The sequence below is a fragment of the Marivivens sp. ABH4_498 genome (assembly GCF_056160585.1).
Map to the genome: position 1 here is coordinate 1 of NZ_JBSWXL010000007.1, position 113852 is coordinate 113852.

A 113852-nucleotide genomic window follows, 5' to 3' on the forward strand; every position below is an offset into this window, starting at 1 on the left:
ACGTGGTCAAACTGCTGGTGTTCTGCCACCCTGATGACGACGCCGAAACCCGCGCCCTGCAAGAGGCCCGCGTGAAACGTCTGTGGACAGCGGCGCGCAACAACAATCTGGAATTCCTGCTAGAGGTGATCCCATCCAAAGTGGGCCCTGTGGATGACGACACCACCGCAACGCTGATCCGTCAGTTCTATGACGCGGGCGTCTATCCTGACTGGTGGAAGCTAGAGCCGTTCAAAACCGATGCGGCGTGGCAAAACGCGATCAACGCGATCGAAGAAAATGATCCGCACACTCGCGGTATTGTGGTCTTGGGTCTGGACGCCCCCGAAGACGAGCTGCGCGCATCGTTCGAGGTCGCTGCCAGCTATCCTTTGGTCCGCGGTTTTGCCGTTGGCCGGACGATCTTTGGTGATGCGGCGCGGGCATGGATGAAGGGCGACATGACCGACGCAGAAGCGATCGAACAAATGTCTGATCGTTTCACCCGCCTGTGCAACATCTGGGACGCGGCCCGCGATGCGGCACGTCTGAACGCTGCCGAGTAAGGAACGACGACTATGGCAAACACAATTCGTTTAACGGCCGCTCAGGCCATGGTGAAATGGTTGTCGGTACAGATGACCGAAGCCGGCGAACGCTACATTGATGGCATGTGGGCGATCTTTGGTCACGGTAACGTGGCTGGGATCGGCGAAGCGCTGCACGCCTATCAGGACGTCTTTCCGACATGGCGCGGTCAGAACGAACAGACCATGGCACATACGGCGATTGCCTATGCCAAAACGATGAAACGCACCCGCGCGATGGCGGTGACATCATCGATCGGGCCGGGATCGACCAACGTTGTGACAGCGGCTGCGCTGGCGCATGTGAACCGTCTGCCACTGCTGATTGTTGCCGGTGACGTGTTCGCGAACCGCCGCCCCGAACCTGTGCTGCAACAGGTCGAAGATTTTGACGACGGCACCATTTCGGCAAACGACTGTTTCAAACCTGTCAGCCGCTATTTTGACCGCATCACGCGTCCTGAACAGATCATGTATGCGCTGCCACGTGCACTGCGCACGATGACGGATCCGGCGAACTGCGGTCCTGCGACTCTGGCATTCTGTCAGGACGTTCAGGCCGAAGCCTATGATTATCCTGTCGACTTCTTTGAACCGCGCGTTTGGCGCGTGCGCCGTCCGGCCCCTGATGCGGGCGAACTGGCGCGCGTAGCGGATGCGATCAAAGGCGCAAAGAACCCTGTGATTATCGCAGGCGGCGGCGTGATCTATTCGCAAGCGGAATCCGAACTGGCGGCCTTTGCGGAAAAACACAACATCCCTGTGTCGGAAACGCAGGCGGGCAAATCGGCGTTGCCGACATCGCACCCAATGGCGTTTGGCGCATCGGGCGTGGACGGATCGGCGGCATCGAACGCTGTTGCGGAAACGGCGGATGTGGTGATCGGTATCGGCACCCGTTTTCAGGATTTTACCACCGGATCGCGTACCCTGTTCCGTGATGATGCAAAGCTTATCTCGATCAACATCCACGGCTATGACGGAAACAAACACGGCGCTGAACCGCTGGTGGCGGATGCCAAAATCGCGCTTCAGTTGCTGGGCGCTGAACTGGGCGATTACCGCGCCGATGCCTGTGATCCTGCACAGCGCGAAGACTGGCTGCGCGCGGTCGACGCATATTGCGCGCGCCCTGATGATCAGGACGCAAAACCGACCGACGGTCAGGTGATCGGCGCCGTGCAACGCGCGACCGATGACAGCGCGATCGCGATGTGCGCTGCGGGCACCATGCCAGGCGCGTTGAAACTGCTGTGGCAACCGTCTCAGGGTGGATACCACATGGAATACGGCTATAGCTGCATGGGGTACGAGGTCGCAGGCGCATTGGGCATCAAACTGGCTGCACCTGAACGCGACGTGATCTGCTTTGTCGGTGATGGTTCGTACATGATGGCGAACGCGGAACTGGCAACAGCCGTCATGCGCCGCATTCCGTTCACCGTTGTTCTGACGGACAACCGTGGTTACGGCTGCATCAACCGTCTGCAGACCATGGGCTGCGGCGGCGAGCCGTTCAACAACATGTACGTCGATTGTAACATCGAAGTGCAGCCAGAGATCGACTACGTCATGCACGCAGCATCGATGGGCGCGCATGCGGTCAAAGCGGCGAACACCGACCAGCTAGAGGCGGAAATCAAAGCCGCGCGGACCCGCAACATCCCGACCGTGATCGTCATCGACACCGTGGCCAAAGATTTCCCCGGCACCGGCATCGAAACCACCGCTGGTTCCCACGGTTACTTCTGGGACGTTGCCGTTCCTCAGGTATCGACACGCGAAAAACAACAGAAACGGTTCGAAGAATACCTGACGCAAATTGCTGGCCAGAGCCTCATCAACTAAGGAACGGACCTATGATCCAATTCGGCACAAATCCTATTGCATGGGCCAATGACGACGACCAATCTCTTGGCGCGGATATCCCGACCGAGCGCATCCTCGAAGAAGCGGGCCATCTGATCGGCTTCGACGGGATCGAGAACGGCCACCGCTGGCCGCAGGACGATCCCGAAGCCCTGCGCAGCCTGCTGAAGGGCTACGGCATGGCGTTCATCTCGGGGTGGCATTCGCTCAATGTGCTTGTTAACTCCATTGAGGACGAGAAAGCCGCGATCCAGCCCCATCTTGACAAGCTCAAACACAATGGCTGTACCGTCTGCATTGTCTGTGAGACTTCGAACACTATCCAAGGCGATCAAAAGCCTCTTTCCGAACGTCCCGTTCTGGATGAGGCGGGCATGACCGACTTTGCCGAGCGAGTGGAGGAGATCGCCGCCTATTGCGCCGAGCAGGGGATTGATCTGGTCTATCATCACCATATGGGCACCGTCGTGCAAAGCCCCGAGGACATCGATGCGTTTATGGCGGCAACTGCAAAGGCAGGTGGTGCAACAAAGCTGTTGTTTGATGCGGGCCATTGCTATTTCGGCGGCGGTGACCCCGTGTCGGTTTTGCGTAAACACGTGGGCCGCGTCCGCCACTTCCACGCCAAGAACGTGCGCCCCTCCGTGCGCGAACAGGTGGAGCGCGAAGGGTGGTCCTTTATGGACGGTGTACGTGGTTCTGTCTTCACCGTTCCGGGTGATCAGGAAGGCGCGGTTGATTTTACGCCGCTGCTACAGCTGCTCGCCGACACCGGCTATGACGGCTGGATCGTAATCGAGGCGGAGCAGGATCCCGACCTGCGTAACCCGCTGTTGTATCAGACTCTTGGCCTGCATACGCTCAAACGGATTGCTCGCGAGACGGGTCTGATCCCCGCCTGAAAGACACGGAGATGGTGAATACGAACGACCCTTTTTATCGCCCCCTGTGGCGCCGCATCGTGATCGTTGCGCTCTGTTTGGGCTGGGGACTGTTCGAGATCGTTTTCGGCGCGCAGCTTTTTGCACAGATGTTTTTAGCAGTTGGCGGATACGCCGCCTTCCGTCTTCTTTTGACCTTCAAGCCCGATTACCCAACGGAGTGACCCATGCCCGACCTTCTTAAACGTCCCTTCGGCACCCACGGCAAGGTGCATCAGATCACGCCCGAGAGTGCTGGCTGGCGCTATGTCGGTTTTGATCTGATCAAGCTGCGCGCGGGCGAGACCTGGGCCGAGGCCACGGGCAAGAACGAGGTGATCCTTGTTATGATCGAGGGCAAGGCCAAGATCCAAGCCGCAGGCAAGGATTGGGGCGAATTGGGCAAGCGGATGAACGTTTTTGAAAAAACACCGCCGCATTGCCTCTATGTCCCGAACGATAACGATTGGTCACTAGAGACCACGACCGATGCTACCATCGCGGTGTGTAAAGCCCCCGGCAAGTCGGGTCACGAGGCGCGCAAAATCGGGCCTGAAGGGATCGAGCTGACGCAGCGAGGCGAGGGCGTGAACACACGCTATATCAACAATATCGCCATGGAGAACGAAGATTACTGTGACAGTTTGCTCGTCACCGAAGTCTTCACCCCCGCAGGCCACTGGTCCTCTTTTCCGAGCCACCGTCATGACGAAGACGATTTCCCGCGCGTGACCTACCTTGAAGAGACCTACTACCACCGTATCAATCCTGCGGATGGGTTCGGCATCCAGCGCGTCTACACAGACGATCTGCAGTTGAACGAAACCATGGCCGTGCATGACGGCGATGTGGTCTGCGTGCCGCGTGGGCACCATCCTTGCGGTGCGCCCCACGGGTTCGAGATGTATTATCTGAACGTCATGGCGGGCCCGCTGCGCAAATGGCGCTTCGTTGCCGCGCCCGAGGTGGAACATTTGATGTGAGCGGGTCTATAGCAATATATCAGAACCTGTCGGGCGCAAATATGCGGTGCACGGGTTGTTCCATGCCATGGCCCGTGACCTTGGCCCTGATGGCATCCGCGTGGACACGGTGTTCCCATTTTGGATTATGACCGATAGGCAAAAAAGAGCTTTGGGTTGCACCCGCGGTCAATGAAGAACATCTGGAGGGCGATTGCCATCAGACACTGCTCACGCGTGAGTATTTGGTGCAGATGGTTCTCTTTATCGCATCTGAAGACGCCGCGATGTGCTCGGCGAACAACTATTTGGTGGAGGCAGGTTCACTATGACTGAGCAACCTTTTCAACTGGCAGCATGTGCCGAGATGCTCTGGGGCGACAAGCCGATTGAGTGGCGTGCGGCACGCCTGACCGAAATGGGGTTTGGTGTCGGACTTTGGAACTGGCCCGAACATGATTTGGCCAAACTGGAGGCCGTGGGTGCGAACTACACCATCATGAACGGCTATCTCGTAGGGCGCTTGACGGATGCGGAGGGTGCGGAAATGCTGCTAGCCTCTGCGCGCGAGACGGCGGCGGTCGGTAAACGGCTGAGCGTAGACCGCCTCAACCTGCATGGGACGGGTCTTGGAGACGGCGGCATTCCGATCCCGGAGCATGGATCATTTACACCGGGCATGTTTATGCGCGCCCGAGACACGCTGCACCGTATCTGTGATTTGGGCGATGAAATGGGTGTTACCTTTACCCTCGAAAACCTCAATCCGATCGACCATCCGGGGTGCCCCTTCGGTTCTACAGCGGATGTTCTGGAACTGGTGAGCACAGTGAACCGCCCACAGCTCAGGATCAATCTGGACCTTTATCACACCCAGATCGGGGAGGGGGATCTGATCCGCTGGTGCGAGGCGTGTTTGCCGTGGATCGGAGAAGTACAGGTCGCCGACAACCCCGGTCGCTGTGAACCGGGGACGGGTGAGATTAATTACGCAGGGGTCGCGCGGGCGTTGAGCGAGATGGGCTATCGCGGCCCTGTTGGAATGGAGGCGTTTGCCGCCGCAGATCCAGTGGTCGCGTTAGAGGCCTTCCGGTCGGCCTTCACTTTGTAAGAAACCGCTGCGTTAAATTTCCCGGGAAACATTCATCTCTGAACGGACGTTTGTCCGTTCAGAGATGAATGCGCGGTTTTTCGTTATGCGACAGCTATCGGCTAGCCATTCGACGAAGATGTTGTACCGTGTCATCATGGACGCTGTGACAATTTCGATCGAGTGAAGGCTGAGGTGCCCCTAGTTTCCCAGATACCTATCTCGTTCAGTTTCCGCTGTCTGGTCTCGAAGTCAAGGGGCGATGGCATGCCGTTATTCGTGTGCTTAGGTTTTGGATTGTAGAACATCTCGATGTACTCGAATACGTCCCTCCTAGCGTCATCGCGTGTCGGGTAGGTTCGACGCCTAATCCGTTCCCGTTTCAGCAGTTGGAAGAAGCTCTCTTCCACCGCGTTGTCGTGGCATTTGCGGTGTCGGCTCATGCTGGGTTCTAGATTGTGCTGGCGGAGAAACGTCTGTCATTACCTGCTGGTGAACTGAGATCCCTGATCCGAAAGCACCATAACCTGAGCAGCAGGCTTTCGCCGGCAAGCGGCCAATAGTAAGGCCTGCAGGGCGAGATCAGAGGTCATGCGGGAATGGGCGGACCATTCCACGACACGGCGCGAGAACAGGTCGATGAAAACGCATAGGAACATCCAATCCTCGTGGGTCGTGATATAGGTGATGTCGGTGACCCAGACTTGGTCAGGCACAGATACCTGGAATTTCTGATCCAGCCTGTTCTCTGCCACGATGGTTGGCTTCCCGCCGTAGTGGCCAAGGCGGTTCCTGAAGTCGACCAGCGCAGTGATCCCGGCCAGGGACGCGATGCGGGTTCATCGCGATGCGTTCGCCCCGGTCGCACATATTGTCGGTGAGTTTGCGGAAGCCGTAGACCTTGCCGCTGTCGGACCAGGCTTGTCGGATCAGTTCGGTCTGACGGATGTTTTCCTGGGCACGGTGGCTTAACGGTTTCTTAGACCATGCAAGAAACCCGAAAAATGGACCCGCAGTACCCGGCACATGGCCCGGACACCGAACTCTTCGTGATGCGCCCTGAGTAAAGCCTACTTCATTGGGACCTTCGGGCAAAGTACAACACCGTTGCCTATTTTTAATGTCGCGTTCCTCGGTCACACCGGCCAACTCGCGCTTGAGCCGCCGGTTCTCAGTCTCATGGTCGATGCTGTTCGCTTTTGACACAGGTTCCCCGAACAGCTTCATCGATTTGTACAAAGAATGCGTACTGACGCCCAAGCGCTGGGAAACCTCCCGAACCGGATATCCGCGAACCGCAATCTGATGCACCGCGCCACTGTAATTGATTATCCCCATGTCGACCACCTAGCCTCAAAAATAGGGGGCAAAGCGTCTACAAATCTAGGGGCACCTCATCCTCCCAGAAAGTGATCAGTCTCAATGAATTTGGGGAGTGGTGCAACCTAGGTGTGTAAAAGTTGTACCTGTCGCGGTTTGAGGCCGCTCCTTTGAACGCATTTGCTGCAAAAAAAAGGAGGCGAGCTTTAGGGCCTAAGGCTGCGTCGAAAAATCTGATTTTAAGTTCCAGTTTGTAGGTGGCGAAACATGTAGTGCCACAGCGGGCAGTTAATTTGTAACGAATTTTCCCCACGCTTCCATCATAGGCCGACGTTGCTCCAGTAAATCCGTACGGTGGTAGGCAGCCTCGGTGCTGTTTGAGATTGTGTGCGCAAGCGCCCGTTCCGCCAAGTCGCGTGGATAACCGTTTTCTGACGCCCAATCACGAAAGCTGCTGCGAAAGCCGTGTACGGTTGCGGTGCGGCCGAATTGATCACTCGGGATCTGGCTATCCCTAAGCACCTTGGTCAGCGTCATATCGCTAAGCGGTTTAGGCGGGCGATTGGAAAAGATCAGATCTTCGCTGATGCAGTTTTTCCAAAGATGCTCCAGCACCTCGATAGCTTGATCGTTCAGTGGCACGCGGTGAATGCGTTTTGCCTTCATTAATTCTGCGGGCACGGTCCAGACGCGTTTTTCGAAATCGATGTGTTCCCATTTGGCTCCTCGTACTTCGCCCGATCGGGCAGCGGTCAAAATCAGGAATTTCAATGCCATTTTTCCCATCGTGATATTCGTGTTCAGAATTGGCGTGACCGTTATGGACAATTCTCGCCATGGGACGGCTGGATGATGAACCTTGCGATCGCTTTTTGACGGCGCTTTGGGGAGGAGGGCGGTCACCGCAGCGATTGGACTGGCTTGGATGTACCCCTGAGCAACGCACCAAATCATCACGCGTTCGCAGCGCTGTTTTACGCGGCCAGCCGTTTCGGGTTTGGCTAACCAAATCGGGCGTAAGGCATTCGCAAAGTCGCGTGCTGTTAAGGTATCGACTTTTAGATGCCCGATAGCTGGCACAACGTAGGTGTTGATCGTCGTGATCCACTGGGATTTGTGTTTGTCGTTTTTGAAGCTGGGACTGATGTCGTCAAAAACGCGCTGGGCGGCATCGGCAAAACTGGGGATCGCGTCTAATGCGGCTTGTTTTTCGGCGTCTTGCCGACGCAGTTCGATCGGGTCTTCGCCCGCTGAAATCAGCTCGCGCGCCTCAAGAGCATTTTTGCGTGCTTGAGCTAGTCCAATTTCGGGATAGCTGCCCATGCCCATATCGCGCCTTTTGCCAGTGAGGGGCGATACAAATCGTAAAGTGTACTTGCCGGTGCCCTTTTGGCTCCCGGGTTTGATCGACAAACCTGTGACGCCGCCAATGGGAATCACTTTGCCGCCAGGTTTCAGATTTCGTGCCTTTGTGTCGGTCAGCATGGTCATCCATCTGGGGCGAAAAGGCGATCTCAGCCCCACATCCAGCCCCACATTTGTGTTGAATTTGTATAAGTCTGGATGTTACGGGTTGAGACAGGTTGTGTAAATTTATTATTTAAAAATAACAGTTTATTTTGTCATTTGAGATTTCATGATATTTATTGACGGCGGACTTCCTGTCCGCCACTACCCCCCATTTCGTTTGATGCCATAAAACGCCTGCGTTCGCAGTTGGGCGAAGCCGCATTAATTATGGCGAGCATCGTCAAGAGCGCCCAAAAGTTATCCTTTTGCGCGGAAAACTGTCTGAAAATTGATCATTCGGCGGGCGCGGTTCGAAAAATCTGTCTCAGCACTTGGGCTTTGGGCGGTCAAACGGCTCAATGAAGGGGCAGGACGTTTAGGGTTCCGTTCGCAAATGCGAAGTCTGGTCCAAGAAGCGTCACCCGTTCGGCAAATTCCGAGGGGGCACACGGCGGGCCAAAATCCCGGGAGATTACTGCGTTGGTTTTGTCCGCGCTTTTTCTTTTTGTTCCGCCTGCGCGGCGATGCCGACCTTCTGAGAATAGGCGGACGCTAGAACGGGGAAAGTCATGACCAAATCAAACCTTCTCGCTGCTTCGGCGCTCTCGATGGGTGTGCTGGCTGCTATTGCGTCTCCAGCAGTGGCCGAAGAAAAAACCGAATTCAAACTGGCGTGGTCCATCTATGTTGGCTGGATGCCTTGGGGGTATCTAGAGGACAGCGGCATCATGGACAAATGGGCCGACAAATACGGGATCGACGTCGAGATCGTGCAGATCAATGACTATGTCGAGTCGATCAACCAATACACAGCCGGTGCATTCGACGGCGTTTCAGCCACCAACATGGATACCCTGTCGATCCCGTCGGGTGGGGGCGTGGACACGACCGCATTGATCATCGGCGACTACTCGAACGGCAATGACGCTGTGATCCTGAAAGGCGAAGGCGGATTGGCCGATCTGGCGGGGAAACCTGTCAATCTGGTTGAACTGTCTGTGTCGCATTACCTGCTGGCGCGGGGGCTCGATAGTGTTGGCCTGTCCGAAGCGGATCTGGATGGTGTGATCAATACCTCTGATGCTGACATGATCGCGGCCTATGCCACAAATGACGTCGAAGCGGTGGTGACGTGGAACCCGCTCGTGTCCGAAATTCTGGGGTCCAACGCGGATGCGACCAATGTTTTTGACAGTTCGGCCATCCCCGGTGAAATCCTGGATCTGATGGTGGTGAACACGCAAACATTGGCCGACAACCCCGCGTTTGGCAAAGCCGTCGCTGGTGCGTGGTACGAAGTCATGGCGCTGATGGCCGCCGGTGACGAAGCCGTTTTGACCGCAATGGCCGAAGCGTCGGGTACGGACCTAGACGGGTACAAAGCCCAGCTGGCTGCGACCGAAATGTTTTATGATCCCGCTGATGCCGTTGCGCAGGCATCTTCGGCCGATTTGCCGGTGACCATGACCGCAGTGGCCGAGTTCCTATTTGACAAAGGCATTTTGGGCGAGGGTGCGCCGAGCCCCGATTTCGTGGGTGTGGCCTATCCCGATGGGTCGATCACAGGCGACGAAAACAACGTGAAATTCCGTTTTGACGCGACCTACATGCAAATGGCCGCTGACGGCGACCTGTAAGAAAAGGTTGGTCCGACCTTGTGTTGGGCCACATTTGCCATGCGTCTGATAAACCGAAAACCGTCTCGCTCCACAGGTATATTGTTGGCTGCGCTGCCGTTTGTTTTGATCGTCATCGCCTATGCGATCGGGTCTGACATACGGCTGTCGGCCAACCCGTCGGACAAACTGTTACCTGCGCCTTCCACCATTTGGGATACCGCTGTGCGGCTGTTTACCGAAGGCGATCGCCGCACGGGCAAAATTTTGTTGTGGCACGACACATGGGCGTCACTTGTGCGGCTTTTGGGCGGCGTTGCGATTTCTGCCATCCTTTCGTTGTTGATCGGGATGGTGATCGGGCTGTTGCCCTATGCGCGGCGCAGTTTGTCGGGTTTCGTGGCCGTTTTGTCGATGGTGCCGCCATTGGCCTTACTGCCGATCCTGTTCATCGTGTTCGGGTTGGGCGAAGCGTCCAAAATCGTGTTGATCGTCATCGGCATCACTCCGTTTATGACCCGCGATCTGGCCCAACGGGTGTTAGACATCCCCCATGAACAGATCGTCAAAGCACAAACGTTGGGCGCGTCTAGCCTTGTTATTGCGTTGCGTGTGGCCTTGCCGCAGGTGTTGCCGCGGCTGATTTCCAATATCCGCCTTTCGCTGGGCTCTGCGTGGCTATTCCTGATCGCAGCCGAAGCTGTCGCCTCGGACGTTGGGCTGGGGTACCGTATTTTCCTTGTCCGCCGCTATTTGGCGATGGACGTAATCCTGACCTATGTCATCTGGATCACCGTGCTGGCATTTGTGATCGATTGGCTGCTCAAATCCCTGTCGCGCCGCGCTTTCCCATGGATGGAGGCAGGCCTATGAGTTTCGTTTCAGTCACCGATGTCTGGCAATCCTATGGCGATCGTTCGATCCTAGAGCGCGTCAATCTAACCGTGGATGAGGGCGAATTTGTTTCGATCGTTGGCGCGTCTGGCTGCGGTAAATCCACGTTTCTGCGTATGCTGTTGGCCGAAGAAACGCCAACCCGCGGGGCAATCCGTATCGATGGTGGCGCCCCTGCGGTCGAACCGAACCCCGAACGCGGCGTCGTGTTTCAACGCTACTCGGTTTTTCCTCACCTAAGCGTGCGCGACAATATCGTTGCGGGGGAAAGTTTTGCCACGACCTTTGGCAAACTGCGCGGCGCGGCGCGCAAGGCCGCATATGAACGCGCTGATGCGATGCTACACCGTATCGGGCTGAACCACGTCGCCAACCAATTTCCGGCAAGCCTATCTGGGGGGATGCAACAGCGGCTTGCCATTGGGCAGGCCATGACCGCCAAACCGCGTGTTCTGCTGCTGGATGAACCTTTTGGTGCGCTGGATCCCGGAACGCGGATGCAGATGCACGCGTTCCTGATGGAACTTCGGGCCGAAACCAACATGACCACCTTTATGGTCAGTCATGATCTGGAAGAGGCGTTCAAACTGGGCGACCGCGTTTTGGTTTTCGACAAACCGCGCTGGGATCCCCATGATCCGGGCGCCTATGGCGCGACGATTACCTATGATTTCGATGCACGCGACAAAGGCGTGCCGTTTCAACACATCCTCGACCGCTATCCCAGTTTGGCTGCGGATTGAGAGTTTCCGCCGCATGCGCCCCTGGGCTCCGTTTGCGGTCTGTCACCAAAGCCCAGAAGCCGCCCATTACTACGGGCAATTGATTTAGGAGACTGTGATGTTTTCGGATCCGAGAAAGACGCGTTCGCACCATCCACGCGATCAGCGCGAAACACTAGAGGCCCGCGAAAAGCGCGCGCACCACCCAGACTTGACCAAATTGGCGGGCTGGAAAGCAATGCAGAAAGAGGCCGACCTGCCCGAAGGCCGCTGGGACGAAGAACGCCGATGGGCGCTGCGCATGGGGCTGACAGGCGCTGACACAATCGAGGATAAATCCATCCCGACCTTCGCGCGCGGGGAACTGCCGCATTTCGCAGGGATCAACACGTTCCTCAAAGCGCCCTATGCCGAAGACGTTCTAGAGGTTGCCGATTATGACGCGACCGTTCTGGGCATCCCGTTTGACGGCGGCACGACTTACCGCCCCGGCACGCGTTTTGGCCCCCAAGGCGTGCGCAAAATCAGTGCGCTGTATACGCCGTATAACTATGAAATCGGCGTCGATTTGCGCGAACAGATGACATTGTGCGACGCGGGTGATGTGTTCACCATTCCTGCGAATATCGAAAAATCGTTTGATCAGATTAGCCGTGCGGTCAGCCATGTGTTCAGTTCCGGTTCGTTGCCTATCATGATCGGCGGCGACCATTCGATTGGGTTCCCATGCGTGCGCGGCATTGCCGAATGTACGTCGAAAAAGATCGGGATCGTCCATTTTGACCGTCACGCCGACATTCAGGAAAAGGATCTGGATGAACGGATGCACACCACTCCGTGGTTCCATTCGACAAACCTGCCTAACGTGCCTGCCAAGAACCTGGTTCAGATCGGGATCGGCGGCTGGCAAGTCCCGCGCGAAGCGGTAAAGGTCGCCCGCGAACGCGAAACCAACATCATCACCATGGGCGACATGGAAAAGATGGGCGTCGACAAAACCATCGAAATGGCGCTGGAAATGGCGTGGGACGGCGTTGATATGGTCTATATGTCCTTTGACATCGATAGCATCGACTGCGGTTTTGTGCCCGGCACAGGCTGGCCCGAACCGGGCGGCTTCCTACCGCGCGAGGCACTGGCGCTGGCCTCTGGCATCGCTGCCGAAGGCATTTGCGGGATGGAGCTGGTCGAAGTGTCGCCGCCCTATGACACGTCGGACATCACAGCGCTAATGGGCACCCGCGTTATTGTCGACGTTCTGGGCGCGTTGGTGTCAAACGGGAAACTGGGCGCGCATAAAATGTTTATCGATAAACCCGTGACGATCCCGCATGGCGAATTTGAAGGAAAGCGGTGGTCCAATGCCACATGATCACGGCCCCGATGGGCATCACCATCATCATGAACACGTGCATCATGGGCATGGCCACAACCATGCCCACAGTGATCACCTGCACAGCCATATGCACCACGAAGATGAAGCCGCAGACCTGCAGGTTTTGGCGACGCAGTTCATCGATGGGTTTATGAAAGCCGCTGACAAAACCAGCTATCTAAAACTGGCGGGCGTCCCGTTTGAAAGGCCGTCAAAAGGTGGCGCAAAGGCGCTGAAACTTATCGATGTAGAGCTGAAAACCGATTGGCAGGTCGGCACGGCGTCTCCGTCTTTCGGATCGCGGGAATTATCCTATCTGCCGTTTCCGGGCGAAATGGTTCAGGAACGCACCAATATGTCGCTGATCTATGTGTCGCTGGATGAAAAATCGACGCTGGATATCCGCGACTTTCTGCTTCAACGCAAAAGGGAAATCGAAAAATGAAGCTGCTTTGCACAACGTTTGCTGCCAGCCTGACAGCAACAACCGCAGTCGCCCACGGCGGCGGTCATCTGCATCCTCATGGTATCGATGTGCCGTTCATTGGGCTTATGGCTGCAGCATTGGCTATTTTCGCCTTTGCGGTTTTAAGAAAATAATCGCGATGGGCCGTCGATGAAGACGGCCCATCGTTTTCTACGTTTCGGGGTCAGCTGCGGGCGCTACCGTAGGTCAAAGAGCCTCGATCGCGGCGCCAGAAAAAATATAGCTGAAACGATTAGAGGCCGACTGCGCGGATTTGTGGATATAGCGACAGCGGATTTCCAGATCCTTGCCTTTGAACTGACCTTTGGCTGTTATGTCGGCATCGGCCTTGCGGGCATTGGTGGCCATTTCCTCTAGGGTAATGAAATCCAGTTTTTGGCCGACATTTGAAATCGGGCGATGGACGTCCTGTTTTTCGAATCCCAACAAATTGCCCAGACGATCGCTGAACCGAATGATGTTGTGATTTTCGTCCGTGAACAGACAGGCGGCGCCTATGATTTCCAATAGGATTTCGGTGTCGTGGGCCGTTTCAATGATCAGTTCGATTTTGCGTTCATGTTCGGCGGATACGGACATCAGCTCTTCGTTGACGGCCTGCAATTCTTCATTGGAGGCTTGTAGTTCTTCGTTGGATGCCTGCAGCTCTTCGTTCGACGCTTGCAGTTCTTCGTTGGACGCTTGCAATTCTTCGGCGTTGGTTTCCAGACGTTCGGTAACGAACTGAAGGCTTTCTTCGGTCAGGCGCAGGTCGCGGGTCAGTTCGTTGATGCGCGCATTCAAAACATCACGGTCTGCAACCGCAGTCGATAGATGTTCGATCGGTTGGGCCACGTCGTCTACGGTTTCGTCTTCTGCCGATCTGCTGAATGTTGCCAGAACCGGACGGGCTGTATGCGTTGTGTTACCCAAGGCTTCGATCGTTAGATTGAATTCGGTCTTTTCGCCTGCTTCGTTGGTTAGGTGGATCCGGCGGTGATACGGTTCCAATTCGTCTTTGCGAATTTTTTCCAGCGCGATGTTGATGAAATACTGCAGGTCGGGGTGAACAATTTCCGACACCCGCCAATTTGCCAGATTGCTTTTGGTGTCGATATACAACCCCGCTGACCCGAACCACGTCAGCACATCACCATCCGTATCCACAAGGATCGACGACGGCGCATAGCGTTTCAACAGGGCGTCATAGCCAGCGATCAATTTGTTGCGGGCATATTCACGCGATGATGCGTCCATTCGGTAATCGGTATCCAGCGGGGCAGGGCGCGCAGGCAACGGACGCGATTGAATTTTTTGGCTTCTGTTGCGTTCGTTTGTTTGCATCGCTTTGAAGGTCTGTGTCGGTGTCGTGAAAATGCTGCTGGCTAAACGGCGCGTATCGCTATTTTTTCTAAAGATGCGCCACTTGCTGCTTAGTTCGTCAAATTCAGCGCCAAAGGCGCCTAAATTTTCGGATGGGCCCAGCAGCAAAAAACCATCCTTTTCCAACCCGAATGAAAACCGTGATAGCAATTGTTCTTGGGCGATTGCGCCAAGGTAAATCATCATGTTGCGGCAAGAAATCAAATCAATCCGCATAAATGGCGCGTTGCTAATGGCGTTATGTCGGGAAAAAATGATCTTTTGCCGAATAGAATTTTTGATCGTAAATCCAGCCGCTGCATCGTCAAAATATCGGTCGCGGATATTTTGGGGTAAATTTTTCAACTGTTCATGCGAATAAACACCCGAAGAGGCGATATCGACCGCTGGCTGAAAAATATCCGTCGCAATGATGCGGAAATTCAAAGGCGCGCGATTTTCATGCAGCGCTTCGGCCAGATCAATCGCGATCGAATACGCTTCTTCGCCGGTGGCGCATGCCGGCACCCAAATCCGAACTTCGTCGCCTGATTTGATTTTTTTAACCAGCGACGGATAAACGATTTCCTTCATCAGGTTAAAGCATTCGGGATCGCGGAAAAATTCGGTCACGCCGATCAGTAGGTCGCTGTAAAGATCCTGTAGGGCAATCGGGTCTTGTTTCAATTGGCGTAATAGCGCCAAGTCATCCGTTGCGCCCGTTAACTGGCGGCGACGTTGGATGCGCCGCAGGATTGTGCGATCTTTGTAGTTGGTGAAATCGATCCCGTATTCATTTTCGATCAGTCGGAAGATTTCTTTGATCGGGTTTTGGTTTGCGACCTGTAACAGGTCCTGATTGCTTTGTTGATCTACCCCAAGGCTGATCAAAGCAGGCAGTTCCCGCGCCAGTCCGGTTGTGGCTGTTGGGCATTCTTTCAACGTGGCCTGCGGCATCGCGTCGAATTCGGCTTCTTTGGGGGATTGCGTGAAAATCAGGCCGCCCGTTTTTTGCAGCACGGCCGCGCCTTTGGATCCATCGGATCCGGTGCCGGATAGAATAACGCCAACAGCGGGTCGGTTCGGGCTATAGGCAAGGGACCGAAAAAAATGGTCAATCGGCAGTCTGGGGATGTCATCGTTTTGTTTGTACGGGACCAGTTTGAATTTATCGTCAACCAGTTCAATATGCGTCGACGGGGAATTCAGATAGATCGTCCCTGCTTCGATCTGATCACCATCTTGGATTTTTTTGATTTTCAACGATGACTGCCGCTCCAGCAGTTCGACCATCAAAGAATTGTAGCCAGGCGACAAATGCTGGATGATTACGTAGCAGGTTTTTGTGTCGGGTTTGGTCCCGTGAAAGAAATTTTCCAGAGGCTTTAGGCCGCCCGCCGATGTTCCTATTGCCACAACTGTAACCATGTGTACTCAATGTCCCATTCAATCCCACATTTAGATCAAGTTAACGGGTTTTCGGCAAATGATCTATGGCTTGATGCCTAGACCTGTCATGTGTTTACCGTTAGGGATTGGTATGATTTCGTTTTGTTTGGCGACAAATTCGGCGCTGATTGGTTCATAAAGGTTACTTAAATGGCCAAAATTATTGTTTGTGACGATAATCCGATGTTCCTACAAGCCATATCGGTGGTCATTTCAGATATGGGTTATGACGTGCAATGCTGTGAACAAGGTGATGAACTCATCGCACATCTGTCGCAGCAATTTTATGATGTGGCCATCATTGATCTGATTATGCCAAGGGGCGGAGGCGTTGAATTAATGCACCGCACCAAATTGGCGTCGCCCAACACCAAAATCGTGGTCTGCACGGGCCGCGTTGAAATGCTGGCGTCTCCGATCATGGAAGTGGGCATGAAATCGGCGGATGCAAAAATCAGCAAGGATATGGATCCAACCGATTTGCATTTCATGCTGGAAAAGTTGATCGCGTCAAATACGTCTGCGGTGTGATATCTGCAGATTAGGCGAACCCTTTTTCGGTCTCTAAAATGGTTTCAATCACCTTTGCGATCTGACGACGCGGCGTTGTTTTCGGTAACATGTGCGATCCTGCCAGATCGCCTGGCAAAGTCGTTGTTTCATAGCCCGTGAAAAACACAAACGGGATGCCGTAGGTTTTGATTTCACGCGCAAAATCATACGATCGTTCCGACCCGCCCAGATTAATGTCCAGCAGCGCGAAGGTTGGTTTTTCTTTTCGTAAAAGAGCCTGCGCTTGGGCTTGGGTCGCAGCGGTGCCTATGACGTGATATCCTGCACGTGTTAGCGTCGCTTCCAGCAGGTCAGCGATCAAAGCTTCGTCTTCTAGGATCAGTACACTGTTCATCATGATATTCCTTTGGGATCGGCGCGAGGGTTACCCGCTGATTTTTTCCAATGGGATTGTGAAACGATAAATGATGCCATCAGACGCAAAGCTGCGTTCGATCTGACCGCCTAGCTGTCGTTCGATGGTCGATTTGATGACTTGGGTTCCTGCGCCCGTGTGTTCGGTCGGTTCGACCTTGTCGACGCCGGATTCAATCCAGTTGAAAATCAGGTCTTTGTCTGTTTTCGACCAATTGATATCCAGAACACCGTTCTTTGCACTTAGCGCTCCGTATTTGATCGCATTGGTGGTCAATTCGTGGATGATGAGCGCGATAATCTGCACGCCTTTGACCCCTAGATCGAACACGCTTTGGTCGATGTTGACCCGATCCGAATGGACCGACGCAAAGGGCGCAATTTCTGCGGTGACAATGTCGTTCAGCGTTGCGCCGCTCCATTTTGTGCCGGCCAAAATGGAATGGGTGCGGCCCAGCATGCTTAACCTGTCTTCGAACGTATCCAGAAAATCATCTATGTTTTCCGAATGCTGGCTGGTCATAAACGCAATAGAGTTGATCAGCGCGATGATGTTCTTGACGCGGTGATCCAGTTCTTCGGAAATGGTTTTGTTTAGGACTTCGGTCTTTTTGCGTTCGTCGATGTTCAGCGCAACGATGTAGTATCCAGGCTGGCCGTCCTGACGGCGGGTGGCCTGAATAAGATAATATTTTTCATCGATTCCCAATATGGGAACCAAGGCTTCGCAGGATGTGGTTGTAGAGTTGTTATAGAACAAATCACGACGCAGCAGGGCGGTGGTTTCCAGCCCAAAGATATCAGATACGTTGATCTGCCCGACGTCCATCGGGCCTACGCCCAATTCGTCAAATGAATCGTTGACCTGAAGTAGGGTGAAATTTTCGTCCGTAATGCCGACCAGAACAGGCAAACCACCGACAAGGTCGCGATAATGACGTTCGTTATCTGCCAGCTCTGCCTGAACCTGCGCTGTGCGCAGCGCGGTACTGGCGATTGCTGCCATGCCTTCGATGGCGCTGGCTTGGGTGGGTTGGATCGTCTCTAGGGTGCGTGAATAGATCACGATCGCGCCGCGCGCCGTGTTTGTGTGGCCGATCCTGCAAACAAAGCAGTGTTCATCGGCAGGCGACAGCCAGAAATTCGATGGTTCGATTAACCGTTCGGCCGATTGGTCCGCTTGGATCACTGTAAACGAATTTTGTGCAGCGATCAGTTCGGTGCGCGAAATGCCCAGAGCGCGGCTTTGTCCAACGACGCCGTCCGCCCAATTTGTGCCTGCGGCCAAGACGCCGACATCTTTTTTATCGTCAAACAAAACTATTCCGACGCGGGCATCGGCGAACATAGTGTGAAGGTATTCGCACACGCTTTGTAGGGCTGCGGTTGGGTTGTCGCCCAGACCGATCATTGCGTAACTTTTGGCCAATTCGGCGTGCGCCATCAAAAATTGTTGCCGTTCAAGTTCGTTCGCCGCTGCAGTTGTGTCCATGGTTAAAAAAATGGATATGCTAGCGTTCTTTTTTTCGATCTGGCGGATGTATTTTGTGCCTTTCAAACCGATACGCCGAACGATTGGGCCTGACCCGAGCCTAACTTTAGCGATGTCATCCGGAACGTTCGGGCCTAGGTATTCGGCTTTGGTATCGGTCAAACGATAGCCCCGTAGCAGGTTTGCGAACGTTTGTTGTAGTGAGTTAGTGCCGTGGATCGATTTGACGAAATTGTCAGCATCGATATCGACCTGCAGATAATACAGGTGGTCGGTCTTTGGTTTTTCTGCGGTTTTTTGCGGTATCGTATCGGCGTACCATTGCGCGAGCTGCCGGAACGTAATCAGAACAAGGTTATCCGCCGATTTTCCAACTCTTTTCGCTTTGACGAAAATGTCTTCGAACTGTTTTGTCGCGATCTCTCCGCTAAGTGCGCCTTTGATCATCTGATGAACAAAGATCGCAAAACGTTCGTCGATCAGGGCGTCAATTGTGCAAGGCAGTTTGGGCGTTGGTTTGTGCCATAAGCGGAAAAGGTTGCCGTGCATGTCGATAATGCGCATGTGCTGATCCACAAGGATCGCGGCAGGTGTTTCGTGGTCCAACAGAATGCTTTCGATATCCTGATCAGAATATCGGTGCCTTGCGTATGAATTGCCTAAATCAAGATTCATGTCGGTCCTCGATGGGCAGCCAAACGATCACTGGCGAACTAGATACATCTCAAAGAGCAATCCAGCTGACGCAAAATCGACAAAACGCGCCAAACGGACAGGGTAAGCCTCCTCTATCGATGATTGATCATAATAGGACTATCTTCAATTATCTGTTGTTGCGGATTGGCGCATCTTTGGAATAGCTATTTATACGAAAGTATAAATTTCATGGGTTTTGGTGCTGTCTTGCGGCGCAGTCGCAGTGGACGCGTTCGTGCGCAAAGGGCGAAAAATGCAAAGTGTAAAGACGAACAAAGCGAAACGGGTGATCCGTGACTGGTGGTTATATCTGCTGGGAATTGGACTGTCGTTATTCGTAGGGTTGTTCGTGGTCTTTGCGATCTTTGAAAACGATAAACAGCGTGCTGTGTTTGCGACCGAAATTACGCGGATCGACGATACGGTCATCACGTTGCAGAACCAGTTGGGCTATGGTGGTTTTATTCACAATTTCAAAAACGCGGTGCTGCGCCCTGCGGAAAAAGACCGTTACCTATCTGACCTTCAACTAAATCTAGATGAAATCGACGTAGCGATTGATCGTTTGGCCGCTGATTTCCCCGACCTTCAATCGTCATTGATCGATCTGGAAAATACAATTGACGAATATGCGGCGCACGCTGCGTTTCTGTCGGAGTTCGACTATACAGACCCTTTGGTTGTGGACCCCATGGTGCGCGTGTCCGACGATGACGCCGTCGCGTCGATGTTATTGCTATTGGAAGAGCGCCGACGTCGCACGCAAATAGCCTATGCAGTGCTGGTGGAGCGGTCGAACAAATTATACCTGATATTTACCGTGCTGGCCGTTTTGATGATTTTGTTAACGGCTGCGCAATATCTTCAGCTTCTTCTTCGCAAGAATTTCTTTCGCTATACGGCCCGCATGAATGCGATTGCGGGTTTGTTGATAGAACGAACCGGATCGGCCATTTTTCAGATCGATGCCGACGGGCGGGTCGTTTTGGCAAACGAAAGGGCAAAGGCGAATTTCAGTTTTCTGATAGACGATGAATTGTCATCACATCAGTCCATGGTGCAGCACTTACCCGAAGTTGAAGTCGGAGATGCGTTATGGGTCGCTTTTTCGGGCGGGGCGGTCAAAGATCAGGTGGCTGCGTATAATTTTCCTGATGGCAGCTATCGTCATTTGCGGGTGTTTTCGGCGCCCGTCAGCGGTTTGGACGGGGCTGAAACGACCATCATTCAGCTTACGGATATTACGGGCATTGTTTCGGCAGAACAGGCCAGTAAACGCACTCGCATGGTTTATACCATCGGCCACCTTGCCCGCGGTATCGTGCATGATTTTCGCAATGTGATTGGTATTCTAAATATTTCACTAAAGGCGATCGACCGCCGCGTGAATGATGACGAAACGAAAAAACTGATCGAAAACGCCCGAGAAGCGTTGGAAATGGGGTCTGCTTTGGCCGTTCGTCTGTTGAATTTTTCGAAATCAGGCGGCTACGGCGAAAGGGAAACCTTTGGCGTGGCGACGTTGTTGCGTGAATTGGAAAAGATGGGCACCCAAATTTTAGGCGCACACGGCCAGATTATCGTGTCCAATGAAAATCCAGATGCCCGTATTTCAGGTAACTATAATTCACTGTTGGCGGCGCTGATCAATTTGGTCGTAAATGCCCAACAGGAATTCGTGCGGTTAAACAAAGTCGATGGCGAAGTGCGCATTCGCGTGACACCATCCGCGACGATTTTTGGGGCTCCGTCCTGGAATATCGAAGTGTCAGACAACGGCGACGGATTCCCGCCAGAGATGTTGCGCGGAAAAACGGTGGGGACCTCAACGAAACCCGGGGCCTTTGGCGTTGGTCTACAGGTTGTCAAAGCGTTGGCCGCAGAGATGGCAGGGCAATACGATCTGCGAAATACCGAAAACGGCGGTGCTTGCGTATCGGTCAACCTGCCAGCGGCAGACGATATTCTGCCCAGCAATGCCAACGTCGCGCCCACGCGTCCGGAAACCTTGGTTCTGATCGAAGACCATGATTACATCGCGGCGCCGTTCAGACGTGGCTGCCAGCGGCTCGGCATCAATTTCGTCCATTTCAAAAAAGCGTCGGCGGCCTTGGCCGAACTGCCAAATATGCGGGTGGATTTTCTGATCACCGATTTCGATCTGGCCGAAGAAAAGACTGGCTACGATGTGGTTTTATGGGCGAAATCAAACCTGGATTGCCCCGTGGTTGTTTTCACCAAAGCGGATCCTGAAATGCTGCCGTCCATTCGCGCGCTGGATGTGCCAATCATCAACAAAGCCGACTCTGCCCATGAACTGCAAACAATGATCGAAGAACAGTTCGAACCTCATCAGATGTGAAAGGCTGCCCATTGACGCAAAGGTAAGTCGGTTCAAGCGGTGTTTCGGAACGTGGGATACCTTTGTTGTTCTAGTTAAGCGTGATCTATATTCGTGGGAAACCTGCAAGTTTTTCGCAAAATGATCGAAAAATGAGCAAAATTTATTCAAATTCCCCCCTAAGCTGATGTAGGTGTCGCCTAGTTGCATAAGTTGTTCAAATTCTCTTGAACCGTGTAGCGCAAATGTGATGTGAAAGAGGGGCGAGGTTTTTCGCCTTTAGACTGTTTATAGTGCCACCCAATTTTTCCGGCACGTTCATTTTTTGTTAACGAAATACCGCTTGCTGTTCCTTGGGGGGGCGCAAATGAAACACATTAATATTTCTTCGGCTTCAGTGGCTTCGGTCGCGATTGCCAAACCAATCGAACACAACTCTGTTTATTCCCGTATCGGTAAACGTCTGGTTGATCTGGCGTTGGTCATCGTTGCGGCACCTATCATCGTTCCGGTGATTGCGATCTTGTGGTTGCTGGTCCGTCGCGATGGCGGCGAAGGCATGTTTGTGCAGGATCGTGTCGGCATGAACGGCAAGGTGTTTAAATGCCTGAAACTGCGCACCATGGTCGTGGATGCCGAAAAAGTACTAGAGGATTTGTGCGCAAAAGATCCAAAGGTTGCGCACGAATGGCACGTCAATCAGAAATTGGCTGTCGATCCACGCATCACCAAAGTTGGCGCTTTTCTACGCGCGACCAGCCTGGATGAATTGCCACAGTTTTTCAATGTTGTGCGCGGTGACATGTCGTTTGTTGGCCCGCGTCCGTTTATGCCATCCCAGCAAGATCTATACGACGAAGCGGGTGGCAGCGCCTACTACAGCGTTCGTCCGGGTATCACCGGTCCATGGCAGGTGGATGGTCGCGGCGTAACAACCTTTAAGGGTCGCGTTGCCTTCGACGAAAAATACGGTCGTGAATTGTCGCTGAAATCGGACATTGGCTATCTGATCAAAACCGTTTCGGTGGTGCTAAAGCGCACTGGCCATTAAAATTTGAAACAAGATTAGCAAAAAGGCCGGAGAGTTTTCTCCGGCCTTTTTCGTTATTTCGGGATGTAATTCAGGATCGGCGACAGCCAGCGTTCGGCCTCGGCCACTGTCATGCCTTTGCGGGCTGCATAATCGGCGACCTGATCTGCCTCGACCTTGCCCACGCCGAAATAATAGCTGTCTGGGTGCCCGATGTAGATGCCCGACACGGATGCCGCAGGCCACATCGCATAGCTTTCGGTTAGGGACACGCCGGTCGCGTTTTCGGCGTCCAATAGTTCCCATAGCGTTGCTTTTTCGGTGTGATCTGGCTGGGCTGGATACCCAGGGGCCGGGCGGATGCCATCGTAGGGTTCCGCGATCAATTCGGTTGGCGAGTAGCCCTCGGACGCATAGCCCCACAGTTCGGTGCGCACATATTCATGCATCCGTTCGGCAAAGGCTTCGGCGAAACGGTCGGCCAAGGCTTTGACCATGATTGACGAATAGTTGTCGTTTGCTGCATCGAAACGGTTGGCGATATCGTCCTCTTCGGGGCCTGCGGTCACAACAAAACCGCCGACGTAATCCTGACCCGATGGGGCCACGAAATCCGACATCGCAACATTCGGGCGACCGTCACGTTTTGCGGTTTGCTGACGCAAAGTATGCAGGGTCGCCAGTTTCGCATCGCGCGTGTCATCAGCGAACAGAGCGATATCATCCTCGACAGCATTCGCAGGCCAGAACCCGACGACTGCGCGCGGTTTAAACCATTGCTCATCAATGATCTGTTTCAACATCGCTTGGGCGTCTGCAAATAGGCTGCGGGCGGCTTCGCCTTTTTTCGGATCGTCTAGGATCGCGGGGTAGACGCCTTTCAATTCCCAAGTTTGGAAGAACGGGGTCCAATCGATATAGTCGGCCAATTCAGCCAGCGACCATTGGTCAAATACCCGCGTGCCCAAGAACGACGGCGTTTTCGCGGCATATCCGTTAAAATCGATTTTCAACGCATTGTCGCGCGCGTCCTGCAACGTCACCCGTTTTTTGCCGCGTTCGCCGCGTGCGTGACGTTCGGCGATGTCGGCGTAATCGGCGCGAACTTCGGCTTTGACGTCGTTGGATTTGGACGACAGCAGGGACGATACGACACCCACGGCGCGAGAGGCGTCGGTGACATACATCGCCTGACCACGGTCGTATTTCGGCGCGATTTTAACGGCTGTGTGCACCTTGGATGTGGTTGCGCCGCCGATCAGCAGCGGGATGTCAAATCCGCCGCGTTCCATTTCGGCAGCCACATGCACCATTTCATCCAGCGACGGCGTGATCAGACCTGAAAGGCCGATCACATCAACGTTTTCAGCCTTGGCCGTTTCCAGAATTTTCGACGTTGGGACCATGACGCCCAAATCGATGATTTCATAGTTGTTACAGGCCAGAACAACGCCGACGATGTTTTTGCCGATGTCGTGTACGTCGCCTTTGACCGTGGCCATCAGGATTTTACCTGCGGCTTCGCGGTTGCCGTCTTTTTCTGCCTCGATATAGGGGGTCAGAACGGCGACGGCCTGTTTCATTACGCGGGCGGATTTCACCACCTGGGGCAGGAACATTTTACCAGCGCCGAACAGGTCACCGACGACGTTCATACCGTCCATCAATGGGCCTTCGATTACGTCCAATGGGCGAGTTGCTTTTTGGCGGGCTTCTTCGGTGTCGGCGTCGATGAATTCGGTGATGCCGTTGACCAAAGCATGTTCCAGACGTTTTTCAACAGGCGCCTCGCGCCAGCTCATGTCCTTTTCTTTGGCCTGCGCGCCGCCCTGACCGCGATATTTTTCGGCCAGATCCAGCATGCGTTCGGTCGCGTCCGAACGGCGGTTTAGAACCACGTCTTCGCAATGGTCGCGCAATTCGGGGTCGATTTCGGAATAGACGGCCAACTGACCCGCGTTCACGATACCCATATCCATGCCTTTTTGGATGGCGTGGTACAGGAACACGGCGTGCATTGCTTCTCGGACGGCTTCGTTGCCGCGGAACGAGAACGACAGGTTCGACACACCGCCCGAAATGTGAACGTGTGGGCAGTCGTTGGTGATGCGGTCGGTGGCGTTGATGAAATCGACGCCGTAGTTGTCGTGCTCTTCGATACCTGTGGCGACGGCGAATACGTTCGGGTCGAAAATGATATCTTCGGGCGGGAAACCGACCTCTTCTGTCAGCAGTTTATAGGCGCGGGTGCAGATTTCGACCTTGCGATCTTCGGTATCGGCTTGGCCGACTTCGTCAAAGGCCATGACCACAACGGCCGCACCATAACGGCGGCACAGGCGCGCCTGATGCAGGAATTGTTCTTCGCCTTCTTTCATCGAAATCGAATTCACGATCGCCTTGCCCTGAATGCATTTCAGGCCGGCTTCGATGATGTCCCATTTGGAACTGTCGACCATGATCGGCACGCGTGCGATATCAGGTTCGGCGGCCAGCAGGTTCAGGTAATCGACCATCGCCTGTTTGGAATCGATCAGGCCTTCGTCCATGTTGATGTCGATGATCTGAGCGCCGTTTTCCACCTGTTGGCGGGCAACGTCCAGCGCGGTCGCGTAGTCCTGATTGGTGATCAGTTTGCGGAATTTGGCGGATCCGGTGACGTTGGTCCGTTCGCCGACGTTCACAAACGGGATGTCTTTGGTCAGGGTGAACGGCTCTAGCCCCGATAGGCGCATACGCGGTTCGGTGGCTGGAATGCTGCGCGGTTTATAATCGCGCACGCGGTCCGCAATGGCACGGATGTGGTCATAGGTCGACCCACAGCAGCCGCCAACGATGTTCAGCAGACCGTCGCGGGCGAACTCTTCGATCTGGTCGGCCATTTCTTCGGGCGTTTCGTCGTATTCGCCGAATTCGTTCGGCAGACCCGCGTTCGGGTAGGCGCAAATGTTCGTGTCAGCGATGTTTGACAGTTCGGCCAAATGTTCGCGCATCGCGCTGGCACCCAGCGCACAGTTCAGGCCGATGCTGATCGGTTTGGCGTGGCGCAGCGAATACCAGAATGCGGTGGGCGTTTGACCCGATAGGGTACGCCCCGAAAGGTCGGTGATCGTGCCCGAAATCATGATCGGCAGGATGACACCTTTTTCATCGAACACGTCTTCGGCGGCGAAAACAGCGGCCTTTGCGTTCAGCGTGTCAAAGATAGTTTCGATCAGAATGATATCCGCGCCGCCATCCATCAGGCCGCGGATTTGTTCGGCATAGGCGTCGCGCAATTGATCAAAGGTTACGGCACGATAGCCGGGGTTGTTCACGTCAGGCGAAATCGAAGCCGTACGGTTCGTCGGCCCGACAGCGCCCGCGACCCAGCGCTGAATGCCGTCTTCTGCGGTGGCGCGGTCCAACGCTTTGCGGGCGAGGCGCGCACCTTCGACGTTTAGATCATAGACTTTGTCTTGCAGGTCATAATCTGCCTGCGCGATCGAGGTCGACGAAAACGTGTTCGTTTCCGCGATATGAGCGCCCGCTTTGGCGTAGTGATAATGGATTTCTTCGATCACATCGGGGCGGGTCAGCGACAACAGGTCGTTGTTACCCTGCTGTGGTTTGTCCGAATGGATGTGGCAGGCGCATCCCGAATGGCCGCCGGTAAAATCACCCTCGATTAATCCCAGTTTCTGGATCGACGTGCCCATCGCGCCATCCAAAATCAGGATCTGATCGGCCATGGCGGCAGTCAGTTGGTCAAAAACGGGCGAACGGGTTGGTTTTGTCATCTGGGTATCCTTTGCTTCCGCGCGTGATACCCAAGGTCGCAATATTAGTGAAATTCAACTTTATCATATAGATTATGAAATTCACTAATGTTGGGCCGACTCCCATAATGCAAAGTCCGCCGCTTTTTCACGTTTCAGCAGGGCCATAACCTCGGGGTCGACAGAAATGTCAGCGGTTGGCGAAACGTTTAACTGTTTCAACGTGATCTGCGTTGATAGTCGATCCTCAAGGAACGAAATCAATTTTGGCTGCGCTTCGTACCGGAAAACGTGGGTGCAAGGCGTTGGTTTGTTTTGTGCGGCCAGAAATTTTGCCTGCGACCCAACGTTTGCAAATGGGGCAGGGGATTCATTGCAATATTCCACGATAAATTCGTCGAAACTGATGTTTCGGGTGCTGTTTTTGTGCCCAACTAATTCATTGCGCAGACGGTATCTGTACCAGCTGGATAGCCAGTCAATGGGGTGACGAACAACTGCGACTGTTTCGAAATCTTCGGCGCCTGCTTTTTCCAACATAGGCAGGACCCAGCGTTTGTATCGGTAAAAAGGCGTGTGTTTTAGAATCGGTGGATCGCGAAAAACCGCATCTGCGCGCGGGGCCAATGCGCCTTCGATGGCGGTTGTTCCTGTCTTTGGTACGGCAAGGAAAACCAGCTTTTCTTTCCAAAAAACAAGCATATGACCACAAATCCCCAAACTCTGTTGGCCTGTAAACTATCCTTTAACGGTTACTGATACAAAGTCATATTCGTAAAATTTTTCTTGCTTTGTTCTTGTTTTGATCTCATAACAAACGGGAACAATGGGCGAACATTAACTCTGATTGCCGTAGGGCGACGGGTGTGAAATAAGGATCGCAAAGATGGCAACGGCAGATATTTTAACCATGAGCGACAAGAAAACCGCAGAGAAGCAAAAGGCGCTGGATTCCGCGCTGGCACAGATCGAACGTCAGTTCGGTAAAGGGTCGATCATGAAGCTGGGCAAAGACAGCCCAGTTCAAGAAATCGAAGCAACGTCAACTGGTTCGCTGGGTTTGGACATTGCTTTGGGCATTGGTGGTCTGCCAAAAGGCCGCATCATCGAAATCTTTGGCCCAGAAAGTTCGGGTAAAACCACGCTGACATTGCACGCGGTTGCCGAAGAACAGAAAAAAGGCGGCGTTTGTGCGTTTGTTGATGCAGAGCACGCGCTGGACCCGATCTACGCTAAAAAATTGGGCGTGGATCTGGACGAATTGCTGATTTCGCAGCCTGACACAGGTGAACAAGCGCTAGAGATCGTTGATACGCTGGTGCGTTCGGGCGCGGTTAGCCTTGTTGTTGTCGACTCGGTCGCAGCGCTGACGCCGAAATCAGAGTTGGAAGGCGATATGGGCGACAGCAGTGTGGGTGTTCACGCACGTCTGATGAGCCAAGCGATGCGCAAACTGACTGGTTCGATTGCCAAATCGAACTGTATGGTGATTTTCATCAACCAGATCCGTATGAAAATCGGCGTGATGTTCGGTTCGCCCGAAACGACAACTGGTGGTAACGCATTGAAATTCTATGCGTCCGTTCGTCTGGATATCCGCCGTATCGGCGCGATCAAAGATCGTGACGAAGTCGTTGGTAATTCGACCCGCGTGAAAGTCGTCAAAAACAAAGTGTCGCCGCCATTCAAACAGGTGGAATTCGACATCATGTATGGCGAAGGCATTTCGAAGACCGGCGAGCTGTTGGATCTGGGCGTCAAAGCGGGCGTTGTCGATAAATCGGGTGCTTGGTTCTCTTACGGGGATGAACGCATCGGTCAAGGCCGCGAGAATTCGAAAAACTTCCTTAAGGAAAATCCACATATCGCGATCGAGATCGAGGATAAAATCCGTGCAGCCCACGGTTTGGATTTCCAAATGGCGGATGATGACGGCGCGGACGACGATCTGGTCGAAATGTAATGCAGCCAATGCGCGCTGATTTAGATCTCGCGATTGGTGATATTCTAGCCGCCCCGAAAACAGGGGCGGCTATTTCTATGTTGTGCCTGCGGCCAGACATCGGCGAACGACAGTTCGTTGATGAAATCACGGTCACTCGGGCGCAAGGCATCCCTGGCGAACGTTGGGCGACCCGCCCTTGGATCAGGCAATCGGATGGATCGCCTCATCCGGGAATACAGATTTCCATTCTTTCGAAACGGGTCTTGGATTTGGTCTGGACGGATCGAAGCCGTCAAATTCATCCGGGTGATACGTTCATCGTGGATATGGACTTGTCGGATCAAAACCTACCGGTGGGGCAGTTGTTGGGCGTCGGTAGCGCGGTTCTACGCGTATCAGACGTTTTCAATGATGGCTGTGCCAAGTGGAAAAAACACTATGGCGATCCCGCGTTTCATTGGGTGCGTGATCCGCAAAATCGTCCCCATAGGCTGCGCGGAATTCTGTGCAGCGTCGAAAAGGACGGAAAATTTCGTGCGGGCGACCTTTTAAATAAACTTTGATCGCGTCAAAGCGGCGTGCAGCCATGGACAGCGTCGGGGCAGGGCGGTACACCGTTTCCAAACTATGCCTGTGAGAAGAGCGCAATGACGAGCCTTTCCGACATCCGATCGACCTTTTTGAATTATTTTGAACGCAATGGTCACACCATCGTTCCGTCGTCGCCACTGGTGCCGCGCAACGACCCGACCCTGATGTTCACAAACTCTGGTATGGTGCAGTTCAAAAACTGCTTTACCGGTGTTGAAAAACGCGATTACCAGCGTGCCACCACGTCGCAAAAATGTGTGCGCGCGGGCGGTAAACACAACGATCTGGACAACGTCGGGTACACCGCGCGTCACCACACGTTTTTTGAAATGTTGGGCAACTTTTCGTTCGGCAACTATTTCAAAAACGAAGCGATCCCATTCGCATGGGAACTGATCACCAAAGAATTCGACATCGACCCAAAGCGTCTGATGACGACCGTTTATCACACCGATGACGAAGCGTTCGAAATCTGGAAAAAGGTCGGCGTGCCTGAGGATCGCATTATTCGCATCGCGACCTCGGATAATTTCTGGCAGATGGGGCCAACTGGTCCTTGTGGTCCATGCACCGAAATTTTCTTTGACCACGGCGATCACATCTGGGGCGGCCCTCCCGGTTCGCCAGAGGAAGACGGCGACCGTTTCATTGAAATCTGGAACGTCGTTTTCATGCAGAACGAACAGTTCGAAGACGGTTCGATGAAAGCGCTGGACATGCAGTCCATCGACACGGGCATGGGTCTGGAACGGATCGGCGCGCTGCTGCAAGGCAGCCATGACAACTATGACACCGACCTGTTCAAAGCCCTGATTGAAGCGTCCGCGCATGCGTCGAACTCTGACCCTTATGGTGATCAGAACGTGCATCACCGCGTGATTGCCGACCACCTGCGGTCTACGTCGTTCCTGATCGCTGATGGCGTTATGCCGTCCAATGATGGCCGCGGTTACGTTCTGCGTCGCATTATGCGCCGCGCGATGCGTCATGCGCACCTGTTGGGCGCGAAAGATCCAATGATGCACCGTCTGGTGCCCGAATTGGTGAAACAAATGGGCGGTGCCTATCCTGAACTGGGTCAGGCGCAGTCGATGATTCAGGAAACTTTGCTGGCCGAAGAAACCCGTTTCAAACAGACGTTGGATCGTGGTCTGAAATTGCTGGACGATGAACTGTCGGGCATGGACGAAGGCGCTGAATTGCCGGGTGCGACGGCGTTTAAACTGTACGACACCTACGGTTTCCCACTGGACCTGACCCAAGACGCGCTGCGCGAAAAGGGTCGCACCGTGGACACCGATGGTTTCGACGCCGCAATGGAAGAACAGAAAGCCAAAGCGCGCGCCGCTTGGGCGGGTTCGGGTGAAGCTGCGGACGCAACCGTTTGGTTCGAACTGGCGGACAAAAACGGCGTCACCGAATTCTTGGGCTATGACACCGAAACCGCCGAAGGCCAGATCACCGCGATCGTGAACGGATCGGACGTGGTGAGCGATGCGAAAACGGGTGATACAGTTCAGATCGTCGTAAACCAGACCCCGTTCTATGGTGAATCGGGTGGTCAGGTTGGCGATACGGGCACAATCACCACCGAAACGGGCGTTGCGCGTGTTACCGACACTAAAAAAGCGGCTGGCATTTTCATTCACTTCGCCGAAGTGACCGAAGGGTCGATCACCCGTGGTCAGCCTGCGAAACTGGTTGTTGAACACCAGCGTCGTTCGGATATTCGCGCGAACCACTCGGCCACGCACCTGCTGCACGAAGCCTTGCGCGAAGCACTGGGTGATCACGTTGCTCAGCGCGGGTCGCTGAACGCGCCTGATCGTCTGCGTTTCGATTTCAGCCACGGCAAAGCGCTTAGCGAAGCCGAACTGACTCAGGTTGAAGCGGACGTGAACAAAATGATCCGTCAAAACACCCGCGTTGAAACTCGCATCATGACACCTGACGACGCGCGTGCCTTGGGTGCGCAGGCGCTGTTTGGTGAAAAATACGGCGACGAAGTGCGCGTTGTTTCGATGGGCCAACAGGATGGTTCGGGCAAAGGCGTTGATGGCAATGTCTATAGCCTTGAACTGTGTGGTGGTACGCACGTGCGCCAAACCGGTGATATCGGTGCATTCGTTGTGCTGGCTGACAGCGCATCCTCCGCTGGCGTGCGCCGCGTCGAAGCGTTGACCGGTCAAGCCGCGATTGATTACCTGAAGGAACAAGAAACGCGCCTGAACGCTGTTGCTGCTGCACTGAAAGCGCCAGCCGCCGAAGCCGCGGATCGCGTGAAATCCCTGATGGATGACCGCAAAAAACTGGAAAACGAAGTGGCTCAGCTGCGCCGCGAATTGGCGATGTCGGGCGGTGCCAAATCCGAAGAACCTGCCAAGGAAATCAACGGCGTATCGTTCAAAGCTCAGGTTCTATCGGGCGTCACTGGCAAAGATTTGCCAGGCATCATCGACGAAATGAAAGCGCAGATGGGTTCGGGCGTGGTTCTGTTGATCGCGGATACGGGCGACAAAGCTGCGGTTGCCTGCGGCGTGACCTCTGATCTGACCGGCAAAGTATCGGCAGCCGACATCATTCGCGCCGTGACCCCTGAATTGGGCGGCAAAGGCGGCGGTGGCCGTCCTGATATGGCCCAAGGCGGCGGTGCATCGGCAGAAAATGCGGATGCAGCGATCAAAGCGGCCGAAGCTGTCATCGAAGGAGCGTAACAATGCCAGGTGCCTATTGGATCGCCCATGTTCACGTCACGGACGAAGCCGCCTATGGCGAATATGCCAAACGTGCGACTGTCGCGATTGCTGACCACGGCGGGAAATTCCTTGCTCGTGGTGGCAAATACGAAATCCTAGAAGGCACCGACCGCGCCCGCCATGTTGTCGCGTTTTTCGACAGCATGCAGGCCGCTCATGATTGTTACCATTCGGATGCCTATCAAGAGGCGTTATCCTACGCCAAAGGCGCCAGTGAACGCGATCTGATGATCGTCGAAGCGGCGGAATAAACAAAAGGGCGCGAGGATCATCTCGCGCCTTTTTTCATTGCCAGCCAAAGAAAAAGGCCCCGAAATTCGGGGCCTTTTCTGTTATGCGCTGCGCGATTGGCGCTTGCGTTCATGTGGGTCCAGATAGCGTTTACGCAGGCGAACCGCATTTGGCGTGACCTCTACCAGTTCGTCGTCGTCGATGTAGGCGATTGCCTGTTCCAGCGACATCACAACTGGCGGCGTCAGGCGAACAGCTTCGTCCGAACCGGATGCGCGCACGTTGGTCAGTTTCTTACCCTTCAGAGGGTTTACTTCCAGATCGTTGTCACGGCTGTGTTCGCCAATGATCATGCCAGTGTACACTGGATCCTGCGGGTTGATGAACATCTTACCGCGGTCTTCTAGGTTCCACAGAGCGTAAGCAACAGCGGTGCCGTTTTCCATCGAAATCAGAACACCCTGACGGCGGCCAGCGATCGGGCCTTTGTGTTCGGTCCAGCCGTGGAAAATACGGTTCATGATGCCCGAACCGCGTGTATCGGTCAGGAATTCGCCGTGGTAACCGATCAGGCCGCGCGATGGGACGTGCGCCACGATACGGGTTTTGCCTGCGCCACCTGGCGACATTTCAACCAGATCGCCTTTGCGTGGGCCGGTGATTTTTTCGATCACAGCGCCCGAATATTCGTCATCAACGTCGATTACGACTTCTTCGACTGGCTCCATGCGGGTGCCGTTTTCCTCTTGGAAAATAACCTGAGGACGCGAGATCGACAGTTCGAAACCTTCGCGGCGCATGTTTTCGATCAGAACGCCCATCTGCAATTCGCCGCGGCCCGAAACGATGAACGCTTCGCCACCTGGGGTGTCTTCGATTTTGATCGCGACGTTGGTTTCGGCTTCTTTCATCAGGCGGTCACGGATAACGCGCGACTGAACTTTTTTACCGTCACGGCCAGCCAGAGGGCTGTCGTTGATGCCGAACAGAACCGAAATGGTAGGTGGGTCGATTGGCTGTGCGAACAGCGGCTCGGTTACTTGTGGGTCACACAGGGTGTCAGCCACGGTTGCGGTGGACATACCTGCAACCGACACGATGTCGCCTGCGATGGCTTCGTCGATAGGGGACTGAGCCAGACCGCGGAACGCCAGAATTTTGGTGACGCGGAATTGTTCGATTTTTTCGCCGTCGCGCGACAATGCCTTTAGCGTGTCGCCGGTTTTCAGGGTGCCGGTTTCAACGCGGCCCGTCAGGATGCGGCCGATGAACGGGTCAGCGCCCAGCGTGGTTGCGATCATCGAGAAAGGTTCGTCTTTCTTTTCGATCTGCTTTGGCGCCTCGACGTGGTTCACGATCAGTTCGAACAGCGCGGTCAGGTCTTTGCGTGGACCGTCCAGTTCAGCGTCACACCAGCCAGAGCGGCCCGATGCGTACATGTGTGGGAAATCCAGCTGTTCGTCGTTCGCGCCAAGGTTCGCAAACAGGTCGAAACACTGGTCCAACGCGCGATCAGGTTCGGCGTCTGGTTTGTCGACTTTGTTCAGAACTACGATTGGTTTCAGACCCAGCGCCAGCGCTTTGGACGTCACGAATTTTGTCTGAGGCATTGGGCCTTCGGCTGCGTCAACCAGCAGAACAACGCCGTCAACCATCGACAGGATGCGTTCAACTTCGCCGCCGAAATCGGCGTGGCCTGGGGTGTCAACGATGTTGATGCGGGTGCCGTTCCATTCAACGGATGTTGCTTTCGCCAGAATGGTGATGCCGCGTTCGCGTTCAATGTCGTTCGAATCCATAGCGCGTTCTGCAACGGCTTGGTTTTCGCGGAATGCGCCCGATTGTTTCAAAAGTTCGTCAACCAAAGTCGTTTTGCCGTGGTCAACGTGCGCGATGATCGCGATGTTACGGATATCCATAGTGCAGCCTTGAAAAGAGGAGTTGGCTGCGCCTTACCGTGCAATCGCGGCAAAAGCCACCCCCAAAGGCATTTAATGGTGACTGGCCGCTGCGGAAAACAGATTAATCACCACAATTCCACCCAAAATCATGGCCAATCCGATGATCGCGGGCAGGTCCAGCGATTGTTTGAACCAAACCCATCCGATGATTGCGACCAGAACGATGCCCAGCCCCGACCAGATCGCATAAACGATGCCGACCGGCATGAACCGCACGGCATAGGCTAACAGGTAAAACGATATCGCATAGCCCACGACGACAATCGCGGTGGGGCCCAGTTTTGTGAACTGATCTGACGCCTTTAGGGCCGATGTTGCAATTGTTTCGGCAATGATGGCAAAGATCAAAGCGATAACATGGGTCGGCATGGCGTTCCCTTTCTTAGGTGGCGATATAGCGGTCTTTGCGGTGGTTGATGGCGATCACAAGGTTCACAACCAAGGCGCCTAGGAAACTGTAGACGACGGTCATGAAATCGCGCAATCCGAATGCGACCGAAAACAGCACGGCATCGAACAAAAGCTGGGTCCAGCCCGCGCGGAACCCCGTTTTTTCCTGAATATACAGCGCCAGAATGCCGATGCCGCCCAAAGACGCGCCATGACGGAACAACGCCATCAGGGCCGCGCCCGTACAGAACCCAAACAGGATCGCGCCAACGATGGGGTTCAGGTTTTCGAAACTGATGAACATCGGCAGGATCGGCGTGATCGCCGTTACCAGCGCGACCGAGATGAACGTTTTCACCATGAACCGCAGCCCGATGCGTTTATAGCCCAGCCAATAGAACGGCAGGTTTACGATGAAAAACCACGCGCTAAAGCTCCAATTCGTGGCGTAGGATAGGATGATCGCCAGACCAGCGGTTTGGCCCGTTACGAACCCAAGGTGGGTCAGGATCAAAACGCCAAAGGACGCCATAACGGTGCCAAACAGGATGCCTTGGGCGTCTTCGATCAGGCTGTGGGTTTTGGGGTCTGTCATAGCAGGGCCTATTATTTCATCTTTGGTGCGCGATAACGCGGGTATTTTGGCAACACAATGGTCTTTGATCAAAAGATTAAAGAAAAACCTTTGGTTGAATCAATCTGCTGTGCAATCTGGCTGCATCGACGAAACGCCAACACGAAAAGGGGGCATCATGACTAAATTTGTATCGTGCGCACCTCTAGGCGTTAATGCAGTCGCGGCAAACGCGCCTCATGCATGGTCGATGATCGCAGCAAAATTGCAGCGAACCGCGGCCCGCTAATTAGCCCCGCAAAAAACCGCCGGTAGTCCGGCACTTTCCAAACCTTAGCAACATTTTATCCGCAAACAGGCTGATGGCCCGTTTTCGTATCTGTGTTGCGTTTTTTTAACCTAACTTAGGGACAGGCAGTTTTGCCTGAAAACGTATGACAAACAGTCAACTGACGCGTATTCCAGCACGCTATTTGTTGGAAACTTTGATCGATAGCCACGGATTTTGGCATGTTGTTCGCGAATTGCTAGCCGCGAATGCAGGTGTTCGGCGGTATAAAAAAGGCGTCATAGATGATGGCACGCCAGAGTACCTGCGCCGCGATATGGGGCTACCCCCCAAAGCGCCCCCGCCGTATTACGATCCAACCAAAAGCCTGTGGTGACTAGTTCGCGATATAACGATCGCGGCGATGGTTGAACGCGATAACCGTGTTCAGAACCAACGCACCAAGTAACGAAAACAACACCACCCGCAGCGGTAGCAATGCCGCTGCGGTTCCAAAGATGATGACGTCAAATATGATCTGAACGTAACCTGCGCGAAACCCTGTGCGGTCTTGGATCATCAGGGCTACGACGCCCAAACCGCCCAGCGATGCCTTGTGCCGGAAAATCCCCAAAAGGCCAAACCCGCACAACACGCCAAACGCGATGGTGCCGAACCATGGGTTCAATCCGTCGAACGGCATAAGGGCAGGGATGTAGCCCATCATCACCGATAAGGCCGTGACGCAAAACGCGGATTTCAGCGTAAACTCTGGCCCCATGCGGAACCATGCAAAGATGTAAAATGGGATGTTGATCAGGAAAAACACCCAGCTGAAACTGAACCCCGTCAGGTAGGAAACGATCAGCGCGACACCCGCCGTTTGGCCTGTGATAAAGCCCAAAGAGTTTAGGAAAGTCAGCGCAATAGAGGTTGTAATTAAACCAATGATGATGCCCTGTGCATCCTCGATCGGGGTGTGCGGGACGGTATGCTGTGGATATGGTAATGGCGCTGGCATGGATGTAACATAGGTCAGAAATTATGACCTGTCCATATGGTCAAAAAAGAACGGCCCCGAAGGGCCGCCCAATTCAGCCTACCAAGGCTTTGTTCAGGTATTCGTCCAGTTTTTCCAAGAACCCCATGGTGGTCAGCCAACCCTGATCGGGGCCGACAAGTAGGGCCAAATCTTTGGTCATGTGGCCGTCTTCGACGCATTGAACGGTGACGCGTTCCAGTGTTTCGGCAAAGCGCATCAGCTGTTCGTTGCCGTCCAGTTTCGCGCGGTGTTTCAGGCCGCCCGTCCACGCGTAGATCGTCGCGATGGAATTGGTCGATGTCGCCTTGCCCGCCTGATGGTTGCGATAGTGGCGGGTGACGGTGCCGTGGGCGGCTTCGGCTTCGACGATTTTGCCATCGGGGGTCATCAGCTGCGACGCCATCATGCCCAGCGATCCGTACCCTTGGGCGACGGTGTCGGACTGCACGTCTCCATCGTAGTTTTTACAGGCCCAGACAAAACCTCCGTTCCATTTCAGCGCACATGCAACCATGTCGTCGATCAGGCGGTGTTCGTACCAGATGCCAGCGTCTTTGAATTTTTCTGCAAATTCGGCTTCGAATATCTCGGCGAATAGATCTTTGAAACGGCCGTCATAGGCCTTGAGGATCGTGTTTTTGGTCGACAGATAGACGGGCCATTTCATCATCAGGCCATAGTTAAACGACGCGCGGGCAAAATCGCGGATCGAGTCATCCAAGTTATACATGCCCATGTAAACGCCTGCGGATGGCGCGTCGTATACCTCTTTTTCGATGACAGTGCCGTCTTCGCCGACGAATTTCATCGTCAGTTTGCCAGCGCCGGGGAAATGGAAATCGGTCGCTTTGTATTGGTCGCCGAACGCGTGACGGCCAACCACGATGGGCTGCGTCCAACCTGGCACCAAACGAGGCACGTTGCGGCAGATAATCGGCTGGCGGAACACAACGCCGCCCAGAATGTTGCGGATCGTGCCGTTGGGCGATTTCCACATCTTTTTCAGGCCGAATTCTTCGACGCGCGCCTCGTCTGGGGTGATGGTCGCACATTTGACGCCAACACCGTGTTCTTTGATCGCATGGGCCGCATCGATGGTGATTTGGTCGTCGGTGCGGTCGCGTTCTTCGATGCCCAGATCGTAGTATTTCAGGTCTATATCCAGATAGGGCAGGATCAATTTTTGCTTGATGAAATCCCAGATGATGCGGGTCATTTCATCACCGTCTAGTTCAACGACGGGGTTGGCGACTTTGATCTTGGTCATCGATGTGGCTCCAGTTGGAATAATCTGGATGCGTTATAACCGATAATTTTGGCGATGACTACATATTGTATACAATGGTATGCAGAAAAATCGACCAATTAGTCGAATTCTGCGACAAACCAAGGATGGTTGCGAATGCGTTTGTCCATTTCGGTCCATAGATCAGGCGCGCCGCGTTGAATTTTGGACCCAACCCGCGCCACAAGTTGATCGTAAGACACGTTATATTCACGCCACGATCCGCCATCGCCCACCAAATTTGAAATCAGCGGCTGAACCCGATCAACGGATTTTGCGTAAATCGCATCCGCGGTTGTCGCGTTTTCGAATTCGGTCCACAGATCCCGAAGCTCGGCGCCCTGATCGCGGGGCAGCAACCCGAATAGGCGGTCTGCGGCGGCTTGTTCTTTGGCGGCCATTTCGGCGGGATCGTAATCGCCGTGAATAGGGGCATCGCCGGCATCGATTTCAACAATATCGTGCAACAGCAACATGCGCACCACGCGACCCACGTTCACCGGCACATGGGCGGTTTGGGGTAATGTCAGCGCATATAGGGCGATGTGCCAACTGTGTTCGCCCGAATTTTCACGGCGTGATCCATCGCACAGCAGGGTTGCGCGATTGATGTGTTTCAGTTTGCAGGTCTCGACCGCGAAACTTAGGCGCAAATTGAAATCTGTGGGCGCTTTAATCGGGTCTTGGTTCAGCAGGCCAACGATATGTTGGTGAGCCATCGGCCAATGGGTGCGTAGAATTTCGGCACGTCCTGATGATACATTGGCACGCACAACTTCGATATGGTGCGGGTCTGGGTTGGGGCTGCACAGAGTTTGATACACGGGGTGGATCGTGTCGATCATTTTGGCAAACCGCGCAGTCGCTGTTGCGCCGGATTCAAATTCGTCCCAAAGCGCCCGAAATTCGATCGCCAAAGGAAACGGCAGCAGTCCAAAAATACGATCTGCTGCGGCGCGTTCAGCGATTTCAATGGCGGCTGGGTCGTGGTCTAGGTGGATGGGGTGATCGCCCGCGTCTATTTCCACGATGTCATGAACCAAAAGCATCGAAATCGCACGATCCACATCAACATCAGGCGCGGCATAGGGGGCAAAAATCAATGCATATAGCGCCACATGCCAGCTGTGTTCGGCTGTATTTTCCTGCCGCGATCCATCAATCACGTTGTTTGCGCGAATGATATTTTTCAGACGATCCGCTTCGGTCAGGAATGCAAGTTTTGCGGCGATGGGATTCATGGAGCACCCGTTGGTCGAAAAATGAAAAACGGCGGGGTGATCCCGCCGTTTCGTTAGTCTGTTTGCGCTTTGAATTTCGCGGCGCGTTTGTCCAGCAATTCATTCGCTCGTCGTTCTGCGCGCCGGACGCGAATAGCTGTGTTATAGGCCTCTTGCAGGGTTTGCGATGACGCGCCCAAGATTTCGCCGACCTGTTTGACGATTTGATCGTCGCCCGTCACGGCTTCGTCTCGCAGAGCTTTGACCGCGATCTTGTCGGCCATTTCGTCCAGCATTCCCATAGGTCGTTACCGTGTGTTTTCCGTCAGGCGACGTTTCACGTAGCCCTGAACGCTGCCCACCATGGTGTCCATGTGTTCATCGTCAAAGAAATGGCCAGCGCCTTCGACCACTTCGTGGGTGATCGTGATGCCTTTTTGTTCGTGCAGTTTGTTCACCAAATTTACGGTATCTTGTGGCGGAGCCACGCGGTCAGCCGAACCGTTGATGACCAGACCAGACGCAGGGCAGGGTGCCAAAAAGCTGAAGTCGTACATATTCGCAGGCGGAGCCACCGAAATGAAACCTGTGATTTCAGGGCGGCGCATCAGCAACTGCATGCCGATCCACGCGCCAAAGCTGAAACCAGCGACCCAGCAATGTTTCGCGCCGGTGTTCATCGATTGCAGATAATCCAGCGCCGATGCCGCATCAGACAATTCGCCGATGCCTTGATCATATTCGCCTTGGCTGCGGCCCACGCCGCGGAAATTGAACCGCAGAACGGTAAAGCCTAGGTTATGAAACGCATAGTGAAGGTTATAAACAACGCGGTTGTTCATCGTGCCACCAAACTGCGGATGCGGGTGCAGGATAATTGCAATCGGCGCATCGCGGTCTTTTTGCGGGTGGTAGCGGCCTTCTAGCCGGCCTTCGGGGCCGGGGAAAATCACTTCGGGCATGGTGCTCCCTGAACGTTGGGTGACGGGAATTGTTGACTATATTCCTCAGACACCTTAGAAAGATTCTAAATAGCAAACCTTTTGGGGCTTGCGGGCTGTACCGCAGTTAATGATAGAAGCTGCGTACGTCAATGTTATTGAACGTTTTCAGCGGTTGGTTCGGGAAAAACACAATGAAATTGAGCACCAAAGGACGTTATGCGGTCGTCGCACTGGCTGATTTGGCCTTGCAACCAGCGGGATCATTGGTGACTCTGGCTGAAATTTCCGAACGGCAAGACATCTCTTTGGCGTATCTGGAACAGTTGTTTGTGAAACTGCGTCGCAAAGAATTGGTAGATTCTGTGCGTGGTCCGGGTGGCGGTTATAAGCTGGCGCGCTCCGCATCGGAAATCCGTGTGTCCGAAATCCTAGAGGCTGTCGATGAAACTGTCAGCGCCATGCACAAAGGGGCAGGCGCATCGGGTGGTGCCTCTGGCACGCGCGCGCAATCGTTGACGAACCGCCTGTGGGAAGGTTTGTCAGCCCATGTTTATGTGTTCCTACATCAGGCCCGACTGGCTGATGTGATTGGCAATGGTTTGGCCCCTTGTCCTGCCGTTCCGGCCTTGTTCGAGGTCGTGGACGAATAATGGCGCGGCTCTATTTGGATCATAACGCTACGGCGCCTTTAAGGCCCGAGGCGAAGGCGGCGATGCTGTCGGCGATGGATGTCGTCGGCAACCCGTCGTCTGTCCACACCGAAGGCCGCGCTGCCAAATCTTTGATGGAAAAATCCCGTGACCAAATCGCCGAGGCATTGGGCGCAGGGAATGCAGACATCGTTTTCACATCCGGCGCGACTGAATCGGCTGCGCTGGCGTTGGCCGGTCGCGATCTGAAAGGGTCCGGCATTGAACATGACGCCGTTGGCGCATGGATCGACGAAGTGTTGCCCGCTGATCCAATGGGTCAGGTGTTTGTCACCGACCCCGAAAACAGCACGCTACAAATGGCGAATTCGGAAACTGGTATCATCCAGACCCTGCCGAACGGATTGGCGGTTTCGGATGTGACCCAAGCGATCGGGCGTCTGCCATTTGCCTATAGCTGGGCAGGCATGGAAATGGTGCTGGCATCGGCCCATAAAATCGGTGGTCCCAAAGGTGTCGGCATTCTGATCATCCCGCAGGGTTATGACCTGATTGCGCATCAACGTGGTGGCGGACAGGAAATGGGCCGCCGCGCGGGAACCGAAAACCTGATTGGTATCGCGGGTTTTGCAGCGGCGTTGACGGCTGCGCAAAACGATTTGGCGAATGGCCGCTGGGACGAAATCGCACAGTTGCGCGATCACCTAGAGGCCCGCATTGCCGACGCGGCACCAGATACTATTTTCATCGGCAAAGGTATAAACCGACTGCCGAATACGACTGCTTTTGTCACCCCCGGGTGGAAAGGCGAAACGCAAGTCATGGCTCTGGATTTGGCCGGATTTGCGATCTCTGCTGGATCGGCTTGTTCCTCTGGCAAAGTTAAAGCGAGCAAGGTTTTGCGCGCTATGGGATTTGGCGAAGATGACGGCGCGTGCATGGCACGCGTGTCGCTTGGCTTAGACACTACATCGGATCAGGTAGACGCGTTCGCGGCTGCTTGGATCGACCGTTATAAAAAGATGCGCGCACGCGCCGCGTAAAACAAAGGAAAAGGTCATGGCTGCAACAGACCGTCCGGAAATGGATGTAAAAGAAGGCGTAGATCAGGAAACTGTCGATGCCGTTGCCAAACTGTCTGGCAAATACAAATACGGTTGGGAAACCGATATCGAAATGGAATACGCGCCCAAAGGCGTGAACACCGATATCGTCAAACTGATCTCGGAAAAGAACGAAGAGCCTGAATGGATGACCGAATGGCGTCTACAGGCGTTCGAACGTTGGGAAACCATGTCGGAACCCGATTGGGCGATGGTGAACTATCCTGAAATCGACTTTCAGGATCAGTATTACTATGCACGTCCTAAATCGATGGTCGAAAAACCCAAATCGCTGGACGAAGTCGATCCAAAGCTGCTGGAAACCTACAACAAACTGGGCATTCCGCTAAAGGAACAGCTGATCCTTGCCGGCGTCGAAGGCGCAGAGGACTACAAAGAAGGCGAACGTAAAGTTGCAGTGGACGCCGTCTTTGACTCGGTTTCCGTTGGCACCACGTTTCAGGCCGAGCTGAAAAAAGCAGGCGTGATTTTCTGTTCGATTTCCGAAGCGATCAAAGAACACCCAGAGCTGGTTAAGAAATACCTAGGTTCGGTTGTTCCTGTGTCGGACAACTTTTATGCGACGCTGAATTCGGCTGTGTTTTCGGACGGTTCGTTCGTTTACGTGCCGCCCGGCGTGCGCTGCCCGATGGAACTGTCGACCTATTTCCGTATCAACGCGGAAAACACAGGTCAGTTCGAACGCACCCTGATCATCGCCGACAAAGGGTCATACGTGTCGTATCTAGAGGGCTGTACCGCGCCTCAGCGTGACACGGCTCAGTTGCACGCGGCTGTCGTGGAAATCATCGTCGAAGAAGACGCCGAAGTGAAATATTCCACCGTTCAGAACTGGTTCCCCGGTGATGAAAACGGCAAAGGCGGCATCTACAACTTTGTGACGAAACGCGCGGATTGCCGTGGCGCCCGTTCCAAAGTGATGTGGACCCAAGTTGAAACCGGTTCGGCTGTGACATGGAAATACCCGTCCTGCATCCTGCGCGGTGACGATAGCCAAGGTGAATTCTATTCGATCGCGATTGCGAACAATTACCAGCAGGCCGACACCGGCACGAAAATGGTGCATTTGGGCAAAAACACCAAATCCCGCATCGTGTCCAAAGGTATCAGCGCGGGTAAGGCGCAGAACACCTATCGCGGTCTGGTGTCCATGCACCCCAAAGCGAAAAACAGCCGTAACTACACCCAGTGTGACAGTCTGTTGATCGGTTCGGAATGCGGTGCGCACACCGTTCCGTACATCGAGGTCAAAAACAACAGCAGCCGCGTCGAACACGAGGCAACCACATCCAAGGTGGATGATGATCAGCTGTTTTACTGCCGTCAGCGCGGCATGGACGAAGAAGAGGCCGTCGCACTGGTTGTGAACGGTTTCTGCAAAGACGTTCTGCAAGCTCTGCCGATGGAATTCGCGATGGAAGCGCAGCAATTGGTTGCGATCAGCCTCGAAGGCTCGGTCGGCTAAGCCTGATTTGGATTTGGCCCCAGATGGGGCCGCAATGAACACTAATCGGGCAGGGGCCCGTCAGATATTCGGGGCACAGCCCCAAGGAGATAAAATGCTGGAAATCAAGAACCTGCATGTGAAACTGGAAGAAGAGGACAAGCAGATCCTCAAAGGTGTGAACCTGACTGTTGAACCAGGCAAAGTACACGCAATCATGGGCCCGAACGGTTCGGGTAAATCGACGCTGTCCTATGTTCTGTCGGGTCGCGACGGATACGAAGTCACCGACGGCGAAGCATCTCTGGACGGCGAAGACCTGCTGGATCTGGAACCTGAAGAGCGCGCCGCCGCTGGCCTGTTCCTTGCGTTCCAATACCCTGTCGAAATCCCCGGCGTTGGCAACATGACGTTCCTGCGTACCGCTGTGAACGCACAGCGCAAGGCCCGCGGCGAAGAGGAACTGTCTGCAGCCGATTTCCTGAAAGTCGTTCGCGAACGCGCAAAGACCCTGAAAATCGACGCTGACATGCTGAAACGCCCAGTGAACGTTGGTTTCTCGGGCGGCGAGAAAAAGCGTAACGAAATCCTGCAAATGGCGATGCTGGAACCAAAGATGTGCATCTTGGACGAAACAGATTCCGGTCTGGACGTCGATGCAATGAAACTGGTGTCCGAAGGCGTCAACGCTCTGCGTTCCGAAGGCCGTTCGTTCTTGGTCATCACCCACTATCAGCGTCTGCTGGACCACATCAAACCAGACGTTGTTCACATCATGGCAAACGGCCGTATCGTGAAAACCGGCGGCCCAGAGCTGGCGTTGGAAGTTGAAAACAACGGTTACGCCGACATTCTGGCGGAGGTCGAATAAGATGGCTTTGCCAAAGGTTAAAATCGACACGACCGAGGCACGCCTGAACGCCCTGTCGCTGCCTCAGGCGGCGGGCTGGACCCAAACCGCACGTCAGGACGCATTGTCCCGCGTGACCGAAATGGGCCTGCCGATCAAACGTGATGAATACTGGCGTTACACCGATCCAACCGCGCTGACTTCGGTCGAACCGGTTGCGGCATCGGTCTATGCGTCGGAAAACGGCGATGTGTTCGGGTCCACCGAATGCCTGCACGTTGTGTTCGTTGACGGCGTGTTTGACGCTGACGCATCGGATGAATTGGCGCTGGACGGCGTGACAATCGAACGTCTGGCAGACAGCCAGTCGGCGGACATCCATTGGGCCAAAGACCTGTTTGGCGCGCTGGAAACGGCTGGTCAAACGCCTGTGCAGCGCCCGTTGGCCACGCTGAACACCGCGTTCGCGACCGATGGTCTGATCATCCGCGCAACGGGCAAGGTATCAAAACCGATCCACGTGTCCTACCTGCAGACCAAAACCGACAGCGATGCAATCCTGCGCCATCTGGTTCAGGTCGATGCAGGCGCCGAAGTCACCCTGTTGGAATCCGGCCCTGCGGCTGCCCGTTACAACATCGTGACCGAAGTATCTGTTGCGGACAACGCGTCGTTCCACCACGTTCGCGCCCAAGGCCGCGATCACGAACGCCGCGCTGCGACTGCGATCTTTGCCCGTTTGGGTTCTGAATCTGCGTTCAAATCGTTCACCATGACCGCCAATGGCGTCATGACCCGCAACGAAGTGGTGATTGAACTGACCGGCGACGATTCCATCGCGCATGTTGCTGGTGTGTGCATCGGTTCGGGCCGTGATTTCCATCACGACGACACCGTGTTCATCACCCACGACGCCGAACGCTGCGAAAGCCGTCAGGTGTTCAAAAAGGTGCTACGCGATAACGCAACAGGCGTGTTCCAAGGCAAAATCTTGGTCAAAGAAGGCGCGCAGAAAACCGACGGTTACCAGATTTCCCAAGGTTTGCTGCTGGACGACGATTCCAATTTCTTGGCCAAGCCAGAGCTGGAAATCTACGCTGATGACGTGGCGTGTTCGCACGGGTCGACCTGCGGCGCGATTGACGAAACCGCGATCTACTACCTGCGATCGCGCGGCGTGCCAAAGGCCGAAGCAACCGACCTGCTGACGCTGGCTTTCTTGGCCGAGGCGCTGGACGAAATCGACGATGAAACCATCGCTGATACGTTGCGTGACCGTCTGGCCATCTGGCTAGAGCGTCCCCAAGGATGAGCGTAACCCGTGATATGGTCCGCACGTGGCGTCAGCCCCGTGCGGTCATGGACCGTCTGTTGCGGATGGGCCAACGCGAAGACCGCGCACTGGCGTTCCTCATGGGCGGGTGTTTCCTGAATTTTCTGGCGACTTGGCCCTATGCGGTCCGCGTCGAAGAATTGACCGGAACCAGCGCCAAAGAACAGATCACAGGGTCGTTGTTCCTGTGGATTTTCATTGCGCCTTTGTTCTTTTACGGGCTATCTGCCGTGATCCATCTGTTGGCCAAGGCGCTGGGTGGTAAGGGCACATTCTACACCGCGCGCCTGTCGTTGTTTTGGACGCTATTGGCGACCACGCCCGCGGCGTTGCTATATGGCCTGTTGCGCGGATTTAATGGCGACGACACCGGCACAATGATCGTTGGCGCGCTGTGGACCATTGCATTTTTTGTCATCGGGGCATTGACCCTGATTGAGGCCGAAAAAGGAGCCTGACATGTTCGACGTCAATGCTATCCGCGCGGACTTTCCGATCCTGTCGCGTCAGGTGAATAACAAACCGCTGGTGTATCTGGATAATGGCGCTTCGGCGCAGAAACCTCAGGTCGTTATTGATGCGGTGACCAAAGCCTATGCCGAAGAATATGCCAATGTTCACCGTGGGTTGCATTACCTTTCTAACCTTGCGACGGATAAATATGAATCCGTGCGCGGGGTTGTGGCAAAGTTCCTGAGTGCCGCCGACGAAGATGAAATCATCCTCAATTCAGGCACCACCGAAGGCATCAATATGGTGGCCTATTCGTGGGCCGCGCCGCGTCTGCAGGCGGGCGATGAAATCGTTCTGTCGATCATGGAACACCACGCCAACATCGTGCCGTGGCATTTCTTGCGCGAACGTCAGGGCGTTGTGCTGAAATGGGTTGAAACGGATGCCGACGGAAACCTTGATCCCCAAGCGGTGATTGATGCGATTGGCCCAAAAACCAAACTGGTTGCGGTCACGCAGGTGTCGAACGTGTTGGGCACAATTGTTGACGTCAAAACCATTTGTCATGCGGCCCGCGAACGCGGCGTGCCCGTATTGGTCGACGGTAGCCAAGGCGCCGTTCACATGCCTGTCGATGTTCAGGACATGGGCGCAGATTTTTATCCGATCACGGGCCATAAACTTTATGGTCCATCGGGGTCGGGCGCGATTTACGTCCGCAAAGAACGTCAGGCCGAAATGGTTCCATTTATGGGCGGCGGTGACATGATCAAAGAGGTCGGCCGCGACACGGTTATCTACAATGATCCCCCGATGAAGTTCGAGGCCGGCACCCCCGGGATCGTCCAAACGATTGGGATGGGCGTTGCGCTGGATTATCTGATGCAGATCGGCATGGAAAACGTGGCCAAACACGAAGCTGACCTGTGCTCTTACGCGAACGAACGCCTGCGCGGTCTGAACTGGGTGAATATTCAGGGCAATCCAGCGAACAAGGCGGCGATTTTCTCGCTCACTTTGAACGGCGGCGCACATGCGCATGATATTTCGACGGTGCTGGATAAAAAGGGCGTCGCGGTTCGTGCGGGCACCCATTGCGCGATGCCATTGATGGACCACATGGGCGTCGGCGCGACCTGCCGCGCGTCGTTTGCGATGTACAACACCAAAGCCGAAGTCGACGCTTTGGTCGACGCGCTAGAGTTCTGCCACGAACTCTTTGGTTAACAAATGGGCAGGGCGAGCGAAAATCCTCGCCCTCCGCGCTGCCTTTGGCATTGCAGCACCGCAGAGGGGCGGATATAGAACCCTTAGGCACCCGTAGCTCAGCTGGATAGAGCGCTGCCCTCCGAAGGCAGAGGCCACAGGTTCGAATCCTGTCGGGTGCGCCATACCTTTCTGGTAATTTATTTGAAAACAATAGGTTAGCAAAAAGAGACCCCCGTAGGACGTGACACACAAGGTGACACATGAGTTCGAACTGGGTCGAAATCGGCATATTGATGATCAAGATAAAGTATGTGGAATGGCGTAATGGCGTCGCGTACTACAGGCGACGTATCCCTGAACATCTTCAACATCATTACGTTAAAGGCAAAACAAAGAAGGCCCAGATCTTTGAATCACTGGGAACACGTGATTTCGAAGAGGCAGCTGTTCGTGCCCAGCGCAAGACAGATGCGTTAAATCGTGACTGGGAGATTCTTGGTTCTGATGCAGAGCAGACCCGGAGAGACCGTCTAGCGGCCCTGAAGCTGCTAAAGAGGCTTGGGGTAAGGTTGGGTGAGGCAACGTTACCTGATCGCTGTGAGCCCGCCCTAGAGCGCCTAGAGGATCATTTCATCTACACGATATACGATGAGGAGAGTGGGCAGCTAGACTACTCCAGATTGCCCCCAGATGGACGTATTGCTTACGATCTGGCCTATCGTGATCGCAAAGAGAACGCAAAAATTCTAACGCCAACCTTCTCGGAATGTGTGGAGCAATATCTGAGTTTGAAACCTGATCGTAGGAATGACGCTCAGTTCCATAGTTCGGTAAAGAAATTCATGGCGCTGAACGGTGATTTGCCAATCGATCAGTACAGACGTCCAGATGCTCGGGCGTTCATCGATAGTATCCTTAAAGAAGGGAAAAAGTCGGCCACAGTGAAACGTTACTGTGCCCAGGTCAGACCTGTGTTTGCCATCGCCATCAATGAATTGGAGGTGGAGATGAAAAATCCGTTTGAAAAAATCACCATCCCCAATCTCAACAATGACTCGAAGGAACGGCCACCGTTCGAACTATCTCAGATTAAGGCCATCCAAGACAAATGCCTAAAGGTAGGAGATGATCGGCGTCTTCTTTTGGCTCTGCTTTCCGATACAGGGATGCGTTTGAATGAAGCGGTCGGATTGAATGTTGAAGACGTTTTCACAGAGGGCGAAACCCCGTTTGTTCAAGTTACTCCTAATGAACGAAGACGGCTTAAAACAAAGGATTCTGAACGAAAGATCCCTTTGGTCGGGGCTTCTTTGGATGCGTCTAAACGACTTCTCGCAACGCGTTCAAATGGCCCACTTTTCCCAACCTTGGTCATAGACGGTGGGACAAAGGCAAACGCTCAATCCGCTTTGCTCAAGAAATGGCTGTTGAACGCAAACTTATGCCGAAAAGATCAGAGCTTACATAGTTTCCGTCATTCCCTCCGAGACCGGCTGCGAAATGCTGGTGTGCCTTTAGATGCTGCCCATCGCATTGGTGGTTGGTCGAACCCAGGCGTCGGAGAAGGATACGGTCGAGGGCATGACCTAAAGGTTTTGTATAACTACATGCAGCAGATGATTGACTATGAGCAGGAAATCGAAATCTGAGAACCGCTTTGTACCGGCTGAGGTAAAGGCTCAGTTGAACACAGCAAAAATGGCAACGTTCAAACGCATACCGTTCACAAAGGAGGCGGAAGCGTTCGTTGATGCCTTGTATGAACAGGTAAGCAAGTTCGAACTAGAGACCGATCTTAGGAAACGTAGGAGGCGCTCTAAGGACGCTCAGTCGTTCAGGGTGGCATTGGGTGCCATGATGGGTGACTTGCTCATCAGCGCCTCTCATATCGCCTCTGGGGGCTATTTCTATCGCTCTCAGGAGAAGGGCGCCCTAAATGCTACAAAGGTGACCTATCCCTCGTTTCGGCGTCTTGTGGACGTCTTGGAGCGATTGGAGCTGTTAGAGAAGTTCAACGGCTACATGGTGCATGATCGGTTCGATGATGATGATGCTGCCATGGCGCTATATGGCAAAGCAGGAAGATATCGAGCAACGAACCGGCTCATCCAACTGGCTTCACAGTTTGGGATAGAGGTTGATGAAGCAGTAAAGCATTTCATAATTGATCCCAAGGATCGATCTAATCTGGTCGAATGTCGTCCCGCAGATAAGCGAAAGATCCACATAGAACAGACCGGAGAAAATCTAACGCTTCTTACCAAAGCTCAGGACGAAATTGCCCGTATCAATGAAATCTACGCCAACCATACCTTTGGGCCGATAGATCAACCACGACTTCGGAGGATCTTTAACAATGCTGACTTGCCTGGATTCAAGATGGATCAAGGCGGACGGTTGGCTAGCATGTCTGCTGATGATTGGATGAACAACAAAGAGGTTCGATCTAAGGTTAGAATTGATGGCGAGGGAGTTGTTAAAATTGATATTTCTTCGTGTCATTTGACCATTGTCTACGGTCTTCTTGGGTTCGACTTCGATCCGACAAACGATCCTTACCATATCGAAGGTATCCCAAGGGAAGTCGTAAAGCAGTATGTAACTATGCGTCTTGGGTTAGGTCGTAGACCACTTAGATGGAGGCAAGGTGCAGCCAAGCTCTTTAAAGAAAATACTGGCGTTGATTGGACAAAGAAATTTAAAATCAAATATCTACACGGCTTTGTTGAACAGGAAATGACGGTCTTCTTGGAGGCTGAGGAGGTTGGAATTACCTCTGTCAACTTGCAGTACGAAGAATCTGAAATACTCATTTCTACTATTCTTGACCTTGGTGAGAGGTTCAATGTGGCAGTCTTACCTATTCACGACTGCTTAGTCGTACCCAAGTCCAAACTAGAATTGGCTAAAGATAGACTTGGGTTCCATTTCTTTAGTCGGACTAAAGTACATCCAAGGATTACCTTAGTGGGGTAAGGAATATGTATAATTATACATCCACCTACAGGTTCACCTTTGAACACAAGTGACTATAGATGCACTAGAGGAGGACCAGGGCAATACTATGACACGTAAGAGGTTTTCCCAGTTCCTGCTAGGTTAACTTGGCTGATCTAAGTATATGTTATGGCAGTAATTTTGTTCGTTGGTACTCATGGGCCCTTAAGTATTCTTGCCTAAGTTGACCTAATCGTATCTTATATTAGCGTTCTTCGTTCAGTGTAATTTGGTTAGGTAAATCAATGGATACAAAGCAGATTTTAAACCGTATCCAGTCGATTTTCGATGTTCCGGTTATGCAGAATAACTTTAGGGGGCTCTGGGTCGAAATGATGGTGTCAGAGCTTCTTGGTCCCAACTGGACGCATGTTGGCACTGATTGGATGGCATGGGACATTGAGCGATCTGATGGGCGTAAAATTGAGGTTAAGCAATCCGCTACCCATCAGTCATGGGGTACTTCAGTATCCGCTCCTCGTTTCAGTATCACTGCTCCCAAGGGGTACTATCCGGATGGCAAGACGTATCAGCTAAACCCTTCGGGAGAACGGTTGGCTGACCTCTATATCTTCGCCTGGCATGAGGGTGATGATCAAAGGATTGCCTCTGAATGGCAGTTCTATGTTGTCCCAGCGAATAATTTTCCAGAGCAACAAAAGTCGATTGGTCTTGGCGGGATCAGGGGATTAACAACGATGGTGACTGCTGACGATCTTCTAGGTCAGGTCGATAAATTGCTGCTTGAAATGTCATAGCTGCCAATTGGTTCGACGGCATGTGATAGCAACGAGAGCACTGGGTATTGAGATTCCTAGTTGAACTAAAGTGCTCAGGAGTTGCACAATTCGGGATGCTCTTGTTTTTAGGTAATGGGGTAAACGTGAATAAACAGTGTGGCCTTTGTGGGCTGTGGTTGGAGCGATCTAAGTTCGAAGGTGGGGCTAAAGACTGCTCTGATTGCCGTAAGATCGAAAACTCTCGTCCCGCCCGAGGAAAAGCCCCCATTGAACAAGCTTTGACCCCAAAGAATGCCAAGCGGCAAGCGTTGGCTAAAGTGCGTGAGAAGAACGAAGCCACTGGTGAAGCCCACGAGCTAGATCACGTGATCCCAATTCGATCAAAGGTAAAACGAGGATCGGACGATTGGGTTCTCATCTGTGGATTGGACATCCCAACAAATTGGCAAATCCTTCCTAAAGGCGCCAACCGCAATAAATGGATGCGATTTAGTAAGTCGGATTGCAACGCCGAAGAAGAGCGTTTGGTAGAATGGTCTCATGGTAGTTCACCACGGCATAAAAGAATGCCTTCAGATTAAGACAATGTGTTTTTGGGTAAACACTGCTAACAACTGGTTAAAAAGGGCGGAATGCGGAAGTTCGCTGCGGGCGAGACCGCATCAAAAAATAATGCTTGAAGCCGACATTTGATGAATGCCTAGCCTAGAAGGCTGGGTGCTCTTGATCTCAGCCTCTCGACTGGGCCAAAAAATAGTGGTGGCCTTTCTTGAGAGTAGCTCCGCATCAATTCCAGCCGGTAACGAAATTCCTGCTCATGGGCTTCTGTTAGTGCACCTATGGGTTGATTCATTGCTTGCTCCTTCATCAACCTGAAGTTATCCATTGTGTGGATTATTCTAGTGTGATGCCTATAGAATGCGTTACGAGATAGCAATTGAGGCTCAAGACCCGACTGTGGCAAAAAAAAGAAAAAAGACCGCAAAAAACCCAATGCATGCAATGATCCGCCGAACAGGCGGTTCTCCGACCGCTCTGAACCACGTATTCAAATCTTCTTCAGTAGCGCAATTTCGGAATGTACTCGAATGGAGTTATCCTAGGTATAGATCGCAAGTTTTCTTTTGCGGCTTAGCGCCTAAATTTTCATCTCATCTTGCAAAGTGGATGGTCTTCCCATTCGACAGCCCGAGTGAAGCTCTAGGTTGGATATCGGTGATGGGAGACTTCAAGTCTGATGAAATCCGGCAGTATAATCAATTCGTTATTTCGGTCGAGGGGCTTGGTGAAAGCTTTGACGAGATTTTGGAAGAAGCTGAAATTCTGACATCTGATGCAATGTTGAGCTACTCGGGATTGAGCACGGTTCTGTTCGCATTATCTAAGTCCAAAGGTCTGGAGGCCCAGAGAAACTGGATGGTCGAAAATCTGTATGTAGCAAGCGGATCGCTGGCCAATGTTCTCTTCTATTTCATGGGCCTGGCGGGTGAAAGTGGCCGTGATCCAGAAGACATACTGGGAACCATGTATGCCAATCTATTTGTTCACATCGATGACCCTGAATTCGTCAAGCTGATAAGCTACCTGTTGCTCAATTCACCGGTTGATGTTTCGGAGTTCTCCGAAATTGCCCAGCTTATGGCCAATCAGCCGATTGTAGATCAATATGACCTCGCTGCGAACGTCATTTGCTCCAACTATTATCTGTTTGCTGGCGCCGAGGACGAAAACCTGGAACGCTTCTGGAATTTTATGGTTGTCACGGGGGACTGGAGAGCAGCGGGGATTTCTTTCCTGCTCGAAGACATAGCGGTTCAGCACATACTCTTACCTTTGTCTGATCAAAACTCAGAGCGTTTTTTTGACGATCAACTAAGCGTGGTAAATGACGCACAATTTAACGAACGGGAGTTCCGTACTGCTCTTGCAAACAGTTTCTTTTGTTCGCAAAGCACGCCTAGCGCGTATCTAGCGTCATCAGCATACCTATTGAAGGGCGCTAATTCGATTGAGGAGTTTCAGAGAGGTGTTGCGCGCCGAGAAATTGCTCAAGCACACAATTCTCAGCAAACACCAACTCAGGCAGGCAGGAAGAAAGTACCGCTCAAGTTTGACGACCTGTTGATTGAGTTGAGAAAGGCTCAATCTCAGCTTGAGAAACGTGAGATCTTCAGATTGACGAGCTTGTGCGGAATTGAAGAAGGCCGCGTCTTTGATGTTCTGATTTGTCTTTACGAGATCACGCAGACAGATAGGAATGCCTACACCTACTTCCCGACAAATTTGTTTTTCTCCAGATGTAGTGAAGATGAAGTGATAGAAGCTTCAACTGATTTGCGCGTCGCCGTTGCAATTTCACGAATTGAACGTGACCTCTACAATGAAGGTGAGAGCGTTCTTTATCTTTCCGTAGAGAGAATTTTGGAGGATATTGGAGCGCTTAAGCCGAGTGAGCTAGTCGCTGAGCAAGGTGAAGTTGCAGACTTCCTGTTCGAGGCTTGCACTCTGGAATGTCTACGGCAGAGTCTTGAGTTTGTGTCCAGGCTGGAAGTCGAAGAAGAGCGGATTGAGATCCTTCGGAAGCTAGCGGAAGCTGATCCCGAGCTGCGAGACAAATATGAAGATGAAGCGCAGGCAATTATTGGGCGGCAAACTGTCGATGAGCTTCTTCAGCGCTATGAAGTTGGGAAGATTCACTGCGACGAAAAAGCGATACTTGCTTGGGCAAAAGAAGAGTTGGCTGCAAAATTCATTCGCCTGCAAGATTTTATTGCAGAGGACCTTTTGCCCGTTGAACGAGGTGCTGAACTGGAATTTCTATCTCACATCTCGACTGGGAAAGATGGTGCTTTTACATTCAAAGTTCCTAGCAGTGAAGCGCTTAGCATCGCGAGTTCAATCATCATGGATCTGGCAAATAAGTACGCACTTGATCCAAGGCACGGAATAGACTCGTATTTGAGTTTGGGTATGAGGCATGGCGAACTTGAGGAGCATTTAAGGGCGCCACTTTCGACGAGGCAGCTTCTGACTGTTAAAGGTCCCACCGGATACGAAGAAACGGATTTTTGGTGCCGTACTTTTCACCCAGTGGTGGGCACCAAGATCGGCCAAGTGATCGCCCGTTTCTCCGAGAAGTATAATGAGACGCTAAAGTTCATTAAAGATGAGTACATTCAGGTAAATCGCGATGAAAAGCCGAACGGAATAATTGACCTTGAGTGGCAGCAGATTGAAACTCTTTCTTTTTCTTCGACTTTTGCCAAAGTGGACTCCATTGACAGACTACTTGAGGAGTTTTCACCTTTTTATTGGGCCGCCGTAGAGCGGAAGCTGGTACCTGCAAGGCGTAAAGTAATCACAGAAATTGGACCAATTTTGCACGCATTGCTCAACGAGCTTCAAAGAGAGGTTGAATCAGAAACGGGGATTCCCAAGCTTGGGCCATTCACCGATGAAATAACCCGTGCACGTTCAGATTTGGAAACCGCGCTGAAAGAGCTAGCATCGTGGCACAATGTAGCGCGCTCAACGGATACCGAGGCAATCGCCCTAGCGGACATTATTTCGGCCGCACATCGGATCGTTGCCAGATTGCACCCGCGATTTACTCCCCGCATTGAGGTAACGGGCGATACTAATGTCTCTCTGATTTCATCACTTCATGGTTTGATTGAGGTGTTTAAAGCCCTTTTCTTCAATGTCTTTGAGCATTCTGGTTTGGACAGCCCCCGAATCTTTGTTGAAATTGACGCTACCGACAGCGACCAACTCGTTGTGGAATTCTCTAGTTCCCTTGATGACGTTGAAGCAGGGGAAATTGCTGCCAAACTAGCGAACGAGCGGATCCGTACTGGAGAGTATGAAGCGAGGCTTCCGAAAGAAGGTGGATCTGGCCTCCCGAAAGTAGCCCGAGCCACTGTCAAGGATGGTAGGCCGAACACTGTAATTTGGGTTGATCCGAAGAGATCGCTTTTCAGTGTACTGATGGCTTTCAATTTACTGCACTTGTAATTCCGGGGGATGTAATGAAGATTCTTCTTGTTGAAGATAATCTGGCTAAGAGAGCTGCAATCAGCAGTTTTCTCTCGAAAGAGTTCCCTGAAGATACTCTTGAAGAGGCAGACTCTTTGATTTTAGGGTTGAGGTTCGCCAGAGATTTTGAGCCAGACTTCATCTTGTTGGATATGTCGCTGCCAAACCATCCGCCAAAGGATCGAGGGTCGCATGCAACGGATATGCGTCCGTTCGCCGGAACGGAGTTTCTCCGCCGTGTGAAGCGTATGAAATTTCCAACCAAAGTTTTGATAGTATCCATGTTTGAAACGTTCGGAGTGGCCCCAAACCTAACAACCTTACAGGGGCTTAGCCAAGAAATGGCCGAAAAATATCCAGAAATCTATCTCTCTGCCATCCACTACTCGACATCAGAGGACGAATGGCAAACGCATGTGAAAAAATTCCATCAATCCATTAAGGCAGAACAATGAAGATACTTATCGTAGACGACAACAATGATAAAGTGATGGAAGTCGTGAGTGTAGCCAAGGATGCTGGCGTGAACGAAGGCGCAATCGCAGTTGCCACTACTGCTGCAACTGCGATGAGGGCACTCAAGAATGAATATTTTGATCTATTGATCGTAGATCTGGTTTTGCCACTACGATTGGGAGAAGCTCCGGAAATCGGGGGAGGGGTTACTCTTTTAAAGCAGATACATCGTTCGAATGATGTTCAAGCTCCTGAGGCAATTCTTGGGCTGACTGCTGATGAGGAAGCGCTGAATTCTTCACAATCAGATTTTTCCGATCATCTTTGGAGTGTAGAGTTGTCGGGGCCTAGCAATGGTCAGTGGAAACTTAAGTTGCAGCAGAAAATTCAACACTTAACTGCTCGGGAAAACCAGCGTGCAGGTATGTCCCTTGAGAACAAGGTGGACTGTGACGCCCTTTTTGTTTGCGCTCTAGCGTCACCAGAACTAGAGCAGCTGCACATAGCTTCTGGAGTGAAGTGGGAACAAGTCACATTTCCTAGCGATCCAATTCTGTATTGGAAGACGAAATTGGACGTCGAGGACCGCAAGGTAGAGGTTTATAGTATTTGTCTACCACAAATGGGTTTGGTCTCAGCTGCGACAGGTGTATCTCAGGCAACTCGAACACTATCACCGAAAGTTGTCATTATGACTGGTATATGTGCAGGGCGAAAGGGTGACTGTAGTCTTGGCGATGCGATAGCTGCGAACATTACTTGGGACTATGGAAGTGGAAAATTTGTACAGGATGATGACGGCGAAGTTGAATTTGAACCAGCTCCAGTTCAATTAATTTCGGACGCAACGATTCAGCGCAGTGTCACTTCCATAATTGCGGACGATATGAAGCTAAGGCAATTTTACGGTGATTGTCCAGGGTATCGGATCAGCAATGTTCCTACACTGCACATAGGCCCAATAGCTTCAGGAGCGGCGGTTCAGAACCACAGAGAGTTTTTTAACGGCGTGGCGGACCAGAACCGAAAAATTCTAGGTGTTGACATGGAAGCCTTTGGGGTCGCTTGGGCCTGCCATCAGAGCATTGAGCCCCAACCAAAATGGCTCATCGTAAAAGGTGTTTCTGACTTTGCTGATGGATCCAAAGACGACAATGTGCAAAGCTTTGCGTCGTTCATAAGTGCCAAAATTGGCTTGGAGGTGGCGCGCAGTATGGCCTGATCGTCCCTTGACGCCGGGTTAGGTGGAACAAGTGGTTTCTACGCTACTTGTCGAATGACAACGAAGCGAAAGAGTCGAATAGCAATCAGGGTTTTGCTTCTCCAATTGCCAGTGTCACTGACCGCAAAGAGAATGAGGGCATTGAACTCTTTTCAAAGGTCCACCGAGTTGCGCGACGCACGTGGGGAATTATGAATAGCTGGATTGTATGACGGGCGAATGACCGGTTCGGTGAAGCTGCGCCGCGGTGTCAATTATGCTGATGAATGGCAGCAATGGGCCGAAAGTATCATAGCGCCGGATTGCATGGCCTTGATCTTGTTTTTCCACCGATATCTATCGTTGGCCGTGCATCTCTTTAATAAACATTTCGGAAAGCTGAGAATAACAATAGCAATAATAAACCCCCACTTTTTTGAAGTGACTTCAGCGAAGGTATACCCCCCCCTTTGGGGCGCTAGATCTTAATCGAAGTCTTGGCACTTAGGTGACACATATGGTGACACACAGGAAAAATGTAAAATTTCGGGATATGGTTAAGTTATTGCAAAGTATGGGTTTTGTGGCGTATGCTTGATCTACGAAAAGCAATATTCGTCCTGTCGGGTGCGCCAAACCGCGCTTTCACGCCGATGGAATGTCAAAGTCGATTGGCGCCAAGTTGAATCCCGAAAATTGAAAACCAGGTGACACGGTGCAGCCGACCAGGGTCCAGGCGCCTGTTGTTTGGGCGGCTTGCCAGAAACCTGTTGGAACGACGTATTGTGGTGATTGGCCATCGAATAAATCGGGGCCAAGTATGTGCTGTTGTGCAGGTCCGGCGTCTGTTGCGGAAATCGACAGGACCAATGGTGCGCCGGCGTAATAGTGCCAGATCTCTGCCGCATCTACGGTGTGCCAATGGCTACGTTCGCCGCGTTTTAGCAGGAAATAGATGCAGGTGCCTGCTGGGCGGCCTTCGCCTTCGGTAATCCAAGTTTGGCGGTAATGCCCGCCTTCGGGATGGGGGGCTAGGCTGAGGTGCTGGATAATTTCGTCTGCTGTCATAGTGACAAAGCTAAGACAAATTCGATCAAACGCGCAAGCGGCGGTGTTCGGCGGTGACGCAAATCGGTTTGATCACAGCGGGTTATGAGAAAGTCCGATAGCGCAGGGAACTTTCGACGGTTTGGCGTGTTTGTATTTCAACAGATTGATTTTAGGAGACTTTAAATGACCCGCGCACTTATCCTTAGCCTTGGTCTTGCAACTTCCGCGATCGCGGGCTGCACGATGGACTCTGATGCCCGTACTGTGGCTGGCGTTGCAGGCGGCGCCGCAGCTGGTCTGATCGCAGCTGACATTCTAGAGGCGGATGACGATTGGCGTCTGATCGCGGCGCTGGGTGGTGCTGCGGCTGGTACGATGGTTGCCCAGAACACTGCATCGCAACAATGTGCGTATGCTAACGGGCAGGGCGGTTACTACACGGCGCCTTGCTAACATTCATTACGGTTCCTCCCTCTGGGCCTCGCTGGAAACGGCGGGGCCTAATTCGTTTAGGGCGCGGAAACTGTCCATGCTGCAGGTTGTTGCAAAACCCATCGTCCGTTTAATCGCCGGCAAAGCGGACGCCTGCGTGATGACAAGAGCCAGTTCAGTCAACGCCATTTCGCCATAAACGTCGCAAATCGTTTGCCTTGCTGTCCCGTCATCGGTGCAATCGCGAATGACCGCATCGGTCAGTGCTATGATTGCGCTAATTGCTGCTGAGTTTGATTGACCCTTCATCACGCTGCGCATGAATTCTCGGGTCAGGCCCGATTGCAGTGCAAGGTTGATTTCAGCTTCGACGCAGGTGCCGCAATCGGCTGCCATTGCCGCACGCAAGCGCGCCGCGTGGTAAGCATCGGCGGGCAGGTGTTTCCGAACATCCAAGATTTTGAAGATACGGTTGTATCGTAGCAAAAGCGCAGTGTTCAGCCGCGCGATACGTCGAACATAGTCTAACCTAACTCCAAGCCGATTTTCGGCGGCAGCGATGAACCTGATCGAAATAGCAGATAGGAAAGACATTTAAAGTAAACCGTTTAGTTTGATTTTTATCCTAACTACGTTTTGCCTGACCAAAAGAAAAGGCCCCGCAGAATGCGAGGCCTCATATTGTCTCATAATGAGCTAATTATTTCAGGATCGATTTGCCTGCATATTCGGCAGTCGCGCCCAGCAGCTCTTCGATGCGGATCAGCTGGTTGTATTTTGCCAGACGGTCGGAACGGGACAGCGAACCGGTTTTGATCTGACCGCAGTTGGTTGCAACTGCCAGATCTGCGATGGTTGCGTCTTCGGTTTCGCCCGAACGGTGCGACATCACGTTGGTGTAACGTGCGCGGTGCGCCATATCGACAGCTTTCAGCGTTTCGGTCAGCGAACCGATCTGGTTCACTTTGACCAGCATCGAGTTTGCCACGCCTTGGTCGATACCGTCAGCCAGACGGGTAGGGTTGGTAACGAACAGGTCGTCGCCAACCAGCTGAACTTTGTCACCGATTTTGTCCGTCAGCAGTTTCCAGCCTTCCCAGTCGTCTTCGGACATGCCGTCTTCGATCGAGATGATCGGGTAATCCGCGCACAAGGCTGCCAGATAGTCAGCATTTTCAGCAGACGTCAGCGAAACGCCTTCGCCTTTCATTTCGTATTTACCGTCGACGTAGTATTCGGTCGATGCACAGTCCAACGCCAGATAGATGTCTTCGCCTGCTTTGTAGCCTGCTTTGTCGATCGCGGTCAGGATGAAATCCAGTGCCTTGCGGGTCGATTCCAGCGCAGGTGCGAAACCACCTTCGTCACCGATGCCGGTGTTGTAGCCTGCTGCGGACAGTTCTTTTTTCAGGGTGTGGAACACCTCGGAACCCATGCGGATCGCTTCTTTCACGTTCGCTGCCGAAACTGGCATGATCATGAATTCTTGGATGTCGATTGGGTTGTCTGCGTGTTCGCCGCCGTTGATGATGTTCATCATTGGAACAGGCAGAACGCGTGCCGATGTGCCGCCAACATAGCGGAACAGTGGCTGACCGGAGTAGTCTGCAGCTGCTTTGGCAACAGCCAGCGAAACGCCCAAGATTGCGTTTGCGCCCAAGCGGCCTTTGTTCGGGGTGCCGTCCAGTTCGATCATCGCGTTGTCGATTTCGACCTGTTCCAGCGCGTCGTAACCAACCAGAGCTTCGGCGATTTCACCGTTCACGGCTGCGACGGCTTCCAATACGCCTTTGCCTAGGTAACGGGATTTGTCACCGTCACGTTTTTCAACGGCTTCGTGTGCGCCGGTCGATGCGCCCGAAGGAACAGCCGCGCGGCCCATGGTGCCGTCTTCTAGGGTGACGTCCACCTCAACGGTTGGATTGCCGCGGCTATCCAGAATTTCACGTGCGTGGATGTCGATGATCGTGCTCATTGGACAATTCCTATTGTTAAAAAATATCGAGATTTTCGTGCGTTCTATAACGCGGCTTTTGACTATAGGGAAGCGTGCCGCGCGACGTATTGGCGATAGAACGTATAAATTCCCGATGTGATGATGATAATTATGCCCAAAATCAGCATTTTATTAATCTGATCCCATTCATCAAAAACGACCAAACCGACTATTAGCGCAAACACAATGCGGGTGTATCGGAACGGCGCAATCACAGCCATATCGCCCAAACGGGACGCCATGATCAGCAAATAATAGGCGCCTGTTCCGATGGCGGTCGCGCCTAACAGGAATGCCCATTGGGTCGAGGTTGGGACAATCGCCGGTGTGGATTGGACGGCCATAATGATCAAGCCCAGCGGAACGATCGTGAAAAATCCCCACGCCGCAATTTGCAATGAATGGATTTCGCCGTGCAGCGCGCGGGTTTGCACATCGCGTCCGGCCATGCCCAAAACACCGATGAACGCCAGCGCAAGGTAGGGATCAAAATTTTCGCCGCCTGGTTGGATGACCATCAACACGCCGATGAACCCGATCCCAATCGCGGTCCAGCGGCGCCAACCGACCTGTTGGCCCAGAAATATCGCGGCGCCCATGGTCACAAATAGGGGCAGGGCTTGCATCACAGCCGACGCCGACGACAGCGCGCCGCCCGTAAAGGCCAAAACATAGCAGCCCGTGCCGACAAATTCCCCAAGGTTGCGGATCATCACGCCGCGGTCGGTCAGTTTGCGGGTGACCAGCGGGATGCCTTTGCGCGCCATAAACGACCAATAGACCATACCGCCCATCAGGCCCAACACGGCCAGAACCTGACCCGTTGGCATTCCGAAATCTTTGGTCAGTTTGATGAACATATCCTCGATGGCAAAGCCTGCCATGGCGATCGACATGAGTATTGCGCCGCGCACGTTTTCCATCGGGGTCCTCCTTGGTAATTGGGACTCGGATACTGATAATTTTGATCAAAAGAAATGGTTTTTGATCAAATGGGTAAAATAAAACGGGCGGCCTGATGGACCGCCCGCGAATTTCTAAGATGTGGCGTCGATTACCCGACAGTCACCAGCGCGTGGCGTTTTTTGCCAGCCGACAGTTTGATCGGATCGGCAAAATCGGTTGCGGCAAACATGCGGCCCGCGTCGGTGCAGGTTTCGTCGTTCACCTTTAGCGCGCCGTCCGCGATCATGCGTTTGCCGTCTTTGCCGGATTTGGCCAGACCGGAACGCACAACCAACTGAGCCAGCGAAATGCCGTCGGCAACTTCGGATGCGTCCAGTGCTAGGGTTGGCAGGTCATCACCAACGCCGCCTTTTTCAAACACTTCGCGTGCGGTTTGTTCGGCGGCTTTGGCGGCGTCTTCGCCGTGCAGCATTGCGGTGACTTCGTTCGCCAGAATGATCTTGGCTTCGTTGATTTCGGATCCTTCCAACGCGCCGAGACGTTCGCATTCTTCTAGCGGCAGCATGGTGTATAGTTTCAGGAACTTGCCCGTATCCGCATCGGTGGTGTTGCGCCAGAACTGCCAGAATTCATATGGCGACAGCATTTCGCTGTTCAGCCAGATCGCGCCGCCCTGCGATTTGCCCATCTTTTTGCCGTCAGAGGTCGACAGCAGCGGTGTCGTCAGGCCGAAAATCTGGTTGTCCAGCACCCGGCGGGTCAGGTCGATACCGTTGACGATATTGCCCCACTGGTCCGATCCGCCCATCTGCAACAGGCATCCGTAACGGCGGTTCAGTTCCAAAAAGTCATATGCCTGAAGGATCATGTAGTTGAATTCCAGGAACGACAGCGATTGTTCGCGGTCCAAACGGGATTTCACCGATTCAAACGACAGCATGCGGTTGACGCTGAAATGGCGGCCGATATCGCGCAGGAATTCCAGATAGTTCAGACCATCCAGCCATTCGGCGTTGTTCAACATCACAGCCGCGTTGTCGCCCGATTTGTAATCTAGATAACGGTCAAACACGCGCTGCATGCCGCCGATGTTCACGGCGATCGCGTGGTCATCCAGTAGTGGGCGTTCATCGCTGCGGAATGATGGATCGCCAACCTTAGTTGTGCCGCCGCCCATCAAGGTGATCGGTTTGTGGCCGGTTTTTTGGAACCACTTTAGCAACATGATGTTCAGCAGGTGACCGACGTGCAGCGATTTCGCAGTCGCGTCATAGCCGATATATGCTGTGACCATCCCGTTGGCTAAAGCTTCGTCCAAGGTCTGATAATCGGTGCAGTCGGCCAGAAAGCCACGCTGCATGATTGTCGCCATGAATTCGGATTTGGGATGGTACGTCATCGTATTGTCCTTGGTTTTCAGATGCGACACTCTATAAGCGCCGAATTGGCAGAGGGAAAGCGGATGTTGAAACTTGGGCCTGTTCGGGCGCTTGGAACTATGTCGGGAACGTCACTGGATGGGGTAGATGCTGCGGTTTTGGTGACCGATGGCGAAAAAATCTATGAATTTGGTCCCAGTGATTTCAGGCCGTACACCTCTAACGAATCCGATGTTATCCGTGCAGCTTTGGGAAAATGGGATGGCGTTGATGACGCGGCAGAGGTGGTGGAAACCGCCCATGCGCAGATATTGGCGCAATTCGATCCCTGCGATTTGATCGGTTTCCATGGCCAAACCGTTGCCCACGATCCAGCAGGGCGCGGCACGCTGCAAATTGGCGATGGCGCGATTTTGGCCGAGGTGTTGAAAACGCCCGTCGCATGGGATTTTCGATCCGCCGATGTGCGGCTCGGCGGGCAGGGCGCGCCTCTTGCGCCGTTTTATCATTTCGCTTTGGCAAAATATCTGGGCGCGACGTCCCCCGTTATGTTCCTAAACCTAGGTGGGGTCGGCAATCTCACGTGGATCGATCCGACCAAATCCGATCCCGTTGATGACGGCGCCTTGGTCGCCTTTGACACAGGTCCGGCGAACGCGCCGATCAATGATTATATGCTGACCCATTTCGGTCAGGCCTATGACGAAAACGGAGCCGCTGCCCGCAAAGGAAATGTGGACGACGCGGTGTTGGGCAAATTTTTGTCCCACAGTTATTTTTACAAAATGCCGCCCAAATCGCTGGACCGCGATGATTTCGCGGTGCTGTCTGATTGGATTGCCCCGCTGGCCCCGCATGATGCCGTTGCGACCTTGACCGCATGCTGTGCCATGTCGGTGGTGCAGGCGATGGATCATTGCCCGTCGATGCCCGCTGCGGTCTATGTCACGGGTGGCGGCCGCAAAAACGGGACGCTGATGGACATGTTGGCCGCGGGTCTGGAATGTCCTGTCCTACCAGTCGAAGACGTCGGGCTAGACGGCGATATGTTAGAGGCGCAGGCCTTTGCCTATCTTGCCGTGCGCGTCGCACGGGGGTTGCCCACGTCCTGTCCCGCGACGACAGGCGTGCGTGCCGCAATCGGCGGTGGCACACTTAGCCGGCCCGTTGGGAATTAAATCCCACCTTTCAAGGGGTTGGTATTTAGGTTGTAGCGGAATGTAGCCGATCCTGATGCGCCCTATGCGGAAATTTGCCGATATGTGCGCACCACACATTTCTGTGAATTCACTTTTGAAAATCAATCCTATCTATGTCTCAACGACGGCCAAAACGGCCTGTTCGCTACACGACATATGAAAGGTTCGATTATGTTTAAGAAAGTTATCCTATCGGCTTCGGCCCTGACCGCAATCGTCGCAGCTCCTGCATTTGCAGGCGGCATGGCTCCTGTTGTTGCAGAGCCTGCACCAGCACCAGTAGCTGCTGTTCCGGCACCAGTATCCGCTGATTGGGGCGGTTTCTATGCAGGTGGTTCGCTGGGCTACGGTGAATTCACCGACGAAACAGCTGGCGACGACGTTGACGGCGCATCCTACGGCCTGTTCGCAGGTTACAACTATGATTTCGGCGACTACATCCTGGGTGCCGAAGCTGAAGTTGCCGGCTACGACATCGACGAAGTCGATGCGACCGCTGCGCTGAAACTGCGCGCTGGTTACGATGCAGGCGCATGGATGCCATACATCACCGCTGGTGTTGAACAAACCTATCTGGCTTCTGACGAGGATGATACCGGCTACGTCGTAGGTCTGGGTCTGGATTACCAGATGACCGACTCTGTCCGTCTGGGTGCGGAATACCTGTCGCACCAGTACGACGACTTTAACGACTCCGGTTCGGATCTGTCGGCTGACTCGCTGGCACTGCGCGCCGCGTTCACGTTCTAAGGGTTGTCCCCCAGACAAAGGCGCCCCCAACGCCTTTGTCACCCTGCCGACCCGCCAGATGTCCCTTCTGGCGGGTTTTTTCGTGGACAAACCTGATTGGATCGGCCACGGTGGCGGCATGAAGAGCCACGCAAACATCATTATTTGCATTATTACCTGCTGACATTTGTCCGCGGGCTGCTCTTTCACGTTTCATCCAGACACGTTTGTTGCTAAAGCCCGCGGGGCAATTCCGCACGCAAAAGGGACAGCTGATGACGACGATCAAACTGCATAACACCAAGACACGAGCGAAAGAGGTCTTTACCCCGATCGATCCGCAAAACGTGCGGATGTATGTCTGCGGCCCTACTGTTTATGATCGCGCCCATTTGGGCAACGCGCGTCCTGTGTTGGTTTTTGATATTCTGTACCGCCTTTTGCGCCATGTTTATGGTGAAAACGCAGTGACTTACGCGCGGAACTTCACCGACGTTGATGACAAAATCAACGCACGTGCGGCGGCAACGGGTCGCCCGATCCGCGATATCACCGATGAAACCATCGGCTGGTATCACGACGATATGGACGCGCTGGGGGCTTTGCGTCCGAACCATGAACCGCGCGCTACCGAATGGATCGGCGCGATGATCACCATGATCGAAGACCTGATCGCCAAAGGCCACGCCTACGCCAAAGAAGGCCACGTTCTGTTCCGCGTGCGGTCATATGAAAAATACGGCGCGCTGTCGGGCCGTTCGGTGGATGACATGATCGCTGGCGCCCGCGTCGAAGTCGCCCCGTTCAAAGAAGACCCAATGGATTTCGTCCTGTGGAAACCGTCGGACGACGAAACCCCAGGATGGGACAGCCCATGGGGCCGCGGCCGCCCAGGGTGGCACATTGAATGTTCGGCTATGTCCTATGAATTGTTCGGCGCATCCTTCGACATTCACGGGGGCGGCAACGATCTGCAATTCCCGCACCACGAAAACGAAATCGCCCAAAGCTGCTGCGCCCACCCCGAAGGCGACTTTGCGGGAACGTGGCTGCACAACGAAATGCTGCAGGTCGAAGGCAAAAAGATGTCCAAATCTCTGGGCAATTTTTTCACTGTTCGCGACCTGCTGGATCAGGGCATACCGGGCGAAGTCATCCGTTTGGTGATGTTGGGGACCCACTATGGCAAACCGATGGACTGGACTGAAAAGAAACGCGAAGAGGCCGAAGCCACTTTGCGGAACTGGCGCAATCTGACCGCCGAAGTAGAAGCGGGCGAGGTTGATGCGGAATTGGTATCGACCGTCGCGGATGACCTAAACACAGCGGGCGCAATTGCACGCCTGCATGTTTTGGCCAAAGGCGATTTGCCTACGTTCCTAGCCTCTGCGCAGTTCATGGGTTTCATAACGGACGAATTGGGCGAATGGGCGGCAGGCGTTGACCTGTCCGCATTTGCCGACAAACTGGCCGCCGTTCGCGCCGCCGCAATGGAAACCAAAGATTTTAGCGCCGTAGACGCGATGAAATCCGCGCTGATGGCTGCAGGCGTCGAAGTCCGCATGTCCAAAGCAGGCGTTGAATTGCTACCGGGCGCGGGCTTTGATCCTGCAAAACTAAAGGACCTGTGATGACCAAAGAACGTTTGTATCTCTACGATACCACTCTGCGCGATGGTCAGCAGACCCAAGGCGTGCAGTTTTCCACGGCGGAAAAACAGCGGATCGCTGTGGCGCTGGACGAACTAGGCATCGATTACATCGAAGGCGGCTGGCCCGGTGCGAACCCGACCGACAGCGATTTCTTTGACGCCGCGCCAAAGGTCCGCGCGACGATGACAGCGTTCGGCATGACCAAACGGGCAGGGCGTTCTGCGGCGAATGACGATGTGCTGGCGGCTGTGATGAACGCGGGTACCCCTGCGGTTTGTCTGGTCGGCAAATCCCATGATTTCCATGTGACCACCGCGCTAGGGATCACGCTGGACGAAAACATCGAAAACATCCGCGCCTCGATCGAACATATCGTGGCATCAGGTCGCGAAGCGCTGTTTGACGCCGAACATTTCTTTGACGGGTATAAATCGAACCCAGAGTTCACTCTGAACGCGATCCGCGCGGCCTATGACGCGGGCGCGCGGTGGATCGTTCTGTGCGACACCAACGGCGGCACGTTGCCGCAAGAGATCAAAGACATCATTGGCGCGGTTATCGCATCGGGCATCCCTGGGTCGCATCTGGGCATTCACACCCATGACGATACGGGCCACGCGGTTGCCAATTCGTTGGCCGCTGTTGATGCGGGCGTGCGCCAAATTCAGGGCACGCTGAACGGTTTGGGCGAACGCTGCGGCAACGCAAACCTGACCACGATCATCCCTACTTTGCTACTGAAAGAGCCGTATAAATCGGCCTATGACACGGGCATCCCTGCGGACAAACTGGACAGCATTCGCAAACTGTCTCGCCTGCTGGATGAAATCCTGAACCGCGTTCCTGCGAAACAAGCGCCTTATGTCGGGGCTTCGGCATTTGCGCATAAGGCAGGTCTGCACGCCAGCGCGATCCTAAAGGATCCCAGCACATACGAACACGTCGATCCTGCGCTGGTCGGCAACAGCCGTATCATTCCGATGTCCAATCAGGCGGGCCAATCAAACCTACGCCGACGTTTGGCTGATGCCGGTTTCGACGTTGATCCCAAAGATCCCGCTCTGCCGCGACTATTGGACGAAATCAAAGAACGCGAAGCGCGCGGCTATTCCTATGACACCGCGCAAGCATCTTTCGAACTGCTGGCCCGCGAAGTTCTATACACGCCGCGTCCGTTCTTTGACGTTGACCGCTATCGCGTGATCACCGAACGCCGCCGCAATGCCAAGGGCGAGGTGATTTCGGTATCCGAAGCCGTTGTTTCCGTCTGGATCGGCACGCAGCGCGTGACGTCGTTTTATGAAAACGACGGCGTCGATCAATTCGAAGACGCAGGCCCCGTGAACGCGCTGTCCAAAGCATTGGCCAAAGACCTAGGTCCGTATCAGTCGATCATCGAAGATATGGAACTGGTCGATTTCAAAGTCCGCATCACCAACGGCGGCACCGAGGCTGTGACCCGCGTCATCATCGACAGCGAAGACACCAATGGCCGCCGCTGGTCGACGGTGGGTGTGTCCGCGAACATCATCGATGCGTCCTTTGATGCGTTGATCGATGCGGTGAACTGGAAATTGGTTCAGGATGGGGCCGTCGCGGTATGACCGTAAACGCATGTGCAGAATTGGTGCGACTTGGCGATCCTGATCGGTTTTTGGCAGCGATGGCAGCAACGCCCGACCAGCGCCAACGATTGTTCCCGATCTATGCCTTTAACCTAGAGGTCGCAAAGGCACCGTGGATCACCAAAGAACCGATGATCGCCCAGATGCGCCTGCAATGGTGGCAGGACATCGTGCAAGAGGTGATCGACGGCAAAGACCCGCGCGCTCACGAGGTCGCAGGCCCGTTCGCCCAAGTGGTGAAACAGGCCGCATTGCCGCCGTCCGTTATTTCGACACTGATCAACGCGCGCTACTGGGACATCAACAACGACCTGTTCACAAACGAAGAGGACGTGATCGCCCATATCGACCGCGGCGCAGGCAGCTTGTCCGTTTTGGCGGCTTTGGCGTTGGGCGCTTCGCAGGATATGGAATCCGATCTGCGCGAAGCGGCGATTGCGTCTGGCATCGCGAACTGGTTTCTGGCCGTGCCCGCAATCACGGCAGCGGGGCGTAAACCCTTTGCCCATGAAACATTGGCCGAGGTGAAAAACCTAGCCGACTACGGTTTGCGTATGTTGGACAAACAGCGCCGCACTGATTTCGGCGCGGCCGTGGCAGCGCTGCGGGCAGGGTGGCGGGCCAAGGATGTGTTGAAACAGGCGATCCGTGACCCTCAGTCTGTGCCGGACGGACGTTTGGGCACATCGGAATTCCGCCGCAAATCGACCCTGATGATCAAATCTGCGGCGGGCCGTTGGTAAATTAGGCCTTTGGCCGTAGCGCCAGCCAGATCAGCGATCCGCCTGCTAGCGCAAGGAACGGCACCATCGCCATGTTGACTGCTGTCCAGCCGTCGATTGGCGAACCGCCCGAACAATTCATCAATCCACCAGAGGCAAGCGACGCCACGGTGACACCGCCAAAGACGATCAGATCGTTCAGGCCCTGCACGACACCGCGTTCATCCGCCGAATGGGATTTGGACAGCATGGCGGTCGCACCGATAAAGCCAAAGTTCCAGCCAATGCCCAGCAGGATCAGACCCGCATAAAAGCTGAACAGCGACGGAGCCGTTGCTTCGTCTGCGATGTGAACGCCGGCCAATGCCGCCACGCCCGCAAAGGCAAGGATCACAAGACCCAGAGCCATAATGCGTGTCACGCCAAATTTTGCGATCAAATGGCCTGTAAAGAACGACGGGATAAACATCGCCAATACGTGCGCTGTGACGATATCGTTTGAACTATCGGTCCCATATCCGCAGCCGACCACCGCCAGTGGGGTGGACGTCATAACAAGGTTCATCAACGCATAAGACACCATGCCGACAACGATCGCGACCAGAATAGGCGGGTCTGTCAGCATTTCTTTGCGGCTTCGCAGAACAGGTTTTATCGTGATCGGCTGACCTCGGGTTCCTGCGGGCAGGTCTAGGAACATGAACAGGAAAAGACCAAAGAAATTGATCGCGACAATGGTTAGATAGCTGCCAAGAAACGGAATAATCGGATTGATGTCGCCGACGACTTTGTTCAGCTGCGGCCCGACGATCGCAGAAATCAGACCACCCGCCATGACATAGGAAATCGCCTTGGGTTTGAAACCGTCCGATGCGGTGTCGGTGGCGGCAAAACGATAGAAACCTTGGGCCGACATATAGATGCCGGTGATGTAAGACCCTGCCAGAAACAGCAGGAAATTCCCGAAATACAGGCCGATTGCGGCGACCATCGCGCCGACCATCCCTGAAAATGCGCCCATCATAAATCCGAATTTCCGACCATTGCGCTGCATCAATGGCGATAGCCAAGGCGCAGTAGTCATCGATCCGAAAACGATCATGGAAATCGGCAGGGTTGCCCAACATGGATCAGGGGACAGCATTTGCCCAGCCAGTCCGCCGATGGCAAAAATCATCGGCATTTGCGCGCCCAAAATGGCCTGCGCTATGACCAGAACAACCACATTTCTGCGGGCGCGTGAATCGTCAACTATTTCAATCGTCATGAATATATGTCCTGAATGGGTACTGACGTTGTTGTTGGTTTGTATCCGTTGGTCAATCCGTTTGATTGGATAAATTAGGAAAATGGCATGATTGGTCGCATCATTGAAACCGACGCCTGCATCGCCGAAGGTATCGATTGGCTATCGGCCAATGTGCCTGAATTTGCACATGCCGCGCAGGCTTGTGGACCGGTGCCGCTGCGCCGCACAAAGGACGGGTTTGATCGGCTATTGTCAGCAATTGTCAGCCAGCAGGTCAGCGTTGCGTCCGCAAATGCGATTTGGGCGCGGGTTGAACAGGCAGGCATGACCGACCCGGCGGCTATTCGCGCTGCAACGGTCGATGAATTACGTGCGATCGGCCTAAGCCGTCAAAAGGCGACCTACGCCAAAGCGTTGGCAGAGGCCGAAATAGATTTCACCGCTTTGCGCGGGGCATCAACAAATGATGTCGTCAAAACGCTTGTCGCTGTGAAAGGGATCGGTGTTTGGACGGCCGAGATTTATGCGATGTTCGCCTTGGGGCGTGCGGATGTTTTTGCCCCCGGTGATCTGGCGCTACAGGAATCTGCAAAAATTTTGTTTCAGTTGGAAAATAGGCCGACCGAAAAACAACTGCGTGTGATGGCAAACGACTGGTCGCCATGGCGCGCTGTTGCAGCGCGGCTGCTGTGGGCCTACTACAGGGTGGCAAAAGATAGGGAAGGTATCAGATGACACGCGCATTACAGGCTAGCCGCCGCGAACCCGTATCCGGAGAGATGCGTTCGGCTGTGATTTTTTTACATGGCTACGGCGCCAATGGGGCGGATTTGCTGGGGATTGCCGATGTTTTGGGTGAACATATGCCGGACACCCTGTTTATCGCACCCGATGCGCCGGAAAATTGTGCGGGCGCCCCGATGGGATATCAGTGGTTTCCCATCCCATGGATTGACGGGTCCAGCGAAGAAGAATCGCGCGAAGGTCTGTATCGCGCCGCCGATGATCTGAACGCGTTTTTGGACGGCGTGATGGTCGACGAAGATCTGTTGCCGGAACAGGTTATTCTGTTCGGGTTTTCCCAAGGCACGATGATGTCGCTGCATGTGGCTCCGCGCCGCGAAGACCCTGTTGCCGGTATCGTGGCATTTTCGGGCCGTTTGCTGGAACCCGAATTGCTAGAGGACGAAGCCCAATCCAAACCGCCTGTTTTGCTGGTGCACGGTGACGCGGATGACGTCGTACCCGTTCAGTCTTTGCCCCAAGCCGCAGAAACCCTGCAGAATGCAGGATGGAAAGAGGTTTTCGCCCATATCATGAAAGGCACAGGGCACGGGATCGACAATGACGGTCTGTCTGTTGCGCTGGCATTCATGCGGGATCGGCTGGGTTACTAGGCAAACTGCCTGAAAAACGGTCACTCTACTGTTACAACGCGCCCCTATGTAGTCATGGTATTTCAACGATATTGTGAGGCTTGATTGGTTTGCCGCACGATATATAGTTGTAACTATGCTGGGGCGGGTTGCTCTCGCTCTGGTACCGAAAAGGTAGACAGAGCAGGGGAGTTTTACTGCGATGGACGGCGATTTTAGGACGAACTTTGTACGTGATCCAGCAGGGCTGCGGAAAAATCCCGCGCTGGTGCTGAACGCGGATTATCGTCCGCTTTCATATTATCCGTTGTCCCTATGGCCATGGCAAGAAGCGATAAAAGCAGCCTGGTTAGATCGTGTCGATATTATCGCCACCTACGATGACGTTGTCCGAAGCCCTTCGATGGAGCTGAAAATACCGTCGGTCGTCGTCCTGAAAGACTATGTTAAACCTCAAAAGCGCGTGGCCTTCACGCGCTTTAATGTTTTTTTACGGGACGCTTTTGAATGTCAGTATTGCGGTGGCAAAGGTGATTTGACGTTCGACCACGTTGTGCCCCGCGCGCACGGCGGCATCACGTCGTGGGAAAATATTGTTGCGGCCTGCAGCCCATGTAACCTGCGCAAAGGGTCCAAACTGCTTAAACAATCAGGTTTAACGCTGTCAAAACCGCCACGGCGCCCAACAGCCGAAGAATTGCGTAATTATGGGCGTAAATTCCGCCCTAATCACTTGCACCATACGTGGTTAGACTATCTGTATTGGGATGCAGAGCTAGAAGCATAAGGTTAGACGCGTCTCATTTTGTTTCACTCGCGCTAGACTTCCCGTTGGGGAAGATGTAATAGGTTCGCGCGTTAGCGCTAACGAACATTAGGCAGTAGGCGGAGACAAAAATGGTATCTCGCGTAATTCCGGTCGATCCATTCGATTTGGTGATTTTTGGTGGCACGGGCGATTTGGCTCGTCGTAAAATCCTACCGGGTCTGTTCCGCCGGTATCTGTCAGGTCAGATGACTCCTGAATCGCGCATCATCGGCGCGGCACGTTCCGAAATGGATGATGCGGGTTTCCGCGAATTGGTAGGTGATGCCATTCAGGAATTTGGCGGCGCGGAAAAATCCGAAAAGGCCGCGATCGCAGAGTTCCTAGAAAAACTGTCCTATGTCGCCATCGACGCCAAAGGCGAAGGCGGCTGGAAAGAGCTAGCCGACAAAATGCGCGACGACGTTGTGCGCGCGTTCTATTTTTCGGTCGCGCCATCGCTGTTCGGTGATCTGGCCGAACGCCTGCATGCACATAAGATTGCAAACAGCGAAAGCCGTATTGTCGTTGAAAAACCATTCGGCCGCGATCTGGAAACCGCCAAAGCGTTGAACGCAACGCTGGCGGGGTATTTCGACGAAACGCAGATTTACCGCATCGACCACTATCTGGGCAAAGAAACTGTTCAGAACCTGATGGCCGTACGTTTTGGCAACGTGCTGTTCGAACCGCTGTGGAACAACCACTACGTTGATCACATCCAGATCACCGTTGCCGAAACCGTCGGCGTTGGTGGTCGCGGCGCCTATTACGATAAATCGGGCGCGATGCGCGACATGGTGCAAAACCACCTGATGCAGCTGTTGTGTCTGATCGCAATGGAACCGCCCAGCAAATTCGAAGCGGACGAAGTGCGCAACGAAAAGCTAAAGGTGATCCGCGCCCTGCAACCTGTTGATTCGCATCACATTGTGCGCGGTCAGTATGATAAGGATGGCGATAGCCCGTCCTATCGTGATGACGCAGAAAACCCGCGTTCTTTCACCGAAAGCTTTGTCGCGATGCGCTGCCATATCAACAACTGGCGTTGGGCTGGCGTGCCGTTCTATCTGCGCACCGGCAAAAAGATGAAAGCCCGCGCATCCGAAATCGCCGTGGTGTTCAAAGATCTGGGTCATTCGATTTTCGAAGGTGATGAGGCCCGCCACCGCAACATTCTGGCGATCCGTCTACAGCCGAACGAAGGTATCGATCTGCAGGTGACGATCAAAGAACCTGGCCCGGGCGGTATGCGCCTGATCGACGTGCCTTTGGATATGACATTCTCTGAAGCGTTGGGCGAAGAGGCGGACGACGTGACCGACGCATATGAACGTCTGATCATGGACGTGATCCGCGGGAACCAGACCTTGTTCATGCGCGGCGACGAAGTCGAAGCCGCGTGGGAATGGACCGATCCGATCATCGAAGGCTGGATCAAACGGAATGATGTTCCCAAATGGTACGATCAGGGGTCTTCGGGCCCTGATGATGCATTGATGTTGATGCACCGCGACGGACGTCGTTGGCGCGATATCAAAGGCTAAGGAAAGACAATGGAACTAATCGAATACGCTGACGCGGAAATGATGATGATCGACCTTGCGAATATGATCGCAGGGGAATTGCGCGAAAGCCTACAATCGGACGAATACGCAACCTTGGCCGTGCCGGGCGGCACCACTCCGGGTCCGATTTTTGATCAGCTGTGCGCGGTTGATCTGGATTGGGCGCGCGTCAACGTTATGCTGACCGACGAACGCTGGGTTCCCGAAGATTCCGACCGGTCCAACACCCGTTTGTTGAAACAGCGTTTGCTGGTCGATCGCGCGGCGGCAGCGAATTACCTGCCGCTATACGCAGATGGCGGAACCGCCGAAGAAAAACTGCCCGAACTGTCGGCACATATCGCGCCCAAACTGCCGATTTCCGTCTGTCTGCTGGGCATGGGCGCGGACATGCACACCGCGTCTATTTTCCCAGGTGCGGATCGTTTGAACGACGCGCTGCACGGCACGGATATTTTGTACCCCATGCGGGCCCCCGGTGCGCCAGAGCCGCGCATCACACTGTCGGCTCATGTACTGCGCGGCGCGATCCGCCGTCATATTGTGATCAAAGGTGCGGACAAACGCGAGGCGCTGGAAAAAGCGCGTCACCTGTCCGCAGACGAGGCACCCGTTGCCGCAATTCTATCGGGCGCAACTGTTCACTGGGCCGAAAGCTAATGACCATTTTTGACGATCTGAAATCCTATTATGCGACGGTCAAAGACCGCCGTATCGAAGACATGCTGGACCTGCGCCGCGCTGATGATTTTTCGGCGCAAGCGGGCGAGCTGCTGTTTGATTATTCGAAAACCAATATTGATACCGACGCGCGCAAAATGCTGTTTGATCTGTTGGATCAGACCAAAGTTGCCGAACGCCGCGATGCAATGTTCTCGGGCGCAAAAATCAACGAAACCGAAGGCCGCGCCGTGCTGCATACAGCGCTGCGTAACCTAGACGGCGGCTCGGTCGAGGTGGACGGCGAGGATGTCATCCCCGAGGTTCGCCAGACGCTGGACCGTATGGCCGATTTCGCGACTGCGATCCGTTCGGGCGAATTCACAGGGCAGGGTGGCAAGATCACCGATGTGATCAACATCGGCATCGGCGGGTCTGATCTGGGCCCCGCGATGGCCTATGTTGCGCTGGCGCCTTATGTGGATGGCCCGCGCTGTCATTTCGTGTCCAACGTCGATCCTGCCGATATTTCACAGGTCTTGCGTCAGTGCGATCCTGAAACCACGCTGGTCATCGTCGCGTCGAAAACATTCACGACCATCGAAACCATGACCAACGCCCGCACCGCCAAAGCATGGATGAGCGAGGCCGTCACCGAACCTGCGGGCCAGTTTGCGGCGCTATCGACCGCAATGGATAAAACCGCTGCCTTTGGTATTCCAGCCGCACGCGTTTTCGGGTTCGAAGACTGGGTCGGCGGCCGTTATTCGATGTGGGGTCCGATTGGCCTGTCACTGATGATTGCGATCGGCCCTGATGCATTCCGCGCGTTTTTGCGCGGTGGTCAGGCGATGGACACCCATTTCCGCGCTGCAAAATGGGAAGAAAACTTGCCTGCGCTGTTGGCTTTGGTCGGGATTTGGCACAATCAGGTGTGTGGTCACGCGACCCGCGCGGTTTTGCCATACGACAACAATCTGGCCCGTTTGCCCGCGTACCTTCAGCAGTTGGAAATGGAAAGCAACGGCAAAGGCGTCAGTATGGACGGCGCGGACCTGCCGTTTGACAGCGGCCCTGTCGTTTGGGGCGAACCCGGCACCAACGGCCAGCACGCGTTTTACCAGCTGATCCACCAAGGCACGCGCGTGATCCCTTGTGAATTCCTAGTTGCTGCCGAAGGTCACGACGCGGACCTGCACCACCAGCATCAATTGTTGGTCGCCAACTGTCTGGCCCAATCCGAGGCCCTGATGAAAGGCCGTACGCTGGATGAGGCGCGCGCGATCATCGCCGGCAAATTCGAAGGCGACGAACTGGAACGTCAGGCCGCGCACCGCGTGTTCAAAGGCAACCGCCCGTCGGTCACCATCGCCTATCCAAAGCTTGATCCGTTCATGTTGGGCCAGATCGTGGCGCTGTATGAACACCGCGTATTCGTCGAAGGCGTGGTTTTGGGTATCAATTCCTATGACCAATGGGGCGTAGAGTTGGGCAAAGAATTGGCCACAGCGCTGCAGCCGATCGTCGAAGGCACCCAAGGGGCCGAAGACAAAGACGGATCAACCGCCAAGCTGGTCAAATTCCTGAAAACCCGCGGGCTATAATCATAAAAAATGGCCGCCGCAGATAATCTGCGACGGCCACGTCGTTCACCGTGAGTGGCGATTATTTTGGCAACAGAACGCTGTCGATCACGTGGATCACGCCGTTCGACTGGTTCACATCGGCAATGGTTACCAGTGCTGCGTTACCGGATTCATCATAGATATATACGTTGCCCGATGGGGATAGTTGCGCCGATAGCGCGTCACCGGATACGGCATTGAAATGGTAGAAACCGTCGCTGGATGCCTGAACTGCCGAAACGATGTCTGCGGCCGACCAGTTACCTGCGACCACGTGTGCGGTCAGGATTTTGGTTAGCATGTCTTTGTTTTCCGGCTGCAGCAGGGTTTCTACGGTGCCTGCTGGTAGCGCGTCAAAGGCTGCGTTCACTGGGGCGAACACGGTGAATGGGCCTTCGGACTGTAGGGTTTCAACCAGACCAGCGGCCTGTACTGCTGCGACCAGTGTGGTGTGATCGGCCGAGTTCACCGCGTTTTCTACGATGTTCTTGTCAGCGAACATTGGGGCGCCGCCGACCATTGGGTTATCGGTCATGGCGTGCGATTCAGCGAATACTGCACCTGTACCCAGTGCCAGTGCGATGATCGATGCTGCGAATGTCTTTTTCATGGAACTCTCTCCGTTAGGTTATGCCAAGGTATACGGAGGCAATGGCGCATCGGATGCAGTCGGATCAGTCACGCGTGCGTGTTATTTCTGTAATATAACAATCTGTTAATCTGGGAAAATAATGTGATCCAGTCGCCGCCGTCTGACGTAGGCCGCTATCTGGATAGATCCGAAACCGTGGGTCGACGGTGACGCTGGGGCAAAAACAGCGTCACCAATTGTATTACCCGCGGCGGCGACGGCGTCCGCCCGCTTGGCCTTGGGTGTTGAACGACGGGGTCGGCAACGTCACCACTTGCGTCAAATGCGGGAATGGGTCGGTTGCATGTGGGATCGCGTTGGCGTTGACGAAATGCTCTTGGAACTTGGGTTCAATCGCGGTTTCGACTTTGGTTATTTTGCGCACCGTGGTTTCGATCTGTTTACGGGCCGATTTCGAACACAGCGCGATCCGCGCGCCCGTGCCCGCCGCGTTCCCTGCGCTGGTCACTTTGCCCAATGGCGCATCAGGGATCATGCCCAAAATCAGCGCGTGTTTGACGCTGATATGCGCGCCAAAGGCACCCGCCAGAACGATGCGGTCAACGGTATCGACGCCTTTTTCATCCATCAACAGGCGCGCGCCCGCATAGAGCGCGGATTTCGCCAATTGGATCGCACGAATGTCGCCTTGGGTAACGGTGATGCGTGGGCCGCCATTGGCGGTGTCGTCGTGGATGACATAGACGTTGGTGCGGCCTTCGGCCTCGCAGCGGGGGGTGCCGGTTTGTTCGGCGTTACCGATCAAGCCCGTTGGGTCCAGTAGGCCAGCGGTGCGCATTTCGGCGACGGCTTCGATAATGCCCGACCCGCAGATGCCTGTGACGCCCGTTTGCGCGGTCAGGGCTGCGAAATCGGGATGGTCCGACCATTCGTCACAGCCGATGACGCGGAAACGCGGTTCTTTTGTGACAGGATCTATTTCGATCCGTTCGATGGCTCCTGGGGCGGCACGTTGGCCGCTGCTGATTTGCGCGCCTTCGAATGCGGGGCCGGTGGGCGACGAACAGGCCAGAACGCCCGTTTTATCGCCCAGTAGGATTTCCGCATTGGTGCCAACGTCCACGATCAGAACCAGATCGTCGGACTGGTCGGGCTGTTCGGATAGCGCGACCGCCGCGCAATCCGCGCCCACGTGGCCCGCGATACACGGCAGGATATAAACCCGCGCGTTTTCGTTCATGTTTGTCAGGTTCAGGTCTGCCGCGCCCAGCGATAGGCTGTCGCCCGTGGCCAAAGCAAACGGCGCTTGGCCCAGTTCGACCGGATCGATGCCCAGTAGCAGGTGGTGCATCACAGGGTTACAGACAAACACCGTTTCCATGATGCGGTCTGTTGGGATGTCAGCCTCGGTCGCGATTTCGCGGGCCAGATCGCTGATCGCATCGTGCACTGCGGCTGTCATTTCCTGATCGCCGCCTTTGTTCATCATGGCATAGGAAACGCGGCTCATGAGGTCTTCGCCGAAACGGATTTGCGGGTTCATCAGACCGGACGAGGCGATGACGTCGCCCGTTTTCAAATCGCACAGATGGGCGGCGACGGTGGTTGATCCCAGATCAATCGCCAGACCATAAATGGGACGTTCATCAAATCCGGGCGCGATATCCAGAATACGGGCAGGGGCGCCAGTATGATCCTGATACAGCGTGACGGTTACGCCCCACCCACCTTTGCGCAAGGCCGGTTGCAGTTTGCGCAGGATCGGCAGGTCCACCATGACGCGGTCCATGCCCAATTCGGTGCGCAGCGCGTCCTGCAGCCGTTCGAAATCGCCCGATGGATCGTGCATGTCAGGTTCGGCGACTTTGACGTAATGAACCGACGTTGCGGGATCCATGACGATATCACGCTGGGCTGCGCTTTTGCGGATGACCTGACGGTGGACTTGGCTTTCTGCGGGGACGTCGATCACAACATCGGATTGGATTGTGGCCTGACACCCCAGACGGCGACCCGGTTTCAGCCCGCGTTTTTCGTCGTAGCGATTTTCGACCGCGTTTTTCGGGCTGATCGCATCGTCGGCCACGGTGACGCCGTGTTTGGCAAATTCACCATAGGATGGCGTGATCTGGCATTTCGAACAAATGCCGCGACCGCCGCAAACGGAATCCAGATCGACGCCCAATTTGCGGGCAGCCGTTAAAACTGGGGTGCCAACAGGGAAATGCCCGCGTTTGCCAGAAGGGGTAAAGATCACCAAAGGATCGGTCGTCATGGGGTATTCTCGCGCTTTTTGGATCAGTTTATAGAACGCCGTGATCGCCGTCATTGGGCGATGAACGTCATGTTAGTGTTCGGATACGTCATTGCAGCGTCAGATCACACGGGTTTGTTGGATTTTTTTGGACTTAGGGCTTTCCCATTGGGGATATCCATGTAATAGCGAAGCGCCAAACGAAGCCATTCCATGGAGCGCATTATGGAGATTCGCGAGGCCCTCACCTTTGACGACGTACTACTGGTCCCTGCGGCCTCTTCGGTGCTGCCGGCGACTGCCGACACCCGTACGCATGTGACCCGTGGAATCAAGATGAACATCCCCTTGCTGTCGTCCGCGATGGACACGGTGACGGAATCGCGCATGGCGATTGCGATGGCGCAGGCGGGCGGTATCGGCGTGATCCACAAAAACCTGAGCGTCGAAGAACAAGCACGCGAAGTGCGCCGCGTAAAACGGTTTGAATCGGGTATCGTTTACAACCCTGTGACCCTGCGCGTTGATCAAACGCTGGCGGACGCAAAGGCGCTGGTTGAACGCTATAACTTTACCGGTTTCCCTGTGGTCGATGAAAACGGTCTGGTTGTTGGTATCCTGACCAACCGCGACATGCGTTTTGCGAACAGCGACGACATGCCGGTGCGCGAAATGATGACATCGAACGATCTGGCGATGCTGGCCGAACCTGCCGATCTGGAAGAAGCCAAAAGCCTGATGCGCGCGCGCCGTATCGAAAAACTGCTGGTCCATGATGGCAAAGGCAAACTGACGGGTCTGCTGACGCTGAAAGACACCGAAAAAGCTGTTTTGAACCCGACCGCGTGCAAGGACGAATTGGGCCGTCTGCGCGTGGCTGCGGCAACATCCGTTGGCGAAGCTGGCTATGAACGGTCGCTGCAACTGATCGACGCGGGCGTTGACATCATCGTCGTCGACACAGCGCACGGCCATTCGCAGGGCGTTTTGGATGCTGTGAAACGCATCAAAGCCGAAAGCGACGTTCAGATCATCGCGGGCAACGTGGCGACTGGCGACGCGACCAAAGCGTTGATCGACGCAGGCGCTGACGCCGTAAAGGTCGGCATCGGCCCTGGTTCGATCTGTACCACCCGTATGGTGGCGGGCGTTGGTGTGCCTCAGCTGACCGCGATCAATGATTGTGCGACTGCTGCGGGTGATACCCCTGTGATCGCTGACGGCGGCATCAAATTCTCGGGCGATTTTGCCAAAGCGATCGCCGCTGGCGCATCTTGCGCAATGGTCGGTTCGATGATCGCAGGCACCGATGAATCCCCGGGCGAGGTTGTCCTGTACCAAGGTCGTTCGTTCAAATCCTACCGCGGCATGGGCAGCCTAGGCGCAATGGCGCGTGGTTCGGCGGATCGTTATTTCCAAAAAGACGCCGCAAACGACAAATTGGTGCCAGAAGGTATCGAAGGTCAGGTGCCGTACAAAGGCCCAGTTGCCACCGTTCTGCACCAGATGGTTGGCGGTCTGCGCGCTGCGATGGGTTACACCGGTAATGCAACCGTGGCTGAAATGAACAAAGGCTGTTCCTTTGTCAAAATCACGGGCGCAGGTCTGAAAGAAAGCCATGTGCATGACGTTCAGATCACCCGTGAATCGCCGAACTATCGGATCGGCTAAGTGACACCAGCGGCGCGGGTTGCTGCGGCGATTGCCGTCCTTGACCAGATCCAAAACGGACAACCAGCCGAGGCTGCGCTACTTGCGTGGTCTCGATCGTCGCGTTTTGCAGGGTCCAAAGACCGCGCCGCGGTGCGCGACCATGTGTTCGACGTGTTGCGCACCATGCGCAGTTCGGCTGCGATGGGCGGCGGCGACACGGGCCGCGCGTTGATGATCGGCAATTTGCGCACTGCTGGCGCTGATTTAACGACCGTTTTCACTGGCGAAGGCCACGCGCCCGCGACGTTGACCAGCGAAGAAACGGATCACACGGCAGAGTTAACCGACCAAGAACGCTGCGATTGGCCTGACTGGCTATGGCAGCCTTTGGTTGATGTATTCGGCGATGACGCAGCTGCCGTTGCCATGGCGCAGCGGGACCGCGCAAATGTATTTATCCGCACCAACACGAAACGGATTTCCCGCGATCGTCTGATTGGTGACCTGCGCGATTTTGAAATTGACGCGGAACCTGTCGAAGGTTCGACGACTGCGCTGCGTATCTTGTCCAACCCGCGCCGATTGCAACAATCGCCCGCGTGGGAGGATGGCCTGTTTGATATGCAGGACGCGTCGAGCCAGATTGCGATTGAACGTCTGCCGATATCGGACGGGGCGAAAGTATTGGATTACTGCGCTGGCGGCGGCGGCAAATCACTCGGGATGGCAGATCGCGGCGCGACCGTCACCGCGCATGATGGCGACCCCGCACGGATGAAAGACATCGCGCCGCGTGCAAAACGGGCAGGGGTGCGCATCGCCGTTGCCTCGGATATTGCCAAAGGTGCATCTTTTGATGGCGTTCTATGCGACGCGCCTTGTAGCGGCAGCGGAACTTGGCGCCGGACGCCTGATGCAAAATGGAAATTCACGCCGGCTCGGCTGGCTGCGCTGAATGAAATCCAGCTGTCTATTCTGAATACCGCACAGAAATACGTCTCTGGCGATGGTTGGTTGGCCTATGCAACCTGTTCAGTCATCGAATCCGAAAATCGCGGTATCGTCGACCAGTTCATGTCGCAGAACCCAGAATGGACGGTCGTTGATGAATTGCGCCGCCGTCCAACAGCGGATGGGGACGGTTTTTATCAGGCCATATTGCGTCGCACTTAACCCAAGGTTGAGCGGGCGAAATTTTCTCATATAGTGGGTTAACGTATTAAGGTTCCGTTAACCCTTGGTCGGCAAACAGGACTTGAACGAATGGAGTCCAAATCGGCCGTGAGACATATTTTTTCAACGAATTCCCCACGCAGCATCATCCTTGTTGGTGTGATTGCACTGATCTCTGGCCTTTATGCGGTGTTTCAATTTTCCGGAACGGACCACATAGTTTATGCCGCCTCGTTGTTCGTTGGCATTTTCGTGACGGCAACCGCGTGGCTTGCTGTGCGCCACTACGGCCGCAAGCAAGTGATCAAAGCGGCGCGCGATATCGTACAATCCGAAAATGGCCCAGCTTTCTTGATCAATGAACGCGGTGACCTGTTGTCCGCCTCATTGGGGCAGACGCATGAAACGTTGTTGCGGCGCTATTTTGCGATGCCCGATGTCAAAATTTTGCAGGTCCAACAACTGGCTCAAACCAAACCCTATTCGGAAACGATACACGGCCGAGATAATCAATTATCGATTTTCGTAACCAAATTTGCGGCTGGATTGTTTTTGTGGCGTTGCAGTGAAATTGCCAATGAAACGTCAACGCAGTCGCACCAAATGTCGTTACCCGCGTTAACAGCAGGCCCGAGTGGTACGATATTATTCATGAACGACCAGATGCGCGCGATTGTGGGTCATCGCGTTCGTTCCTTGGACAAACTGTTTGGAACATCCCATTTGATTTCAGGCCGCAGCTATTCGGTGAATACCGAAAATGGGCCGCTGCGCAGCGTGATAGCGGCAACGAATATTGCTGGTGGCCGCCAAGAGGTGTTTCTTTTGCCTGGGGTGTCGAATGCTTTGCCGCCCGTTGCGGACTGGCACGCCATCGAAGATTTGCCTGTGCCACTGATGAAAATCGCGAAGACTGGGGAAATTATAGCAGCAAATCGCGAAAGCTGTGCGTTGTTAGGTGTTGAAATTAATGATCATTCTCGCCTTTCTGATGTTCTAGAAGGATTGGGCCGCCCGATGATTGAATGGCTGTCCGATGTCGCCGAAGGCCGAACTGCCAACTGCCGCGAGTTTTTGCGCGGCAAAGGTCATCGACAGGACTTTTTCGTTCAGGTTTCGTTGCATGCCACAGGGACCGGCGCGGATCGACATTTGATCGCTGTGCTGAATGATATGACAGAGTTCAAATCGTTAGAGGCGCAGTTTGTCCAAAGCCAGAAAATGCAGGCAATCGGTCAGCTGGCGGGCGGTGTTGCACATGATTTTAACAACCTTTTGACAGCAATTTCAGGGCATTGCGATCTGTTGTTGCTGCGACATGATCAAGGCGATCAAGACTACGGGGACCTAATCCAGATCCATCAAAACGCAAACCGCGCTGGTAGTCTGGTTGCGCAGCTTTTGGCGTTTTCCCGAAAACAAACCCTGTCGTTAGAGGTGCTAGAGCTATCTGACGTGTTGTCCGATTTGACGCATTTGATGAACCGTCTGGTTGGAGAACGGATTAGGCTGGTGTTTTCGCAGGAACCTGATCTGCACAAGATACGCGCCGATAAACGTCAATTGGAACAGGTGATTATCAACCTTGTGGTGAATGCGCGGGATGCGATGCCGACGGGTGGTGAAATCCGGATTGAAAGCGCGAATATCAATCTTTCTGAAACGATACACCGTGACCGTGCCGTGTTGCCCGCAGGCGATTATACGATGATTAAAGTCATCGACGAAGGCTTTGGAATTCCAGAAGAAAAGCTGGGAAAGATATTTGAACCGTTTTACACGACCAAACGTGCGGGCGAAGGCACCGGTTTGGGATTGTCGACGGCATATGGCATCGTCAAACAAACCGGCGGGTTCATTTTTGCCGACAGCGAATTGGATGTCGGATCGGTCTTTACCTTATATTTCCCATCCTTTGACCCGATCGAAGATGAGGTTCAAGTCACCCCGAAAGCTATTGAAAAGGCGCCTATTTTATCGCGTGAAGGCGTCGTTTTGTTGGTCGAGGATGAAGCGCCCGTTCGGTCCTTTGCCTCCCGCGCGCTACGCCTGAAAGGTCTGACCGTGCTAGAGGCAGACTGCGGTGAAACGGCCCTGACAATGTTGGCTGATCCAGACCTGCATATCGATATTTTCGTCACAGACGTCATCATGCCAGGACTGGATGGGCCGACTTGGGTCAAAGAGGCATTGCAAGAGCGCCCCGACGCAAAGGTCGTTTTCGTTTCGGGCTATGCCGAAGATGCATTTGGCGAAAATCGGGCATTGATCCCGAATTCCGCCTTTTTGCCAAAACCGTTTTCGCTGGGCGATTTAACGAATACCGTGTTGGAACAGATGGGGCGCAGCGCTGCTTAGGCGCAGTGCGCCTCTAGGTGTGCAGCGCACCCTGTCAAAGCGGCATAGTCGTCTTCGACGATGTGAACGCCAAAGTTCGACATAAATCCAGCAAATCGGCCTTTGTCACGCATGGCATCTACAAATCCAAATTCGATCAAGTAATCACCAAAGGCCCGTGCGACGCCGCCGGTTAGGTAAACACCGCCGAATGGTAGGTGGATCAGCGACAGGTTACCAGTCACCGTGCCGAACACACGTGCGAACATTTTGGCCGCTTCGATCGCGCGCGGATCGGATTTGTCGGCGCAACGCTGCATAATGTCTGCCGCGCTAAGCTCTGTTGGTTCGCCCGCCTCTTCGCTAAGCCAAGCGTAGACATGCGACAGACCGCGGCCCGATAGAACGTCTTCGACCGCTGGGAAGCCATGCGCCGTTGACACGTAATTACACAGGCGCAATTCGGCTTCGTTACGGATAGGCAGGTTCGCGTGGCCAGCCTCTGACGGGGTGACCAGACGGCCTGCTTCGGTTTCGTAGACGGGGGCGCAGTTGAACCCTGTGCCAACGCCGATCATCAATTTCGCGGCGTGCTCGTTGGTTTCGGGACCTTTGATGATGGTTTTAACCATATCGTCGGAAATGTGCCCGATGGCGTGGCCTTGGGCCTGCAGGTCGTTCAGGATTGCAACCTGTTTTGCGTTGGTGGCGCGGTGTAGCGTGGTTTTGTCCATCGCCCAATCCAGGTTCGTCATCGACGCACGCCCGTCGCGCACGGGGCCCGCAACAGCAATGCACGCGGCATAAGGTTCGGCGCAGCCAATTTCGGACATGTATTGGCGCAAAACCGTTTCCAAACCGGGATAGTCTGCGTTTGCGTAGCGTTTGATCGTTTCGGTTTGAACCACGCGGCCATGCGCCAGCGCAACACGAGTATTTGTGCCGCCAATATCGGCAACAATTGATAGGCGAGGATCGGCTTGGGTCATCTCCAGCTCCGAATGTTAGCGGTCACATTTGTTGTTGCAGGTCATAAATGGCTTGTTATGTCGACCGCAAGAGTAAACTAGACCTTAACGGGGCCCGTGGACTGTCCGACCATCAATTCGGCCTCTAACAGTTGATGCGCAGGCGGTCGCATCGGATCGGAAATCTGTGCCAATAGCGTTTCAGCAACCAATCTGCCTGCTTGCCGCACAGAAGATCGGGTCGACGTGAAAATGGGCACATCTTTTCCGTTTGGCATGTAGGACAGGACGTCATCATGCGTGATGATCGACACGTCGCGTCCCATTTTCATATCCAGATCTTCGATGGCGCGCCGAACGCCCAACGCACAGATCATCGACGACACCAAGAATGCGGTCGGCGCATTTTCACCCTGTAATAGGGCCAGCGCTGTTTCGTACCCGTAGTCTTCGGTCATTTCGTTGGAAAACATAAGGGCAGGGTCATAGGCAACGCCGCGTTCCGACATGGCGTCGACAAACCCTTCGCGACGCCTAAACGCGAAATCCATATTTTCTAGGCCATTGATGAATGCGATGCGACGGTGACCTAGGTCCAACAGGAAATCGGTTGCGCGGTGGAACGCACGGCGGTTGTTGATATCAACCCAGTTGTAATCGCTGCTTTCGCCGCTGGCGCGCCCATGCACTGCGAACGGCAGGCCAATTTTTCGCAGGAAATCGATACGCGGTTCTGCGGTTAACGGGCCATGCACAACCACGCCATCCACCGACCCGCGCGATTGCATCTGACGATAGGCGGCTTCTTCGCCTTTGTCTTCGACGACGGTTAGGACCATGTCATAGCCGTGTTTTGAATACACTTCGCCAGCGCCGGAAATGAAATCGCCAAAGATGGGGTTCACCATTTCATGTTTTGTGGACACTGGAATCACATGGCCGATAGCCATGCTGCGACCCGTCGCCAGCGATCGCGCTTTGGTGTTTGGGCGATAGTTATGTTTTTCGGCTGCTTTTTGAACCTTGGTCCGCGTTTCTTCGGACACTTCGGGATATCCGTTCAAGGCACGGCTGACTGTGGTCTGGCTGAGCCCTAAAATTTTAGACAGTTCCTTGAGGTTCATGTCATTTCCCAAAGCGTTTTGAAATTTCGAACCAATGTAGACTTTGCATTAAGTGGGGTCAAACAAATGTGTTTATATCCTTTTGTGACATTATTTGTATCCAGACTTTACTCACACCGTTTTGAGACTAGTTGACACATTACGATGAATCGGTAATGTTTAGCCATCCAAAGCGCTTTGAATAACCTTTGAGGCGCCGGATCAAACGATGCGCACATGCGCTCACGGGAGGATACAAATGAAAATGAAATATTACGCAGGCGCGGCAGCGCTGGCACTGATTGCTGGTTCCGCAAACGCAGCGGGTCATTTGATTTTTGCAGACGGCGAAGGCGACTTTAACTGGGATTCGCTAGCCGCCTTTGCAGAAGGTCATGACTACGCAGGTCAGTCGGTCACCATTTCGGGCCCTTGGATGTCGCCAGAGGCTGACTATTTCAACAACATGATCGCGTATTTTGAAGAAGCGACCGGCGCTGACGTGTCGTATGTTGGTTCGGACAGCTTTGAACAGCAGATCGTGATCGACGTTGAGGCGGGTTCCGCTCCGAACATCGCGGTGTTCCCACAGCCAGGTCTGGCTGCTGTATTGGCAAGCCAAGGCGCGCTGACGCCACTGGGTGATGATGCACGTCAGTGGGTCATGGACAACTACGCAGCAGGTCAGTCGTGGATCGATCTGGGCACCTATGACAACGCTGGCAACGGCGATGATTTCTTTGGTTTCTTCTTTAACGTGAACGTCAAGTCGCTGGTTTGGTACGTTCCTGAAAACTTCGAAGACGCCGGTTACGAAATTCCAACGTCGATGGAAGAGTTGAAAGCACTGACCGATCAGATCGTTGCGGACGGCGGCACCCCATGGTGTATCGGTCTGGGTTCGGGCGCAGCGACCGGCTGGCCAGCAACCGACTGGGTCGAAGACCTGATGCTGCGCACTCAGCCAGCAGATGTTTACGACGCATGGACCACCAACGATCTTGCTTTCAATTCGCCAGAAGTCATCGGCGCGATGGAAGAGTTCGGCTGGTTCGCAAAGAATGACGCCTATGTTGCAGGCGGCGCAGGTGCAGTTGCATCGACCGATTTCCGCGACAGCCCGAAAGGCATGTTCGACACCCCACCAGCATGCTACATGCACCGTCAGGCGTCGTTCATTCCTGCGTTCTTCCCAGAAGGCACCGAAGTCGGCGAAGACGCTGATTTCTTCTACTTCCCAAGCTACGCAGACAAAGATCTGGGTAACCCAGTTCTGGGCGGCGGCACATTGCTGGCTGTGACCGACGATTCCGATGCGACCCAAGGTTTCATGGAATTCCTGCAAACCCCATTCGCACAAGAAGTCATGATGGCGCAGGGCGGTTTCTTGACGCCGCATCTTGGCGTGAACAACGACAACTACGCATCGGCTGCATTGGCATCCCAAGGTGCGATCCTGCAAGGCGCAACCACGTTCCGCTTTGACGGGTCTGACCTGATGCCGGGCGCAGTTGGCGCAGGTTCGTTCTGGACCGGTATGGTTGATTTCGTTGGCGGCGCATCTGCCGAAGACGTTGCAACTTCGATCCAAGAATCCTGGGACGCAATCAAGTAATCAGGCGAATTAAGTCTGTTGGGTAACCCGTTATTCGGGTTACCCTTTTTTGATCCAAAATTTGGGGGGATCATCATGAATCCGGCATTGCAAGGCCTGATCACAATCCTATTTGGGGTTGGTGGATGCGTGGCCTATTTTTACCTGTCTAATTTGTTTTTGGACAAAGTTCTGTTTCCCGCACGCGGAAAAAACGCTGGCCAAAATATCAACCGCGCCAACATGGTGCGCCCATGGTTGTTTCTTGCGCCTGCGCTTGTGGCTTTGGGGCTGTATTTGGCCTATCCGGTCGTTGAAACGTTCCGCTTGTCGGTGACAGAGCGTTTGCCAGGTGGTGCATCGCAATTCGTTGGCTTTGACAACTATCGCCGCATGCTGGCCGAAGATAAATTCTGGGAAGCAATGCGCAACAACATGCTGTGGCTCTTAATCGTTCCTGCCGCCGCGACGGCCATGGGGCTGCTGGTCGCGCAATTAACGGACCGCATCAAATGGGGCAGCTTTGCCAAATCGTTGATCTTTATGCCGATGGCGATTTCGTTCGTTGGCGCGGCGGTGATCTTCAAACTGATTTATGACGCGCGTCCTGCGGGGCAATCACAGATCGGTATTCTGAATGCGATGTGGCTGGAATTCGACGGCGGGATCGGGTCGATCTTGATCCTTCAGGTAATTCCAATCCTGATCTTTGCTTTCTTTGCGGCTGTTGTTTTTTACGCTGCGTGGATCACTGCGCGTCCGGTTGTGAAACCTGATCCGTACAGCAAAATTTCACCTGTTTTCATGGTCTTGCGTATCGTTGCTGCGGTGATTTTTGTGTGGCTGGGGGCGCTGGCGGCATTGAATGTGATCGACGTGGCAACCGCGCAATTCGACTATGGTAAACCGCAGACATGGCTGACCATTCCGTTCTGGAACAACTTCTTCCTAATGGTGGTGTTGATCTGGATTCAAACGGGTTTTGCCATGGTGATCCTATCGGCAGCCCTGCGCGGCATTCCCGAAGAAACGATCGAAGCCGCGGTCGTAGATGGCGCCAACCCGTTCCAGATTTTCTTTAAGATCAAAATCCCGCAAATCATGGGGACGATCGTTGTGGTTTGGACCACGATCACGATCGTTGTTTTGAAAATCTTTGACATCGTGTTCGCCATGACAAACGGCCAGTGGGAAACCCAAGTTTTGGCCAACTACATGTACGACAAACTGTTCCGTTCGAACGACTGGGGCGTCGGATCGGCCTCGGCCATGGTTATCATGCTGCTGGTCACGCCAATTCTGGTTTGGAACGTTTATAACGCCCGCAAGGAGATGCGCTAATGTCCACTATAGCAGGCACAAAATCATCGCTGAACTGGGCGGTGCACATCTCTGTTGTTTTGTTGGTCGTCCTATGGATTTTCCCGACCGTTGGTTTGTTCGTGTCGTCGTTCCGCACGGCTGATCAGATTTCCAGCACAGGCTGGTGGAAAGCCTTGTTTCCGACCGAACAATCCGAAACGCTGCGCGCGGCTGATCCCGATGATTTCGCGGTTCAAATGGACGATGGCACATGGGCTGTGACCGGCAACTTGTACGAAGAGGGCGCGCAGGCGACCATTTCGACGTGGGGCACATCTTCGCGCGATATTTCGGCCTATGTTCCGGGTGATGTGGCTGATTTAGGTGATGGTGAAACGATAACTGTTGCTGAAACGGGTGATTACGTTTGGACGGGCGTTGAACAATTGTCTGGTCGTGGTCAGCGCGTGTTCGTCACGGCCATTAGCCCACCAGAGTTTACACTGGAAAACTATGACACCGTTCTGGGTCAGGGCGTCATTCAATCCATTCTGATTTACGCGGCTGCTTCGGTAGTTTTGGCGGTTGTTGTTGGGTTTGCGTCGAAATCTGTTGCGCCGACTTACGTTAAACCTGCGGCTTATCTGTCTGGAATTGCGTTATTTCTGATTTTGTCGGTCGTCTATGGGCTGGGGACAGGTCAGGGCGGCGGCCAAGCCAGCGATAATATGGCCAAAGCGTTCTTTAACACTTTGACCGTGACCATTCCTGCAACGATCATCCCGATCACAGTTGCGGCCTTCGCGGCCTACGCACTGGCATGGATGGATTTCCCAGGTCGTGCGCTGCTGATCGCCGCCATCGTCGGTCTGCTGGTTGTGCCGCTGCAATTGGCCCTAATTCCGCTGCTGCGTTTGCACCTGCAAATTGGTATCGGCAAAGGCTATTTGGGCGTTTGGCTGGCGCATACGGGGTTTGGGATGCCACTGGCGATTTATCTGCTGCGCAACTACATGGCGGGCCTGCCGCGCGACATCATCGAAAACGCACGCGTCGATGGCGCGACCGAGTTCCAGATCTTTACCCGTATCATCCTGCCGTTGTCGTTCCCTGCGCTGGCCTCTTTCGCGATTTTCCAATTCCTGTGGACATGGAATGACCTGCTGGTTGCGCTGGTATTCCTGATCGACAGTTCGGGACAGACCACCGTGATGACCCGCCAGATTGTCGAACTATTGGGGACACGCGGCGGGAACTGGGAAATTTTGGCAACAGCGGCGTTTGTGTCGATATCGGTGCCTCTCATCGTCTTTTTCGCAATGCAAAAATACCTTGTCCGCGGTCTGTTGGCCGGGTCGGTGAAATAAGGAAAACAACAATGACAACCACACCTGTTTTGTCGAACGTCAATGACAAGGATTGGTGGCGCGGCGCCGTCATCTATCAAATCTATCCGCGCAGCTATCAGGACAGCAATGGCGACGGCATTGGCGACCTGTTGGGGATCGTCCAACGCCTGCCGCATATCGCATCTATGGGCGCTGATGCCGTCTGGATTTCGCCGTTCTTTACGTCCCCGATGAAGGATTTCGGCTATGACGTGTCGGACTATTGCGATGTCGATCCGATGTTCGGATCGCTGGCTGATTTCGATGCGCTGATCGAAACGGCGCACGGCCTTGGCCTGCGTGTGATGATCGATCTGGTGCTGTCGCATACGTCGGACGTGCACCCGTGGTTCGAACAGAGCCGCGCCAGCACCGACAACGATAAATCGGATTGGTATGTCTGGGCGGACCCGAAACCGGACGGCAATCCGCCGAACAACTGGCTGTCGATCTTTGGTGGTCCTGCGTGGCAGTGGGATGCGCGCCGCGAACAGTATTACCTGCACAATTTCCTAGTGTCGCAGCCTGATCTGAATTTCCACAATCCCGACGTTCAAGAGGCGTTGCTGGATGTCGCGCGTTTCTGGTTGAACCGCGGTGTGGACGGGTTCCGTTTGGATACGATCAATTTCTACATGCATGACGCGCAGCTGCGCGATAACCCTGCGTTGCCAAAGGATAAACGCAACTCTAACATCGCGCCGTCGGTGAACCCGTATAACCATCAGGAACACCTGTACGACAAGAACCATCCTGAAAACCTGAATTTCTTGCGCAAACTGCGTGCCGTGATGGAGCCCTTTGGAGCTGCAGCTGTGGGCGAGGTGGGCGATGCCCAGCGCGGTTTGGAAATCATGGGCCAGTACACCGCTGGCAATGATCTGATGCAGATGTGCTATGCGTTCGAACTGCTTTCGGGTGATCGTCCAACGGCGCAATTCGTCGCGGATGTCATGGCTCAGGTCGATGATGTGGCTGCGGATGGTTGGGCCTGTTGGGCCTATTCCAACCACGACGTTGTACGCCATGTCACCCGCTGGGGCCTCACGCCCGCTGCGGCACGTTTGTTCACGACGATGATGATGTGCCTGCGCGGATCGGTTTGCATCTATCAAGGCGAAGAATTGGGCCTGCAAGAGGCAGATGTCGCATTCGAAGACCTACAGGATCCATATGGCATCCAGTTCTGGCCAGAGTTCAAAGGCCGCGACGGTTGCCGCACGCCGATGGTTTGGGAACGCGATAACGCCTGCGGTGGTTTTACAACCGGCCAGCCATGGCTGCCCGTATCGTCCGAACACGTCGCAAATGCCGTCAGCGCGCAAGAGGATGATCCAGCCGCATTAATCCACCATTATCGCCGCGCGATCGCATTCCGTCACGCGCATGAGGCGCTGAAAACAGGCGACTGCACACCGCTAAAGGTCGATGGGGATGTGCTGAGCTTTACCCGCACCGCCGGCAACACCAAAATCTTTTGCGCCTTTAACCTAAGCGACACGCCATCCGATTTGGACGCACCATCGGGTGATTGGCACGCGGTTGGCGGCGAACTGGGCAGCGCGCATCTGTCCGCTGACGGCGGCATCCATCTGGGCCCATGGCAGCCCTATATTGCGCTACAGCAGAACTAAGGGAGGGGGCAGATGACTGATCTAAAACTGACAGACGTCGGCAAAAAATACGGTGGCAAGGTTGAGGTGCTGAAAAACATCAACCTTGATATCAAACAGGGTGAACTGGTTGTTTTTGTCGGGCCTTCGGGCTGTGGTAAATCGACCTTGCTGCGGATGATCGCAGGGCTGGAACAGATCACAGATGGCACGCTGGAAATTGGCGGGTCTGTTGTGAATGACATTCCGCCCGCCCAGCGCGGCATTGCGATGGTGTTCCAATCCTATGCGCTGTACCCGCATATGACGGTGCGCGATAACATGGCGTTCGCGATGAAAATCGCAAAGAAACCTCAGGCGGAAATTGATGCGGCGATCGAAAAAGCCGCAAAGATTTTGCAGCTAGAGGATTATCTGGATCGTTTGCCAAAGGCTCTGTCCGGTGGTCAGCGGCAGCGCGTTGCCATTGGCCGTGCGATTGTGCGTGATCCGCAGGTGTATCTGTTTGACGAACCGCTATCCAACCTTGATGCGGCATTGCGCGTTGCGACCCGCATTGAAATCGCCCAGCTGAAAGAGGCGATGCCGGATTCCACCATGATCTACGTGACCCACGACCAGGTCGAGGCGATGACCCTAGCCAGCCGCATCGTTGTGCTGGCGAACAAAGGGATCGCGCAGGTGGGCACGCCGCTGGAACTGTATGAACGTCCTGAAAACGAATTCGTCGCGCAGTTTATCGGATCGCCAGCGATGAACCTGTTGTCAGGTGAAATTGTGGGGACGGGGGCGCAGACCACCGTGAAACTGGACGCTGGCGGTAGAGCCGTTTCCGCCGTTCCGACCCAAGCCGCTGATATGGGATTGCGCGTCAATATCGGTGTGCGACCCGAAGACATGGTTCAAACCGACGCTGACCCAATCTATTCGGGCACTGTCGACATTACCGAAGCGTTGGGCGAAGTGACGTTGCTATACTTTGCTGCAATCGCAGGGAATGATCCTGTGATTGCGAAGCTGCCCGGTATTCATCGCGATATGCGCGGCAAAACGGTTAGCCTGACTGCCGACCCTGCAAAGGTTCAGATTTTCCATAACGGTCAATCGCTGTACTATCGCTAAAAACAAACGGGCCTTTCGGGGCCCGTTTTATTATCGCTTTAGCGCGTCCCGCAGCGATGTGGGGGACGATTCAATATTTCGCAAATCCAGCGACGTGATCAGATCCACAAGATGGCTTTTCATCAACTCTTGGGCGCGGTCACCATCGCGGTCGGCAAAGGCGGACATCAGCGCATGGTGGGCGTTACTTTCGCACAGCGCAGATCGGCGTTGCCAATACAGCGCGATAATCAGCGATGACCGTGAAATCAGCTGTTTGATAAACGCCGCAATCGTTTCCTGATCCGCGATATGCGCGATTTCGACGTGGAACTGACCCGATAGATACAGCGCACGGCCACTATCGCCAGCGTGCAGCGCATCATGTTCTGCGTCGATGTGGCGTTGTAGGTTTTCGATATCCGCGTCCGTCATGCGTAGCGCGGCCGAATGTGCGGTGCGCGGTTCCAACAGGGAACGGGCCTCGAATACGTCGCGGGCTTCTTTAACGGATGGCTGCGCAACAAACGCGCCTTTGTTGCGTTTGAGTTCAACCAGACGTTCGTGGGACAAGGATTGTAATGCGGCACGTACAGTGGTGCGGCTAACCCCGTAAATGTCGCCAATCTCGTCTTCGCCCAATTTCGTACCCGGTGCGATACGGTGTTCGTGGATAGCCAGTTCCAGCTGTTCAAACAGGCTATCGGCGGTCACGGGCGGTGTTTGTAATTGGGTCATCGTCATTCCTTTGAATTCAACATGCTGAATTCGATCGCAAAGCGCAATTTTCAAAACAGGCCGCATTGTTGTTTTTAAGATTGTATACAATTTTGCGCACAGATTTTGATACATCGAAAAAATTAGTGCCAAAAAATCGGGCAGGGCATGTTTTTGGTGGTTTTACCAAACGGAAAATCTAGCGCAGCGCCCATGAAGTCGGCTCAGGTGACCCCATCGGAAACGCGAAATGGCCTAGGCCGAACCGGAGTGGATATGGGCGCTGGATACGATCTCGAACTGGTTAACCTAACCAAGAAATACGGAGATACGCTCGCCGTAGACAGCATCAATTATCAATTCAAGGCAGGCAGTTACGTGTGCCTATTGGGGCCTTCGGGATGCGGTAAATCATCGACGTTGCGGATGATCGCGGGCCATGAGGCAGTGACCGATGGGTCGGTCGTGCTGGACGGGTTTGATGTGTCTTACCTGCCGCCAGCGAAACGGGGAACAGCCATGATGTTTCAAAGCTACGCCCTGTTTCCCCACCTTTCTGTGCGGGACAATGTTGCCTTTTCTTTGCGGATGAAGGGTGTCGACAAACCGTCGCGCCACGCCAAAGCCAACGAAGTGTTGGAACTGGTTGATATGACTCAATACGCCGACCGTTTCCCTGCGCAATTGTCTGGTGGCCAACAGCAGCGCGTTGCATTGGCCCGCGCATTGGTCACACAGCCAAAGGTTTTGTTGCTGGATGAACCATTGTCGGCACTAGACCCATTTTTACGCATCAAAATGCGGACGGAATTAAAACGTCTGCAGCGCGAATTGGGGATCACTTTTATTCACGTCACACACGGTCAGGACGAAGCGTTGGCCTTGGGCGACGAACTGGTCGTTATGAATAATTCGGTTATCGAACAATCGGGGGCGGCAAGGGACGTGTGGGCCGCCCCCAAAACCGAATTCGTCGCGAAATTTATGGGCGGTCACAACGTCATCACCTATGACGGTGGCAAAGTCGCACTGCGCGCTGACGCTGTTTTATTGGCGGACGCGGGGCTGCCTGCAACAGTAACGGCGGTCGAATATCAGGGCGGCCATGTGGCACTGACCACGGCCACGACCGCGGGCGAAGAGGTGCTGGCACTGGTGCCCGAAGCTGCGTTTTTCCAATCACCAAAAAATCCAGGCGATGCTGTGATGCTGGCTTGGGACGAGGGGCGGCTACACCGCCTCCAATCTTAACCTCCTCTCATTTCAACAGGGAACATTGATATGTCTAAAATGCGTTATAGCCGTCGTGCTATTTTGAAAGGCGGCGCTGCAGCCGCTGCAGCCTCTGCACTGCCCGCACCAATGATTTGGGCTCAAGAAATCAAAGACATCACCTTGCGCCAGTTCGGCACAGGGGTCTCCAACCTGAATGACGTTGCAACAAAGGTCAAAGATGATCTGGGTTTCAATCTGGAAATGACCGCGCTGGATTCCGATAGCGTGACCCAACGCGCAGCGACCCAGCCTGACAGCTTTGACATTGCGGATATCGAATACTGGATCTGTAAAAAGGTTTGGCCAACGGGCAACCTGCAGGCGATGGATACATCGAAAATTGCCAACTACGACAAAATCGTCGGCATTTTCCGCAGCGGCAAACTGACCCCAGAAAGCACAATCGCCCAAGGCACCGCGCCGCATTCGGTTGGTTTTGTTGACGGCCCGGGCGGCACCAGCTTTGCCGATAATGAAACCGGTTGGATGACCCTGATCCCAACCATCTATAACGCGGATACACTGGGCATTCGCCCTGACCTGATCGGTCGCCCAATCGAAAGCTGGACCGAACTGCTGAACCCAGAATTCAAAGGCAAAGCATCGATTTTGGATATTTCGTCCATCGGTATCATGGACATGGCCATGGTCTGCGAAGCCATGGGGGAAATCCAATACGGCGACAAAGGCAACATGACCAAAGAAGAGATCGACGCCACTTTCGCGATCTTTACCGAAGCAAAACAGAACGGCCAATTCCGCGCCTTCTGGAAAACCTTTGATGAATCCGTGAACCTGATGGCCTCGGGCGAGGTTGTGATCCAATCCATGTGGTCGCCAGCCATTACGGCTGTGAAATCGCGGGGCATCCCATGCGTCTATCAACCGCTGAAAGAAGGCTATCGTTCATGGGGCGGCGGTCTGGGTCTGTCGGCCAATCTGTCGGGCATGGAGCTGGACGCAGCCTATGAATACATCAACTGGTATCTGTCCGGCTGGGTCGGCGGCTATCTGATGCGTCAGGGTTATTATTCGGCCGTGCCTGAAACGTCCAAAGACTACATGTCCGAAAACGAATGGGGCTACTGGTTCGAAGGCAAAGAAGCCACCGGTGACATCACGTCGCCAACAGGTGACGTGCTGGCCGCTGCTGGTGACGTCCGCGATGGTGGTTCGTTCGAAGAACGCATGGGCCGCGTTGCCTGCTGGAACGCCGTCATGGACGAAAACCAATACATGGTTCGCAAGTGGAACGAATTTATCGCCGCTTAATACCAATCGTCGGGGCGCTTTGCGCGCCCTGACACCCGCAATTTATGGGTGCTCTATGACACGCAATTTCATCGGTTGGCTACAAGCCGCGCCGTTGGCCCTGATCCTGTTGGGCTTTCTGGTCGCACCGATCATCATGATCGTGATCGTCAGTTTCTGGGGCGCTACCGAATATTCGATTTATCCCGATTTCCAATTCGACAACTATGCATTCTTGTTTGGGTCCAAAGTCGTTTGGAAAGTCTTTTTCGCGACCTTCAAATATGCCGCGATTGTATGGGTGCTGACGCTAACCATCGGGTTCACGGTCGCCTATTTCCTTGCGTTTCATGTGCGTAGCCTGACATGGCAGATCGCGCTGTTTTTGGTCTGCACCATCCCGTTTTGGACGTCGAACATCATCCGCATGATCAGCTGGATCCCGTTTCTGGGCCGCAACGGGATTGCCAACCAAACGTTGATCAGCTGGGGCGTGATCGACCAGCCGCTGGAATGGCTTTTGTATTCCGATTTCGCGGTGATCCTTGCGTTTGTGCACCTATACACGTTGTTCATGGTCGTGCCGATTTTCAACACGATGATGCGGATCGACCATTCGTTGCTAGAGGCCGCGCGCGATGCAGGCGCTTCGGGTTTTCAAACCTTGGTCAATGTCATCATCCCGCTAACGAAACCGGGGATCATGATTGGCACGATCTTTGTAGTCACGCTGGTGATGGGTGATTTCATCACCGTTCGGTTCATGTCCGGCAGCCAAAGCGCAAACGTCGGTCGTCTGATTTCCAACGATATTGGTCTGCTTCAATACCCTTCGGCTGCTGCGACGGCTGTGGTGCTGCTGTGCACAGTTTTGATCGTGATCGGCATCATGCTGCGTTTCGTTAATATTCGTAAGGAACTGTAATCATGGAAAAAAGACCAGCCAGCTTTTACATCCTTGCAGCATTTTTCGCGCTGTTTGTACTGTTCCTATACGGCCCGACCGTCACAATCGGAATCCTTAGTTTTCAAGGACGCGAAGGCGGCCTGACATTCCCAATGAACGGCCTATCGACCTATTGGTTCCGCGATTTGTTTCAGGAACAAGCGGTCGGTGATATCTGGGGTGCGTTCCGCCGTTCGCTGGCTTTGGGCCTTATGGTGATGGTGACGACAGTCGTGGTGTCGGTCATGGCCGGGCTGGCTTTTCGTAAGAATTTCAAAGGCTCAGGCATCTTATTTTATGCAGCGATCACATCTTTGGTGATCCCATCGATCTTGATTTCCTTGGGCGTTGGTCTGATTTTCAACCAGCTGGGGCTAAATGTGCATTGGGCCACGTCTGGGTTCGGATCGCAGTTGACGTGGACATTGCCCTTTGGCCTGTTGATCATGTTCGCGGTCTTTAACCGTTTCGACAAAAGTTACGAGGAAGCCGCACGAGATCAGGGTGCGACCGCGTGGCAGACCATCCGTTTTGTCGTGCTGCCGATCATTGCGCCTTCGCTGATCGGCGTCGCATTGTTCGGGTTCACATTGTCCTACGACGAATTTGCGCGGACATTGCTGACGGCGGGCAGCTATAACACTTTGCCGCTAGAGGTGTTTGGCATGACAACCAATGTAACCACGCCTGTCATCTATGCGCTGGGGACGTTAACTACGGCGTTTTCATTATTGATTATTATCGCGTTTTTGATGTCCGTTTGGGTGATGAACAAACGTCGTGCACGGTTGGGATCTGATGCGGGCAAAGCGCTATGATAAAGCTGGCGTATATCAATCCCAACGCGACCCAAGCGATGACAGATAACGTGGTTCGGGTCGTGAGCGACGCGGTGCCTGATATGCAGGTGATGGGCTACACCAACGCCAACGGCCCAGCCGCGATCCAAGGGCCAGAGGATGGCGATGCCGCGGTGCCTGGGGTGCTGGCTTTGTTGGATCAAGCGGTCATCGATGGCGCAGACGCGGTCGTCATCGCCTGTTTTGATGACACAGGTCTGGCGCCCGCGCGGGCGCTGTGCCCCAAACCCGTGATCGGGATCGGGCAGGCGGCGTATGTCATGGCGGGTCTATTGGGGGCGCGGTTTTCCGTTGTGACGTCTTTGCCCGTTTCGATCCCCGTGATCGAAGGCAACATTGCCGAAATGGGATACGCAAATGTCTGCGCCAAGGTGCGGGCCAGCAATCTGCCCGTTCTAACGATCGACGAAGGCACCGAAGAAACCCGCCACAAACTGATCAACAGCATTCGCAAAGCCGCCCAAGAGGACCGCGTGGATAGCGTCGTTCTGGGCTGCGCTGGAATGGCCTATATGCGCGAAGATTTGGCGCAGCGTAGTGGCGTGATGTTAGTCGACGGCGTTGTCGCGTCTGCGCATCTGGCCCGCGCGGCGATCGCGATGGGCCAATAAAAAACCCCCAAGGTGATCCTTAGGGGTGATTTCGTTAACCGCGGCGGCGGCCACCACGACGGCGGCCTGTCCCGCCAGAGGATTCTCCATCGGCGGAGGGCGGTTTGTTGAACGAAATCCATTCGCCGCCGTGCGGGTCGTTATTGGTCAACAGGTTGGCTGCGCGGATGGCTTCCATTTCTTTGCCTGGGCGGGATTTGGTCGAACCCAAACCCGTCACCTGGCAAAAGGTTTCCAGATCAATGTCGTCTGGCACAATGATGCCAGCAGCGGCCAGTTCTGCCTTTTTCTCTTCTATCTTTTTCAGGCCCACGGGCAGGGCGCATGGGTTCATAATGGCCGAGGTCATACCCGCACCCATCGCCATTGGCAGGAACGCGTTGTTGATGCCGTGACGGTTAGGCAGGCCGAATGATACGTTCGATGCGCCGCAGGTGGTGTTGACGCCCAATTCTTCGCGTAGGCGGCGGACCAAGGTGAACACCTGCTGGCCAGCGGTCGCCATCGCGCCGATCGGCATCACCAGCGGGTCAACCACGATGTCATGGGCAGGGATGCCGAAATCTGCGGCGCGTTCCACGATTTTCTTGGCCACGGCGAAACGGACATCGGGGTCTTCGGAAATGCCGGTGTCATCGTTGGAAATCGCAACGACTGGCACGTTGTATTTTTTGACCAGCGGCAGAACGAATTCCAGACGTTCCTCTTCTCCAGTCACCGAATTCAGCAACGGGCGGCCTTTGGCGACTTGCAGGCCAGCCTCTAGCGCGGCAGGAACCGAACTGTCGATACAGATTGGCGTATCGGTTAGGCCCTGAACCAGTTCGATCATTTTGACCATCAGGGGTGGTTCGGTTTCATTCGGGTTCGGGTTTGAATTGTAAACCACGCCCGCGTTGATATCCAAAATGTTCGCGCCCGCCGCGACCTGCGCCAAAGCATCAGATTCAACGGTGGAAAAATCGCCAGCCTCTAGTTCGGCAGCCAATTTTTTGCGGCCTGTCGGGTTGATACGTTCGCCGATGACGCAAAACGGTTGGTCAAAGCCGATGATGGCGGTTTTTGTCGCCGATTCAACGATAGTGCGGGTCATAAGCTCTCCTCAGGCTTTATTAGCGGGGGTAGCTGCATTGCCACCGTTTTCGATTGCCCAATTTGCATTGGTTTTGATCCCGCCCAGCGGGAAGAAATGGACCTGTTCGATGTTGAAATCAGGGTTGGCGGCTTTGTGTGCGGCCAGTTCGTTCAGAACATCGGTTGGTTCGTACGGCAGCACCAGTTTGGTCACATCCAGCGCACGTTTTTGCAGAACCTTTAGCGATGGGCCAACACCGCAGGCCATTGCGAATTTGATCAGCGTTTGCAGTTTCGCCGGGCCCGCGATGCCGATGTGAACGGGCAGGGTGATGCCCGCATCGGTCAGCCCATTGCACCATTCGATCACAGGTTTCGCGTCAAAACAGAATTGGGTCGCCAGCGCGATCTGCGCGTCTGTCGTGTCGTTGAATTTCTGTTTCCAACGCAGCGCATCCATAACGTTCTGATCGCCGCCCGATGGGTCGATGTCGCGGTTGCCTTCGGGGTGACCAGCGACGTGTAGGCGTTTGAAACCGGCGCGGTCAAAAATGCCTGTCTCCAACAGCTGCATGGAACAATGGAAATCGCCATGCGGTTGGGCTACGCCGCCCGCAAGGATCAGGCCCTGATTAACGCCCGCATCGGATTGATACCGGTTTACCCAGTCTTCCAGCGTTGCGGCGTCTTTGATGATGCGCGCTGGGAAATGCGGCATCGGGTCAAAACCTTCGTCGCGTAAGCGCGCGGCGGTTGCGACCATGTCTTCGATCGGGGTGCCTTCGATGTGGGCGATGTAAACGCGGGTGCCAGCGGGCAAAAGGTCACGGAAATCTTCGACCTTTTCGGCGGTGCGCGGCATTACTTCAATCGAATAGCCCTGTAGAAACGCCTCTAGATGTTCGGACGACGGGGGTGTCGCCTCTTTCTTGCGTAGGAACGGAACAAGAGCCATCAGGGCCTCCTTTAGGGTGGTGGGGTTCACGCGTGACCCATGTTTTCGATCAATTCGCGCAGGCGCGCATCGTCGTATTCGGTGTCTAGGCGCGCGGCTTCGGTTTCGGCTGCGGCGGCATCATCGCCGTCAACGGAATAGGGATCAGCCTTGCGCCATGCGGACAGGTAATCATCGGTGCCTGCCATGCCGGCCTTCATTGCGGCGCGGTCGATGGCCTGTTCGAAACGTTCGGGCAGCTGCACTTTGTGTCCGCGGCGGCCTTTGCCGACGATGACCTGTGCTGGAATATCCCGCCAGAAAACGACTGTGACGTCTGCCATGTGATTCCTCGTCCTTTGTTGCTTTAGTCTTACGCGTGGTTATCGGGGTTCTACGTGCCGTTTTCGACATAGCGTCGCAATTTGGCGACCATTGCGACATCACTCGGGCCTTGCGCAAACCCGTCATGAGGCATAGGTTTAACATAACTTGATATGGAGGGCGTGACTATGGCGCCCAAGCGTCCCCGAGGTGCGGGCGCGTTCCCGAAGGCGGTCGAATCCCCCGCGCCCGAAAAACCGGATTCCGGTGCGCTCTATGCCGCATTGGATCTAGGTACCAATAGCTGTCGCATGCTGATTGCCCAACCAAAGGGCAGCCAGTTTCACGTGATCGACAGCTTTTCGAAAACGGTCCAATTGGGCCAAGGTCTGGAAAGCACAGGCCGATTAGGTCGTGCGTCGATGAACCGTACGATCAGCGCTTTGCGTATCTGCAAACAAAAACTGCAGCGTCACCGCGTCAAACACATGCGTTTGGTCGCGACCGAGGCGTGTCGCCGTGCGAAAAACGGCCATCAGTTTATCAACCAAATCCGCCGCGAAACGGGTTTGCGTCTGGAAATCATCACGCCCGAAGAAGAGGCCCGTTTGGCCGTTATTTCCTGTGCGCCGCTGGTCAGCACGAAAACCGAACAGTTGCTGGTCGTTGATATTGGCGGCGGGTCAACCGAATTGGTCTGGATCGATCTGACCAAAGTGCCTGCGCGCGAACGCCCAGGTTCCATCATGCGTCTGCATCGCGGATTTGTTCAGGACCCAGGGCCATTCGCGGCTGCCAAGGTGGTGGATTGGATTTCCGTTCCCTTGGGCGTGGCGACCTTGCGTGATCAGTTTCAGGACGTTGACGACGATGCGGCGCGGTTCGCATTAATGAGCTGGTTTTTCGAAGAACAGCTGGCCAAATTCAGCCCCTACACATCCGAACAAGCGCGCGAAGGGTTCCAGATCGTCGGCACCAGCGGCACAGTGACAACAGTGGCGGCCAGCCATTTGGGCCTGAAACGTTATGATCGGACCAAAGTGGACGGGCTGCGTATGTCGTCTGACCAGATCGATGCGGTTATTCGCGACTATCTATCGCTGGGCCCCGATGGGCGCCGCACGGACCCACGCATCGGGCGGGATCGTCAGGCGCTGATCATGTCAGGTTCGGCGATTTTGCAGGCTTTGATGCGGATTTGGCCGACAGATCGTCTGTCAGTCGCGGATCGCGGTCTGCGCGAAGGATTACTATACGCACAAATGAGCGCCGATGGCGTGCTTGAGGATACGCCGTATTAAGTATATGCGGGGCATCTTCGGATACGGGAACGTGAATGATGGCAAAGACACCGGGTAAAAACACAAGCGGACGCGGACAGCGCGATCTGTTCGTCAAAGTGAAAACAGCACGCGGGCGCAAAACGTCGTCCACGCGGTGGCTGCAGCGTCAGCTGAACGATCCCTATGTAAAACGCGCCCAAATCGAAGGTTACCGTGGTCGCGCCGCGTTCAAAATCATGGAGCTGGACGATAAATATCGGTTCCTAGTTCCCGGTGCGCGCGTTGTCGATTTGGGCTGTGCCCCAGGTGGGTGGTGTCAGGTTGCCGTGCCGCGCGTGAACGCGTTGGGCGAAAAGAAGGGTAAGAAAATCGGCACCGTTCTGGGCGTCGATTTGCAAGAGGTTGAACCGCTGGCTGGCGCGGAAATTCACCAGCTGGATTTTCTGTCTGATGACGCGGATGATCTGGTCAAAGGCTGGCTGGGCGGTGAAGCGGACGTTGTTATGTCTGACATGGCGGCGTCATCATCGGGCCACAAACAGACCGACCACTTGCGCATCATTACCCTTTGCGAACACGCAGCCTATTTCGCGTTCGACGTTTTGGCCCCCGGCGGCACATTCGTGGCCAAAGTTCTGGCAGGCGGCGCCGAAGGCGAATTGATGAAAACGCTGAAAAGCAAATTCAAAACCGTCGCGAACATCAAACCGCCGTCGTCGCGGTCGGATAGTTCGGAAAAATTCGTCGTCGCGCTGGGGTTCAAAGGCCGCGAAGGCGAACACCGCAGCGACGAAGAAGAGTAGGGGGCGTTACGCCCCCGTTCTTTTAGGTAGCTTCCAGTTCGCACGCGGGAAATGGCAGGTGTACCCATTGGGGTTTCGCACCAGATAATCCTGATGTTCGGGCTCTGCCTCCCAAAAATCGCCAGCGGGTTCGACCTCTGTCACGACTTGGCCGGGCCACATGCCTGATGCGTTGACGTCTGCGATAGTGTCCAGCGCGACGGATTTTTGATCGTCGTTCAGGTAATAGATCGCGGATCTGTAGGACATGCCGATGTCATTGCCCTGACGGTTTTTGGTTGTTGGGTCGTGGATCTGGAAAAAGAATTCCAGGATCGCGCGGTAATCGGTTTGGGTGTCGTCATAGATCAGCTCGATCCCTTCGGCGTGGGTGCCGTGGTTGCGGTAGGTCGCATTCGGCACATCGCCGCCCGTATATCCGACGCGCGTGCGTAAAACACCCGGTTGACGTCGGAACAGATCCTCCATCCCCCAAAAACACCCACCTGCTAGAATTGCGGTTTGTTCAGCCATGTTTCATTCCACCTGATCAATGTATTTGCCGTACCCTTCGGCGTCCATTTCGTCCAAAGGCACAAACCGCAGCGCTGCTGAGTTGATGCAATAGCGCAGCCCGCCACGATCCGCTGGCCCATCGGGGAACACATGGCCCAAATGGCTGTCGCCGTGTTTGGAACGCACCTCGGTACGAACCATGCCGTGGGACACGTCACGCAATTCGACGATGTGATCGGCTTCGATGGGTTTGACAAAGCTGGGCCAGCCGCAACCCGATTCATATTTCGTGCTGGATGCAAACAGCGGTTCGCCCGACACGATATCGACGTAGATACCGCGGTCTTTGTTGTTCAGGTATTTACCCGTGCCTGGGCGTTCGGTGCCCGACTGCTGGGTCACATAGTATTGTTCTTCGTCCAATGCGGCGATGGCATCGGGATCGCGATGATAGGTTGTCATGCGGCCTCCTTCGTTTAGGCCCAATATGGTGCGAAAACGGGGAATAACAACGGCAAAGCGTGATCACTAAGTGATGAGGTCGGTGTGGTCTGTTGGGTAAATTCTGGCGGAGAGACAGGGATTCGAACCCTGGGTGGGCTTGCACCCACAACGGTTTTCGAGACCGCCCCGTTCGACCACTCCGGCACCTCTCCGCGCTGGTGAGGGGGCGTTTAAAGGGAGTTCGCAGGGCGTGCAAGAGCAAAATCACGAAAAAGTTTCAAACGACGAAAATTCCTGATGATTGGGACCTTGGAAACCGATGTGGGCGGTTCTACCTTGGCGCTATGAACAACTTATATACCTTCGCCGCTGCTGCATTGGTCGCGTGTCCTGCCGCTGCGCAAGATAATAATCAGGCAGAGCGTTTGTTTGATTTGCTTGAACAACCCGCGTTCATCGAAATCTTGGTCGATGAAGGCCAAGCGATGGCTTTTGATATTGCGTCAGAAAATTTTTCGACCGTTTATCTGGACGCTTGGGACACGAAGGTAGACGCTTTGTTGGATGCCGATGCCATCGAGGCGTCTATGTTTGCGCAATTCGAAACGGCGTTGGACGGTGTCGATGTTGATAGCTACGTCACCTATTTTGAAGCAGGGGTCGGCGCGGACATCATTGCCGCTGAAATCGCGGCGCGGTCCATCATGTCTGATCCGGTTCTATCGGCGCAGGCCATTGAAAAGGCATATATGGAAATGCCAATGGGTCGATTTGAACAGATCGACACATTCCTAAACGTCAGCGGCTATATTGAACAAAGCGTCGCCTTTGCTTTGACCGACCAATATAATTTTGCGCGTGGGTTACTGGATGGCGGCGTTATTCAGGGTATGACGGAATCCGATCTGGCCGCGATGGTTTGGGATCAAGAGGAATTCATTACCGACGCCACCAATGAATGGTTTCAGGGGTATCTATACCTAGTGTTTGAAAATCTGTCTGACGATGCCATCGGTGAATTGATCGCCTTTACGGATTCTGATCAGGGGCGTACGTTAAATCAGATATTATTGGCGTCGCAGGGTGATCTGTTTAGCATGATCAACTATGAACTGGGGCGCGAGGCAGCAAAGTTCATGATTCAGACTGACCTTTAGCTTGACTTTATCCCCAACCCGTTAGATAAGCCGCGCACTCGGGGCGGAATCTGCCCCGTTTACTGATTCAATACAGCCCAAATAGGGCGCGCAGTTCACGGGCGGCATAGCCAGCAACACAGTAGTGGCCCCAGCGACGCGGAAGATAAGGAAGATTAGCATGTTTGCGGTTCTGAAAACCGGCGGCAAGCAGTACAAAGTTGCTTCGGGCGACGTTCTGCGTGTCGAGAAACTGGCAGCCGACGCTGGCGAAAAAATCCAGTTCAACGAAATTCTGATGGTTGGTTCGACTGTTGGCGCACCTCTGGTAGACGGTGCAGCTGTCCAAGCTGAAGTCATCGACCAGATCAAAGGCGAAAAAACGATCTCGTTCGTAAAACGCCGTCGTAAACACTCGTCCAAGCGTACCCGCGGCCACCGTCAGCAACTGACCCTGGTTCGCATCACCGACATCCTAGAGTCGGGCGCTGACAAATCGGGCGTTAAAGCTGCAATCGGCGCAGGCTCGGTTTCGGGCGCTGCTGTTGCTGCTGCTGCACCTGCGAAAGCCGCTGCTCCTAAAGCGAAAGCTGAAAAAGCAGCTCCAGCTGCTGCTGGCGCAGACGATCTGAAACAGCTGTCGGGCGTTGGCCCAGCACTGGAAAAGAAACTGCACGAAGCTGGCGTAACCACTTTTGCACAGATCGCAGCATGGACCGAAGCTGACGTCGAAGAATTCGGCGAAAAACTGTCGTTCAAAGGCCGTATCGAGCGTGAAGGCTGGATCGAACAAGCCAAAGAACTGGCGAAATAAGTTAGGTATAGGAGAGAAACATGGCACACAAAAAGGCAGGCGGTTCCTCCCGTAACGGTCGCGACTCTGCGGGTCGTCGTCTTGGCGTTAAAAAATTCGGTGGTGAAACCGTTATTGCAGGTAACATCATCGTTCGTCAGCGCGGCACCAAAGTTTGGGCTGGCGAAGGCGTAGGTATGGGCAAAGACCACACCCTGTTCGCAACCGCGAACGGCAACGTCAAATTCCACACCGGCCTGAAAGGCCGCACCTTTGTATCGGTTCTGCCAGTGGCGGAGGCCGCTGAATAAGACCGAGACCCAAGGGTATCAAATTAGGGGATCGGCATCGCCGGTCCCCTTTATTGTTTTATTTACTATGTGCTTTCAAAACAGTCGGAAGGGGAGAGCCGCCCGTTTTGAAGTGTCGTCTATCGAGGAGGAAAATGGATGCTCGATAAAACTATGGATTTGCCTGTCATCACGACAGATCGGTTCGTTCTACGGCCGTCGCGTCCATCGGATGCGGGGCTGATCAGCCACTATGCGGGTGACGAACGTGTGGCACGCGGCACGCGGTCGATTCCGCACCCGTTGCCACCGGGCACGACCGAAGCATTTCTGGAACGCGCCGCAAACCCGACCCGTGACGAAGATGTCTGGATCATTGACGGCAAAGCGTCTGATCTGGCCGAAGTCTTGGGCGTCGTGAGCCTTGAACGCATGGATCGCGGCCAGTCCGAGATATTCTTTTGGGTGGCACCTGCGTTTTGGGGCACCGGTATTGCCTCGGGCGCTGTGCAGGCGATGATCGACGCCAACCCGCATGGGTCCGGTACCTACTTTGCCGAAGTGTTTCAGGACAACCCTGGATCGGCCCGTGTTCTAAACAACTGCGGTTTTACCTACCTTGGTGACGCCGAAGCCTATAGTGTCGCACGCAAGGCTACTGTGCCAACGTGGACTTATACGCTGAAATTGACCCGATAATCGGGGCGGCTTTCAGGCTGCCCCTTGAGCAAAGCCGCGCAACGCGATAGGCCAAGCGCAAACGACCTGAAAGCCGCATTCGATGAAATTTCTTGATCTCGCTAAAGTATACATCCGCTCGGGCAGCGGGGGGAACGGTTGCGTTTCCTTCCGCCGTGAAAAATACATCGAATACGGTGGTCCCGACGGCGGTGATGGCGGTCGCGGCGGCGATGTCGTGGTCGAAGCGGTGCAGGGCCTGAACACCCTGATCGATTTTCGTTACCAACAGCATTTCTTTGCCCAAAACGGTCGCCCCGGCGAAGGCCGCGCCCGCACCGGTGCATCGGGCGACGATATCGTTTTGCGCGTACCCGTTGGTACCGAAATCATCGATGAGGACGAAGAAACCATTCTGGCTGACCTGACCGAAATCGGTCAGCGCGTCATTCTGGCCAAAGGCGGCAATGGCGGCTTTGGTAACCTTCATTTCAAATCCGCAACGAACCAAGCGCCACGCAGCGCAAACCCGGGTTTGGCGGGCATCGAACGCACCATCTGGCTGCGTTTGAAACTGATTGCGGATGCAGGTCTGCTGGGCAAACCGAACGCGGGTAAATCCACGTTCCTTGCTGCGACGTCGAATGCGCGTCCGAAAATTGCGGACTATCCATTCACCACTCTGGTCCCGAATTTGGGCGTGGTTGGCGTTGATGGCCGTGAATTTGTTGTCGCTGACATCCCTGGTTTGATCGAAGGCGCATCCGAGGGGCGCGGCTTGGGCGATATGTTCCTGGGCCACGTTGAACGCTGTGCGGTTCTGCTGCATCTGGTCGACGGGTCGGGCGGCGATCCTATTGGCGATTATCAGACGATTATTGACGAACTAGAGGCATATGGCGGCGATCTGGCCGATAAACCGCGTGTCACCGTTCTGAACAAAATCGATACGCTGGACGAAGAAGAACGCGAATTCATCAAAGAAGAGCTGGAAGCCGTCGCCGACGGCCCTGTGATGCTAATGTCCGGTGTTTCCACCGAAGGCGTGACCGAAGTGCTGCGCGCATTGCATGCGGAAATTGACGCACGTAACGCGGCAGAACTGGCCGCCGATCAGGAGGAAGAGCCTTGGCGTCCTTAACCTCTGCTAAACGGATCGTTGTAAAAATCGGTTCGGCGCTGTTGGTTGATCGCGACAAAGGCACCTTGAAATCCGATTGGTTGCGGTCTTTGGCCGACGATGTCGCGTGGCTGCGCGGGCAGGGCATCGACGTTGTGTTGGTGTCCTCTGGTTCGATCGCTTTGGGTCGCGAAGTGTTGGGTCTACCGCGCAAAAACCTGCCCTTAGAGCAATCTCAGGCCGCTGCGGCTGTGGGTCAAATCCGGCTTGCGCGCGCATACGAAGAAATATTGGCGCCGCATGGCATTAAAACCGCGCAGGTTCTGCTGACGTTGGAAGACACAGCAGATCGCCGCCGCTATTTGAACACCCGCGCTACGATGGAAACATTGATCGGTCTGGGCGTGACCCCGATCGTCAATGAAAATGACACCATCGCGACGGATGAAATCCGTTACGGCGACAACGACCGTTTGGCGGCTCAGGTTGCTGTGACTTGCGGTGCGGACCAATTGATCCTGCTGTCGGATGTGGATGGGTTCTATTCGGGTAATCCGAATATTGATGACACAGCCCAACGTTTTGACATTGTCGAACGGATCACGCCAGAGATTGAAGCCATGGCAGGTGACGGTGTATCGGGCCTGTCCAAGGGCGGCATGATCACCAAACTTCTGGCGGCTCGTATGGCGACCGATGCGGGATGTGCTATGGCCATAACGTTAGGATCGCGCATCAACCCATTGAAGTCACTGGAAAATGGTGACGCATCAACGTGGTTCATAGCGCATGACGATCCACAGGCCGCACGCAAACGGTGGATTGCAGCAATGAAAACCAGCGCCTCCGTGGTCGTGGACGGCGGTGCCGAGGCGGCATTACGCCAAGGCAAAAGCCTATTGCCAGCGGGCGTGGTGTCCGTAGCGGGGCGTTTCGGCCGTGGTGATCCCATAGAAATCACATCTGCGAATGGCGCGCATTTGGGCATTGGATTGTCGCGCTATACAGCAGCGGAAACGCAGTTAATCCTTGGTCGCAAAAGCGCCGAGGTCGAAGAAATTTTAGGGTACAAAGGACGCGCCGCTTTGGTTCATCGTGATGACATGGTGGTGCAATTGATGGGAGTAGATCGATGAAAGATAACGAAAATATCGCAGAATTGGTTGCTTCGATCGGGCAGCGTGCGCGCGCTGCTGCAACACAATTGGCCCATGCATCGGCAGAACGTAAACACGCCGCATTGATCGCGGCGGCGGATGCTGTTTGGAAAAATCGCGCTGATATTATTGCAGCAAACGCCGAAGATCTGGAATTTGGCCGCGGCAAAGGTTTGTCCGACGCGATGATGGACCGTCTGAAATTGGACGAAGACCGCATTCAAGGCATCGTCGATGGTTTGCGCACGATTGCCGAACAAACCGACCCTATCGGCGCTGTGCTGCAAGAATGGGATATGCCTTCGGGGCTGCACATCAAACGCGTCCGCACGCCTTTGGGCGTGATCGGCGTTATCTACGAAAGCCGCCCGAACGTGACTGCTGACGCAGGCGCATTGTGCCTAAAGGCAGGCAATGCCGTCATTCTGCGCGGCGGTTCGGAAAGTTTTCATTCCAGCCGCGCGATCCACGCCTGTCTGGTCGAAGGCCTAAAGGCCGCGAACCTGCCAGAGGATTCGATCCAATTGATGCCAACCCGCGACCGCGAAGCCGTGGCCGAGATGTTGCGCGCCGTTGACTATATCGACGTGATCGTGCCTCGCGGCGGTAAAGGTTTGGTCGGTCTGGTCCAGCGCGAAGCCCGCGTGCCTGTCTTTGCCCACCTAGAAGGCATCGTGCACGTGTATCTGGACAAAGACGCCGATCCTGAAAAAGCCCGCAAAGTCGTAATGAACGCCAAAACCCGCCGCACGGGTATTTGCGGCGCGGCAGAGTGTTTGCTGATCCACCGTGATATCGCCGCGACCTTGGGTCAGTCGATTGTCGATGATCTAAAGTCGGCTGGGGTTCGCGTTCACGCAGGCGAAGGTTTAGACGGTACAGATGTCGCGACCGACGATGATTGGGGCCGTGAATATCTGGACATGGATATTGCGGCAAAGGTCGTTGACGATCTGGACGGCGCGATTGCGCACATCCAGAAATACAGCTCGAACCATACCGACTGCATCATCACCGAAGACCCAGCAGCGGTTGCTAAATTCTTTGAACGTATCGATAGCGCGATTCTGATGCATAATTCGTCGACACAGTTCGCTGATGGCGGTGAATTCGGCATGGGTGCCGAAATCGGTATTGCGACAGGTAAAATGCATGCGCGTGGCCCGGTTGGGGCCGAACAGCTGACCAGTTTCAAATATCTGGTCAGCAGTGATGGGGCGCTGCGCCCTTAACCCTGTAGGGTTAGGGACGTGTCGTCGTAGTCGAATTCAATCGGGCCAGAGGCTGCCAGCACGTTGAAATGAACATGTGCTGGTGGCAATTCTGTCGTGGCGCCATTCAGGACGGCCTCTGTTTCTGTGGAAATTGTGATCCGGCGGCCAGTTGCTGTCACGGTCCAACCCGATTGATCCGCTGTGATCGTGATATCGCCGCCCAAAGGTGTCATCGTTTCGGCGCATAGCATGGCCAGCAACATACGGCGGACGTCGCAACGCGGTGCGGTTCCCGCGCGCCAGACAAAACAATGACGCGCGCCTTTGGATAGCGTATCCAGCAGTTTAATCATCTCTGCTTCGGCCACCAATGCGTCGGACGCCGGCCCAAAGCCAAAGCGGAACAGCTGGATACGCGCAGTTGCATTGGCCAGACTGTCGCGGATCAATGACATTTCTTCGCTTGGCGCGACCCCCGATAATTCAAGAAGTTCGACGCCATTGCAAACCGCGCTAAGTGGGTTCACAAGGTCGTGGCAAATTCGCGAACCAATCAGGGCCGCAAGGTCAGGTGATTGTGTCATTCCGCCTCGGAGTTATTATGAGTCTAAATTCCATACTTGAGCCTGGCATGTTGGTCCGCCACCCAAATCAGCCTGATTGGGGCGTTGGCCAAGTTCAATCCAACATCGCCGACCGCATCACTGTCAATTTCCCAGAGGCTGGAAAAGTCGTGATTGATGGGCGGCGCATTGTTTTGCAACTTGTTCACACCGATAGCTTCTAAATCAGTAATTAGTTTGCAATGGTTAACGGATGGTAACCAGTCTCAATACTTGCTTTTACGGACGTGTTGCGATTAAACCGCCGTCAATTTGACCCAACTGACACGGACCCATGATCGCACTAAACGAAAAGCTGTCTGTCCGTCTTGCGGAAACTGAATCTGACATTCGTGCCGCGCAGCGTCTGCGCTATGACGTGTTCGTGCTGGAATTGGGCGCCCAAGGTGCAAATGTCGATCACGAAAATAGATTGGAAACGGATCGCTTTGATGCGTATTTCGATCATCTTTTGTTGATGGATCACAGCCGTCAGGCATCTGATCAAGTGGTCGGGGTTTACCGTTTGCTACGATCTGATCAGGCCGCAAAGATCGGCGGTTTTTATTCTGAAACGGAATATGATCTGTCTTCGCTTAAATCCTCTGGTCGGCCGCTTTTGGAATTGGGGCGGTCGTGTCTGCATGTCGATTATCGCGGCGGGCAGGGCATGTATTTGCTGTGGAATGCCTTGGCCGACTATGTGACCAAACATGGAATCGAGGTTCTGTTCGGCGTCGCATCGTTTCATGGCACTGATTTAGCCCCAATCTGGCCCAGCATTTCATATCTTCATCACAGTCATCTTGCGCCCGAGGATTTGCGCGCGTCGTCAAAATCCAACCCGAACACCGCGTATATACCGCCCGCAGACATCAACCGTGTACAGGCGATGAAAAACACCCCTTCCTTGATCAAAGCCTATTTAAAAATGGGCGGATTTATTGGGGACGGCGTGTATATCGATACCGCATTCAACACGACTGATGTGTGTTTGATCTTAGATACCAAACGGATGAGCGAAAGCCAAAAACGATTGTATTTCAAAGGCCGTAGCGCATGAATATGATGTGGGATCCCGACATGCCCCCGCCGTCAATCGAACGGGGGCCATTCGGTTATGTCAAAGCTGGATTTCGGGCTTTGGGCATGTTGGTGATTATTCTGCTGGGGCTATGCGTCTTTTTGCCTTTGCGGCTGATCGAGGTGCCCATTTTCGGAGCAGCGCGTCCTTTGTCGCCTTATGTGACGCAGTTTGTTTGCCGCAATGTTCTGCGTGTTGTGGGGATCAAATATGCGATCAAAGGCGCGCCGATGAAAACATCGGGGGCCGTTGTAGCGAACCACGCAAGCTGGCTTGATATTTTCGTCCTTAATGCCCGGAAACGTATTTATTTCGTCGCAAAATCCGAAGTCGCAGGCTGGGCCGGTATCGGATTTTTGGCGCGGATCACAGGAACAGTTTTTATCAAACGTGATCGAAAAGAAGCATCCAACCAGATCAACGTATTCCGTGATCGATTGGCCTTGGGCCATAAATTGTTGTTTTTCCCCGAAGGTACGTCGACAGATGGGCGGCGGGTTTTGTCATTTAAACCAACGCTTTTCGCGGCATTCTTAACGCCCGAATTGCGGGGCCAGATGAACATTCAACCCGTTTCAATCATCTATCAGGCGGGTCCGAATATGGCGCCACGCCAATACGGATGGTGGGGCGATATGGCCTTTGGCACCCATTTAATCGCGACCTTAGCGGCAAAGCGTCAGGGCCGCGTCACGGTCGTCTACCACCCAGCCGTCAGCGCATCGGATTATACCGACCGCAAAGCGCTCGCTCGTGATCTGGAAACCACCGTGCGGTCATCGCTGGACGAATTTGGGGTGCTAGACGCATAAAGCGCCCCGCAGGGCGCTTTGATTTTACACTTTGATCGCGTCGGTCAGGGTTTTCAGTGCTGCGACTGGATCGTCCTGTCGCCAGATTTCATCGCCAATGCCAAAGAAATCCGTGAACGGTGACAGTTGGCCGATCAATTCAGGGGTCAACGCGCCTTCGGCGACCACGGGCACTTCGATCATTTGCGACCACCATTGGAACAGATCCAGCGGTGCTTTTTCGCCCGTACCCAGCGGCGTTTCACCCACGGGGCCAAAGCTGATGTAATCTGCGCCTAGCTCGCCAGCGGTCATGCCGTCGTGGCTGGAATTGCCGCAGAACGCGCCGACGATGGCATCTTCGCCCAATTCTTTGCGGGTTTTCATCACCGAACGCGATCCGTCGGTCAGGTGGACGCCGTCCAGACCCAGACGTTCGACCAGCATCAGGTGTGTATCAATCACCAATGCCACATCGCGTTCGTGGGTCACTGCGCGCAGCGCATCGGCGGCGCGGGAAATGCGGTCTTCGTCGCGGGTGGCAAGGCTCAGCCGCACACATGCGATATCAGTGCTGTCCAACACTTTGCCCAGTTGATCGGGAAAGGTCGACAATTCAAAATCGGTCGGAGTGATGAGATATAGCTGCGGGAGTTCGGCTGCGTCGGTCATCATAGGCCTCAAATAACGGTTTTGCGGTGATATAACGGTGATCGCGCGCCACGGAAAGGGGCAATGCCGCTTGCCAGCCAAAGGGGTGCATCGTATGACCCCGCAAACGCTGAAAAAGGATACGCCATGCCGACCGGAGCGCCTCAACCCAGTTTCGTCCTGATCCGCCCGCAGATGGGTGAAAACATCGGTGCCGCGGCACGGGGCATGTGGAATTTCGGGCTGGACCGTATGCGGGTTACGTCGCCGCGTGATGGCTGGCCAAACCAAAAGGCCGTCGCGATGGCATCTGGTGCGGGCCGTCTGCTGGACGAAGCGCAGCTATATGACAGCACCGCCGCCGCTGTTGAAGATTGCACCTATGTCTACGCCACCACGGCCCGTCCGCGCGGATTGACCAAACCCGTTCTATCGCCCGAAGCCGCCATGTCCGACGCCGCTGAACGGATTGCGCGCGGCGAAAAGGTCGCCGTGATGTTCGGCCCAGAACGGGCAGGGATGGAGAACGAGGATATCGCGCTGGCCAATGCGATCATCAACGTGCCCGTGAACCCCGAATTTTCGTCGCTGAACCTTGCGCAATGTGTGTTGCTGACCAGCTATGAATGGCGCCGCGCGTCCACGGATATCGTGCACGAACGCATGGATGCCGAACAGGACATCGCGACCCAAGCCGAAGTTGAAAAGCTGGCCGAACATTATGAGGGCGCATTGGACACCGCTGGTTTCTTTTTCCCCGAAGAAAAAGCCGCCAACATGAAGGTGAACCTGCGCAACCTATGGAGCCGCATGCCGCTGACGAAACATGACGTGCGTATCCTGCACGGGGTGATGCGTCAGATGGTCCGCTGGAAGGAACGCGGCTAACCCTTGCCGATACGGGGCCCGCGACTTAGGTTCCCAGCCAAATACTGATGGAGAGACCGATGGCGCAAACGCCGCGCAAATTGTTCGAAGAGGTCGGGGACACCCCGAAACAAACCGCAGCACCTGGGCAGATCGACGCGAAAAATCGCGGCGCACGGGGTGCGATCCGTATTTGGCTAATGGTGATCTTTGCGCTGGTCGCGTCGATGATCGTTGTCGGCGGTTTGACCCGCCTGACAGACAGCGGCCTGTCGATCACTGAATGGAACCCAGTGATGGGCGCTGTGCCTCCGCTGAATGACGCGGACTGGGCCGTG

General features: G+C 54.3%; 107 protein-coding genes, 2 tRNA genes, 1 pseudogene and 1 riboswitch (1 of these 111 running past the window's edge). Of the genes and pseudogenes, 76 read left to right on the forward strand and 34 right to left on the reverse strand.

Translation table 11 applies throughout. The annotated features are described in order from the left end of the window. The 7 genes from ACXAGA_RS13415 to ACXAGA_RS13445 all read left to right on the forward strand — a co-directional run. Positions 1 to 545: 2-deoxy-5-keto-D-gluconate 6-phosphate aldolase domain-containing protein (locus tag ACXAGA_RS13415; RefSeq protein ID WP_475117985.1), on the forward strand; the 545-nt coding region annotated here is incomplete at its 5' end. A gap of 12 nt (positions 546 to 557) precedes the next feature. Then, positions 558 to 2414 (forward strand): 3D-(3,5/4)-trihydroxycyclohexane-1,2-dione acylhydrolase (decyclizing), encoded by a 1857-nt coding sequence (iolD, locus tag ACXAGA_RS13420; protein ID WP_475117986.1) that lies wholly within the window; start codon positions 558 to 560, stop codon positions 2412 to 2414. Between the two features lie 11 nt (positions 2415 to 2425). Then, the gene (gene iolE / locus ACXAGA_RS13425) at positions 2426 to 3337 is read left to right on the forward strand and encodes a myo-inosose-2 dehydratase (RefSeq protein WP_475117987.1); all 912 of its coding nucleotides are present in this window, start codon (positions 2426 to 2428) and stop codon (positions 3335 to 3337) included. An 11-nt stretch (positions 3338 to 3348) separates the two neighbouring features. Beyond that, the gene (locus tag ACXAGA_RS13430) at positions 3349 to 3540 is read left to right on the forward strand and encodes a DUF3329 domain-containing protein (protein ID WP_475117988.1); all 192 of its coding nucleotides are present in this window, start codon (positions 3349 to 3351) and stop codon (positions 3538 to 3540) included. A gap of 3 nt (positions 3541 to 3543) precedes the next feature. Continuing rightward, the gene (gene iolB / locus ACXAGA_RS13435) at positions 3544 to 4338 is read left to right on the forward strand and encodes a 5-deoxy-glucuronate isomerase (RefSeq protein WP_475117989.1); all 795 of its coding nucleotides are present in this window, start codon (positions 3544 to 3546) and stop codon (positions 4336 to 4338) included. Positions 4339 to 4405: 67 nt separating this feature from the next. Further along, on the forward strand, positions 4406 to 4513 hold the full coding sequence (locus ACXAGA_RS13440) for a hypothetical protein (protein ID WP_475117990.1): 108 nt from the start codon (positions 4406 to 4408) through the stop codon (positions 4511 to 4513). Between the two features lie 132 nt (positions 4514 to 4645). Next, positions 4646 to 5428, forward strand: a complete 783-nt coding sequence (locus ACXAGA_RS13445) for a TIM barrel protein (RefSeq protein ID WP_475117991.1) — start codon at positions 4646 to 4648, stop codon at positions 5426 to 5428. Between the two features lie 134 nt (positions 5429 to 5562). Here ACXAGA_RS13445 and ACXAGA_RS13450 read toward each other — a convergent pair. Then, positions 5563 to 6745, reverse strand: a pseudogene (locus tag ACXAGA_RS13450) (IS3 family transposase). 270 nt (positions 6746 to 7015) lie between these two features. Next, entirely contained in the window at positions 7016 to 8212 is a 1197-nt protein-coding gene (locus ACXAGA_RS13455) for a tyrosine-type recombinase/integrase (protein ID WP_475117992.1), read from the reverse strand. 389 nt (positions 8213 to 8601) lie between these two features. After that, positions 8602 to 8709: riboswitch (guanidine-I (ykkC/yxkD leader) on the forward strand. Positions 8710 to 8805: 96 nt separating this feature from the next. On the opposite strand from ACXAGA_RS13455, the gene ACXAGA_RS13460 reads away from it, so the two are divergent. From ACXAGA_RS13460 to ACXAGA_RS13485, 6 genes are all read left to right on the forward strand, one after another. Then, a complete protein-coding gene (locus ACXAGA_RS13460; RefSeq protein WP_475117993.1) occupies positions 8806 to 9873 on the forward strand; it encodes a putative urea ABC transporter substrate-binding protein in 1068 nt (355 codons plus the stop codon). Positions 9874 to 9957: 84 nt separating this feature from the next. Beyond that, positions 9958 to 10725 (forward strand): ABC transporter permease, encoded by a 768-nt coding sequence (locus tag ACXAGA_RS13465; protein WP_475117994.1) that lies wholly within the window; start codon positions 9958 to 9960, stop codon positions 10723 to 10725. Further along, positions 10722 to 11489 (forward strand): ABC transporter ATP-binding protein, encoded by a 768-nt coding sequence (locus tag ACXAGA_RS13470; protein ID WP_475117995.1) that lies wholly within the window; start codon positions 10722 to 10724, stop codon positions 11487 to 11489. Before ACXAGA_RS13465 ends, ACXAGA_RS13470 begins: the two co-directional genes overlap by 4 nt. Before the next feature lie 97 nt (positions 11490 to 11586). Beyond that, positions 11587 to 12840: an agmatinase family protein gene (locus tag ACXAGA_RS13475; protein WP_475117996.1), complete on the forward strand. Its 1254-nt coding sequence runs from the start codon at positions 11587 to 11589 to the stop codon at positions 12838 to 12840. Continuing rightward, positions 12830 to 13288 (forward strand): hypothetical protein, encoded by a 459-nt coding sequence (locus ACXAGA_RS13480; RefSeq protein WP_475117997.1) that lies wholly within the window; start codon positions 12830 to 12832, stop codon positions 13286 to 13288. The genes ACXAGA_RS13475 and ACXAGA_RS13480 overlap by 11 nt, the downstream gene beginning before the upstream one ends. Then, positions 13285 to 13443 carry a peptidase M23 gene (locus ACXAGA_RS13485; RefSeq protein WP_475117998.1) on the forward strand — a complete coding sequence of 53 codons (159 nt, stop codon included), beginning with the start codon at positions 13285 to 13287 and terminating at the stop codon, positions 13441 to 13443. The genes ACXAGA_RS13480 and ACXAGA_RS13485 overlap by 4 nt, the downstream gene beginning before the upstream one ends. A 73-nt stretch (positions 13444 to 13516) precedes the next feature. On the opposite strand, the gene ACXAGA_RS13490 is transcribed toward ACXAGA_RS13485, so the two are convergent. Next, positions 13517 to 16099 (reverse strand): CheR family methyltransferase, encoded by a 2583-nt coding sequence (locus tag ACXAGA_RS13490; RefSeq protein ID WP_475117999.1) that lies wholly within the window; start codon positions 16097 to 16099, stop codon positions 13517 to 13519. 171 nt (positions 16100 to 16270) lie between these two features. Between ACXAGA_RS13490 and ACXAGA_RS13495 the strand changes: the two genes are divergently transcribed. Further along, complete coding sequence (locus ACXAGA_RS13495; RefSeq protein WP_475118000.1) at positions 16271 to 16651, forward strand: response regulator; 381 nt, start codon at positions 16271 to 16273, stop codon at positions 16649 to 16651. 10 nt (positions 16652 to 16661) lie between these two features. Here the strand turns inward: ACXAGA_RS13495 and ACXAGA_RS13500 are convergent, their stop codons facing one another. After that, positions 16662 to 17030 carry a response regulator gene (locus ACXAGA_RS13500; protein WP_475118001.1) on the reverse strand — a complete coding sequence of 123 codons (369 nt, stop codon included), beginning with the start codon at positions 17028 to 17030 and terminating at the stop codon, positions 16662 to 16664. 27 nt (positions 17031 to 17057) lie between these two features. After that, positions 17058 to 19214 carry a sensor histidine kinase gene (locus ACXAGA_RS13505; protein ID WP_475118002.1) on the reverse strand — a complete coding sequence of 719 codons (2157 nt, stop codon included), beginning with the start codon at positions 19212 to 19214 and terminating at the stop codon, positions 17058 to 17060. Positions 19215 to 19488: 274 nt separating this feature from the next. On the opposite strand from ACXAGA_RS13505, the gene ACXAGA_RS13510 reads away from it, so the two are divergent. Together ACXAGA_RS13510 and ACXAGA_RS13515 are read left to right on the forward strand one after the other, a co-directional pair. Continuing rightward, positions 19489 to 21597 carry an ATP-binding protein gene (locus tag ACXAGA_RS13510; RefSeq protein WP_475118003.1) on the forward strand — a complete coding sequence of 703 codons (2109 nt, stop codon included), beginning with the start codon at positions 19489 to 19491 and terminating at the stop codon, positions 21595 to 21597. 346 nt (positions 21598 to 21943) lie between these two features. Next, the gene (locus ACXAGA_RS13515) at positions 21944 to 22627 is read left to right on the forward strand and encodes a sugar transferase (protein ID WP_475118004.1); all 684 of its coding nucleotides are present in this window, start codon (positions 21944 to 21946) and stop codon (positions 22625 to 22627) included. Positions 22628 to 22680: 53 nt separating this feature from the next. Here the strand turns inward: ACXAGA_RS13515 and metH are convergent, their stop codons facing one another. Together metH and ACXAGA_RS13525 are read right to left on the reverse strand one after the other, a co-directional pair. After that, positions 22681 to 26385 (reverse strand): methionine synthase, encoded by a 3705-nt coding sequence (gene metH / locus ACXAGA_RS13520; protein WP_475118005.1) that lies wholly within the window; start codon positions 26383 to 26385, stop codon positions 22681 to 22683. Between the two features lie 84 nt (positions 26386 to 26469). Next, positions 26470 to 27066 (reverse strand): sulfotransferase family protein, encoded by a 597-nt coding sequence (locus ACXAGA_RS13525; protein ID WP_475118006.1) that lies wholly within the window; start codon positions 27064 to 27066, stop codon positions 26470 to 26472. A 184-nt stretch (positions 27067 to 27250) separates the two neighbouring features. On the opposite strand from ACXAGA_RS13525, the gene recA reads away from it, so the two are divergent. The 4 genes from recA (at position 27251) to ACXAGA_RS13545 (ending at position 31907) form a co-directional block, all read left to right on the forward strand. Further along, positions 27251 to 28327 (forward strand): recombinase RecA, encoded by a 1077-nt coding sequence (gene recA, locus ACXAGA_RS13530; RefSeq protein WP_475118007.1) that lies wholly within the window; start codon positions 27251 to 27253, stop codon positions 28325 to 28327. Next, complete coding sequence (locus tag ACXAGA_RS13535) at positions 28327 to 28872, forward strand: hypothetical protein (protein WP_475118008.1); 546 nt, start codon at positions 28327 to 28329, stop codon at positions 28870 to 28872. Before recA ends, ACXAGA_RS13535 begins: the two co-directional genes overlap by 1 nt. Before the next feature lie 84 nt (positions 28873 to 28956). Continuing rightward, positions 28957 to 31614 carry an alanine--tRNA ligase gene (gene alaS / locus ACXAGA_RS13540; protein WP_475118009.1) on the forward strand — a complete coding sequence of 886 codons (2658 nt, stop codon included), beginning with the start codon at positions 28957 to 28959 and terminating at the stop codon, positions 31612 to 31614. Between the two features lie 2 nt (positions 31615 to 31616). Next, entirely contained in the window at positions 31617 to 31907 is a 291-nt protein-coding gene (locus ACXAGA_RS13545; RefSeq protein ID WP_475118010.1) for a DUF1330 domain-containing protein, read from the forward strand. An 81-nt stretch (positions 31908 to 31988) separates the two neighbouring features. Here ACXAGA_RS13545 and typA read toward each other — a convergent pair whose 3' ends face one another. The 3 genes from typA to ACXAGA_RS13560 all read right to left on the reverse strand — a co-directional run bounded on the left by typA (position 31989) and on the right by ACXAGA_RS13560 (position 34833). Continuing rightward, entirely contained in the window at positions 31989 to 33806 is a 1818-nt protein-coding gene (typA, locus tag ACXAGA_RS13550; RefSeq protein ID WP_475118011.1) for a translational GTPase TypA, read from the reverse strand. A gap of 72 nt (positions 33807 to 33878) precedes the next feature. Continuing rightward, entirely contained in the window at positions 33879 to 34217 is a 339-nt protein-coding gene (locus ACXAGA_RS13555) for a DMT family transporter (RefSeq protein ID WP_475118012.1), read from the reverse strand. Positions 34218 to 34230: 13 nt separating this feature from the next. Then, positions 34231 to 34833, reverse strand: coding sequence for a YitT family protein (locus ACXAGA_RS13560; protein ID WP_475118013.1), 603 nt, complete (start codon positions 34831 to 34833; stop codon positions 34231 to 34233). 413 nt (positions 34834 to 35246) lie between these two features. Here ACXAGA_RS13560 and ACXAGA_RS13565 point away from each other — a divergent pair, with 413 nt between their 5' ends. After that, positions 35247 to 35477 carry a hypothetical protein gene (locus ACXAGA_RS13565; protein WP_475118014.1) on the forward strand — a complete coding sequence of 77 codons (231 nt, stop codon included), beginning with the start codon at positions 35247 to 35249 and terminating at the stop codon, positions 35475 to 35477. Here the strand turns inward: ACXAGA_RS13565 and ACXAGA_RS13570 are convergent, their stop codons facing one another. From ACXAGA_RS13570 to ACXAGA_RS13590, 5 genes are all read right to left on the reverse strand, one after another. Then, positions 35478 to 36101, reverse strand: a complete 624-nt coding sequence (locus ACXAGA_RS13570; RefSeq protein WP_475118015.1) for a YitT family protein — start codon at positions 36099 to 36101, stop codon at positions 35478 to 35480. Positions 36102 to 36174: 73 nt separating this feature from the next. Continuing rightward, entirely contained in the window at positions 36175 to 37389 is a 1215-nt protein-coding gene (locus ACXAGA_RS13575) for an NADP-dependent isocitrate dehydrogenase (RefSeq protein ID WP_475118016.1), read from the reverse strand. Between the two features lie 98 nt (positions 37390 to 37487). Further along, positions 37488 to 38648 carry an HD domain-containing protein gene (locus ACXAGA_RS13580; RefSeq protein WP_475118017.1) on the reverse strand — a complete coding sequence of 387 codons (1161 nt, stop codon included), beginning with the start codon at positions 38646 to 38648 and terminating at the stop codon, positions 37488 to 37490. A gap of 53 nt (positions 38649 to 38701) precedes the next feature. Continuing rightward, entirely contained in the window at positions 38702 to 38929 is a 228-nt protein-coding gene (locus tag ACXAGA_RS13585) for a hypothetical protein (protein ID WP_475118018.1), read from the reverse strand. Between the two features lie 6 nt (positions 38930 to 38935). Further along, positions 38936 to 39589, reverse strand: a complete 654-nt coding sequence (locus ACXAGA_RS13590; protein ID WP_086450561.1) for an alpha/beta hydrolase — start codon at positions 39587 to 39589, stop codon at positions 38936 to 38938. A gap of 173 nt (positions 39590 to 39762) precedes the next feature. On the opposite strand from ACXAGA_RS13590, the gene iscR reads away from it, so the two are divergent. The 15 genes from iscR to ACXAGA_RS13665 all read left to right on the forward strand — a co-directional run bounded on the left by iscR (position 39763) and on the right by ACXAGA_RS13665 (position 56084). After that, on the forward strand, positions 39763 to 40221 hold the full coding sequence (gene iscR / locus ACXAGA_RS13595) for a Fe-S cluster assembly transcriptional regulator IscR (protein ID WP_475118019.1): 459 nt from the start codon (positions 39763 to 39765) through the stop codon (positions 40219 to 40221). Continuing rightward, positions 40221 to 41264, forward strand: a complete 1044-nt coding sequence (locus ACXAGA_RS13600; protein ID WP_475118020.1) for a cysteine desulfurase family protein — start codon at positions 40221 to 40223, stop codon at positions 41262 to 41264. The genes iscR and ACXAGA_RS13600 overlap by 1 nt, the downstream gene beginning before the upstream one ends. A 16-nt stretch (positions 41265 to 41280) precedes the next feature. Then, entirely contained in the window at positions 41281 to 42810 is a 1530-nt protein-coding gene (gene sufB, locus ACXAGA_RS13605) for a Fe-S cluster assembly protein SufB (protein WP_475118021.1), read from the forward strand. 94 nt (positions 42811 to 42904) lie between these two features. Continuing rightward, positions 42905 to 43660 carry a Fe-S cluster assembly ATPase SufC gene (gene sufC / locus ACXAGA_RS13610; protein WP_475118022.1) on the forward strand — a complete coding sequence of 252 codons (756 nt, stop codon included), beginning with the start codon at positions 42905 to 42907 and terminating at the stop codon, positions 43658 to 43660. Position 43661: 1 nt separating this feature from the next. Next, positions 43662 to 44951, forward strand: a complete 1290-nt coding sequence (gene sufD, locus ACXAGA_RS13615; RefSeq protein ID WP_475118023.1) for a Fe-S cluster assembly protein SufD — start codon at positions 43662 to 43664, stop codon at positions 44949 to 44951. After that, complete coding sequence (locus ACXAGA_RS13620) at positions 44948 to 45430, forward strand: YIP1 family protein (RefSeq protein ID WP_475118024.1); 483 nt, start codon at positions 44948 to 44950, stop codon at positions 45428 to 45430. Before sufD ends, ACXAGA_RS13620 begins: the two co-directional genes overlap by 4 nt. Before the next feature lies 1 nt (position 45431). Further along, positions 45432 to 46652 carry a cysteine desulfurase gene (locus ACXAGA_RS13625; RefSeq protein ID WP_475118025.1) on the forward strand — a complete coding sequence of 407 codons (1221 nt, stop codon included), beginning with the start codon at positions 45432 to 45434 and terminating at the stop codon, positions 46650 to 46652. An 87-nt stretch (positions 46653 to 46739) separates the two neighbouring features. Beyond that, positions 46740 to 46816: transfer RNA gene (locus tag ACXAGA_RS13630), tRNA-Arg, on the forward strand. A 78-nt stretch (positions 46817 to 46894) separates the two neighbouring features. Continuing rightward, entirely contained in the window at positions 46895 to 48283 is a 1389-nt protein-coding gene (locus tag ACXAGA_RS13635) for a tyrosine-type recombinase/integrase (protein WP_475118026.1), read from the forward strand. Beyond that, positions 48261 to 49610 (forward strand): hypothetical protein, encoded by a 1350-nt coding sequence (locus ACXAGA_RS13640; protein WP_475118027.1) that lies wholly within the window; start codon positions 48261 to 48263, stop codon positions 49608 to 49610. The genes ACXAGA_RS13635 and ACXAGA_RS13640 overlap by 23 nt, the downstream gene beginning before the upstream one ends. Positions 49611 to 49876: 266 nt before the next feature. After that, positions 49877 to 50389: a hypothetical protein gene (locus tag ACXAGA_RS13645; RefSeq protein WP_475118028.1), complete on the forward strand. Its 513-nt coding sequence runs from the start codon at positions 49877 to 49879 to the stop codon at positions 50387 to 50389. A 95-nt stretch (positions 50390 to 50484) separates the two neighbouring features. Next, entirely contained in the window at positions 50485 to 50952 is a 468-nt protein-coding gene (locus ACXAGA_RS13650) for a hypothetical protein (protein WP_475118029.1), read from the forward strand. A 337-nt stretch (positions 50953 to 51289) separates the two neighbouring features. Then, on the forward strand, positions 51290 to 54385 hold the full coding sequence (locus tag ACXAGA_RS13655; protein WP_475118030.1) for a hypothetical protein: 3096 nt from the start codon (positions 51290 to 51292) through the stop codon (positions 54383 to 54385). Positions 54386 to 54399: 14 nt separating this feature from the next. Then, positions 54400 to 54861 carry a response regulator gene (locus tag ACXAGA_RS13660; protein WP_475118031.1) on the forward strand — a complete coding sequence of 154 codons (462 nt, stop codon included), beginning with the start codon at positions 54400 to 54402 and terminating at the stop codon, positions 54859 to 54861. Then, entirely contained in the window at positions 54858 to 56084 is a 1227-nt protein-coding gene (locus ACXAGA_RS13665) for a 5'-methylthioadenosine/S-adenosylhomocysteine nucleosidase family protein (protein WP_475118032.1), read from the forward strand. Before ACXAGA_RS13660 ends, ACXAGA_RS13665 begins: the two co-directional genes overlap by 4 nt. A gap of 624 nt (positions 56085 to 56708) precedes the next feature. On the opposite strand, the gene ACXAGA_RS13670 is transcribed toward ACXAGA_RS13665, so the two are convergent. Further along, positions 56709 to 57131 (reverse strand): cupin domain-containing protein, encoded by a 423-nt coding sequence (locus ACXAGA_RS13670; protein WP_475118033.1) that lies wholly within the window; start codon positions 57129 to 57131, stop codon positions 56709 to 56711. Positions 57132 to 57296: 165 nt separating this feature from the next. On the opposite strand from ACXAGA_RS13670, the gene ACXAGA_RS13675 reads away from it, so the two are divergent. Continuing rightward, the gene (locus ACXAGA_RS13675; RefSeq protein ID WP_475118034.1) at positions 57297 to 57566 is read left to right on the forward strand and encodes a glucose-6-phosphate isomerase; all 270 of its coding nucleotides are present in this window, start codon (positions 57297 to 57299) and stop codon (positions 57564 to 57566) included. Between the two features lie 6 nt (positions 57567 to 57572). On the opposite strand, the gene ACXAGA_RS13680 is transcribed toward ACXAGA_RS13675, so the two are convergent. From ACXAGA_RS13680 to tyrS, 4 genes are all read right to left on the reverse strand, one after another. Then, a complete protein-coding gene (locus ACXAGA_RS13680) occupies positions 57573 to 58139 on the reverse strand; it encodes a hypothetical protein (RefSeq protein WP_475118035.1) in 567 nt (188 codons plus the stop codon). A gap of 106 nt (positions 58140 to 58245) precedes the next feature. Continuing rightward, on the reverse strand, positions 58246 to 59520 hold the full coding sequence (eno, locus tag ACXAGA_RS13685) for a phosphopyruvate hydratase (protein ID WP_475118036.1): 1275 nt from the start codon (positions 59518 to 59520) through the stop codon (positions 58246 to 58248). Positions 59521 to 59582: 62 nt separating this feature from the next. Then, the gene (locus ACXAGA_RS13690) at positions 59583 to 60464 is read right to left on the reverse strand and encodes a DMT family transporter (protein ID WP_475118037.1); all 882 of its coding nucleotides are present in this window, start codon (positions 60462 to 60464) and stop codon (positions 59583 to 59585) included. Positions 60465 to 60595: 131 nt separating this feature from the next. Beyond that, the gene (gene tyrS, locus ACXAGA_RS13695) at positions 60596 to 61846 is read right to left on the reverse strand and encodes a tyrosine--tRNA ligase (protein ID WP_475118038.1); all 1251 of its coding nucleotides are present in this window, start codon (positions 61844 to 61846) and stop codon (positions 60596 to 60598) included. 63 nt (positions 61847 to 61909) lie between these two features. On the opposite strand from tyrS, the gene ACXAGA_RS13700 reads away from it, so the two are divergent. From ACXAGA_RS13700 to ACXAGA_RS13720, 5 genes are all read left to right on the forward strand, one after another. Then, the gene (locus ACXAGA_RS13700; RefSeq protein ID WP_475118039.1) at positions 61910 to 63004 is read left to right on the forward strand and encodes an anhydro-N-acetylmuramic acid kinase; all 1095 of its coding nucleotides are present in this window, start codon (positions 61910 to 61912) and stop codon (positions 63002 to 63004) included. Between the two features lie 192 nt (positions 63005 to 63196). Next, positions 63197 to 63775, forward strand: coding sequence for an outer membrane protein (locus ACXAGA_RS13705; RefSeq protein WP_475118040.1), 579 nt, complete (start codon positions 63197 to 63199; stop codon positions 63773 to 63775). A 254-nt stretch (positions 63776 to 64029) separates the two neighbouring features. After that, positions 64030 to 65385, forward strand: coding sequence for a cysteine--tRNA ligase (gene cysS / locus ACXAGA_RS13710; RefSeq protein WP_475118041.1), 1356 nt, complete (start codon positions 64030 to 64032; stop codon positions 65383 to 65385). Further along, the gene (gene cimA / locus ACXAGA_RS13715; RefSeq protein ID WP_475118042.1) at positions 65385 to 67010 is read left to right on the forward strand and encodes a citramalate synthase; all 1626 of its coding nucleotides are present in this window, start codon (positions 65385 to 65387) and stop codon (positions 67008 to 67010) included. The genes cysS and cimA overlap by 1 nt, the downstream gene beginning before the upstream one ends. Next, positions 67007 to 67774, forward strand: a complete 768-nt coding sequence (locus tag ACXAGA_RS13720) for a squalene/phytoene synthase family protein (protein ID WP_475118043.1) — start codon at positions 67007 to 67009, stop codon at positions 67772 to 67774. Before cimA ends, ACXAGA_RS13720 begins: the two co-directional genes overlap by 4 nt. 1 nt (position 67775) lies before the next feature. On the opposite strand, the gene ACXAGA_RS13725 is transcribed toward ACXAGA_RS13720, so the two are convergent. Beyond that, entirely contained in the window at positions 67776 to 69020 is a 1245-nt protein-coding gene (locus ACXAGA_RS13725; RefSeq protein WP_475118044.1) for an MFS transporter, read from the reverse strand. A gap of 87 nt (positions 69021 to 69107) precedes the next feature. On the opposite strand from ACXAGA_RS13725, the gene ACXAGA_RS13730 reads away from it, so the two are divergent. The 6 genes from ACXAGA_RS13730 to pgi all read left to right on the forward strand — a co-directional run bounded on the left by ACXAGA_RS13730 (position 69108) and on the right by pgi (position 75015). Continuing rightward, the gene (locus ACXAGA_RS13730; RefSeq protein ID WP_475118045.1) at positions 69108 to 69737 is read left to right on the forward strand and encodes a DNA-3-methyladenine glycosylase family protein; all 630 of its coding nucleotides are present in this window, start codon (positions 69108 to 69110) and stop codon (positions 69735 to 69737) included. Then, on the forward strand, positions 69734 to 70399 hold the full coding sequence (locus tag ACXAGA_RS13735; RefSeq protein WP_475118046.1) for an alpha/beta hydrolase: 666 nt from the start codon (positions 69734 to 69736) through the stop codon (positions 70397 to 70399). The genes ACXAGA_RS13730 and ACXAGA_RS13735 overlap by 4 nt, the downstream gene beginning before the upstream one ends. 181 nt (positions 70400 to 70580) lie before the next feature. After that, positions 70581 to 71165: an HNH endonuclease gene (locus ACXAGA_RS13740; protein ID WP_475118047.1), complete on the forward strand. Its 585-nt coding sequence runs from the start codon at positions 70581 to 70583 to the stop codon at positions 71163 to 71165. Positions 71166 to 71275: 110 nt separating this feature from the next. After that, a complete protein-coding gene (zwf, locus tag ACXAGA_RS13745; protein WP_475118048.1) occupies positions 71276 to 72730 on the forward strand; it encodes a glucose-6-phosphate dehydrogenase in 1455 nt (484 codons plus the stop codon). A 9-nt stretch (positions 72731 to 72739) separates the two neighbouring features. Then, a complete protein-coding gene (gene pgl / locus ACXAGA_RS13750; RefSeq protein WP_475118049.1) occupies positions 72740 to 73411 on the forward strand; it encodes a 6-phosphogluconolactonase in 672 nt (223 codons plus the stop codon). Beyond that, the gene (pgi, locus tag ACXAGA_RS13755) at positions 73411 to 75015 is read left to right on the forward strand and encodes a glucose-6-phosphate isomerase (protein WP_475118050.1); all 1605 of its coding nucleotides are present in this window, start codon (positions 73411 to 73413) and stop codon (positions 75013 to 75015) included. The genes pgl and pgi overlap by 1 nt, the downstream gene beginning before the upstream one ends. Before the next feature lie 61 nt (positions 75016 to 75076). On the opposite strand, the gene ACXAGA_RS13760 is transcribed toward pgi, so the two are convergent. Continuing rightward, positions 75077 to 75646: a fasciclin domain-containing protein gene (locus ACXAGA_RS13760; protein WP_475118051.1), complete on the reverse strand. Its 570-nt coding sequence runs from the start codon at positions 75644 to 75646 to the stop codon at positions 75077 to 75079. A gap of 223 nt (positions 75647 to 75869) precedes the next feature. Next, positions 75870 to 77903 (reverse strand): ASKHA domain-containing protein, encoded by a 2034-nt coding sequence (locus ACXAGA_RS13765; RefSeq protein ID WP_475118126.1) that lies wholly within the window; start codon positions 77901 to 77903, stop codon positions 75870 to 75872. A 204-nt stretch (positions 77904 to 78107) separates the two neighbouring features. Between ACXAGA_RS13765 and guaB the strand changes: the two genes are divergently transcribed. The 3 genes from guaB to ACXAGA_RS13780 all read left to right on the forward strand — a co-directional run bounded on the left by guaB (position 78108) and on the right by ACXAGA_RS13780 (position 83066). Next, positions 78108 to 79553: an IMP dehydrogenase gene (guaB, locus tag ACXAGA_RS13770; protein ID WP_475118052.1), complete on the forward strand. Its 1446-nt coding sequence runs from the start codon at positions 78108 to 78110 to the stop codon at positions 79551 to 79553. After that, a complete protein-coding gene (locus tag ACXAGA_RS13775; protein WP_475118053.1) occupies positions 79554 to 80708 on the forward strand; it encodes an RsmB/NOP family class I SAM-dependent RNA methyltransferase in 1155 nt (384 codons plus the stop codon). Between the two features lie 90 nt (positions 80709 to 80798). Next, positions 80799 to 83066, forward strand: coding sequence for an ATP-binding protein (locus ACXAGA_RS13780; protein ID WP_475118054.1), 2268 nt, complete (start codon positions 80799 to 80801; stop codon positions 83064 to 83066). Here the strand turns inward: ACXAGA_RS13780 and ACXAGA_RS13785 are convergent. Together ACXAGA_RS13785 and ACXAGA_RS13790 are read right to left on the reverse strand one after the other, a co-directional pair. Then, positions 83063 to 84034, reverse strand: a complete 972-nt coding sequence (locus tag ACXAGA_RS13785) for a glucokinase (RefSeq protein WP_475118055.1) — start codon at positions 84032 to 84034, stop codon at positions 83063 to 83065. The genes ACXAGA_RS13780 and ACXAGA_RS13785 overlap by 4 nt on opposite strands. Before the next feature lie 77 nt (positions 84035 to 84111). Then, positions 84112 to 85137 (reverse strand): LacI family DNA-binding transcriptional regulator, encoded by a 1026-nt coding sequence (locus tag ACXAGA_RS13790; protein WP_475118056.1) that lies wholly within the window; start codon positions 85135 to 85137, stop codon positions 84112 to 84114. Between the two features lie 238 nt (positions 85138 to 85375). Here ACXAGA_RS13790 and ACXAGA_RS13795 point away from each other — a divergent pair, with 238 nt between their 5' ends. The 5 genes from ACXAGA_RS13795 to ACXAGA_RS13815 all read left to right on the forward strand — a co-directional run bounded on the left by ACXAGA_RS13795 (position 85376) and on the right by ACXAGA_RS13815 (position 92135). Then, positions 85376 to 86731, forward strand: coding sequence for an ABC transporter substrate-binding protein (locus tag ACXAGA_RS13795; RefSeq protein WP_475118057.1), 1356 nt, complete (start codon positions 85376 to 85378; stop codon positions 86729 to 86731). Between the two features lie 75 nt (positions 86732 to 86806). Continuing rightward, on the forward strand, positions 86807 to 88051 hold the full coding sequence (locus ACXAGA_RS13800; RefSeq protein WP_475118058.1) for a carbohydrate ABC transporter permease: 1245 nt from the start codon (positions 86807 to 86809) through the stop codon (positions 88049 to 88051). Further along, positions 88051 to 89379, forward strand: coding sequence for a carbohydrate ABC transporter permease (locus tag ACXAGA_RS13805; RefSeq protein WP_475118059.1), 1329 nt, complete (start codon positions 88051 to 88053; stop codon positions 89377 to 89379). Before ACXAGA_RS13800 ends, ACXAGA_RS13805 begins: the two co-directional genes overlap by 1 nt. 11 nt (positions 89380 to 89390) lie before the next feature. After that, on the forward strand, positions 89391 to 91034 hold the full coding sequence (locus tag ACXAGA_RS13810; RefSeq protein WP_475118060.1) for an alpha-glucosidase: 1644 nt from the start codon (positions 89391 to 89393) through the stop codon (positions 91032 to 91034). A gap of 12 nt (positions 91035 to 91046) precedes the next feature. Then, a complete protein-coding gene (locus ACXAGA_RS13815; RefSeq protein WP_475118061.1) occupies positions 91047 to 92135 on the forward strand; it encodes an ABC transporter ATP-binding protein in 1089 nt (362 codons plus the stop codon). Between the two features lie 30 nt (positions 92136 to 92165). On the opposite strand, the gene ACXAGA_RS13820 is transcribed toward ACXAGA_RS13815, so the two are convergent. After that, positions 92166 to 92852: a GntR family transcriptional regulator gene (locus ACXAGA_RS13820; protein ID WP_475118062.1), complete on the reverse strand. Its 687-nt coding sequence runs from the start codon at positions 92850 to 92852 to the stop codon at positions 92166 to 92168. A 112-nt stretch (positions 92853 to 92964) separates the two neighbouring features. Here ACXAGA_RS13820 and ACXAGA_RS13825 point away from each other — a divergent pair, with 112 nt between their 5' ends. Genes ACXAGA_RS13825 through ACXAGA_RS13850 form a run of 6 tightly spaced genes read left to right on the forward strand, consistent with a single transcriptional unit; the run spans position 92965 to position 97774 of the window. Next, positions 92965 to 93048 (forward strand): AgrD family cyclic lactone autoinducer peptide, encoded by an 84-nt coding sequence (locus tag ACXAGA_RS13825; protein WP_475118127.1) that lies wholly within the window; start codon positions 92965 to 92967, stop codon positions 93046 to 93048. A 59-nt stretch (positions 93049 to 93107) separates the two neighbouring features. Next, positions 93108 to 94082 carry an ABC transporter ATP-binding protein gene (locus tag ACXAGA_RS13830; protein ID WP_475118128.1) on the forward strand — a complete coding sequence of 325 codons (975 nt, stop codon included), beginning with the start codon at positions 93108 to 93110 and terminating at the stop codon, positions 94080 to 94082. A 30-nt stretch (positions 94083 to 94112) separates the two neighbouring features. After that, positions 94113 to 95378 carry an ABC transporter substrate-binding protein gene (locus ACXAGA_RS13835; protein ID WP_475118063.1) on the forward strand — a complete coding sequence of 422 codons (1266 nt, stop codon included), beginning with the start codon at positions 94113 to 94115 and terminating at the stop codon, positions 95376 to 95378. Positions 95379 to 95433: 55 nt separating this feature from the next. Beyond that, complete coding sequence (locus tag ACXAGA_RS13840; protein ID WP_086450527.1) at positions 95434 to 96282, forward strand: ABC transporter permease; 849 nt, start codon at positions 95434 to 95436, stop codon at positions 96280 to 96282. Between the two features lie 2 nt (positions 96283 to 96284). Beyond that, positions 96285 to 97121 (forward strand): ABC transporter permease, encoded by an 837-nt coding sequence (locus ACXAGA_RS13845; protein WP_475118064.1) that lies wholly within the window; start codon positions 96285 to 96287, stop codon positions 97119 to 97121. Beyond that, positions 97121 to 97774 carry an aspartate/glutamate racemase family protein gene (locus tag ACXAGA_RS13850; RefSeq protein WP_475118129.1) on the forward strand — a complete coding sequence of 218 codons (654 nt, stop codon included), beginning with the start codon at positions 97121 to 97123 and terminating at the stop codon, positions 97772 to 97774. The genes ACXAGA_RS13845 and ACXAGA_RS13850 overlap by 1 nt, the downstream gene beginning before the upstream one ends. A gap of 34 nt (positions 97775 to 97808) precedes the next feature. On the opposite strand, the gene ACXAGA_RS13855 is transcribed toward ACXAGA_RS13850, so the two are convergent. Genes ACXAGA_RS13855 through ACXAGA_RS13865 form a run of 3 tightly spaced genes read right to left on the reverse strand, consistent with a single transcriptional unit; the run spans position 97809 to position 100126 of the window. Next, a complete protein-coding gene (locus ACXAGA_RS13855; protein WP_475118065.1) occupies positions 97809 to 98867 on the reverse strand; it encodes a methyltetrahydrofolate cobalamin methyltransferase in 1059 nt (352 codons plus the stop codon). A 9-nt stretch (positions 98868 to 98876) separates the two neighbouring features. After that, positions 98877 to 99803, reverse strand: a complete 927-nt coding sequence (locus tag ACXAGA_RS13860) for a methylenetetrahydrofolate reductase (RefSeq protein WP_475118066.1) — start codon at positions 99801 to 99803, stop codon at positions 98877 to 98879. Between the two features lie 26 nt (positions 99804 to 99829). Next, complete coding sequence (locus ACXAGA_RS13865) at positions 99830 to 100126, reverse strand: virulence factor (protein ID WP_475118067.1); 297 nt, start codon at positions 100124 to 100126, stop codon at positions 99830 to 99832. Between the two features lie 168 nt (positions 100127 to 100294). Here ACXAGA_RS13865 and ACXAGA_RS13870 point away from each other — a divergent pair, with 168 nt between their 5' ends. After that, positions 100295 to 101407 carry a Ppx/GppA phosphatase family protein gene (locus ACXAGA_RS13870; RefSeq protein WP_475118068.1) on the forward strand — a complete coding sequence of 371 codons (1113 nt, stop codon included), beginning with the start codon at positions 100295 to 100297 and terminating at the stop codon, positions 101405 to 101407. Between the two features lie 38 nt (positions 101408 to 101445). Beyond that, entirely contained in the window at positions 101446 to 102192 is a 747-nt protein-coding gene (locus ACXAGA_RS13875) for an RlmE family RNA methyltransferase (RefSeq protein WP_475118130.1), read from the forward strand. 6 nt (positions 102193 to 102198) lie between these two features. On the opposite strand, the gene msrA is transcribed toward ACXAGA_RS13875, so the two are convergent. The 3 genes from msrA to ACXAGA_RS13890 form a co-directional block, all read right to left on the reverse strand. Beyond that, complete coding sequence (gene msrA / locus ACXAGA_RS13880; protein WP_475118069.1) at positions 102199 to 102705, reverse strand: peptide-methionine (S)-S-oxide reductase MsrA; 507 nt, start codon at positions 102703 to 102705, stop codon at positions 102199 to 102201. A gap of 3 nt (positions 102706 to 102708) precedes the next feature. Then, positions 102709 to 103149: a peptide-methionine (R)-S-oxide reductase MsrB gene (gene msrB, locus ACXAGA_RS13885; protein ID WP_475118070.1), complete on the reverse strand. Its 441-nt coding sequence runs from the start codon at positions 103147 to 103149 to the stop codon at positions 102709 to 102711. A gap of 104 nt (positions 103150 to 103253) precedes the next feature. Continuing rightward, positions 103254 to 103343, reverse strand: a tRNA-Ser gene (locus tag ACXAGA_RS13890). 132 nt (positions 103344 to 103475) lie between these two features. On the opposite strand from ACXAGA_RS13890, the gene ACXAGA_RS13895 reads away from it, so the two are divergent. The 7 genes from ACXAGA_RS13895 (at position 103476) to ACXAGA_RS13925 (ending at position 109537) form a co-directional block, all read left to right on the forward strand. Beyond that, positions 103476 to 104288 (forward strand): hypothetical protein, encoded by an 813-nt coding sequence (locus tag ACXAGA_RS13895; RefSeq protein ID WP_475118071.1) that lies wholly within the window; start codon positions 103476 to 103478, stop codon positions 104286 to 104288. 160 nt (positions 104289 to 104448) lie between these two features. Continuing rightward, positions 104449 to 105081, forward strand: a complete 633-nt coding sequence (locus ACXAGA_RS13900; protein WP_475118072.1) for a 50S ribosomal protein L21 — start codon at positions 104449 to 104451, stop codon at positions 105079 to 105081. A gap of 20 nt (positions 105082 to 105101) precedes the next feature. After that, positions 105102 to 105371, forward strand: a complete 270-nt coding sequence (rpmA, locus tag ACXAGA_RS13905; RefSeq protein WP_086450518.1) for a 50S ribosomal protein L27 — start codon at positions 105102 to 105104, stop codon at positions 105369 to 105371. A gap of 138 nt (positions 105372 to 105509) precedes the next feature. Continuing rightward, positions 105510 to 106049: a GNAT family N-acetyltransferase gene (locus ACXAGA_RS13910; protein ID WP_475118073.1), complete on the forward strand. Its 540-nt coding sequence runs from the start codon at positions 105510 to 105512 to the stop codon at positions 106047 to 106049. Between the two features lie 82 nt (positions 106050 to 106131). Beyond that, a complete protein-coding gene (gene obgE, locus ACXAGA_RS13915; protein WP_475118074.1) occupies positions 106132 to 107169 on the forward strand; it encodes a GTPase ObgE in 1038 nt (345 codons plus the stop codon). After that, the gene (gene proB / locus ACXAGA_RS13920) at positions 107157 to 108284 is read left to right on the forward strand and encodes a glutamate 5-kinase (protein ID WP_475118075.1); all 1128 of its coding nucleotides are present in this window, start codon (positions 107157 to 107159) and stop codon (positions 108282 to 108284) included. Before obgE ends, proB begins: the two co-directional genes overlap by 13 nt. After that, positions 108281 to 109537 carry a glutamate-5-semialdehyde dehydrogenase gene (locus ACXAGA_RS13925; protein ID WP_475118076.1) on the forward strand — a complete coding sequence of 419 codons (1257 nt, stop codon included), beginning with the start codon at positions 108281 to 108283 and terminating at the stop codon, positions 109535 to 109537. Before proB ends, ACXAGA_RS13925 begins: the two co-directional genes overlap by 4 nt. On the opposite strand, the gene ACXAGA_RS13930 is transcribed toward ACXAGA_RS13925, so the two are convergent. After that, positions 109534 to 110103 carry a histidine phosphotransferase family protein gene (locus ACXAGA_RS13930; RefSeq protein WP_475118077.1) on the reverse strand — a complete coding sequence of 190 codons (570 nt, stop codon included), beginning with the start codon at positions 110101 to 110103 and terminating at the stop codon, positions 109534 to 109536. The two genes, ACXAGA_RS13925 and ACXAGA_RS13930, sit on opposite strands and share 4 nt — an antisense overlap. Before the next feature lie 17 nt (positions 110104 to 110120). On the opposite strand from ACXAGA_RS13930, the gene ACXAGA_RS13935 reads away from it, so the two are divergent. From ACXAGA_RS13935 to olsA, 3 genes are all read left to right on the forward strand, one after another. Then, positions 110121 to 110306, forward strand: a complete 186-nt coding sequence (locus ACXAGA_RS13935; RefSeq protein WP_475118078.1) for a DUF3553 domain-containing protein — start codon at positions 110121 to 110123, stop codon at positions 110304 to 110306. Between the two features lie 110 nt (positions 110307 to 110416). After that, positions 110417 to 111184: an L-ornithine N(alpha)-acyltransferase gene (olsB, locus tag ACXAGA_RS13940; protein ID WP_475118079.1), complete on the forward strand. Its 768-nt coding sequence runs from the start codon at positions 110417 to 110419 to the stop codon at positions 111182 to 111184. Next, a complete protein-coding gene (gene olsA, locus ACXAGA_RS13945) occupies positions 111181 to 112017 on the forward strand; it encodes a lyso-ornithine lipid O-acyltransferase (RefSeq protein WP_475118080.1) in 837 nt (278 codons plus the stop codon). The genes olsB and olsA overlap by 4 nt, the downstream gene beginning before the upstream one ends. A gap of 24 nt (positions 112018 to 112041) precedes the next feature. Here olsA and ACXAGA_RS13950 read toward each other — a convergent pair whose 3' ends face one another. After that, positions 112042 to 112668 carry a thiamine phosphate synthase gene (locus tag ACXAGA_RS13950; RefSeq protein ID WP_475118131.1) on the reverse strand — a complete coding sequence of 209 codons (627 nt, stop codon included), beginning with the start codon at positions 112666 to 112668 and terminating at the stop codon, positions 112042 to 112044. Between the two features lie 126 nt (positions 112669 to 112794). Here ACXAGA_RS13950 and ACXAGA_RS13955 point away from each other — a divergent pair, with 126 nt between their 5' ends. Beyond that, positions 112795 to 113535, forward strand: a complete 741-nt coding sequence (locus ACXAGA_RS13955) for an RNA methyltransferase (protein ID WP_475118081.1) — start codon at positions 112795 to 112797, stop codon at positions 113533 to 113535. A gap of 59 nt (positions 113536 to 113594) precedes the next feature. After that, positions 113595 to 113852, forward strand: the start of a protein-coding gene (ctaA, locus tag ACXAGA_RS13960; RefSeq protein ID WP_475118082.1) for a heme A synthase. It continues 897 nt past the right edge of the window; the window shows 258 of its 1155 coding nt (coding positions 1-258); the start codon lies at positions 113595 to 113597; the stop codon falls past the right edge of the window.

What these genes read in the sequence shown, in the direction of transcription:
- guaB (WP_475118052.1), top strand. Translation starts at nt 78,108, where the DNA reads ATGGAGATTCGCGAGGCCCTCACCTTTGACGACGTACTACTGGTCCCT.
- ACXAGA_RS13525 (WP_475118006.1), bottom strand. Translation starts at nt 27,066, where the DNA reads ATGCTTGTTTTTTGGAAAGAAAAGCTGGTTTTCCTTGCCGTACCAAAG.
- eno (WP_475118036.1), bottom strand. Translation starts at nt 59,520, where the DNA reads ATGAGCACGATCATCGACATCCACGCACGTGAAATTCTGGATAGCCGC.
- ACXAGA_RS13930 (WP_475118077.1), bottom strand. Translation starts at nt 110,103, where the DNA reads ATGACACAATCACCTGACCTTGCGGCCCTGATTGGTTCGCGAATTTGC.
- msrA (WP_475118069.1), bottom strand. Translation starts at nt 102,705, where the DNA reads ATGGCTGAACAAACCGCAATTCTAGCAGGTGGGTGTTTTTGGGGGATG.
- typA (WP_475118011.1), bottom strand. Translation starts at nt 33,806, where the DNA reads ATGGATATCCGTAACATCGCGATCATCGCGCACGTTGACCACGGCAAA.
- ACXAGA_RS13830 (WP_475118128.1), top strand. Translation starts at nt 93,108, where the DNA reads ATGGGCGCTGGATACGATCTCGAACTGGTTAACCTAACCAAGAAATAC.
- ACXAGA_RS13490 (WP_475117999.1), bottom strand. Translation starts at nt 16,099, where the DNA reads ATGGTTACAGTTGTGGCAATAGGAACATCGGCGGGCGGCCTAAAGCCT.
- ACXAGA_RS13670 (WP_475118033.1), bottom strand. Translation starts at nt 57,131, where the DNA reads ATGACAGCAGACGAAATTATCCAGCACCTCAGCCTAGCCCCCCATCCC.
- iscR (WP_475118019.1), top strand. Translation starts at nt 39,763, where the DNA reads ATGAAATTGAGCACCAAAGGACGTTATGCGGTCGTCGCACTGGCTGAT.
- sufB (WP_475118021.1), top strand. Translation starts at nt 41,281, where the DNA reads ATGGCTGCAACAGACCGTCCGGAAATGGATGTAAAAGAAGGCGTAGAT.
- ACXAGA_RS13790 (WP_475118056.1), bottom strand. Translation starts at nt 85,137, where the DNA reads ATGAACCTCAAGGAACTGTCTAAAATTTTAGGGCTCAGCCAGACCACA.
- ACXAGA_RS13455 (WP_475117992.1), bottom strand. Translation starts at nt 8,212, where the DNA reads ATGCTGACCGACACAAAGGCACGAAATCTGAAACCTGGCGGCAAAGTG.
- ACXAGA_RS13620 (WP_475118024.1), top strand. Translation starts at nt 44,948, where the DNA reads ATGAGCGTAACCCGTGATATGGTCCGCACGTGGCGTCAGCCCCGTGCG.
- ACXAGA_RS13720 (WP_475118043.1), top strand. Translation starts at nt 67,007, where the DNA reads ATGACCGTAAACGCATGTGCAGAATTGGTGCGACTTGGCGATCCTGAT.
- ACXAGA_RS13845 (WP_475118064.1), top strand. Translation starts at nt 96,285, where the DNA reads ATGGAAAAAAGACCAGCCAGCTTTTACATCCTTGCAGCATTTTTCGCG.
- ACXAGA_RS13680 (WP_475118035.1), bottom strand. Translation starts at nt 58,139, where the DNA reads ATGTCTTTCCTATCTGCTATTTCGATCAGGTTCATCGCTGCCGCCGAA.
- pgi (WP_475118050.1), top strand. Translation starts at nt 73,411, where the DNA reads ATGACCATTTTTGACGATCTGAAATCCTATTATGCGACGGTCAAAGAC.
- olsA (WP_475118080.1), top strand. Translation starts at nt 111,181, where the DNA reads ATGAATATGATGTGGGATCCCGACATGCCCCCGCCGTCAATCGAACGG.
- cimA (WP_475118042.1), top strand. Translation starts at nt 65,385, where the DNA reads ATGACCAAAGAACGTTTGTATCTCTACGATACCACTCTGCGCGATGGT.
- ACXAGA_RS13430 (WP_475117988.1), top strand. Translation starts at nt 3,349, where the DNA reads ATGGTGAATACGAACGACCCTTTTTATCGCCCCCTGTGGCGCCGCATC.
- ACXAGA_RS13535 (WP_475118008.1), top strand. Translation starts at nt 28,327, where the DNA reads ATGCAGCCAATGCGCGCTGATTTAGATCTCGCGATTGGTGATATTCTA.
- ACXAGA_RS13835 (WP_475118063.1), top strand. Translation starts at nt 94,113, where the DNA reads ATGTCTAAAATGCGTTATAGCCGTCGTGCTATTTTGAAAGGCGGCGCT.
- ACXAGA_RS13725 (WP_475118044.1), bottom strand. Translation starts at nt 69,020, where the DNA reads ATGACGATTGAAATAGTTGACGATTCACGCGCCCGCAGAAATGTGGTT.
- ACXAGA_RS13740 (WP_475118047.1), top strand. Translation starts at nt 70,581, where the DNA reads ATGGACGGCGATTTTAGGACGAACTTTGTACGTGATCCAGCAGGGCTG.
- recA (WP_475118007.1), top strand. Translation starts at nt 27,251, where the DNA reads ATGGCAACGGCAGATATTTTAACCATGAGCGACAAGAAAACCGCAGAG.
- msrB (WP_475118070.1), bottom strand. Translation starts at nt 103,149, where the DNA reads ATGACAACCTATCATCGCGATCCCGATGCCATCGCCGCATTGGACGAA.
- ACXAGA_RS13815 (WP_475118061.1), top strand. Translation starts at nt 91,047, where the DNA reads ATGACTGATCTAAAACTGACAGACGTCGGCAAAAAATACGGTGGCAAG.
- ACXAGA_RS13895 (WP_475118071.1), top strand. Translation starts at nt 103,476, where the DNA reads ATGAACAACTTATATACCTTCGCCGCTGCTGCATTGGTCGCGTGTCCT.
- ACXAGA_RS13445 (WP_475117991.1), top strand. Translation starts at nt 4,646, where the DNA reads ATGACTGAGCAACCTTTTCAACTGGCAGCATGTGCCGAGATGCTCTGG.
- ACXAGA_RS13665 (WP_475118032.1), top strand. Translation starts at nt 54,858, where the DNA reads ATGAAGATACTTATCGTAGACGACAACAATGATAAAGTGATGGAAGTC.
- sufC (WP_475118022.1), top strand. Translation starts at nt 42,905, where the DNA reads ATGCTGGAAATCAAGAACCTGCATGTGAAACTGGAAGAAGAGGACAAG.
- ACXAGA_RS13735 (WP_475118046.1), top strand. Translation starts at nt 69,734, where the DNA reads ATGACACGCGCATTACAGGCTAGCCGCCGCGAACCCGTATCCGGAGAG.
- iolB (WP_475117989.1), top strand. Translation starts at nt 3,544, where the DNA reads ATGCCCGACCTTCTTAAACGTCCCTTCGGCACCCACGGCAAGGTGCAT.
- ACXAGA_RS13555 (WP_475118012.1), bottom strand. Translation starts at nt 34,217, where the DNA reads ATGCCGACCCATGTTATCGCTTTGATCTTTGCCATCATTGCCGAAACA.
- ACXAGA_RS13470 (WP_475117995.1), top strand. Translation starts at nt 10,722, where the DNA reads ATGAGTTTCGTTTCAGTCACCGATGTCTGGCAATCCTATGGCGATCGT.
- ACXAGA_RS13675 (WP_475118034.1), top strand. Translation starts at nt 57,297, where the DNA reads ATGACCCGCGCACTTATCCTTAGCCTTGGTCTTGCAACTTCCGCGATC.
- ACXAGA_RS13705 (WP_475118040.1), top strand. Translation starts at nt 63,197, where the DNA reads ATGTTTAAGAAAGTTATCCTATCGGCTTCGGCCCTGACCGCAATCGTC.
- zwf (WP_475118048.1), top strand. Translation starts at nt 71,276, where the DNA reads ATGGTATCTCGCGTAATTCCGGTCGATCCATTCGATTTGGTGATTTTT.
- sufD (WP_475118023.1), top strand. Translation starts at nt 43,662, where the DNA reads ATGGCTTTGCCAAAGGTTAAAATCGACACGACCGAGGCACGCCTGAAC.
- ACXAGA_RS13575 (WP_475118016.1), bottom strand. Translation starts at nt 37,389, where the DNA reads ATGACCAAGATCAAAGTCGCCAACCCCGTCGTTGAACTAGACGGTGAT.
- ACXAGA_RS13800 (WP_475118058.1), top strand. Translation starts at nt 86,807, where the DNA reads ATGAATCCGGCATTGCAAGGCCTGATCACAATCCTATTTGGGGTTGGT.
- ACXAGA_RS13820 (WP_475118062.1), bottom strand. Translation starts at nt 92,852, where the DNA reads ATGACCCAATTACAAACACCGCCCGTGACCGCCGATAGCCTGTTTGAA.
- iolD (WP_475117986.1), top strand. Translation starts at nt 558, where the DNA reads ATGGCAAACACAATTCGTTTAACGGCCGCTCAGGCCATGGTGAAATGG.
- ACXAGA_RS13560 (WP_475118013.1), bottom strand. Translation starts at nt 34,833, where the DNA reads ATGACAGACCCCAAAACCCACAGCCTGATCGAAGACGCCCAAGGCATC.
- ACXAGA_RS13860 (WP_475118066.1), bottom strand. Translation starts at nt 99,803, where the DNA reads ATGGCTCTTGTTCCGTTCCTACGCAAGAAAGAGGCGACACCCCCGTCG.
- ACXAGA_RS13700 (WP_475118039.1), top strand. Translation starts at nt 61,910, where the DNA reads ATGTTGAAACTTGGGCCTGTTCGGGCGCTTGGAACTATGTCGGGAACG.
- ACXAGA_RS13865 (WP_475118067.1), bottom strand. Translation starts at nt 100,126, where the DNA reads ATGGCAGACGTCACAGTCGTTTTCTGGCGGGATATTCCAGCACAGGTC.
- ACXAGA_RS13600 (WP_475118020.1), top strand. Translation starts at nt 40,221, where the DNA reads ATGGCGCGGCTCTATTTGGATCATAACGCTACGGCGCCTTTAAGGCCC.
- ACXAGA_RS13570 (WP_475118015.1), bottom strand. Translation starts at nt 36,101, where the DNA reads ATGCCAGCGCCATTACCATATCCACAGCATACCGTCCCGCACACCCCG.
- ACXAGA_RS13760 (WP_475118051.1), bottom strand. Translation starts at nt 75,646, where the DNA reads ATGAAAAAGACATTCGCAGCATCGATCATCGCACTGGCACTGGGTACA.
- ACXAGA_RS13780 (WP_475118054.1), top strand. Translation starts at nt 80,799, where the DNA reads ATGGAGTCCAAATCGGCCGTGAGACATATTTTTTCAACGAATTCCCCA.
- ACXAGA_RS13810 (WP_475118060.1), top strand. Translation starts at nt 89,391, where the DNA reads ATGACAACCACACCTGTTTTGTCGAACGTCAATGACAAGGATTGGTGG.
- ACXAGA_RS13485 (WP_475117998.1), top strand. Translation starts at nt 13,285, where the DNA reads ATGAAGCTGCTTTGCACAACGTTTGCTGCCAGCCTGACAGCAACAACC.
- ACXAGA_RS13460 (WP_475117993.1), top strand. Translation starts at nt 8,806, where the DNA reads ATGACCAAATCAAACCTTCTCGCTGCTTCGGCGCTCTCGATGGGTGTG.
- ACXAGA_RS13660 (WP_475118031.1), top strand. Translation starts at nt 54,400, where the DNA reads ATGAAGATTCTTCTTGTTGAAGATAATCTGGCTAAGAGAGCTGCAATC.
- ACXAGA_RS13925 (WP_475118076.1), top strand. Translation starts at nt 108,281, where the DNA reads ATGAAAGATAACGAAAATATCGCAGAATTGGTTGCTTCGATCGGGCAG.
- olsB (WP_475118079.1), top strand. Translation starts at nt 110,417, where the DNA reads ATGATCGCACTAAACGAAAAGCTGTCTGTCCGTCTTGCGGAAACTGAA.
- ACXAGA_RS13505 (WP_475118002.1), bottom strand. Translation starts at nt 19,214, where the DNA reads ATGAATCTTGATTTAGGCAATTCATACGCAAGGCACCGATATTCTGAT.
- ACXAGA_RS13580 (WP_475118017.1), bottom strand. Translation starts at nt 38,648, where the DNA reads ATGAATCCCATCGCCGCAAAACTTGCATTCCTGACCGAAGCGGATCGT.
- ACXAGA_RS13440 (WP_475117990.1), top strand. Translation starts at nt 4,406, where the DNA reads ATGGCCCGTGACCTTGGCCCTGATGGCATCCGCGTGGACACGGTGTTC.
- ACXAGA_RS13545 (WP_475118010.1), top strand. Translation starts at nt 31,617, where the DNA reads ATGCCAGGTGCCTATTGGATCGCCCATGTTCACGTCACGGACGAAGCC.
- pgl (WP_475118049.1), top strand. Translation starts at nt 72,740, where the DNA reads ATGGAACTAATCGAATACGCTGACGCGGAAATGATGATGATCGACCTT.
- obgE (WP_475118074.1), top strand. Translation starts at nt 106,132, where the DNA reads ATGAAATTTCTTGATCTCGCTAAAGTATACATCCGCTCGGGCAGCGGG.
- ACXAGA_RS13510 (WP_475118003.1), top strand. Translation starts at nt 19,489, where the DNA reads ATGCAAAGTGTAAAGACGAACAAAGCGAAACGGGTGATCCGTGACTGG.
- ACXAGA_RS13640 (WP_475118027.1), top strand. Translation starts at nt 48,261, where the DNA reads ATGAGCAGGAAATCGAAATCTGAGAACCGCTTTGTACCGGCTGAGGTA.
- alaS (WP_475118009.1), top strand. Translation starts at nt 28,957, where the DNA reads ATGACGAGCCTTTCCGACATCCGATCGACCTTTTTGAATTATTTTGAA.
- rpmA (WP_086450518.1), top strand. Translation starts at nt 105,102, where the DNA reads ATGGCACACAAAAAGGCAGGCGGTTCCTCCCGTAACGGTCGCGACTCT.
- ACXAGA_RS13635 (WP_475118026.1), top strand. Translation starts at nt 46,895, where the DNA reads ATGAGTTCGAACTGGGTCGAAATCGGCATATTGATGATCAAGATAAAG.
- ACXAGA_RS13730 (WP_475118045.1), top strand. Translation starts at nt 69,108, where the DNA reads ATGATTGGTCGCATCATTGAAACCGACGCCTGCATCGCCGAAGGTATC.
- ACXAGA_RS13480 (WP_475117997.1), top strand. Translation starts at nt 12,830, where the DNA reads ATGCCACATGATCACGGCCCCGATGGGCATCACCATCATCATGAACAC.
- ACXAGA_RS13515 (WP_475118004.1), top strand. Translation starts at nt 21,944, where the DNA reads ATGAAACACATTAATATTTCTTCGGCTTCAGTGGCTTCGGTCGCGATT.
- ACXAGA_RS13955 (WP_475118081.1), top strand. Translation starts at nt 112,795, where the DNA reads ATGCCGACCGGAGCGCCTCAACCCAGTTTCGTCCTGATCCGCCCGCAG.
- ACXAGA_RS13840 (WP_086450527.1), top strand. Translation starts at nt 95,434, where the DNA reads ATGACACGCAATTTCATCGGTTGGCTACAAGCCGCGCCGTTGGCCCTG.
- ACXAGA_RS13690 (WP_475118037.1), bottom strand. Translation starts at nt 60,464, where the DNA reads ATGGAAAACGTGCGCGGCGCAATACTCATGTCGATCGCCATGGCAGGC.
- iolE (WP_475117987.1), top strand. Translation starts at nt 2,426, where the DNA reads ATGATCCAATTCGGCACAAATCCTATTGCATGGGCCAATGACGACGAC.
- ACXAGA_RS13655 (WP_475118030.1), top strand. Translation starts at nt 51,290, where the DNA reads ATGCGTTACGAGATAGCAATTGAGGCTCAAGACCCGACTGTGGCAAAA.
- ACXAGA_RS13875 (WP_475118130.1), top strand. Translation starts at nt 101,446, where the DNA reads ATGGCAAAGACACCGGGTAAAAACACAAGCGGACGCGGACAGCGCGAT.
- ACXAGA_RS13475 (WP_475117996.1), top strand. Translation starts at nt 11,587, where the DNA reads ATGTTTTCGGATCCGAGAAAGACGCGTTCGCACCATCCACGCGATCAG.
- ACXAGA_RS13650 (WP_475118029.1), top strand. Translation starts at nt 50,485, where the DNA reads ATGCTCTTGTTTTTAGGTAATGGGGTAAACGTGAATAAACAGTGTGGC.
- metH (WP_475118005.1), bottom strand. Translation starts at nt 26,385, where the DNA reads ATGACAAAACCAACCCGTTCGCCCGTTTTTGACCAACTGACTGCCGCC.
- ACXAGA_RS13500 (WP_475118001.1), bottom strand. Translation starts at nt 17,030, where the DNA reads ATGATGAACAGTGTACTGATCCTAGAAGACGAAGCTTTGATCGCTGAC.
- tyrS (WP_475118038.1), bottom strand. Translation starts at nt 61,846, where the DNA reads ATGACGTACCATCCCAAATCCGAATTCATGGCGACAATCATGCAGCGT.
- ACXAGA_RS13565 (WP_475118014.1), top strand. Translation starts at nt 35,247, where the DNA reads ATGACAAACAGTCAACTGACGCGTATTCCAGCACGCTATTTGTTGGAA.
- ACXAGA_RS13805 (WP_475118059.1), top strand. Translation starts at nt 88,051, where the DNA reads ATGTCCACTATAGCAGGCACAAAATCATCGCTGAACTGGGCGGTGCAC.
- ACXAGA_RS13795 (WP_475118057.1), top strand. Translation starts at nt 85,376, where the DNA reads ATGAAAATGAAATATTACGCAGGCGCGGCAGCGCTGGCACTGATTGCT.
- ACXAGA_RS13495 (WP_475118000.1), top strand. Translation starts at nt 16,271, where the DNA reads ATGGCCAAAATTATTGTTTGTGACGATAATCCGATGTTCCTACAAGCC.
- ACXAGA_RS13910 (WP_475118073.1), top strand. Translation starts at nt 105,510, where the DNA reads ATGCTCGATAAAACTATGGATTTGCCTGTCATCACGACAGATCGGTTC.
- ACXAGA_RS13870 (WP_475118068.1), top strand. Translation starts at nt 100,295, where the DNA reads ATGGCGCCCAAGCGTCCCCGAGGTGCGGGCGCGTTCCCGAAGGCGGTC.
- ACXAGA_RS13765 (WP_475118126.1), bottom strand. Translation starts at nt 77,903, where the DNA reads ATGACGACCGATCCTTTGGTGATCTTTACCCCTTCTGGCAAACGCGGG.
- ACXAGA_RS13950 (WP_475118131.1), bottom strand. Translation starts at nt 112,668, where the DNA reads ATGACCGACGCAGCCGAACTCCCGCAGCTATATCTCATCACTCCGACC.
- ACXAGA_RS13585 (WP_475118018.1), bottom strand. Translation starts at nt 38,929, where the DNA reads ATGGGAATGCTGGACGAAATGGCCGACAAGATCGCGGTCAAAGCTCTG.
- ACXAGA_RS13785 (WP_475118055.1), bottom strand. Translation starts at nt 84,034, where the DNA reads ATGACCCAAGCCGATCCTCGCCTATCAATTGTTGCCGATATTGGCGGC.
- ACXAGA_RS13855 (WP_475118065.1), bottom strand. Translation starts at nt 98,867, where the DNA reads ATGACCCGCACTATCGTTGAATCGGCGACAAAAACCGCCATCATCGGC.
- ACXAGA_RS13590 (WP_086450561.1), bottom strand. Translation starts at nt 39,589, where the DNA reads ATGCCCGAAGTGATTTTCCCCGGCCCCGAAGGCCGGCTAGAAGGCCGC.
- ACXAGA_RS13935 (WP_475118078.1), top strand. Translation starts at nt 110,121, where the DNA reads ATGAGTCTAAATTCCATACTTGAGCCTGGCATGTTGGTCCGCCACCCA.
- ACXAGA_RS13625 (WP_475118025.1), top strand. Translation starts at nt 45,432, where the DNA reads ATGTTCGACGTCAATGCTATCCGCGCGGACTTTCCGATCCTGTCGCGT.
- ACXAGA_RS13900 (WP_475118072.1), top strand. Translation starts at nt 104,449, where the DNA reads ATGTTTGCGGTTCTGAAAACCGGCGGCAAGCAGTACAAAGTTGCTTCG.
- ACXAGA_RS13645 (WP_475118028.1), top strand. Translation starts at nt 49,877, where the DNA reads ATGGATACAAAGCAGATTTTAAACCGTATCCAGTCGATTTTCGATGTT.
- cysS (WP_475118041.1), top strand. Translation starts at nt 64,030, where the DNA reads ATGACGACGATCAAACTGCATAACACCAAGACACGAGCGAAAGAGGTC.